We start from the raw sequence: 100,391 nt of genomic DNA on the forward strand, positions 1-100,391 counted from the left end.
CGCGCGGGTGAGCTATGCGCATATCTTCGACCTGGGCGGCGCAGGCAGCCTGACGCCGAGCGTGGATTTCTACGTCCAGTCGCGGACGTTCAGCGACATCCAAAATTATGCGCAGAGCCGCCGGCCATCCTATACCAAGACCGACCTCAACCTGCGGTATGAAACCGAAGATGGGCAGTTGTCGATCACCGGCTTCGTCAACAATCTGGAGGATGAGCGCGTGGCGAATAATCTGGTGACGGTGTGGAGTTCCACCACCGCCAATTATGATCCGCCGCGCACCTATGGCGTGCGCCTCGGCATGCAATTCTAAGCTAAGGTGGGGCGTCCCAGAGGGACGTCCCATTTTTTCGGAAAGGGTAGCATCATGGCCGATAGGCAATTCCCGAACGACCCGCAGACGCGCCGTAGCCTGCTGCTCGCCGCTGGCGGACTGGCGGCCGTTCCCGTCATGGCGAAAGCGGCCGCGCCTGCGCCCGTGGCAGAGGATATCCCCAAAGCGGAATTCGTCTATGAGGCGATCGTGACATTGGGCCCGCCCGAAGAGATTGGCGAGACGCCGCATGGCAAGCGTGTCCGCATTCCGATCACTGGCGGCACGTTCAAGGGGCCACGGATCAGCGGCACCATCTTTCCCGAAGGCATGGACTGGCAATTGATCCGCCCGGACGGCATGACCGAATTGGAGGCCGCCTATCTGATGCGGGAGGCCGACGGCACCGTCATCCACATCCGCAACAAGGGGGTTGCGGGCAAGGGCTATGCGCGGACGAGTGCCGTGTTCGAAGTGCCCAATGGACCGCATGCCTGGCTGAACGAAGCCGTGTTTGCAGGCACGGTCGGCCCCGTGCCGGAGATGGACACCCCCGCCGTGCGCATTCGCATGTACAAGCTGGTTTAGGACCGCAGGCAAATGGCACGCATTCGTTGGCTCACCTATTTGATGTTCCTGATGTTCGCGATGACATCGGAGTCGGTTGGGGTGATCATTCCGTCGGTGATCCGGCAATTTGGCCTGGGCATGACGGCGGGCGGTGCCTTTCACTATGCGACGATGAGCGGCATTGCGCTGGGCGGCGTGTTGCTGGGATCGCTGGCAGATCGGTTCGGGCGCAAGCCGACGATTTTGGTGGGCCTGGCGCTGTTCGGCTTGAGCGCCTCCCTGTTTGCCTGGGTCAGCAGTTTCGGCCTGTTCCTGGTCCTGCTGTTCGTCGGCGGGCTCGCGGTCGGCATTTTCAAGACGGCAGCGCTGGCGTTGATCGGCGACATATCGACTTCGACGCGCGCGCATACGGCGACCATGAATGTGGTCGAGGGGTTTTTCGGCATCGGCGCGATCATCGGGCCAGCGATCGTCGCCTATCTGCTGTCGCATGATGCGTCGTGGAAATGGCTCTATCTGATCGCCGCCGCTCTGTGCGGGTTGCTCATGATCCTCGCCTGGCGCGTCCCCTACCCACCCGTGCAAGCGAAGACAGAGGGCGCGCCTATGGCCGATATGCTGGCGATGATGCGCAATCGCTATGCGCTGGCCTTCAGCAGCGGAATCATGCTCTATGTGGGCGTGGAGACCGCCATCTATGTATGGATGCCGACATTGTTGGCGGGCTATGCGGGTCCGGCCTGGCAATGGGCGGCCTATGCGCTGTCGATCTTCTTCATCTTGCGCGTGGTCGGCCGTTTTGCCGGTTTCTGGCTGCTGGAGCGGTTCAACTGGACCGCGGTGCTGGCCTTTTGCGGCGTCGCGATCCTGCTCTGCTTTGCGCTGGCCATTTTTGGCGGGCGGCCGATGGCGGTGATGACGCTGCCCTTGTCGGGCCTGTTCATGTCGGTGCTGTATCCGACGCTCAATTCCAAAGGCATTAGCTGCTTTCCCAAGCCGCAGCATGGTGCGATTTCGGGTGTCATCCTCTTCTTTACCTGCGTCAGTGCGGTGATCGCGCCGCTGGCCATGGGGTTGATCGGCGATTATTTCGGCGATGCCATTTATGGCTTCTACCTCGCGACACTGTTTGCGGCGGTGCTGGCGGTGGGGCTGGTGCTCAACATGCTCTTTGATCCGGCGAGCGGGGAGTTGGCGCGGCGCGGCGCGCTCGACTATCAGGCTTGATCGCGCACCGCATAAAGCTGCTGACAGGCGGGCTGATTTGAAGGATAGACGTTCCTTTATTTGGGACGCATGGCGAACATGATATGAGCGATAGCGAAGACAGCAAGGAACCGGGCGTCAAGGGCACGCAGACACTGATGCGCGCGCTCGACATCATGGACGAGGTGATCGACGGCCCCATTCGCGCCGCCGACCTGGCCCGAAAGCTCGGCATGAGCAAGACCACGGCCCACCGGCTGGTGCAGGCGCTCAAGTCACGCAATTATCTGGCCGTGACGCGAGATGGCTTTGCTCTGGGGCCGAAGCTGCTGCAGCTCGGCGTGCTGGCGACCGAGCAGATCGACTTTGTGCGGATTGCCCGGCCTTTCATGGAATTATTGTCCGAACGCAGCGGTTTTTGCGTGTTCGTGGGCAAGCGCGAGGGGGATTTTTCCCGCCATCTCGACCGGGTGACAGGAACGCAGCGGTTGCGCGTAGCCACGGCACCGGGCGATCGTCGGCCGATCGCGGAAACGGGCCTGGGCAAGGCGCTGTTGCTGGACGAGGATGCGGCGACCTGGGAGCGGCTGTATGTTGCGGCCAAGGGCGGCAAGCCGTCGCGCGCGGCGATCAACGCTTTCATCGCCGAAATGCAGGGCCACAAGGCGCGGGGCGAAGTGCTGCATGACAGCGAATTGGGCGACGGTGTCCGTTCGATCGCGACACCGATCCGCGACGCGAAGGGCAATATCTGCATCGCCATCTCGATTGCCAGCGCGGCCCATTATCTGACCGATGAATTGCGCACGACACTGGCGCTGCAGGTGATGCGGTCGGCCGAGCAGATCAGCGCCGCAGTGGGGTATAGCGGGCCACGCTGAACGGGCGGCAGTCCCCAAAAACAATAAGGGCGCGATCATCGCAATGATCGCGCCCTTTAGGTTGTGGGAGGAGGGTGTCTTTACATCCGGTAGGTCACGCCGAAGGTGAAGGTGCGGCCGATGCGCGTTTCGAACAAGGTGTCCTGCCGCACGCTGTCGGTATAGAGGCGGTTCTGTTCATCGGTCAGGTTCTGGGCCTCGACGATGAGCTTGAGGCGATCGGTCACGGCGAAGGAGGCCGATGCGTCCATGTAGAAGGTCTTGGCATTGCCGACCAGATCACTGCCCGGCGAAGCGGGGATGCCGCGGATGAACTTATCGCGGAAATTGCCCGTGGTGCGGATGCTGAACTTCTCATCCTCATAATAGAGCGTGCCCGACGCCGTGTTCTTCGACAGGCCGACAAGGTCCGCCGTGGTGGTCACCGTCGGCACGCCGTTCACGCTGGCGAGGATATAGTCAATCTTCGACGTGACATGGGTGAAGTTGGCCAGCATGCCGAAATTGCCCAGGAACCCATCGAAGAAGGTGAAGGGGATCTGCGCATTGAGTTCGATGCCCTTCAGCGGGCCGCCCGGCGTATTGAACGGCTGCGACACGTTGAAGGGTTCGCTGGGGTCGGTGTTGCTGTTTTCGAGCAGACCATTGGGCAGGCCCAACTGGTTGAACGGAATGAGGCTGTTCACATTCTGGACGAAGCTCTTGATGTCCTTGTAGAAGAAGGCGGCGGACAGCAGCGAGCCGGGACGGAAATACCATTCCACCGCGACGTCGAACGTGTTGGCACGGATCGGGTCGAGGAAGGGATTGTTGATATTGCCGACGCGGGTGACCGGGTTGACGCCGCTGGTGGGGGTCAGCAGGCCCAGTTCCGGGCGCGCCAGCACCTTGGCACCGGAGAAGCGCACCAACAGATTTTGCATCGGCTCGATCACGACGTTGGCCGATGGCAACCAGTCGTCATAGACATTCCGGGCGGCGGCGAACCGTCCCGCAAGGCCGGTCGGCGTCGTGGTGCTGGCGACCTGGATATAGCCCGACGAGAGCATGTCGGTCTTGACGTAGCGCACGCCCGCGTCGCCGCGCACGCTGAAGCCGATGGCATCCTCAAGGTCGAAATTGGCCATCACATAGCCGCTCGTGACCTCTTCGCGGACCCGGCTGCGGCCACCGCCACATTCGACGCCGCAATAGCGTACCGCGTCAAAGCCGAACGTATCCGCCCATTTTTCGGCATCTATCGCTGCCCAGCCACTGGGCGCACCATTGCCCCACAGCTTGTCGACGCCGCCGATGGTGGTCGTGATGTCCGCCAGCGTCGTGCCGGCGGGCAGGTCGCGGACCACCGTGTCGGCATTGAAGGGCCGCAGGAAGGTGGAGAGGAAGTCGCTGCGCCGATACTGGCCACCCGCCCGGATCGAGAAGGCCTCGCTCGCTTTCCATGTGAGGTTCGCGCCAGCGGTGAGATTATCGGTCTTGTTGCGCGACGGCTTGCCCTGGAAGCTGAAGCCGCCGCGCACGGTGCCATCGGCGAGCGGCGGCGCATAGGCGAAGCTGCCGGGGTTGCCGACATCCGTGCCAAAGCCCAGAACCGGCGTACTGCCGCCATCCCGGAAGTCGATCGAGAAACCATCGACATCGACGGCATCCATGAAGGTTTGCAGGCGCTTCTTGCCATTCCAGATCGAGCGGTTGAAGCCGACGATCGCATCGACGGTCAGGCTGTCGTTCAGCTCGCGCTTGAAGTTGACATTGGCCTGTTTGAAGGTTGAGACGAAATTATCGACCAGTCCTTCAGAGCGGACATCGACGCCATCGAACACGCCATGGACCAATGATCCATTCTCGTCGAATTCAATTTCGCGCACCGAGGTCATCGGCTGACCCAGGTTCGACGCATTACGTGCAAAGGAGACGGCGGCGATATAATTGTCGCGCCGCGTCACTTCGAACCGCGAATAGAGGAAATCGACGGAGATATCGGTCTGGTCGTCCGGCTGATATTGCAGAGTCAACGATCCGCCGATCCGCTCCTGCTTCTGTTCGCTATTGAGATAGCGCGGCAGGCGGGGGAAGAAGGCACCGCTACCCGGCGTCCCTTCCGCGCCTTCGCGACGCAGATTCTGGATCGTGTCATAGGCTGCCTGCGAGCCAGTGCGGGGATTGCCGGTGCTGCAATTTTCGGCGGTCACGCCGCGCGTCGCCAGCTGCGCGGGCGTCTGGCCCGCCGTATTGATTGGTGCGCCGAGCGGCGAACAGAAGCCACCATTGATGTTCGCTGGCAACAGATCGACCGCAGAATAGCCGACTTCACGCAGGTTGCGCTGCTGATAGGCGACCGACCCCAATATGCCGAAACCGCTATCGCCGAACTGTTTGGAAACCAGCAGCGAGGCGCGCGGATCGACCTTTTTCGATAGTTCGTTGTAGACGCCGCGCGCCGTCATGGAGAGGACGAAGTCCTCCTTCTGATCGAAGGGCTTGGGTGCCGACAGATCGACGGTCGCACCGAGCGAGCCTTCCTCGATATCGGCCGAGGGTGTCTTGCGCACCGAGAGGGCCGAGAAGATTTCGGTGGGGAAGACGTTGAAGTCGAAGCTGCGGCCATTATTGCCCGCGCCATAAATGTCCGAGCCGCCGGTTTGCGCCGTGCCTTCCATGCCGTTGATGCGGACGCGGGTGAAACCGGCGCCGAGGCCACGGACCGAGATATTACGGCCTTCGCCACCATCGCCACGCGCAAGCGCCACGCCCGGCACGCGCTGCATCGATTCAGCGAGGTTCGAGTCAGGGAATTTGCCGATATCTTCCGCCACGATCGAATCGATCGCGGCAGCTTCACGGCGTTTCATGCCCAATGCGCTGTCGAGCGAGGCGCGGAAGCCGGTGACGACGATATCGGCGGTTTCGGATTGATCCGCGACGGGCTGGTCCTGGGCAATGGCGGGAACCGCCACAAGCAGCGTGGTGGCGATCGCGATGGCCGAGCTGCGGCGCGCAAATGCGGAACGGGTGTGCAACATGACTTCCTCCCCTATTGACCGGTTGCCATCACCCCGACGACATCCGAATGTCCCACTATGTGGATTACGATATCATCTTATATTGGGAGTCGCGGAATGGAAAGAAAAATCATCATGTGATTTTAATACCCACATTGTGGGATGTTTCTGTCAACCCCGGGAGATGATGCGAGAGGAAAGGCCATTGACCCTGCTATTATCCCTATATATGGGTTAACAACCTATTTAGCGGGATTTGTATTGGCCTCTGCACGGGCCGATATTCTGGGGGGAGCGTGGCGGCCTTCGTGGCGCTCCCCCGCTCTTGCACCTCTGCAAAGGCTCATATCATGCCATCCAGCGCTGCGCTCTTCCTGCTGCTGGCGGCGGCTGCCGGGGGGCAGACCATCGTCCTTAACCGCGACTCGTTGCAACCCTATCAGGCGGCAAGCCACGGCGTCGAACCGGGCGGCAATGCGCAGGGTTTTGCCTATTCCATCGCGCTGCCCGAAGGCCGCTATCGCGTGATCGTGCGATTGGGGGACCGGACGCGCGCGGGCGATACGACGGTAAAAGCCGAGGCGCGCCGCCTGATGCTGCGCTCTGTACGCACCCGCAAAGGCGAGGAAGTCGAACGGCATTTCCTGGTGGATGTCCGCACGCCCGCTCTGCCGCCGCCACCGCCCACGGCGCCGGGTGGCGACAGGGTGCGCATCGACGCGCGCGATGCGCAGGAATTTACCTGGGACGATAAGCTGACGCTGGAGTTCCTCGGCCAACCGTCGGTCCGGTCGATCCGCGTCGAGCCGGTCACGGCCCCCGCCATCTTTCTGGCGGGTGATTCCACCGTCACCGATCAATATGCGGAACCCGCGGCAAGTTGGGGCCAGATGCTGCCCGCGATGCTGGATGACCGGATCGTCGTCGCCAATCACGCCAAGTCGGGCGAGACGCTCAAATCCTTTCTGACCAGCTTGCGCTTCGACAAGCTGCTGTCGGCGATGCGGCCGGGCGACTGGCTGTTCATCCAGTTCGGCCATAATGACCAGAAGCAGCAATGGCCGCAGACCTGGGTTGCGGCGGATTCGACCTACCCCGCCTATCTGCGCGCCTATATCGCCGAAGCGCGACGGCGCGGCGCGCATCCCGTGCTGGTGACATCGCCCGAACGGCGCAATTTCGATGCGCAGGGCAAGATCGTCGATACGCTGGGTGACTATGCGGCGGCGGTGCGGAAGGTCGCGGCGGAGGATGGCGTGCCGCTGATCGACCTGAACGCGGATAGCCGCGCCATCTATGAGGCGCTTGGCCCCGATGTCGCGCCCACCGCCTTCAACGACGGCGGCAAGGACAAGACCCATCATAATAGCTATGGCGCATGGTTGCTGGCGAGTGCCGTCGCGCAGCGTATCCGCGATACGATCCCAGCGCTTGCCCCGCATGTGACCACCGCGACCTTCGCCCCGGCAAAGCCACCAACGGCAACGCAGGTCGCCATTGCCCCCAGCCTGATCCATAGCGATCAGCGCCCGGCCGGGAACTGAGATGGACATGACTCGCCGCGATCTGGCGCTGGGGCTGGCCAGTCTCCCTCTGGCGGCCCTGCCCTTCCCCGCCCATGCCGCGCGGCGCTTCGACGTGCGGGACCATGGTGCGCGCGGCGACGGCATCGCGATCGACAGCGATGCGATCAACGCGGCGATCGAGGCGGCATCGTGCAACGGCGGCGGCACCGTCCTCCTGACGCGCGGGCGCTATCTCTGCTTCTCGATCCGGCTGCGGAGTCGCGTCACGTTGCTGTTGGCCGAAGGCGCGGTGATCGAAGCGGCCGATCCGGCGCGCCATGGCGGGCGCTATGACCTGCCCGAAGAGGGAATCGACCAGCTGTATCAGGATTTTGGCCATAGCCATTGGCACAACAGCCTGATTTGGGGCGATGATGTGTGGGAGGTCGCTATCCTTGGCCCCGGCATGATCGATGGCGCTGGCCTGACCCGCGATGGTCCCGGCGCGCGCTGGAAGCGACAGGCGGGCGAGCGACCGCTGTCGATGCGGGCGATGACGCAGGCGCAGATTGCCGACCTGGAACCGGCCGCCGCCGCCATGGCTGGCAACGGGAACAAGGCGATCGCGTTCAAAAATGGCCGCGACATTCGCCTGTCGGGTTTCACCATTCACAAGGGCGGCCATTTCGCCATATTGGCCACGGGGACGCAAAAGCTGCGCATCGACGGGCTGGCGATAGATACCGACCGCGACGGCATCGACCTGGATTGCGTGCGCGACGTGGTGGTGGAACGCTGCCGCGTCAATTCGCCCAATGACGATGCGATCGTGATCAAGAGCAGCCATGCGCTGGGCCGGGCGATCGCGGCGCAGGACATAGTGATCCGCGATTGCGACGTGTCGGGCTATGATATGGGATCGCTGATCAATGGCACCCGGACGACCCGCCAGCAGATCGCGCCCGATCAGGATCGCGTCACCGGCCGGATCAAACTGGGGACCGAGAGCAATGGCGGTTATCGCAATATCCGTATCGAGGATTGCCGCTTCACCCGTTGTCGGGGGCTGGCGCTGGAGACGGTCGATGGCGGGGTGATGGAGCATATCGTTGCGCGTCGGCTGACCATGCGGGACGTGACCACCGCGCCCATCTTCCTGCGCCTTGGCGATCGACGGCGCGGGCCGGAGGGGACGGGGATCGGCGTGATCCGCCATGTCGAGATAAGCGAGGTCGATGCGCGCGGGATCGATCATCGCTTCCCGGCCGCGATCGCAGGTCTGCCCGGCCATCCGATCCGCGACGTGATGTTGCGCGACGTCCATCTGGAATATGATGGTGGCGGGACGGCGGAGGATGCTGCTCGCCAGCCCGCCGAACTGGCCGATGCCTATCCCGAACCCAGCATGTTTGGCGTTCTGCCCGCTTGGGCACTGTGGGCGCGCCATGCGGAGCGGCTGACGATCGAGCGGTTCACGGCGGAAACGCGCACGCCCGATCAACGTCCGCCCTTGCTGTTCGACGATGTGCGGCATCTGACGGTGCGAAACACGCCACTGTGGCGTTGACGAACAATTGGGACAATGTTACCAAATATAGGTCACATGTTCCATAATGTGGTTTATAGGGGAAGAGCCGAGATGTCGATCCACGCCTTCAAGATGCAGTTGAAGCCCGGCGTCGTGGACGAATATCGTCGCCGCCATGACGAAATATGGCCCGAACTCGCCGACGTGCTGCGCCAGTCGGGTATTTCCGATTATTCCATCTTTCTGGATGAAGATACACTCAGCCTGTTCGCGGTGCTGACGCTGGCGGCGGAGAATCAGCGCGAGACGCTGCCCGATCATCCGGTGATGCAGAAATGGTGGGCCTATATGGCGCCGCTGATGGAGGTCGAGCCGGACAACCGACCCAAGGAATGGCCGCTCCCCCTGCTGTTCCACATGGATTGATCCGACCGATGCGCTCCTTCATTGCCGTCCTGCTGCTGGGCTCGGCCCTGGCGATCCCTGCGATGGCGCAGGTTGCCAAGCCGACCGCCAACCTGTCCGCCCCGGTCAAGAGCTTCGGCCGCGTCTCCTATGATGCGCGCTCGCTGATGATCGATGGCGAGCGCAAGATCATCTGGGGCGGGGAATTTCACCCCTTCCGCCTGCCCTCGCCCGACCTGTGGCGCGACATATTGCAGAAGATGAAGGCGAGTGGGTTCAACACCGTCGCCCTCTATTTCGACTGGGGCTATCACAGCCCCAAACAGGGCGTGTACGACTTTACCGGCATCCGCGACCTCGACCGGCTGCTCACGATGGCGGAAGAGGAAGGTCTCTACGTTATCACGCGCGCCGGTCCTTATGTGAATGCGGAACTGTCGCGCGGCGGTTTTCCTGGCTGGCTGGTCAACCAGCGCGCGCGTGCGCGCACCGACGATCCGGATTATCTCAAAGCGGTCGATGAATGGCTGGACCAGATCAACCCGATCATCGCGCGGCACCAGATCAATGCGGACAAGCGGCGCAAGGGCGGCGTCATCCTGCACCAGATCGAAAACGAACTGGCGCTGACGACGCCTGCGCAGCGGCGCTATATGGATCACCTCTATACCAAGGCGCGCGCCGACGGCATCACCGTGCCGATTTTCCACAATGACCAGGGCCGCAATGGCTATTGGACGCCGGAATCCTCGACAGTCGACAAGGTCGTCACTGGTCCCAACGACATGTATGCGTTCGATGGCTATCCCGGCGGCACCTGCACCGTTGCGGGCCAGCCGACCCGCGATGTCGCTGCACCTGATTGGGGCTATTATGGCACCGGCGGGGCAAAGGGCGGCGCGTCGGCATCGCCCGATACGCCGGGATTTGCGGCTGAGTTCGGTGGCGGATGGTTCGATTATTGGGGGTCGAACGGCGGATACGACTGCAACGCGATCCAGCGCGGCAAGCGGTTCCAGCGAGTCTTCTATGGCACGAACCTGGCCAACGGCATTGGTATCCAGAGCTTTTACATGACCTATGGCGGCACCAGCTGGGGCTGGCTGCCTGGTCCGGTGGTGTTCACCAGCTATGATTATGGTGCGGCGATTTCCGAACCCCGTGCGCTGCGCGAAAAGGCGCAGGAGATGAAGCAACTGGGCGGCCTGATCGCGTCCGTCCCCGATCTGGCGGGCATGACCCCGGCCGGGCCGGTCGAGATCACATCACCCAATATCCAGATTTATCATAATAAAAGCCCGGAAACCGACGCCCGTTTCCTGATGGTGACGCACAAGCCGTCCAACGGGCAGACGAACGACAGCTTCACCTTCACCGCCGACCTGCCCGATGGGCGTTACACCGTGCCGATGCGCCTCAACGGCTTTGATGCCAAATGGCTGGTGGCGGGCGTGACGCTGGGCGGGCAACGACTGGTTTACTCCACCTCGGAACTGCAATCAGCGCAGCGGCAGGATAAGGGCGACCTGATGCTGCTCTATGGCCGGGCCGGAGAGCCGGGCGAAACCGTGCTGCGCTATAGCGCCGCGCCGACAGTGACGGTGATCGAGGGGGAGGCCACCAGCCGCTTCGACACGGCGAAGGGCGATTTGAACCTCAGCTACAGTCATCGGGGGCGCGCGATCGTGCGGGTCGAGGGGGGCGGGCGGCCGCCGCTGACGGTGATCCTGGGCGACGAGGCAGAGGCCGTCCGCTATTGGCGGCAGGGCGACATGCTGATCCGTGGCCCGGAACTGGTGCGCCATGCGACGGTGAAGGACGGCACGCTGGCCCTGACCGGTGATACCGCGACGCAAAGCCCGCTCGAAATCTGGGCACCGGGCGCGATCCGTAGCGTGACGTGGAACGGCGGAAAGATCGCCACCCGCGCTACGCCTGCTGGTAGCCTTGCGGCCACGCAGCCGCTTGCCGGTCCTGCCGCCGTTGCACTGCCCGCGCTGACCGACTGGCGCATGGCCAAGGGTTCGCCGGAAGCGGACCCGGCCTTCGACGATAGCAATTGGCAGGCGATCGACAATCGCTCATCGGCCAGCATTACCGCGCGACCCGATGGGCAGCCGAATATGGGCATGGACGCCTATGGCTTCCATGATGGCGATGTCTGGTATCGCGGTCGCTTCACCGGCACGCCCGATGCCAAGGCGCTGTCGCTCTATTATGGCGCGGGCGGTTCTGGCCTCGTCCAGGCGTGGATCGACGGGCAATTTATCGGCGAGGCGGAAACGCCGGGCGGTCTGCCGCGACCGATCACCACCGGCACGGCGCGCTTTGCCTTGCCCGCCAGTGCGCAGAGCGGCGAGCATATCCTGTCCATCATGGTCCGCAACAATGGCCATAATTGGGATCTGGACAGCGACGATTTCCACAAGGAAGCGCGCGGGCTGATCTCGGCATCGCTGGAAGGTGGCCCCAGCGGGCGCAGCTTTACCGTGCCGATCGCCTGGAAGATTCAGGGCAAGCGGGGCGGCGAGATGCTGGCCGATCCTGTACGCGGTCCGGCCAATAATGGCGGCCTCTATGGTGAGCGCATGGGATGGCATCTGCCAGGCTTCGATGACAAACGCTGGGCGAAGGCAACCGTCCCTGCCACGCAGGCAGAAGCGGGAACCAGCTGGTATCGCACCAGCTTCGACCTCGCCGTGCCCAAGGGGCAAGACGCGACCATCGCGCTGAGCTTCGGTGACGCGGCCAAGCCGCGTTCGCCGGTCCGCTATCGCGTGCTGATGTTCGTCAATGGCTGGAACATGGGGCAGTTCATCGCCCATGTCGGGCCGCAACGCACTTTCCCCATTCCCGAAGGCATATTGAACCACCGGGGCAAGAACCGTGTCGCGCTGGCCGTCACATCCGACGGACAGCCCGGCGATGCGCTCGAAGCCGTGCGCCTCGTCACCCTTCATTCCGTGAAAGGCGGTCTGCCAGTGCAGATGGTTACCGCGCCAAACGCACCTTCAGACCTTAAGGAGTAAGAATAAGTGGCCGCACTCAATCATGATGTCCCGCGCGCCCAAGTGGTCGACGCCATCGACCGGCTGATGGACAATCTCGTCAATATCAAGGACGAGACGGGCGAGTTCCTTCTGCATCTGGACGATGGCCGCATCATCGACACCAAGGGTTGGGCCGGGTGGGAATGGACCCATGGCATCGGCCTGTTCGGCATGTGGCGTTATTATGAGCAGACCGGCGACCAAAAGGCGTTGGGCATCATCAAACAATGGTTCGAGGATCGCTTTGCCGAAGGCACGCCGACCAAGAATATCAATACGATGGCACCCTTCATCACGCTCGCGTACCTGTATGAGCATGAGCCGGACCCGCGCTACATCCCCTATCTCGACACTTGGGCAGAATGGTTGATGGCGCCCGATGGCCTGCCCAAGACCGAAGAGGGCGGGTTTCAGCATATCGTCTATAATGACGAAAATCCGGGCGAAATGTGGGACGACACGCTGATGATGTCGGTGCTGCCGCTGGCCAAGATCGGCCTGCTGCTGAACCGCGCCCATTACGTCGAGGAAGCCAAGCGCCAGTTCCTCATCCACATCAAATATCTGTTCGATACCAAGACGGGCCTGTGGTTCCATGGGTGGGATTTCAACGGTCGTCATAATTTTGCCGAAGCATTGTGGGCGCGCGGCAATTGCTGGGTGACGATCGCCATCCCTGAAATCATCGAGATTCTGGATCTGCCGCAGGGCGATGCGTTCCGGACCTTCCTGATCGACACGCTGGCCGCGCAGGTTAAGACATTGGCGCAGACGCAGGACGCCGATACGGGCCTGTGGCACACGCTGATCGTCGATCCGACAAGCTATCTGGAAGCGTCGGCCACGGCAGGGTTCGCCTATGGCATCCTTAAGGCGGTGCGGAAGGGTTACTTGCCGCGCCACTATGAGGCTGTCGGCATCAAGGCGGTGCGCGGCGTGCTGGCCAATATCGACGCGGCGGGCGAGTTGCAGCAGGTGAGCTTTGGCACCGCGATGGGCGACACCCAGCAATTCTACAAGGATATTGCGCTGACCTCCATGCCCTATGGCCAGAGCCTCGCGATCTGCGCACTGGGCGAGTTTCTGCGCAGCTATATCTGACAAAGCGGGCAGCGGCGGGAGAGCGGGAAATGGAAGGACCGATCAACCGCCAATGTCCGCCAAGGGATACCGCCAGCGTTGCGACGCTGGCGGTATTTCATATGCTGCGATGATCGCGCGTATTTTGCTCCTGATTGCGCTGATCGGTGTCGCGCCGATGGCGACGGCGCAACATTGGATACGCGAAAACGCCCGCCCCGGCGATCTCACGCTGGCGGCACAGGGGCGCGTCGCGCCGGTCGTCATCGATCCTGCCGATCATGCTGTCGTCGCCATCGCCGCGGCCGACCTGCGCCGCGACCTTGCCACCGTCACACGGGCAACACCGGGCGGCGACACGCAAATCTGGATCGGCACGTTGGGCAAGAATGCCGCGATCGACCGGTTGATCGCTGACCGCCGCATCGCCATCGGCACGTTGAAGGGTGCCTGGGAAAGTTTCCTGATCGCCAGCGTCGACAAGCCGCGCGCCGGCGTTGCGCGCGCGCTGGTGATTATCGGGTCGGATCGGCGCGGGACAGCTTATGGTGCCTATGAACTGTCGCGTGCGATCGGCGTTTCGCCTTGGCACTGGTGGGCTGATGTCACCCCCCGGCAGCAGGCCAGCCTCCATGTCGCCAAGGGGTTGCGGCGCTTTGGCCCGCCTTCGGTCAAATATCGCGGTATCTTCTTCAATGACGAGGATTGGGGGCTAGTCCCCTGGGCTGCCGCGACCCATGCGCTACAGGAAAAACCGCTCGGCCCCAAGACCTACGCCAAGGTCTTCGAGCTAATGCTGCGGCTGAAAGCCAATCTGCTCTGGCCCGCCATGCACAAGGTGACGCAGCCGTTTAACGCCGATCCCGCGAATGCAGCACTGGCCGACCGCTACGCTATCGTGATGGGATCGAGCCATGCCGAACCGATGTTGCGCAACAATGTCGGCGAATGGACCGCGCCGCCGGACGATTTCGACTATGTGAAGAACGCGCCCGGCGTGCAACGTTACTGGGCCGATCGTGTTGCGACTAATGCGCGTTATGAAAGCATATGGACGCTCGGTATGCGCGGCATTCATGACAGCGGCATGGTTGGCCCGTCCACCATCGCGGATCGCCGCGCCACGCTGGAGCGCATCATCACCGACCAGCGCGGCATGTTGGATCGTGCAGGCATAGCCGATGCGCCGCAGGTATTTACCCCCTATAAGGAGGTGCTCGACATTTACCGCGCGGGGCTCAAGGTGCCCGATGATGTCACGCTGATGTGGCCCGACGATAATTTTGGCTATATCCGTCATTTTCCGGACCAGGCGGAGCGCGCGCGGTCGGGTGGTTCGGGTATTTATTATCATCTTTCCTATCTTGGCGCGCCGCTCTCCTATCTCTGGCTGTCCACCACGCCGCCCGCTTTGATCCGCGAGGAAATGGGCAGGGCTTTCGACCGGGGTGCGCGGCAGATGTGGGTTGCTAATGTGGGTGACCTCAAGCCCGCCGAACTGGCGACGGACTATTTCCTGAGCCTGGCCTGGGACATGGAGGCCACGCGCGCCCAGCCGATCGACAGCTTCGTCGAGGGCTGGGCGGCGGAGAATATCGACGCGGCGCAGGCCCGGCCGATCGCTGATATCCTGCGCGTTTATCACCGTCTGAATTTCGACCGTCGGCCTGAACATCTCCAATGGCATTTGCCCGGTGAAAAGGCGCGGCAAAGTCCGCTGTCGATTGCGCAGGCCGATGCCCGGCTCGCCGACTTCGCCGCCATGGAACAGGCGGTCACCGCGCTGGAACCGCATGTCCCCGGCGATCGGCAGGACGCCCTGTTCGAACTGCTGGCCTATCCGGTCGCGGCATCCGCCGCGGCCAACCGCCGCTTCTTCGCGGCCGAAGCGCATGACCGGCTGCGGGACAGCGACCTGGCTGAAGCGGTCCGACGCGGCACGATCGCCCATGCCGCCGATGCGACTCTGCGCGCACTTACGCACCATTATAATCGGGAGATTGCCGACGGCAAATGGCGTGGCATGATGGCGGTGGAACCTGCTGATGGCCAATGGCGCAGCTATCGCCTGACTCCGCCGATCTTGCCAGCGCCCGACGCTTTATCGGCCCCTGCATCGGTGCCGACGATCGCGCCTCTGCACATAGATCCCGTGCTGGCGCCACGGCAATTCGCTGTCACCAAAGGATGGCGGCTGGGCGACGGTCTGGGACGGCACGGCGCCATCTTGGCCGCTACCGGCGCTGGAAGCAGCGTCACCGCGACCATCACACTCCCCGCCGGGCAATGGCGCGCCGTCGTCGATATCCTGCCGACCTATGCCGACCGGGATAGCGATCCGCTGCGCCTGACCATCGCGATAGATGGTGTCGCGCACCGCCTAGCAGTTCCACGCCAGACCGGGGATAGGGATTGGGCGCAAGCTGTTCTCGATAACCGGATTGCGCTTGCCGTGCCGGTAGATTTGCCAGCGGGCACGCATCGCGTCACCTTGCAGTCCGCCGATCCGGGCGTGTTGATCGAGGCGATCCGCTTCGAGCCGGTTAACACAACGGGCCGCTTGCATTGATTTCAAATAGCGTGATAGACATTCACTATATGGTATTAAACCATGTGCCCGCATGACTATCGTGGCACGATCCAAGGCTGAGGATAGACAAGCAGTGCTCCCAGAAACCCGCCCCGTCCGCCTGCGCAATTATCTCGCTTATGGTTCCAACGACGTACTTGGTGCCGGGTCGATGGCGGTCATTTCTGGCTGGGTATTGATCTTCTACACCCAATTTTGCGGGCTGTCGGCGGGACAGGCGGCGACGATTTTCGCGGTCGCGCGCATCCTCGACGCCGTTGCCTCGCCGATGATCGGCTATATTTCCGACCATTTCGGCAGCACCCGGCTTGGCCAGCGTTTCGGGCGTCGGCGCTTCTTCATCCTCGCCGCGATCCCGCTATTGCCCAGCTTCGCGCTGATGTGGCTGCCGGGCCAGACCTTCTGGTATTATCTCGTCAGCTATGTGCTGTTCGAACTTGTCTATGCGATGGAGATCATTCCGTTCGAGACGTTGGCCGCCGAAATGTCGAGCGACTATAAGACCAAGGCGAAGTTCGCGGGCGCGCGCATCCTGTTCGGGCAGGCGTCGGCCATTTTGGCGGGCTTCCTGCCGCTGTGGCTGATCACGACGCTGGGCCGCGACAGTGCCGACACGTTTTTTTACATGGGCATCATTTTCGCCGCGCTCTTCATGCTGACGGCTGGGCTGCTTTATCTGTTCAGCTGGGAACGGCATATGCCGGGCGGGGTGCCGCTGGCGCCGGCCGCGCCGACGGCTGGCATGGGGCAGGCGTTCAAGGCGCTGTATCGCAATCTTTTTTCCACCATGCGTATTCGGGCTTTCCGGCTGCATCTGGGCATGTATCTGGGTGGCTATATCAGTCAGGATATTTTCAACGCGGCCTTCACTTTCTTCGTCATCTTTGCGCTGACGGGGTCGATGGCGATCGCATCGGGGCTGCTCGGCACCATGTATATCGTCCAGTTCGTGGCGGTCATTATTGCGATCAACCTGGCGCTGCGGGCGTCGCCGTCGCGCGCCTATCAGATTGCGGCCGCCAGTTTCGCGGCGGGTGCGCTGACGCTCATCGGTCTGTGGGTGCTGGACATTCCGGCGAGCAGCCCGATGATCTGGCTGCCGATCATCCTGGCGGGCCTTGGCCGCGGCGCGCTCAACTATATCCCCTGGGCAACCTATAATTATATGGCGGACGTGGACGAGATCGTCACCGGACAACGCCGTGAAGGCAGTTTTGCTGGCGTCATGACCTTCGTGCGCAAGGCGACGCAGGCCGCGGCTGTCGCTGGTGTAGGGTTCATCATGCAGGCAGGCGGCTTCGTTTCCGGCGCGCCGGTGCAAAGCTATGACGCCATCCTGACGATCGCCCTGCTGCTGGGCATCGGCACGGTGGGGATGCTGGGCTTTGGCATATTGGTGTCGACCCGCTTCCGCCTCAGCCCCGCCACGCATGATGTGCTGATGGCCGAGATCGAGCATCTACGCGGCGGCGCACAGGCCCCGACCAGCCCGGAGGCGGGCCGGATCGTCGAGGATCTGTCGGGCTGGCGCTATGACCAGCTATGGGGCAGAAACCCGGTCGCCCGCTGACAAAGGATCGATCATGCGCCCCGTCCTGTTTCTTGCCGCCCTTGCCCTTTCAGCCTCGCCCGCTGCGGCCCAGCACTGGTCGCGTAGCTGGATGGCCGCGCCACTCGTCTGGACCGCTCCGGCCGACAAGCGCCCGGACCTGACCGACCGCACGGTGCGGCAGGTCGTTCGCCTGTCCAGTGGCGGCGCGCGCATCCGCCTGCGCCTGTCCAACGAAATGGCGGTTGCGCCGCTGACGATCGGCGCGGTCCATGTCGCACTCGCCGGTGAGGATGGCGCAATCCTGCCCGGCACAGACCGCGTCGTCGCGTTCAACCGCGTGCAGGGGGCCACGCTTTCCCCGCGCGCGCCGTTGCTGAGCGATCCGATCGACCTGCCGGTCAAGCCGCTTACCCGGCTGACGATCAGCATCCATCTGCCCCAGGGCGCAGCCGCGCCCACCGTCCATGCCTATGCTGCCGCCACCAACTGGATCGCGCCGGGCGACCAGACCGCCGCGATCAACCTGACCGGGGCGACGACCATCGGGCCGCGGCTCGTCCTGTCCGCCGTGGAAGTAGAAACCGACCGGCCTGCGCCTACTATCGTCACGCTCGGCGACTCGATCACTGACGGCGTGCGTGCGACGAATGACAGCAACCGGCGCTGGCCTGACCTGCTGGCCGAACGGTTCCAGCAGGCGGGGCGGAGGAATGTCGCGATCGCCAATGCCGGGATCAGCGCAAACCGCCTCTTGTCCGAAGGCGAGGGCTATAATGCGCTCGCGCGCTTCGATGGCGATGTGCTGGCGGTGCCGGGCGTCAGCCATGTGGTGATATTGGAAGGGGTCAACGATATCGGCGCGGCGACGGCGCAGAAACGCCCTTTGCCGAGCGCCGATGACCTGATCGGTGCCTATCGCCAGATGATCGCACGGGCGCGGGGTAATGGGGTCAAGGTCATCCTCGCCACCATCCTGCCCTATAAGGGTGCTGGCTATTGGAGCGAAGAGGGCGAGGCCGTCCGCGTCGCCGTCAATGAGTGGATCCGCACGACCGACGAAGCCGATGGCATGGTCGATCTCGCCAAGGCGATCGCCGACCCCGCCGATCCGGCGCGGATGGCAAAGCCCTATGATGTGGGCGACGCGCTGCACCCCAATGATGCTGGATTTGCGGCGATGGCGGCTGCGTTCGATCTGCGCCTGTTTCGATGATCACTGCGCTGCTTCTGCTCGCGGCCGCCAGCGCACCGATCGCGCCCAAGCCGCTCTATCGCGACCCCATCCATGATGGCGCTGCGGATGCCTCCACCGTCTATGACCGGGCCAGCGGCGAATGGGTGATGTTCTACACCAATCGCCGCGCGAACCTGCCAACGGAGGATGCCAAGGATGTCCGCTGGATTCATGGCACCGCTATCGGCACTGCCCGATCGAAGGATGGCGCGCACTGGCGTTACAGCGGGACGGCCGCCATCCCCCAAAACTGCACTGGCGAGACGCTCTGGGCACCCGAAGTCCAGTTTCTCGACGGACAATGGCATATGTGGCTGACCGTTGTGCCGGGGGTCTTTCGCGACTGGAACGCGCCACGCTTCATCGTCCATTTGACCAGTCCCGACCTTGCGACATGGACCTGTGGCGAGCGGCTCGATCTTGGCTCCGACCGGGTGATTGATGCCAGCGTCATAACGCTGCCGGACGGGGGCTATCGCCTCTTCTTCAACGACGAGCGCGAGAATAAGGCGATCCGCACGGCGGACAGCAAAGACTTGGTCCACTGGACGGTGGGCAAACGCCTGACCGACACGCCGGGGGAAGGCCCCAAGGCATTCCGCTGGAAGGGGCGCTGGTGGCTGATCTCCGACGCCTGGAAGGGGCTGCTGATCATGCGGTCCGACGATGCGGAAACATGGACGCGGCAGGAGGACTATATTCTTGGCGTCCCCGGCATCCATCCCACCGATCGCGCCAAGGGCCAGCATCCCGACATCATCGTCGCGGGCGAGAGGGCCTATATCCTCTATTTCGTCCATCAGGATGGCGAGGATGAAGCGCGCACCAATCCCGACTGGAAACGCCGCAGCGTCCTCCAGATCGCGGAACTGATCGAACGCGATGGGACCATTTCGGTTGATCGCAATGCGCCGGTTTCGGTCGCGCTGAAACCCTGATCGGCCGTTACAGGAACCCGACCTGCCGCAGCCAGGCTTCGCATAGCGTTGGCCAGATCGACGCCGGCATGTCCGCCGTGTCGAGCGCAAAGCCGTGCGGCGCATCGGCAAAGATATGGAGTTCGGCTGATCCTCCAGCGGCGCGCAATGCCGCATGCAGGCGGTGGGCATTCTCCACCGGGACAACGGGATCATTGCCGGCATAGACGATGAAGGTCGGCGGCGGTTCAGACAGCAGTTGCGCGTCGGGCTGCAGCGCATCGTAGAGCGCCTGCTTTTCGACTGGCGGCAAGGGCGGTTTGTCGGCGACGACCGTCCGGCCCTTTGCATTGGTTGAGATGGGGGCATAGCCGATGACCAGGATATCGGGCCGTTGTGGATCGGCCTTGCCCCAGGCCGCCGGATAGTCCGCGACGAGGCAGGCGGCGAGATGACCGCCCGACGAGAGGCCCAGGACACCTAGCCCTTCCCTTGCAAATCCACTGGAGCGGGCAAGCGCCATCGCCGCATGCGCGTCGTCGAGCGGGGCGGATGGACCGTTGTTTGCATCGGGAAAACGATGGATTAGCAGGAAGACATGATAGCCCAGCCGAGTGAGCCAGCGTGCGACCTGGACGCCCTCCCGCCCTGCCATCAGCGCGACATAGCCGCCCCCGCCCAGCACCAGCATCGCCCGGCCATTGGGGCGATCGGGCGCATAGCCTAGCAGGACGGAGCGTTCGACTGCCGTAACCACGGCTTGCTCTGGCGGAGCAGTTTTGTCCTCTAGCGTGAAGGTGCCTGTTGCTGCGCCATGCAGCGGCCAGACCTGATCAGCACCCAGCATCTTGCACTCCCATCGGGCAGCCATGGGTGGGATAGGCTTCCCCATCCAGTTCCACCGCTTCGCGCACCACTTCAACCCGATCGCCAGTGTCGCGCATTTCGTAGAATTTGGCCAAGGCGCGCTTGAAGGGCCGATGCACCACCATCATGAGCCGCCCGTCGAACGTGCGGAAGAGCATGCCGTGGCCGCTGTCACGCTCGACCAATGGCCCCAATTGTTCCCAGGGGCCAGTTACCGTGCCGGATGTCGAGCGGGCCAGCGCCTGGACATAGCCATCCTTGCCATAGCTCGACCAGAGCATGAGCAGCGTGCCGGTGGCCGTGCGGAACAGTTCGGGGCCATCGGTGACATGAACGATGTCGCCTTCGGGCTGTTTTTGCCCGACCACCCAGTCGGCCTCGTCGGCGCGGAACAGCAGGCGCGGCGGTCCGGCTGCCGACAGGTCCTCCTTGAGCGGCATCGCCTCGATCGTGCCGGTGCCCACCTGCATCCATTCATGGGCATAGACGAGCCAGGGCTTGCCCGCCGCATCGACATGCAGTGTCCCATCGAGCGTCATGGCATCGGCCGGAGCAATCGGATTGCCGCCGCGCACCAGGGCAAAGGGACCATCGAGCCGATCGGATACCGCCAGCAAGGTGGTGCGTCGATAGGTCGGGCGGTTAGCCTTTGCCTGGATGGCGGCAGCTTCGTTATGAAAGGTCGCCAGCAGATACCAGCGCCCCTTCCAGCGGTGGACTTCGGGTGCCCAGGCACCTTCATTCGCCCACGTCCCTTCCGGCAGGGTAAACACGACGCGCGGCTTTTCCCAATGCGCAAGGTCGCGGCTGGCATAGGCCATGATGCCCAGCCGTTTGTCGCCGGTGACGGCAGGATCGTTGCGGCTGAACAGCCAATAAGTCTGGCTGTCGGTATCCGCGGCCACCCATGGATCATGGATACGCAGGTGCGATGTCAGCAGCGGCGCTTGTGCCGCCAGCGGGGTAGCGAACGCCACCAGCAGCAGGGCGAGCAAGCCTCGCATCAGCCCGCCATCCGGTTGCCATAGCCGATGATCAGCGTGGCGAAGACCAGCAGACCCACGCCGCTCCATACCATGCACCGAACGGCGGGGGCTGCATCCTTCCATTCGCGGAAGGCGAAGCCCCAGCAGGTGCCGAAGATGATGATCGACGCCATGTGCAGGGTCCAGCTGGAAAAGCCGAAGCGGCCCATCTGGCTTTCGCCCATGGTGTAGAAGAAGAATTGGAAATACCAGGCCGTGCCCGCCAGCGCGCAGAGCAGGATATTGGGCAGCAGCGCGGGGCGCTTGCCATCTGCGTCGGGCGCGCCGAGCCACTGGCCCGCCGACTTGTTTTTCGCGATCAGCCATCCGCACCAGACGGCATTGGTGATAAGACCGCCGAACATGACGATGCACAGTGTCGGCAGGCCGGTCCAGAGCGGCCCCGTCCCGGCGGCGGCCGACAGCGCCTTGACGGGTTCGCCCGCCGCAAGGCCAAAGGCGAAGCAGGAGGACATGATGCCGGAGAAGATGGCGACGGCAATGCCCTTCTTGAAATCGAACTCGGCAACGGCGGCGGCCTTTTGTTCAGGCGAAAGCGCCGCGTCCTTGCGCGCGCCTGCCATGGCGACGACGATGATGCCCAGCACGGTCACGGCCAGCCCCAGCAGCACGATCTGCCCATGCAGCGTGCCTGCAATCTCCGTCATGAAGCTGCCATCGACGATCGGCGGGATCAGGGTACCGAACACGGTGCAAAGGCCCAGCACGACCGCCATGCCGAGCGAAAGGCCGAGATAACGCATGGTGAGGCCGTAGGTTAGCCCGCCAAAGCCCCATAGGAAACCGAAGAACATGCACCAGCCGACCACAGAGCCAGGCACCTGGGCCATCACGCCCATCAGGTCGTTGGTCTGGATGGAGGCGAAGAACCAGGGCGCGATGACCCAAGAGAAGATGCCGCCGGTCAGCCAGAAAATCTCCCAGTTCCAGCGCTTCACCCCGCGATAGGGGACATAGAAGCTGGCCGATGCAAGACCGCCCAGCCAGTGAAACAGGACGCCGAGCAGTGGATTGCCGATCATATATCAAGTCCCAGGCGATAGAGGCGATTGGCGTTGCCGCCGAACATCGCGCGGCGGTCTGCTTCGGGCAGATCCGCGACGATGGCGTGATAGGCTTCCATATATCGGTCGATTGGCCCAAACAGCTTGTCGGTCGGTGTGTCGCTGGCGAACATGCAGCGATCGACCCCGAACATGTCGATCGTTTCGCGGATGAAGGACGCGATGGTCTCGCGGATCCAGTCGCGGCGGATGAAGCCCATGCCCGATAGCTTGACGGAGACATGCGGCAGCGCTGCGAGCGCCTGCATCCCCCGCCGCCAATCGCCGACACCGTCCGCGTCGGTCAGCACCGGCATGCCGATATGGTTGATGATGACGGGGATGTCGGGGTGGCGCTCGATCAGCGGGACAAGTCCCGGCATCTGAGCCGGATAGCATTGCAGGTCGAAGGACAGTTTGTGCTTTGCCAGCAAGCCATAGCCCGCCTGCCATTGCGGATCGACGGTCAGGTCGGTGGACGTATAGCTGCGCCGGGGATCGGGGTGCCAGTTGACGATATGGCGGATGCCCTTGACGCGGCTGTGTGCAGCTTGCACGGACAATAGTGCATCGACGTGCGGGCCGTTGAGCGCGGCGAAGGCGACGATGCCCGTGGGCAGCCCCTCGATCGCAGCAAGGCCATCTAGCCATTGGGTTTCCCGCAGCGCGCTGTCCGCCGCCGCGCCCGCATCGACATGCACGGCGCCAATGACATTCCAGCGTGCGAGGTCTGCGCGATAATTCGCGACGCCATAATCATGCGCGATCGGTTCGACGCTGCCGTTCGGCCCATCCTCGGCGAAGGGCGGGCTGAGCCAATCGTAGCGGATATGCGCCAGATCCCATAAATGGATATGCGCATCGACAAAGGGGATCATGGCCGTCCTCTCCTTATCCCATCTCTCCGTTCGCGCTGAGCTTGTCGAAGGGTCTTGCTTCTTCAGAAGAAGGCTTCGACAGGCTCAGCCCGAACGGAACTGGAGGCTTGTTCCAACGCGGCGCCCTGGCTCTTGTCGGCCAGTCGCGCCGCGCGACTTGTGTCAGAAAGTGGTGCGACCGCCCGACGTGTCGAAGGTCGACGCGGTGGTGAAGCTGCATTCCTCGCTCGCCATGAAGCAGACCATCGCGGCGGATTCGCTGACTTCACCCAGGCGCCCCATGGGGATTTTGGAACGCATATAATCGACCTGGCTTTGGGGCAGCTGTGCGAGAATGGGGCTTTCGAAGGTCGCGGGAGTCAAGGCGTTGGCGATGACGCCCTTGCCGGCCAGTTCCTTGCCCAGGCTCTTGGTCAGCCCGATCACGCCCGCCTTGCTTGCGGAATAGGCGCTGGCATTGGGATTGCCTTCCTTACCCGCAACCGAGGCCAAGTTGACGATGCGGCCATAGCCATTGTCGAGCATGAACGGCACCACTGCGCGGTTGCAGTAGAAAAGGCCGTTCAAGTTAATGTCGATCACGCTGCGCCAGCTGTCGAGCGGATAGTCCCATAGGGTCGCGGTCGCGCCGGTAATGCCCGCAGAGCAAACCAGCACGTCGACTTTGCCCAGTGCTTCCGCGCTGGACTTGGCTGCCGCCTCCACTGCCGCCTGATCAGAGACGTCGAGCGCGACCACATGGGTCGCGCCGATTTCTGCTTTGGTTTCCGCCAGCGCATCGGCGTTCACGTCCCACAAGGCAACCTTACCGCCTTCGGCCACGATCCGCGCGGCGACCTGTTTGCCCAGACCCGACGCGCCGCCGGTGACGATGGCGCAGCGTCCTTCATATCGACCAGCAAAGACGCTCATCCGAGCACCTCATCGCCCAGATGCCGCCATTCGACGACATTTTGCGTCTGTGTCCCCAACTTGGCTATGCCCAGTTCCATCACGTCACCGGCCTTGAGGTAGATGGCGGTCGGCTTCTTACCCTCACCCACGCCGGGCGGTGTGCCGGTGATCATCAGGTCGCCGGGATAGAGGGTGATATATTCGCTGACATAGGAGATGAGCTGCGCGACGTTGAAGATCATCGTGCGGGTATTGCCGGTCTGCATCCGGTCGCCGTTCAGGTCCAGATACATGTCGAGATCCTGCGGATCACCCACTTCATCAGGCGTCACCAGCCAGGGGCCGGTCGGGCAGAAAGTGTCATGCCCCTTGCCCTTGCTCCACTGAGTGCCGCGCTGCTTCTGGTTGAAGCGTTCCGACACGTCGTTGACCAGCGTGTAGCCCGCGACCTTCGACAGCGCCTCTTCCTCGCTCACGAAGCGGCAGGTTTCGCCGATGATGACGCCCAGCTCGACTTCCCAGTCGCCATGGGTCGCGCCCTTGGGCAGCATCACTTCATCGTTTGGCCCATTGAGCGACGACAGCGCCTTCATGAACATCATCGGTTCGGTCGGGATCGGCAGGTTGGATTCGATCGCATGATCCTCATAATTGAGGCCGATCGCGACGATCTTGCCCACGCCCTTCAAGGGCACGCCATAGCGCGGCGTCCCCTCCACGATCGGCAGCGACGCGATGTCGGCGGCCTTGGCGGCGGCCAGCGTCTCGATCGTCAGCTCGGAGACCACGCCTGACAAGTCGCGGATATTGCCATCGGCATCGACGATACCGGGCTTTTCCTGGCCACGCGGGCCAAAACGGCAGAATTTCATGGCAATCTCGCTTCTTGCTTAGTGAGTATAGGGGCGGTGCATCGCGATATCGCGGTTCAGTTCGACGCCGAAGCCGGGCGCGTCGAGCGCGCTGGCCTTGAGCCGACCATTTTCGGGCACTGGCTCGCCGATCAACTGTGGGTGGAACATCGGCACCACTTCGGTTGGTCCTGGATGCATCATCAGGAATTCGGCGAAGGGCGAATTGTGGCGGGTAATGACGAAATGGTAGCTGTAGACCGAGGAGCCGTGCGGCACGACCATCTTACCATGGGCGTCGGCCAGCGCGCTGATCTTGAGCAATTCGGTCACGCCGCCGCACCAGCCGACATCGGGCTGGATGATGTCGCAGCAATCCATTTCCAACAACATGCGGAAGCCCCAGCGGGTCGCCTCATGCTCGCCGGTCGTCACCAGCATCCCCTTGGGGACGTTGCGCTTCAACTGCTGATAACCCCAATAATCGTCGGGGCTGATCGCTTCCTCAATCCATTTGAGGCCATGTTCATGCGCGGCGATGGCTAGGCGCGTGGCATAATCGACGTCGAGCGCCATCCAGCAATCCCACATAAGCCAGAAGTCGGGACCGCATTTTGCGCGCATATCGGCCAGCTCGGCGATGTTCTTCTTAAGACCCTCGATCCCCTCAGCCGGGCCATGGTGCAGCGGCATCTTGCCGCCGATGAAGCCCAGTTCCTTGGCGACATCGGGCCGCGCGCCGGTAGCGTAAAATTGCAGCTCGTCGCGCACCGCGCCGCCCAGCAGATGATAGACCGGCTCCTGGCGCAACTTGCCCAGCAAGTCCCACAGCGCAAGGTCGACACCGGAAATGGCGTTCACGACCAGACCCTTGCGCCCATAATATTGGGTCGAGAAATACATCTGGTCCCAGATTTTCTCATAATCGGTGGGCGAGCGGCCTTCCAGAAAACGGGCCAGATGCTTTTCGACAATGAACGCTGCCGGCTCGCCGCCGGTCGTCACGGCAAAGCCGATCGTGCCATCTTCCGCCTCGATCTCAACGACCAAAGTACCCAGCACGTTGATGCCGAAGCTCTGGCGCGACTGGCGATATTCGGGATAGCGCGACATCGGCGTCGCAATATGGTCGTCGATCCAGTGGCCTTCGCCCTGGTCATGATAGTCGGCACCGCCACCGCGCACGGTGAAGGCCCGGACATGCTTGATTTTCGGCAAGGTCACGATCGGCACGCACACACTCCCTGAACCATGCCGACGTCCAATATATGGGACAAGACGGCAGAAACTTCCAAAATCTGAGCAAAATGGCGATAAAGGTCGGGCGTCAGACGGGGAGCATGATCGAAAGAATCAGGCTTAGTCCTCGCCTTCACCCTTGTTTTTCTCATTTTGTGGGATAGAGTGTTATTAGATGAGACAGAAAACGTCAAATCCAGAATCGGGCGAGCAAGAGGAAAAGTCGAAGGTGTCGGGTTCACAGACCCTGCAGCGCGGACTGGACCTGCTCGACCAGGTGATCGACGGGCCGATAAAGCTCGCCGACCTGTCCGAACGCATGGGTCTCACCCGGTCGACCACCCACCGCCTGGCCAATGCGATGGTGGATCGGGGATTCCTCACCTTCCTGCCGCGCGAAGGCTATCAGTTGGGGCCAAAACTGCTGCAACTGGGTTTCCTGGCGCAAGCGCAGGCCGATGTGGTGCAGATCGCCCGGCCCCATCTGGAAGCCCTGGCCTCCGCCAGCGAAGATACGGTGCATCTGGGTCGGCTCGATGGCGATCAGGCGCTTTATCTCGACAAGATAGCCGGGCGTCGCCGCGTCGAAATATCCAGTCGCATCGGCGATCGGCATCCCTTGACCTCGACCGGGCTTGGCAAGGCGCTGCTGTTGGACGACAGTGAAGCGGTCTGGACCCGGCTGTTCGACGCTGAGCGCGAAGATGGCACCCATGATGCCGATGCGGCCCTCTGGTTCGACCGGATGCGCACCTATGTCGCGCAGGGGCGCACCTTCGATCTCGAAGAAAATGAGGACCAGATACGCTGCGTCGCAGCCCCGGTGCGCGATGCAGCGGGCGCGATCGTCGCCGCCATCAGCCTGTCGAGCGCGGCCCAATATATGGACGACGAGCGGATGCAGGCGCTGAGCGCCGAAGTGCGCGCCGCGGCCCACGCCATCAGCGCCGATCTGGGCTGGACCCCCGGCGTCAAACCACCCAACCGCCCTGCACGGCGGTAATTAGCCAAAGGAAGGCCCGATCCCATGAAACTGCTTGAAGGCAAGACCGTCCTCGTCACCGGCGCATCGACCGGCATCGGCCGCGCCGCCGCCATTGGCGCCGCGCAACATGGTGCCGATGTCGCGATCAACTATGCCAATAGCGATGGGCCTGCCGCAAGCTGCGTGGCGGAGATCGAGGCACTGGGCCAGCGTGCCATCGCGGTGAAGGGCGACGTTGCCGATCCGCAGACCGCACAGGATTTCGTGACCCGCGCCGTGGACGCCTTCGGGAAGGTCGATGTGATGGTTAGCAATGCGGGCATATGCCCCTTTCACGCCTTTCTCGACATGCCGGTCGATGTGGTCGAGCGCACCTTCAAGGTGAACCTGCACGGCGCCTATTTCATGGTGCAGGCTGCCGCGCAGCAGATGGTAAAACAGGGCCATGGCGGTTCTATCGTTGCCGTTTCCTCCATCTCCGCTCTGGTGGGTGGCGAGTTTCAGACCCATTATACGCCGACCAAGGCGGGCGTTCATTCGCTGATGCAGTCCACCGCCATTGCGCTCGGCAAACATGGCATCCGCTGCAACAGCGTCTTGCCTGGCACCATCCTGACCGAGATCAACAAGGATGACCTCGCCGACGTCGAAAAGCGGACCTATATGGAGCGGCGCACGCCGCTGGGTCGGCTGGGCGCGCCGGAAGATCTGGCGGGGCCGATCGTGTTCCTAGCGTCGGACATGGCCGCCTATGTCACCGGCGCGGCGCTGCTGGTGGATGGCGGCATGTATGTGAACTTGCAGTAAAGCGTGATGCGCGCCCTCGCCTCCGTTCGCCCTGAGCCTGTCGAAGGGTTTTCTTTCTCACTTGGCGAAATCTGGGCTTCGACAAGCTCAGCCCGAACGGGGGGAGAGCAGAATGCGTAAGTTCGCTGGTCATGCTGTAAGGATGGTACAAATTGTCCTGTTCGGCGTCATCCTCACCGCCCCCGCAAACGCCACCGCGCCCGGCAACACCATATTGATCGCGGGCGATTCCACCGCGGCCGACTATGCGTCGGCGCGCTATCCGCAGACGGGATGGGGGACGATGCTACGCTGCGCCGTGGCCCCAAATGTCCGCATTCTCAACCATGCCATGGGCGGCCGTTCGACCCGCAGCTTCCTGGCGGAGGGGCGCTGGGACCGGCTGCGTGCCGATATCCTGCCCGGCGACACGGTGCTGATCCAGTTCGGCCATAATGATGCGACGCGGGCCAAGCCGGAACGCTGGGCACCTGCGCAGACCGACTATCGTGACAATCTGCTGCGCTTCATCCGCGACGTGGGGATGGCGGGCGGCGTGCCCGTCCTCGTTACCCCTGTTGCGCGGCTCAATTTCGGGCCGGACGGCCGCGCTGTCGCGGATTTTGCCCTATGGTCAGACGTGATGCGCGACCTGGCGATCAAGACGGGCACGCCGTTGATCGACTTGGAAGCCCGCTCGCGGGCATGGCTTGATCGCGCCGGGCCGAATGGTTCGAAAGCGCTCTATCTCCACTATAGCGCGCAGGACAATGTGGCGGCCTTCCCCAAGGGCATCAGCGATAATACGCACTTCAGCGAATTGGGCGCGCGGCAGGTGGCCGATCTGGTCGCAGGCGGCCTGAAATTGCTCGCACTGCCCATTTCCGAGACAATAGCGGCCCCGCGCCCGGCCCTCACTCGCACTACCCCGCTTGGAAGGACGGATTGCCAATGACACCGCCGATCGACCGCCGCACCCTCCTTGCCGGAACCTTGGCCTCCGCCACGCTCACAACGCCTGCTATAGCGCAGAGCTTCCCTCTGCCCCAAGGGTTCGAGCGATTTCCGATCTGGCCCGGCAAAGCACCGGGCGGCGAACGGGTCACGGTGCAGGAAGTCGAAAGCCTCCGCCGCCCCGATAGTGGGCCGGATGACGGCGTGTTTGCGCATGTGGTGACACCGACACTCACCTTGCTGCGCCCAGCCAAGCCCAATGGCGCGGCAATCCTGCTCATACCCGGCGGCGGCTATACCCGCGTGGCGATCGGCCATGAAGGCTATAATATCGCCCGCCATTTCGCGCAGGCGGGCTATGCCTGCTTCTCGCTGCTCTATCGCCTGCCCGCCGATGGCTGGGCGGCAGGCGCAGAGGCACCGTTGCAGGATGCCCAGCGCGCCCTGCGCCTGATCCGCGCACTGGCCCCGCGGGAGAAGTTCGACGCGAACCGGATCGGTGTGATGGGCTTTTCGGCGGGGGGGCATCTTGCGGCCTGGCTGACCAGTCGCACGCCCCAGGAAAGCTATACGCCGGTCGATGCCGCCGACCGCGAACCGATAAGGGCCGCCATTGCGGCCTATATGTATCCGGTGATCCAGATGGAGGGCGCGTTCGTCCATAGCGGATCGCGCACGCAATTGCTTGGCCCTGATCCCACCGCCGAACGGATGCGCGCCTATTCGCTCGATCATGACGTGAGCGCCGAGACCCCGCCCGTCTTCCTCGCCCATGCGCTGGACGACAAGGCGGTGCCGCCCGAAAACAGCCTGGCCATGCTCGCTGCTCTGCGCGCCAAAGGCATAGCGGCGGAGTGTCATCTGTTCGAGAATGGCGGCCATGGCTTTGGCCTTGTCGCCGCACCGGCAGCACCAGCGCCCTGGCCCGACCTGTTCCTGAATTTCGCGAGACGCCACGGCCTATGACTGCAAATGTCGCCCTGTTCGTCACCTGCCTGGTCGATGTCATGCGGCCGCGCATCGGCTTTGCCGCGATCCGTGCGCTTGAAGCGGCGGGCTGTACCGTCGTGGTGCCGCCGGGACAGACCTGTTGCGGTCAGCCTGCGCTCAACAGCGGCGACCGGCCCCATGCCGTGGCGCTGGCCAAGCAGACAATCGAGACGCTCGAACCCTATGAGGCGATTGTCGTGCCCTCCGGCTCCTGCGCCGGGACGATCCGTTGCCACTATCCCGAACTGTTCGACGATGATGCAGCATGGCAATCGCGCGCACGGGCCGTTGCCGCCAAGACGTTCGAGGTGATGGCCTATCTGGATGAGGTCTGTGGCTGGAAACCGGAGGGCGTCACCCTGCCTGCCACCGCCACCTATCATGATAGTTGTTCGGGACTTCGCGAGTTGGGGATCAAGGCGCAGCCCCGTCGCCTGCTCAAAGCGATCGACGGGCTGTCGATGACACCGTTGCCGGGCGCGGAAACCTGCTGCGGCTTTGGTGGCACGTTCTGCGTCAAATATCCCGCCATCTCCAACGCCATCGTTGGGGAGAAGGCGGACTCTATCGATGCTACCGGCGCGGACCTGCTGCTGGCGGGCGACCTTGGCTGCTTGATGAACATGGCAGGCAAGCTGCACCGTAATGGCAGCAAGGTCCGTGCTTTTCACGCGATCGAACTGATCGCGGGCATGGGCGACGGCCCGGCGATCGGCGAGGAAGCATGAGCGGCTTTACCGATCGCGCCGATGCCGCGCTGGCCGATCCGATCCTCAAGATCGCGGTCGAGCGCACGGCCGGCACGGCGGAGGCCAAGCGTGCCATCGCGGTCGACGCCTTCCCCGATTTTGAGGCTGCCCGTACCCGTGCCGCCGCGATCAAGGATCATGTGATCGCGCATCTTGGCCCCTATCTCAAACAATTCGAAGCCAGCGCCATAGCGGCCCGGGCCCAGGTCCATTGGGCACAGACGGCGGACGAGGCCTGCCGGATCGTCATCGACATTTGCAAGGTGGCAGGGGCACGGACGGTCGCCCGTTCCAAATCCATGCTGGGCGAGGAAATCGGCTTGCCCCATGCGCTGGAGGAGGCTGGGATCGTCCGGGTCGAAACGGATTTGGCCGAACATATCATCCAACTGGCCGACGAACGGCCGTCCCACATCATCTGGCCCGCCATGCACAAGACCCGCGAACAGGTGTCCGCCCTGTTCCGCGCGAAACATGCCAATCCACATGAAGAGGAAACGATCGCCGCCATGGCCCAGAGCGCACGGCGCGAACTGCGCGGGGCGATGCTGGGCGCGGATGTCGGCATATCGGGCGCTAACTTCCTGATCGCGGACACGGGCGCAGTCTGCACCGTCACTAATGAAGGCAATGCCGAACTTTCGCTCGTCCCCCCGCGCGTCCATATCGTGACGGCGGGCATCGAGAAGATCGTGCCAAGCATGCCGCACGCCATCCATATGCTGCGAATGCTGGCCCGCTCTGCCACCGGCGCGGCGCTGACCCAATATACGACTTTCTACACTGGCCCCAAACGTCCCGGCGACCGCGATGGGCCGGAGGAGATGCACATCGTCCTGGTCGATAATGGTCGCACCAAGATGCGCGAGGAAGGTCTGGCGGAGATGCTGCGCTGTATCCGCTGCGGCGCGTGCATGAATCATTGCGTGGTGTTTCGCCAGATTGGCGGCCATGCCTATGGCGGCACTTATCCGGGGCCGATGGGGGCGGTGCTAACGCCTGCGCTCGACGGCTTGGCGCCCAATCGCGACCTTGCCCATGCCTGCACTTTGAATGGCAAATGTCAGGAGGTCTGCCCGGTCAAGATCCCGCTACCCACGCTGCTCAAGGGCTGGCGCGAGAAAAGCTGGCGCGAAGGGCTGGAGCCGACCTCGATGCGCTGGGGGTTGGGTGTCTGGGCTTGGTTTGCGCGCCGTCCCGCGCTCTATCGCCTGGGCACCGCCTTAGCGATCCGGGCGATGCGGCTGATCGGCCGCAATGGCTGGATCGCCAACCTGCCGCTGGCGGGCGGCTGGACCAAGCATCGCGATCTGCCCAAACCGGCGGCGCGCAGCTTCATGGCGCAATATCAGCAGGAGCAGCGTAAATGAGCGCCCGCAACGCCATCCTCGCCCGCCTAGAAGGCCCCACGCCATTCGCGGCCGAAGCCGCTGCCTTGCTCGGCACGCCTGAACGCCCGGCCGTCGAAGCTAGCAACCTCGAAGCCGAATTTCTCGCCCGTCTCGCTTTGCCCAGCGTTAATGCCAGCCATGACCGTATCGCCAGCCTGGCCGACCTGCCCGCCGCCATTGCGCGCTACCTGATCGCACAGAAGGAACCCTTGACCCTCTGTTGCCCGCCCGACCCGCGCCTGACGGCGTGCGATTGGTCCGCCTTCACCCTGCACGCCGATGCCGCGCCGGATGAAGGCGCCACCCTTGCCATTGCACGCAAGGGCATAGCGGAAACCGGATCGCTCATCTTCGAAACCAGCCCGGTCGCGCCGATGCTGCCCAATTTCCTGACGTTGCATCATATCGTGTTGCTGGCGACCCGCGACATCGACGCCCACCTCGAGGACGCGCCTTTGCCGGGACCGCAACCGCGCGCCCATTACTGGATCACCGGCGTATCCGGCACCACGGATATCGAGGGCACTTATGTTCGCGGCGCGCACGGCCCGCGCTTCCTGCACGTCATCCTGCTGCAAGAATAATGACCGCATATCGGATCATCATTCCACATTAAGGGATAAATACTTTCTTTCGTGTCGCTGGACGCTATAAGGCTTGGCAAAGTCATTCAGGAGACAGCCGATGTTCGACAAGACCTATTACGCGACGCACCCCGACATGATGGAATGCGTGTCGAACGAGGAATTGCGTGATCGCTATCTGATCGGCGGGCTGTTCCGCGATGGCGAGTGCGTGTTGAACTATACCCATGCCGACCGCTTCGTGATCGGCGGGGTCGCGGTGGTGGATGCGCCGGTCGCGCTGCCTGCGCAGAGCGAGCCGGCTTCGGCGGCGGGCCATCCGTTCCTCGAACGGCGCGAAATGGCGGTGGTGAATGTTTCCAACGTCGAGGGCACCGTAACCGTCGATGGCGAGAGCTTCACGCTCGGCAACAAGGATTGCCTCTATGTCACCATGGGCGCGAAGGACGTGCAGTTTGCTGGTGCAGGCGCGCGCTTCTATCTCGCGTCTTGCCCGGCGCATAAGGGGTTCACCACCCGCAAGCTCGGCATCGCCGATGCCAATGCGCTCGAACGCGGTAGCCTCGAAGAATCCAACGAGCGCACCATCTTCCAGCTCGTCATTCCCGGCATCTGCGACAGCGCGCAGTTGGTCATGGGGTTGACCGTGCTGAAGCCTGGCTCGGTGTGGAACACCATGCCCCCGCATATCCACGAGCGGCGCAGCGAAATTTATTTCTATTTCGAACTGGATGGGCCATCGGATCGCGTCTTCCACTATATGGGTGAAGGCGATGCGATGCGGCATATCGTCATGGCCAATGAGGAAGCGGTGATCTCGCCGCCCTGGTCGGTGCATATGGGGTCGGGCACCAAAGCTTATGCCTTCATCTGGGCAATGGCGGGCGAGAACCAGGATTATACCGACATGAATGTGTTGGATATCTGCCAGCTCGCCTGAACCAAAGTGAGAGAGCCGTTCGTGTCGAGCGAAGTCGAGACACGCTCGCACGGCGCCTCGACAGGTTTCTCGACCCCGGCTTGTCCTGAGCGCCTGCCTTGGCAGGCAGTCGAAGGGCTCGAAACGAACGGATTTAGCATGACCAACCCCTTCGATCTTAGCGGCCAAGTCGCCATCGTCACCGGCGCGAATACCGGCATTGGGCAAGCGATCGCCTTGTCTTTAGCCGCGGCCGGTGCGGATATCGCCGCGGTGGGCCGTACCCCGGCACAGGAGACCGTCGAAAAGGTCCGCGCGCTGGGTCGTAAGGCGGAGATCATCTCCGCCGACCTGTCGACCATCGAGCCAGTCCAGCGCGTGGTGGACGAGACGCTGGAAAAGCTCGGTGGCCTTGACATCCTGGTCAACAATGCCGGGATCATCCGCCGCGCCGACAGCGTGGACTTTACCGAGGCGGATTGGGACGCCGTGATCGACACCAATCTCAAAGTGTTGTTCTTCCTGTGTCAGGCGGCGGGTCGCCACATGATCGGCCGGGGCGCGGGCAAGATCATCAACATCGCCTCATTGCTGTCCTTTCAAGGCGGCATCCGCGTGCCAAGCTACACCGCGTCCAAGAGCGGCGTCTCTGGTCTGACCAAGCTGCTGGCGAACGAATGGGCGGCCAAGGGTGTCAACGTCAACGCCATAGCGCCGGGCTATATCGCCACCAACAACACCGCCGCGCTGCAGGCCGACGAGACCCGCAACCGCCAGATCCAAGAACGCATCCCGGCAGGCCGCTGGGGTGAAGCCAGCGACATTGGCGGGGCTGCCGTATTCCTCGCGTCCAACGCGGCGGGTTATATCCACGGGCACACCCTGGCGGTCGATGGCGGGTGGCTCGCGCGCTGATCGCCTGACCTGCGCGAAGACACGCCCTTCGACAGGCTCAGGGCGAACGGACGATCAAACAGAGGAGGGATAACCCTCCCAACCCACAGACAGGAGGATGGATGCCCGATATCGACAGGCGTGCCGCGCTTACCGCCACTGGTCTGGTTGCGCTGGGGACCGCCCTCCCCGCGCCCGCCTTCGCGCAAGCGCCGCTGGCGCTCGGTCCCAGAAAGGTCGGTCCGCCGCTCAAAACGGGCCATCTGCGCATGGGCACGGGCACCAGCCCCAATGGCACGATCGGCCTAAACAACCTGACCCTGCTTCGGGATGGGCAGCCCTGGCTGCCGGTGATGGGCGAATTTCATTTCACCCGCTTCCCGGCGCGCTATTGGGCGGAAGAATTGCGCAAGATGAAGGCGGCGGGCATCACCATCGTCGCCAGCTATATATTGTGGAACCATGTCGAGCTTGCACCGGGCCAGATCGACTGGACGGGGAACCGCAACATTCGACGCTTCATTCAGCTCTGCGACGCCGAAGGCCTGCTCTTTTTCCTGCGGCCCGGACCCTGGGGCCATGCCGAGGCGCGCTTTGGCGGCATCCCCGACTGGATCGTGGCAGGCAGCCATCCGCGCAGCAACGATCCCGCCTATCTGACGCAGGTGGAACGCTTCTGGCGTAGCCTCCACGACCAGGTGAAGGGCCTCTTCTGGAAGGATGGAGGCCCGATTATCGGGATGCAGATCGAGAATGAATATAATCTCGATGGTCCGGGCCAGGGCCGCGCCCATATCGCGACGCTCAAAACCATGGCGCAGAAGATCGGCTATGACGTGCCGCTGTACACGGTCACCGGCTGGGACCAGACACTTTATCCCAAGGGCGAGGTCGTTCCCGTCCATGGCGGCTATCCCGACGAACCCTGGTCGGCCAAGACCACGAAATTGTCGCCCAAGGAAAATTACCTGTTCCGCTTCGATAGCCGGGTGAGCGGTGACCTAGGTGCGCAGACCCGGAGCAATCGCCGGGGCGACGCCGATAGCGATATGGCGGACACGCCCTTCCTGGGCGCGGAATATGGCGGTGGCGTGCCCGTCATGTATCGCCGCCGACCGCTGCTCGACCCCAAGGATGTGGCCGCCGCCGTCACCACGCAGGTCGGGTCGGGCGTCAATCTGCTGGGCTATTATATGTTCCACGGCGGCGCGAACCCGCTCGCGCATGGCCGCACCCTCGAAGAAACCCAGCGGTCGGGCGGCTATAATGACTGTCCGATCATCGGCTATGATTTTCAGGCGCCGATCGGCCAATATGGCGAGGTGAACCCGGTCAACGCTGCGCTGCGACCGCTGCATTATTTCCTTGGGCAATATGGCGACTGGCTTGCGCCCATGGCCGTTCAGGCCCCTGCCAGGCTACCCAGCGACAAAGACGACCTGCAAACGCTGCGTTGGTCGGTCCGGTCGCAGGGCGACAGCGGCTTCCTGTTCGTCAACAACCATGTCCGCCAATATGCGACCCCGGCCCATCGCGGCGTGCAGTTCACCGTCCAACTGACCAGTGGCCCAGTCACCATGCCGTCGCGGCCGGTCACGATTGCGACGGGTGACTATTTTTTCTGGCCGATCGGTCTGGACTTGGACGGCGTGTTGCTTAGTTGGGCCACGGCCCAACCCGTCACTCGACTGACCGATGCGGATGGCCCGATCCATGTGTTGATCGCCACTGCGCCGGGGCCGGTCGAACTCGTCTTCCCTGCGGGCACGCGCTTGTCCGCGCCTGCGCGGGTGGACGGAAGGCATGTCATCGCCGATGTTCCGCCTGCCCCGGACCGGCTGCTGACCGTGACCGGAGCCGATGGCCGCAAGGTTCGGTTGCTTCTGCTCGATCAGATGTCGGCGCGCAGCCTGTGGGTTGGCGATCTGTCCGGCCAGCGCCGCCTCGTCCTGACACCCGCCGACACGATGTTCGGGACGGACCGCCTGACTCTGCGCCAGCGGGGCGATCCCGCCTTCCGCTATCGCATGATGCCCGGTCGCGAGGGCACGGCAATAGCGAAAGGCCCGGCCTCCAGGGCCATTCCGTTTACCCGCAGCCGCGCCGCGGGCACGGCACCGCCCATCGTCATCGGCGGCCCCGCCAACGCAGCGATGCAGCCCCTGCCAGAAGCGCATCGGACGGCCGCCGCCTTCACCTTCACGCCGCCCAAGGATGCGCTGGAGACCGGCGACGCCTTTCTGGAGCTTGACTGGCGCGGCGACATAGGTCGCCTGTTCGACGGCATGGACATGCTGGACGACGCCTTCTGGGACGGCCGCATCTGGCGCATCGGCCTCAAGCGCTTCGCCGATCGGCTGGGGCGACCATGGACGCTGACCATCCTGCCGCTGCGCGCCGACACCCCCATCTATCTAGACGACAGCGCCCGCGCGAAACTGCCCAAAGCGGACCAGGTCGCGGACCTGCTCACCCTTCGCATCGTCCCCGAATATCAGCTGGAGATCCGCGCATGACCGCCCTCACCCGCCGCTCCACACTCGGCCTCGCCGCACTGCCGTTACTGACCACGCCTGCACTGGCCGCGCCCAAGAAGACCGGCGCACGCCCCCGCCCCTTCCTGATCGGCGCGGACATCAGTTGGATTCCCGAAGATGAGGCCGCAGGGGCTCGCTATTTCGTCAAGGATCAGCAGAAGGAGCCCATCCTCCTGCTGCGCGACGCAGGGTTCAACGCCGTTCGCCTGCGCATCTTCGTCGATCCGGCGAATGGCTATTCGAAGCGGGAGCCAGACAAGGCGTGGGCCGGGCTGGAGCAGACCGTTAAACTCGGCCGCCGCGTCCGCGATGCAGGCATGTATCTGGTTCTGAGCTTTCATTATAGCGACACTTGGGCAGACCCGGAGCATCAGGGCGTGCCCGCTGCCTGGTCAGGCTATGACCTGCCGAAGCTCGCCAAGGCGGTCGATACCCATACGCATGACACGCTCGTCGCGATGCGCGCGGGCGGCGCGCCCGTCGACATGGCGGTGATCGGCAACGAAACAACCTTCGGCATCTTATGGCCCCATGGTCGGGTGAAGCTGTCCACGCCTACCGGCAACCCGATCACCGACGCCAACCATGCCAAGGTCGGCCAGGTCGGGGGCTTCGATGCTTTCGCCGCCTTGTTGCGCGCTGGCATAGCCGGCGCGCGCCGCGCCGAACCGGACATCGCCATCCAGTTGCATAATCATCTGGGGCGTCATTGGGGCATCGTGCGTGAATGGACCGACGCGCTGGTGGCACGCAATGTCGATTTCGACGTCATCGGCTTTTCCGCCTATCAGCAGCAGCGACAGGGCGACTGGGCCAACAGCTTCGACCAGTTCCTCAAACGCTATCCGGGCAAGGGGCTGCTGGTCGCCGAATATTCCAGCCGCAAACGCTATATCAACGATCTGGTCCACGCCCTGCCGGACAAGCGTGGCTGGGGCACGTTCATCTGGGAACCGACCCGCCATCAGGAAGCGATTTTCGATCGCAATGGCGAGAATGCGGGCGAAGGCCCCAAACCCGACCTGCTGAGCCAAGGCATCAACAGCGCCGAAGCCCCCGGCGGCCTTGCCACCGCTGCGCCAGCACCCAAGCCGGAACCGTCAGGGCCGATGGGCGTCGGCGGCGACTATATCGCCAACCCCCTGCTCGATCTCTATGGCAGGATGGCGAAGGATTATCGACCGTGAACCGCCGCGACTTCACGCTGGGCGCTGGGGCGCTGGCGCTCACCGCCTGCGCCACGCACCCGGTGGTCGGCGCCGATCCACTGGTCTTCGCCTATTTTACGACCGGCAAGGGCGAGGCGGATGGCCTGAAACTGGCTACCAGCGACGATGGCTTCACCTTTCGTCCGTTGGCGGGCGAGCGCAGCCTTCTGGTGCCGCAAGTCGGCGAGAAGAAGCTGTTGCGCGATCCCTTCCTGTTTCGGGACGGTGCCCTCTATCATCTGCTGTGGACCACCGCCTGGGAGGGCGTGACGATCGGCCATGCCACCAGCCGCGACCTCGTCCACTGGTCGCCGCAACAGGCTATTCCGGTCATGGCGAACATAAGCGGCACGCGCAATTGCTGGGCACCCGAAGCCATCTATGATCCGCGCGCGCGGCACTGGCTGCTCTTCTGGTCCAGCACGGTAACCGGCCGCTACCGCGAAACCGAAGGCACGTCGGAATCAGGGTACAACCATCGCCTCTGGTCCACCACTACGCGCGATTTCACGACCTTTTCCCCGCCGCAACCGCTTTATGATCCCGGTTTCAGCGTCATCGACGGCAGTTTTGCGCACGCGCCGGACGGTAGCCTGCACCTGATCGTCAAGGATGAGACGGTGTCGCCACCGCGCAAATGGCTGCGCAGCGCGTCCGCCCACAGTCCGTCCGGCCCCTTTGGCGCGCTGTCCGCCCCATTCTCGCCTGCCTGGGTCGAAGGGCCAATGACCGCGCGCATCGGCGATGCCCTTATCTGCTATTACGACATTTACAAGGAGGGTCGCTGGGGCGCAGCGATGACGCGCGACATGGTGACGTGGCAGGATGTCAGCGATCGCCTGATCCTGCCGGCCGGCGCCCGTCATGGCTCCCTCCTCGCTGTGCCGCGCAGGGTGATCGAGGCTATTTGAACGTAGCGAACGATGCGCATTTGCCCGTGATAGTATCGCCTTTTTAGCACACTTGGCGCTTCCACCGTTCAACGCAGTCGTAGGATTGTGTTAAGATTTATACTGCCATGATGGCGTATGGAGAGACGCGCCAAGACAGGAACGGATCACCGATCTTTACCATCCAGAATGGTCAGCGATGCCATGCTGCCCGACGCTGTCTATCGCGATTTGGTAACCACATTGTTTGCGATGACCATGCCGATTATCGGTTTTGGGATATTATATGTCCTGGTTGGCGCATTGATTTACTTCAAATGGCACGATCCGCTGATCGCAGCGCTAACGGGCAGTGCAGCGATAGTTACCGTTGGCCGTGTTTGGCTTATAAAAGCTTATGATAGTGCGGGCAGGACCAATCAGGACATAGCAAGTCTAAGAATTTGGGAAAGGCGCTATGCATGTCTGACCTATATGGTCGCGCTGCTCTTGGCCGCGCTCCACATACGCGCTTTATCGGCCCATGAACCGCTGGCACATATCGGCACGATAAGTCTTATTTTCACCTTTGGTGCCGGGATTGTATCCCGTAACGCTTCGCGTCCACGGCTATGCGTCATAAGTTTGTCGCTCGTGGTTGGGCCAACGGCCATTGCCATGTTGCTACATGCTGCAAGTGGTAGCGACAAAGTGTCGCACCCGGAGTTTTTTGTCTTGCAGGCGCTTCTGCTCGTGGCGGTCACCTTGATGAGTTTGCAGTCGGTACGGCATCTCTACATTTCTTCGGTCGAACATCTGACCACCAAACATGATCTGGCCACGCTCGCACGATACGATCCGCTGACAGGCCTGCCCAATCGCCTGCTTCTGCGCGAAACATTTCAGGCCAACATCCAGCCATCGGCGGCGGACGAGCAGATGGCCATTCATTATCTTGATCTTGACGGCTTCAAGGCGGTGAACGATCGACATGGCCATCCCGCCGGAGACGCGATGTTGCGCGAAGTGGCGCGCCGCCTGCAAGTCACGATCCGTGCGGAGGATGTCGCGTGCCGCTTGGGGGGCGACGAGTTTCTTTTGCTGCAATGCCAGGTGCGGCATCAGGATCAGGCCGACCTGCTCGCCCGGCGCATCATCAAGCAGTTGAGCGAGCCCTATCTGATCAATGGTGTCGAGATGCGTATTACCGCGAGCGTCGGGATTGCCATGGCCCCCGAATTCGGCCTGGAACTGGAGCGGCTAATGGCATTTGCCGATACGGCACTGTATCGATCAAAGGCCAAAGGCAAGGCGCAGGTGCATTTTTGCACGACAGAGGATTTGCACCAGTCCGGGCTGGCCGTCGCCTGAGCGAGGCGTTCACCGCGAGCGGCGGACCGGTTTGATCGCGAAAGCGCCAAGCAAGGCGAACAGACAGCCGACGATATAGATGGCGGCGTAGTTCTTGCCGCTTGCGCTACCCACCGCCAGAATGATGGGCGCGATTGCCGGGGCCAAGGATTGCGGCAGGGAGTTGGCGATCTGAAACACGCCCATATCCTTGGCCCTGTCTTCGTCACTGGGCAGGATAGCCGCGAGCAGCGCCAGATCGACCGCGAAATACAGACCCTTGCCGATCCCCGCCAAGGCGACGCCGACCAGGAATTGCGACACGGACGGCGCAAGTGCAATGACCAAAAAGCCGGAGGCTTCCAGCGCGGCGGCGACGAAGATCAGCGGCTTGCGACGGCCCGTCCAGTCGGTGATGAAGCCGCCGACCAGCGAAATGGCGATGGTGGCCGACGCGATGATCGCCATCGATTTGACCATGACCTGCGTCGCATCCGACCGGCTGAGCGCCAACTGGTCGGTCAGGAAGAAGAGCTGATAGGTCAGGAGGAACGACCAGGCCATCATGATGAGAAAGCGACTGCCGAAAGCCCAACTGAAATCCCAATCGCGAAAAGGCGCAAAGATGGAGCGCAGCATGATGAGCGGATTCATTTTGCTGTCGCTGCTGACCGCAGGCCGATCAGGCAGGATGACGCATAATGTCAGGATGCTGGCGACCGTAATGGCAAAGGGCGCCATGAACATCATCAGGTCCGACGATTGGGTATATTGCGTTATCCAACTGCCAGCAAAGGTTCCTGCGGTCGATGTCATACCCAACATGCCAGCAACGCGACCCTGCATATGATAGGGAATGACATCGGGCAGGATGGGCAGGCAGGCCGCCTGCATGGCATTGAAGCCCGCCTGACAGATGACCCAGCCAATGCCCAGCAGCAGCAGATTGGGCGCGGTGCCAAGGATGGCCAGACCCACTCCGCTGACCAACAGGCCGCCCAGCAGCCAGGGACGGCGACGGCCGAAGCGGCTGCGCGTGCGGTCCGACAGCGCGCCGCAGATCGGCGTGATCACGAGCGCGACGAAGCCGCCGATGGCGAGGATGATGCCGAGCCAGCGGCCCTTTTCGGCTTCCCCTGCAATTTCGCTGACGCGCAGCGCGATGGTGATGACGACCGGGGTCAGCAGGGCGATCCAGATGCCGAACTGCGCCAGCACATAGACGGCGATGAAGCCGAGCGATACTGGCGGCCGCCCCTGATCCGCGGTCGGCTGGCCGATCATGGCCGGTAAGCCTTGCCTTCTGAATCCGCCTTCAACTTGGCAGGCGTATCCGCGAACAGGTCGTTCATCTTCGATGGCAGGTTGGGCTGAACATACCAGTCGGCCGGGAAGTCGGCCGCGCGCGCGCCGTCGATCTTGCGATGGACCAGCCCCGAACTCGTCTTGCGGGTGTAGGGCACGACATGCTCGCCCTGCTTGTTGCCAAGTTGGTCGAACAAGGACTTGCGCAAGCTGATCTTGGTTTCGAGCCAGGCCGGGTCCGCGATCAGATTGTGCATTTCATCGGGGTCGGTCTTGAGGTCATACAGCTCCTCTAGATCCCACACCCCATGATATTGGATATATTTGACCCGGTCGCGCTGGATGGCAAAGGTCGTGGGGGTCTGCGGGAAGCTCCATTCCCAATAATATTCATAGACGAAATCACCCGGATTCCAGGCTTTCTCGTCGATCTTGCCTTCGACCACCGGCAGGAAGCTCTTGCCCTCCATCTGCTGCGGCTTGGCGATATGGGCGATATCGAGGAAGGTGGGAGCAAGGTCGAGGTTGCGCACGACCGCCGGGTTGGTCACCCCCTTGGGCACCATGCCCGGTGCCCAGACGATCATCGGCACGCGGACCGAGGGTTCATAGGCATTGCGCTTGTCGATCAGGCCATGTTCGCCGATCATGAAACCATTGTCGGAATAGAAGACGACCATGGTATTCTTGTCGAGCTTGTTCTTCTTCAGATAGGCCATGATCCGGCCCAGACTGTCATCGACGGGGCTGAGCGTGCGATAATAGTCGCGGACCTGCTCGGTCATCGGATTGTCGGTATGATAGGGGAAATCCGCGCCATGCCAGCTATTGCGCTGGTTCTGGACCCATAAAGGCTTGCCGGCATTATTTTCCGGCGTGTTCGCCATGCTGGCGGGCAGCTTGATATCGAGATTGCTATACTGGGTCTTGTAGCGTTCGGGCGGCAGCGGATCGCTATGGACGGCTTTATGGCTTAGATAGAGAAAGAAAGGCTTGGACGTATCGCGTCCCTTTTCCAGCCAGTTCATGGCATAATCGGTCAGTTCGTCGGTGATGTAGCCGGTGCGCTTGACCACGTCACCATCGACATTGAGCGTTTGCCGCTTGCCCGCAGCCAACCGTTCGGGCGAGAGCAATTCGGTCGGGAAATAGGTGCCCTGCCCCTTGAAGCTGACCCATTTGTCGAAGCCTTCGCGCGGCGCGTCGGTGTCGAAACCCATATGCCATTTGCCGAAGAAGCCGGTCTGATAGCCTGCCTGCTGAAGATATTTGGGGAAGAAGGTCAGCCCTTCCTCCGAACTGTTATTATTGTCGATCACGCCATGGTTGCGCGCGGTCTGGCCGGTCAGGATCGTTGCGCGGCTGGGCGAGCAAAGCGACGAGGTCACCACGGCATTGGGGAAATAGACGCCATTCTTGGCCAGGGCATCAATGTTCGGGGTTTGAAGGCCCGGCGTCAGAAAGCCCATCGCGTCATAGCGCAGGTCATCGACCAGCACGAAGATCATATTGGTCGGCTTTTGCGGCGCATTGACGGGCTTGGCCAGCACGCCCGGTCCCAGCAGGGTGCAAGCGGCAAGCGCAGCGGCGCGCATCGCGCGGCGGGCGTTCTTCATGAGCGATGGTCCTTCTTGTCACGAATGATGCAGCGAAAGCCGATATGGCTGGTCGAACTGTCCACCGCCTGTGGGTGGCGGGCCGCGGGGCGATAGCGCTGGCAATAATTGGGGGCGCACAGATGCGATCCCCCCTTGAGCACCTTGCGCGGGATCGGCGTATCGGGATTGGCGGGGTCAAGACTTTCGCGCTTCGTGCCACCGCGCGGATTGGCGGGGACGCAGCAGCTACCCTTCGCCTTGCGCTCGATCCGGGGCTGGGCGAACCAGTCGACGGTCCATTCCCAGACATTGCCGATCATGTCGAACAGGCCATGGCCGTTGGCGGAATAGGTACGGACCGGCGATGTCCGTTCATAGCCATCGTCCAGCGTGTTGGCGAAGGGGAAGGCACCTTGCCAATAATTCGCCAACATCGCGCCGCCGGGTGCCAGTTCGTCACCCCAGGAGAAGTCTGCGCCGTCCAGACCGCCGCGCGCGGCATATTCCCATTCCGCTTCGGTCGGCAGCGATTTTCCTGCCCATTTTGCATAGGCTTCGGCATCCTCGAACGCGACATGGACGACCGGATGATCCTCTAGCCCGTCGAGGCTGCTGTCGGGGCCATGGGGGTGCCGCCAGTCGGTGCCGAAGCTGAACTGCCACCATTGGCCGTAATCGGCCAGATCAACGGGGCCGCGCGTGCGTTGGAACAACAAAGATCCAGGCAGCGCCAGCGACGGGTCCATGCCCGGATAATCCTTCGGATCGGGCGCGATCTCGGCGAGCGTGACATGGCCTGTCGCCGCCACGAAGCGCGCGAAATCGCGGTTTGTCACCGGCACCTCGTCGATCCAGAAGCCATCGACCTGAACGCGACGGACAGGCGCTTCTTCGGAATAGAAATTGTCCGATCCCATCTGGAACGCTCCGCCGGGCAGGTGGTGCATGCCCTCCGTCATTAGCCGCCGCCGAGCATGATGCCTGCACCGCGCGGATAGGCGGGCGTTGGGCCATCATCAGACAGGTCGGGGCGCTGTGCCTCGACATCGGCCATCGACCGGGGCAGCGAGAAGGGCAAGCGACCCTGTGCCTTGGCATGGCCTGCAACCACGTCGAGCACGGCGGCGTCGCTCGCGCCGAAAGTGACGATCAGGGCGCTGGCCATGGATTCGATTGCGGTCAGGATAGCCGGGCGGTCCATCTCCACGGCAATGATGGTGGGGACATGGGCGGACGCGCGCGCGATCGCCTGCACATCCTTGTCATCGGCACGGAAATCCAGCCGCCCTTCATGCTGGCGGGAGCCGAAGAAATGATGGGGGTGCAAGGTTTCGAACGGCGTCGCTGTGCGCACCAGCGCGACCTGCGCCTTGGCAGGATCGTCCACCACGACGAAGCCAGCGGCGCTGGCCGCAGCCGGATCGACGCCGTGCAGCCAGATGCGCTGGCCCGGTGCCACTGGCAGGGTTGCGCGATCATTGCGCAGCAGCACCTGGCTGGCGCGCTGGACAACATCGGCTTGGCGCTGGGCCTGCACGTTGCCGACGATCTGCGCCGCGGCCTGCTCGTCGACATAAGGGTTGTCGAACAATCCCTGTTCGAACTTTAAGCGCAGGATGCGGCGGGCGGACTCGTCGATCCGCTGGACGCTGACCAGTCCCTTGGCAACGGCATCAAGGATCGGCGCGGCATCGTCGGTGCCGCCGAACTGGTCAATGCCAGCTTCTATACCCTTGGCGAAGCGCGTTGTCGTGTCCGCCTGCTCCATTCCCCAGGGCATGCCGATCGACGCGGGTGATTGCGGATTGGCGGCATCGGGCGCGACGCAATCCTTGGGGCAATCACGAGTTATCGACCAATCCGATACGATCAGGCCGGTAAAACCCTTGTCGCCGCGCAGCAGGCCGGACAGCAATTGCTTGTTGAAGCCGCCGCCGACTGGCTCTATCGGCTGCCCCGCGACCTTTGGCCCCTGCACGATGACATAGGTGGGCATGACGCCAGCGCTGCGAGCCGCCAAAGCCCCGTCAAAGGCGCGGACATGGTGGGCGAAGGAAGCGTCGGTCAGGGCAGCATGGCGACCATAGAAATTATGCCCGTCAAACCCGCCCGGCTGCGCGCCATAGCCGACCCAATGTTTGACGACGGTGGCGACCCCTTGCGCGGTAACGCCCTTAGTCCCCTGCTGAAACCCTTCGACATAGGCACCAGCCAGGCGGGACACGGTGTCCGGGTCAGACCCGAAGGTCGCCGAAAAGCGCGCCCAGCGTGGTTCGGTGGCCAGATCAGCCTGGGGCGACAAGGCCATATGGATGCCGACGGCGCGATATTCGGCGCGGGCGATGTCGCCGAAACGACGCATCACGACGGGATCGTTCAGCGCTGCGAAGCCGAGCATGTCGGGCCATAACGAAAAGTCGCCGCCCGTCGTGCTGGCCCCCAAGGTTGCCTGGAAATGGTGGCGCGGGTCAGTGCTGATCGTCGCTGGAATGCCGAGGCGTCCGGCCTCCGCCAGTTTTTGGATCGCATTATTCTGTGCCGCCAGTTGCGCAGGTGGCACGACGAGGCGGGTGATGAAGCTGGATATGCGGCGATCCCGCATCAAGCGGGTCGTCGCCGCCTGATCATAGACTACCCCACCAAAGCCGATCGGCGATCCGGGCGTCGGCAACGTGCCGTGGAGCATCAGTCCGGCCTTTTCCGCCAAAGTCATGCGAGCCAGCAAGTCCTCGACCCGCCGATCGACGGAGACTCTTTTATCCTCATATGGGTCAAGACGGCCATTATGATTGAGATCGCGCCAACCCGATGGCGGCGCAGCGGCCGCACCCAAAGTGAAAAAGGCGACGGTCGCCACCAGCAATTTGCCAAACCCTACCATCGTAACTGCCCTTTCCCGCAAAATGCATCGACCGGGCTTACCCCGGTGAAAGGCGCATCGCCGACTAGCCGATCAACCAGTGCCGTCTGAATATCAGACAGCGAGGCGTAGGCATTGATATAGGTGGAGAAGTTCGGCGCGTCATAAAGATAATAAGGCTGGCCGAAGGAGATGAGCAGCGTCGGGATTTCCCGGTTAAACTGGATCATCGCATTGCGCGGGCCAGCGTGCAGCTTGGCGAAGTCAAGGAAGATGTGGCTGAGTCCCGGCGTGGCTTCCTGACCAATCAGATAGAGGACGAGGTCGGTGTCTTCCCGCGTGGGCATGGCATCGGGATCGAACGGGCGGACTTCGAACCCCCGTTCCTGCAAATCTTGCATCATCGGGGTGAAGTCGCGGTCCGGTGCGCCCGCAAAGAAGCTCGTTCCCTCGTCCGATATCACCACGATGCGCTGATGGCGCGCAGGGCTGATCGGCAGAAGCGCATCGCGATCTTTGACGAGGGTGAGGCTGCCCGCGACAGCCCGTTTTGCGATCGTCAGATGATCGGGGCGACGCAAGGCGTCGCGCACCTGCGGCAAGGGTGCGATCCGTTCGTCCAGCGTCATGCGGTGCAGACCGAGATTCGCCTTGAGCGATAGGCAGCGGGTGACCGCTTCATGCAGGCGGCGCTCCGACAGGCGACCTTCGCGCAGGCCCTTGAGCATCAGTGCCATATCCTGCGCCGGGTCGCGGCTGAACAGGAACATGTCGCAGCCATTTTCGATGATGGCGGGCACGGCTTCGGCGCGGCCCATCCAACTGGTGAGCCCGCCCATGACAGTGGCATCGGACAGGATCAGCCCGTCAAAGCCAAGCTGGCCGCGCAACAATTCCTCGTTCAGCAGGCGGGATACTGATGCGGGCTCAAAGGCCTGTGCGCCCGCGCGCGGCAATTTGTCGCGTATATAGGCGGGCAGCGCGATATGCGCGGACATGATCGTCATCACGCCATCGTCGATCAGCGCGCGGAAGATGCGGCCGAAAGTCGCCTCCCATTCACCCATTTCCATGTCGTTGACGCTGGTGACCAGATGCTGGTCGCGATCGTCCAGCCCGTCGCCCGGCCAATGTTTGGCGCAGGCGGCAACGCCCTGCGCCTGCAGCGCGCGGATATAGGCCTTGGCCTGATCGAGAATGCGGTCCGGGTCGGACCCATAGGAGCGGGTGCCGACGATCGGGTTGCGGAAGGCACGGTTGATATCGACGACCGGGGTGAAGGACCAGTTATAGCCAAGCGCGCGGCTTTCTTGGCCCACGATCGTCGCGAGTTGGGTGCTCAGCGCAATATCGTCGCAGGCGGCAATGCCCATCTGGTTGGGAATGGCGGTGGTGAAGGGATAGCTGACAGTGCCGCCTTCAATATCGCCCGACAGAATGATCGGCACCTCGGATCGCTCAACCGCATCGCGCGCCGCAGTCCAGGCCGCATCTAGGTCGCGCGTCGGGAAGCGGTGAATGCCGCCAGGCGCACGGGCGATCAGTTCGTCGGTTTCCGCCGCGCTGTCATGGCGCGAGGACAGGATGAACAGTTGCGCGATCTGCGCCTCGACGCTCAGGGCGTCGCGCGTGCGTTCGACCCAGCGCATATCCTCTGGCGACAGGGCCAGGGGACTGATGCGTTGGAAGGAACCGGGCGGCAAAACTTCGACGCTCGGATTCATTTGGGCGCTTCGGGAAAAGCGTCGACATAGCGCCCACGCTTTGCGAATATTTCAGGCGGTTCGGCGAGCGGCGGCGTGCTATATTTCCGCGCCTCACGCCACCATAGCGCCTTCATCTCTTCAAGCTTGGCAGGATAGCGCGCGGCAAGGTCCGTGCTTTCGGAATAATCCTTCGAAATATCGAACAATTCCCACTTATCCTTGGCGAAATCAGTGCCGTGTTGGTGCATCGCGACCGCGCGCCAGTTGCCCGACGTAATTGCACGTTGGCCACGCAGTTCGAAATATTGGACCGAGCGCGTTTTTGCGGTTGCGTCCCTAAAGGTCTTGCGGATCGACTGACCCGCGACAGGAATTTGCGCGTCGCCATCGACCGTCCGCGCGAAACTGGCTCCGGCCGCATCCAGCAAGGTGGGGGCAAGGTCGATCGTGTCGACAAATTGCGTTCGTATGGCACCGCTATCGCGAATGACGGAAGGCCAGGAAACGATCATGGGCGTGCGGACGCCCCCGGCATAGGGCCAGGACTTGTAGCGCCGAAAGGGCGTGCCGCCCGCCCAGGCCCATGGCTGAGGATATTCCGGGTGCAGCTTGACAGTCCCGATATCGTCGATCCGTTCCCGCTGCTGCGCGAAGCTGAATTTGCTCGGCCGATACATGGTTTCGAAGCCGCCATTTTGTCCGGCTTCAGCCGCGGCACCATTGTCGGAGATCAGCATGATGATCGTATTGTCGTACTGGCCCTTGTCCTTGAGCCGCTGGATCACCCGGCCAATCTGTTCGTCGGCATGGTCGATAAATCCGGCATAGGTTGCCATATGGCGCGCAAAGACCGCTTTTTCGTCGTCGCTAAGCGCATCCCAGGCCCGATCACCGGCCGCGCGCGGGGTCATGATGGTGTCGTCAGGAATGATGCCGATCTTCTTCATGCGCGCGAAGCGTTCGGCGCGGATCGCATCCCATCCCTTTTCATAAACGTCGCGATAGCGGTCGATATAGGCGCGTGGCACCTGCAGCGGCGCGTGGGCCGCGCCCATGGCGAAATAGAGGAAAAAGGGTTTGTCCGCCGCATCGTCGATATTGGCGATGGCCTGATCCGCCATATCGGTAGAGAAATGATAGCCGGGCTTTTCAGGCTTAGGCAGCTTTTCATTCCCTTCGATCAGGTCAGGACGATATTGATCCGTCCAGCCCAGATAAAAGCCATGGAAACGGTCAAACCCGCGCTGGAGCGGCCAAGACGCATTGTTGCCAGGCTTGCCATCCTCATATTCAGGGCCAAGATGCCATTTTCCTACGCCATAGGTGCGATAGCCCGCCGCTTTCAGCGCCTGGGGCAGCATCTGTGCATTGTGGGCGACTTCCCCGCGATCACGGGTCATGTCGTCAGTGCGCTGATTGGTCGGTAGGTCCGCCATTCGCACCGTCTGGTTGTTGCGGCCGGTCAGCAAGGCCGCGCGGGTCGGCGTGCAGACCGCCTTGCTGTCAAATCGATTATAGCGCAGCCCGGTAGCGGCCAGCGCATCAATATTGGGGGTGCGGATTTCCGAACCGAAGGCACCCAGATCGGAAAAGCCGACATCATCCAGGACGATGAGGACGATATTGGGCTTGGCGACCGGCGTCGCCTTGGGCGCGGCGCTAGCACCCGACCAGCCCAATCCCACAACGAGCATGGATGCCGCCAGCAACAAGGGTTTCTTCATCGGACCCGCTCCCACTCAAATTAGTGGCGCGGCAACATTGTGCCGCCGCGCCCTTCGATCAGAACTTCACGCCGAGGGTGGCGCCGAAGTAGCGGTCCGCATCCTTATTGAAGGTGCCGACCAGATCGGTATTGCCACCCAGGAACGACGTATGGCCGATGCTGGTGAGATAGTTTTCGTCAAACAGATTCTTGACGAACAGGGTCAGGCTGTAGCGGCCGTCAATCTGCTTCACGCCGATGCTGGCATCAACCAGCGTGTAGGCGGGCTGTTCCAGCAGCGGGTCCTGCTCGACCGAGAAGTTCATCGTGCTCTGGAAGTTGACGCCAACCTGCGCAAAACCCGCCAGGTTGGTACCGGCAATATCCGCTTCATACCGAGGGGCGAAGCTGATCTTCCAACGCGGGCTGACCGGCAACGTCGCGCCGCGCAAATTCTGGATGGGCGTGACACCTGCTGCCGGGCGGTAGCAGATGTTGGTGGGCATACCCGACAGAACCGGCGCGCTGGCGTTAAATTGCTGCGGGCAGTTGAGGCCATCGATGTTCATTGTGGCATCCGAATAGGTGACAGCGCCGGTCAGGCTGAAATTATCATCGGGGCGCACGGTCGCCTCGACCTCAAAGCCCTTGGTCCGCGACTTGCCCGCATTGGTTGGCGCGAACTGGACCACGCCTGCGGCGATATCCGACCGGTTGGCCTGCACCTGAAGATTGGAATAGTCCGCCAGGAACAGCGCGGTGCTGAAGCTCAATACGCCGTCTAACGTGCGCCCCTTGAAGCCGATTTCATAGGCATTGACATGCTCCGGCTCCAACACGCTCTGATCGGCCAGGTTGGCGCCGATCTCCATTTCGTAACCCAGCCCCTTATAACCGCGCGTGTAGCTGGCATAAACCTGGGCATCGCGGCTGAACTCATATTGCAGGCCCGCCTTGCCAGTGACCGCCGTATCGTCCGCTGTGATCGATCCGCTCACTGGCGCATTACCCGGCAGCACCGCATCACCGGAAACCAGCGGCGAAATGCGGCTGCCGCTATTGGTGCCCTTTTCATATTGCAGGCGCAGGCCGCCAATGGCTTTCAGGCCGCCGACGATGCGATATTCAACCTGACCGAAGGCTGCGAGACTGTCCTGCTTCAGACGGATATTGCTCGCCGAAGACTGGTAGATCGTATTGGCAGGCGCGCAGGGCTGCCCAAAGGTGCCAGCCGTACAGCGCGCCCGACGCCGGTCGAACGGCCGCTTGATGTCGGAATGCATATAGAAAACACCAGCGACATAGTTGAAGTCGCCGCTGTCATTGTTGGCGATCCGCAATTCCTGGCTGAACGCGCTCAGGTCGACGATGCCGCTGTTACGGCTCCAGTCGGCATAGGCGGCCGATGCACCGACGAAGAGCGGAACGCTGCTGTTGATGCGCTCGATCGGCTGGTTCACTTCCAGATAATAGTCCTGGTAGGCCGTGATGGACGTGATCGTCGCAGCGCCCAGATCCCAATCCGCCTGCAACGAATAGGTCTGCTGGTTGCTGTTGGAATAGGTCACCGTCTCATCATTGAGTGTCCGGTTTTCGCGCGTGGCATTGATCGGGCCGACCAACGCCTGAAGATTGGGATTGTTGATCGCGATCCAGGTCGAAGCACAGCAATCGGCATCGGTCTTGCGATATTCGCCGGTGAACAGAAGGTTCAGATTCTCCGTCGCGTCCCATTCCAGCTTGCCGCGCACACCCCAGGATTTGGAGCCATTGTCCCAGCTATCGGTAGCGATATTGCGCGCAATGCCGCGTACATCGTTATAAAAGCCAGTGACGCGGGCGCGCAGCGTGTCGCTGATCGGGCCGGACACAGTGCCACGGGCGCGATATTCGCCATGCTCGGCAATGGTGACTTCGCCCCGGCCTTCAAAATCGCGCGACGGGCGCGCGGTCGTGACGCTGATGACGCCCGCGGTGGCATTCTTGCCGAACAGCGTTCCTTGAGGGCCGCGCAGCACTTCGACACGCTCGATATCGGCGAGATCGGTGAAGCCCTGCGTCTGGCGCACGGCAACGACGCCATCGACAACGGTGGAGACGGAGGCCTCGACGCCCTGCCCGAACAGGGCAGTACCGATGCCGCGGATGCGGAAGCTGCTGTTGGTAGGTGTTGCCCCCTGCTGGAAGGTCAGCGACGGCACGGCCTGAACCAGCGAGGCGCTGTCATTGATCTGGCGGTTGGCCAGCGTATCGGCCGAAACAGCAGTGACGGCCAGCGGCACGTCCTGCAGCCGCTCTGCGCGCTTTTGGGCAGTTACGACGATGTCGGTGCTGGCGTTATTGGGTTCTGCGGCGAGGGCCGCTGCGTCCTGCGCAAAGGCGGGGGTCATGTTGGCGGCGGCGAGCGTCGCGATCAGCCCAATCATGGATGAGCCGGACAGACGCTGCGTGAGTTTAGAAGCTTTCATACTACCTCCCCTTTATGCCAGCCGGATTGATTTCCGACGTTTGCAAACAAACAAAATGGGCTATGCGACCCGAAGCGCCCATTGATCTTGTAGCGCTACATGTTGCCTTCCAGCCCTTGAGTCAAACAAATATGTAGCGCTACATGTTTTTCCGGGCGGGGTTGTCGCTTTTCCGACACAGGGTGCGCCCGTGCAGGCAATTCATGGATTGAAGCGCGGGCGCGTTAAGCTATGGAAGAGTATGGGTTTGGGAAAAAGATGACAAGACGGCCGAGCAAGACGATCACCATCAAGACCGTCGCCGAACTCGCAGGCGTGTCGCCCATGAGCGTGTCGAATGTGCTCAACAACCGGCACAAAGTGCGCGAAAGCACGCGGCAGGCAGTGATGGACGCCGTCAAGACGCTTAACTATTCTCTCAACCCCGCGGCCAAGTCGCTGGCGGGGTCCGGCATGACCCGAATCGGTCTGATGTATCGCAACATCGAAAATGCGTTTCTCAGTTCGATTTTGATCGGCAGTCTGGAAACGACCAACCGCATGGGTGCGCAACTCTTGTTGCAGCCGCTTGAAGTGGGCGACGCCGGGGAAGTGGCGGCGGGTATTCAGACCCTTATCAGCAATGGTGCGAATGCCATCCTGATCGCCCCGCCCTATTGCGAGATCGCCAATAGCCGTGGCCTGACCAAGGATGCGCCGGTGCCGATCGTGGCGCTTTCCCCCGGCGACGATCTGACTGACGAATATTGCATCCGCATCGACGACTTCGCGGCGGCGCGCGACATGACGCGCTATCTTATCAGCCTGGGCCATAAGGATATCGGCTTCATTCGCGGCGCCGAGCATCATCTGATCAGCAGGACGCGCCGGGATGGCTATATCGCCGCGTTGCAAGAGGCCGGTATCGCCATACGCCCCGAACTGATCGCTGATGGCGATATGAGTTTCGAATCCGGGCTGGATGCCGCGCACACGCTGTTGAGCCTTGCCCCCCGGCCCACCGCCATTTTCGCCAGCAACGACGATGTGGCAGCGGCCGTTACGTCACTGGCGCATCGGCAGGGGCTGGATGTCCCGCACGACCTATCGGTCGCGGGTTTCGATGATACCCCCATTGCGGTGAAGATCTGGCCTGCCCTCACGACCGTTCGCCATCCGGGGGCAAGGATAGCGTCGGAGGCGGCGACGCTGGGTATCATGCTGGCGCGTGGAGGAGATGCCCCAGCAAAAAGCGCGACCCACCTCGACTATATGCTCGCCATCCGCGAATCGACCGCACCACCTTCGGGATGAACGGGCGCGACGATCACGCCTAACCGCCGCGCCACGTCGCTCATTATCGGCACTCAGCCCGCAGCGGCGATGCCGATGCTTTGTAGGTCAGCACGAATTCACAATGTCCCAGCGCTTCGGATTTGGTTTGCGCTCCATTAGCGACGGCGATGATCAGATCGACGATTTCTGCGCCGACGTCGTCCAACGTGCCGCGGCCCTCCAATATACGACCGGCATCGACGTCCATGTCGCCTTCCATCCGACGATAAGTGTCAGGATTCGCGCTAATCTTGATAACCGGCGAAATCGCGGACCCCACGACCGACCCCCGCCCTGTCACGAACAGGTTGATGTGCGCGCCGCTGGCGATCAGCTCACCGATTTCGGCATTGTCAACGATGTTGGGGAAGCCGAATTTGGGGTCTCCCGGTGGAACGACGTCGAGCAGATATAGGCCAGGTCCAGGAACCGGCTCCGCCGGGTTAATCACGCCGTCGATCGGGCGGCTGCCCGACTTGGCATAGGCGCCTGCCGATTTTTCTTCCTGGCTCGACAACCCACCCTCGGCATTGCCCGGCGCAAAGCTGCCATAGCCCATAGCGCGATAATAGACCTCAGCCTTGTGAACGGAAGCGATCAAAGCGTCTGCCACTTCGGGCGACGCGGCACGACTGGCCATATGGCCTTCACACCCGATCATTTCGCCGGTTTCTTCAAACACGCAGGACGCCCCCGCGTCGATCAGCGTGTCGAATGCGCGTCCTACCGCTGGATTGCCGGTAATACCGCTCGTCCCATCGGACCCGCCGCAGATAGTACCGATCACCAGTTCGGACATCGCCATCGGCACGCGCTGCGCTTGGGCGTCCGCCGCCGCGCGCACACGCTCGACAGCAGCAATTCCCGTGGCGATTGCCGGGCCAGTTCCGCCCGCTTGTTGGATGACGACTGTCTCGACCGGGCGACCATGTTCGCGCGCATTGGCGGCCAGTGCCTCACGATTGAAGCTTTCGCAGCCAAGCGACATCAGCACCACGCCTCCGACATTGGGATGCGTCGTCAGCGATTTCATCATCGCCAGCGCATAATCATTAGGGTAGCAACCGGGGAAGCCGATCAACTGGATACGCGGATCATCCATCTTATCAACGATGCGCCGAGCCACATGATGGGCACATTCAACCAGGTAAACTACCACGATCGCATCCCGAATGCCCTTGCGTCCATCGGGTCGCAGCCAGCCGGTCATCGCTACGTCGTTCATGAATGATCTCCTGCCGCGTCACGCTGGTGCGCCGGGATATAGTCGCTCTGCATATTATGGATGTGTACCCAACCCCCGGCAGGGACATCCGCCGTCGCGGATCCGATCGGCATACCATATTTGATGATCCTGTTGGCGACTTTCAAGGGTAGGACAGCGATCTTATGGCCGAGACTGATATGCTCAGTGATCGGGAGCACCGCCCCCTCCAGATCGATGGTTTCGCCTGCCGCCAGGTCGCGACATGCGACGGCGACATTGTCGCTAGGCGACAATCGGATCGCAGCGGCGATCATGCGGCTGTCTCGGGTGCGGGTACGGGCGCGTCCAGACGCAACAGACCTTCGCTGCGCAATTCACTCCAGAATGCGGCCGGAATCGCCTCGCCGTAAAGATCGACGGTTTGCGCGACCCGATCTGCACTGCCGATACCGGGAATGACGCTGGCTACCAGCGGATGCGCCAACACGAAAGCCAGCGCAGCGGCGGGAAGCCTGACGCCATGCCGGTCTGCGACAGATTCGATCCCTCGAACGTGAATCAGCACATCCTCAGGCGCGGGGCCGTAATCATAATGGATCGTCCCTCCGCGCCGAGTCCCGGTGGCAAGGATGCCGCTATTATACGGGCCGCCGATGACAATCGACGTGCCCGCCGCCATGCACACGGGGAACAGCGCGTCGAGCGCGTCCTGTTCGAGCAACGTGTAGCGGCCGGCGAGCAGGATCGCATCGAGCCGTGCCTCCTGCATTACGTCGAGGCAAACCTGGATCTCGTTGACGCCAACGCCAAAACCGGCGATCGCCCCTTCATCACGTAGCTTTTCCAGCGCCTTCAGGCCGCCGCCTGAGGTTAGCTGCTGCCAATAGCCATCGGCTGCGTCGCCATGGGTGTAGCGACCGATGTCATGGATGTAGAGCAGGTCGACCTTGCCCAGTCCCAGCCGTTGCAAACTATGTTCGTGGCTACGCAAAATGCCATCATAGCTATAATCGTAGCGCATCCGGAACGGCATCGGCGAGCGAAAGCCGTCTCGCTCTCGATCGTCGATGATCGACGGATCGGGGTCCATCAACCGCCCGACCTTGGTGGAAATGACGGTGTCGCCCCGTCCCCGTAGTGCATCGCCCACGCGCCGCTCGGACAGTCCACGACCATAATGCGGCGCGGTATCGACATAGCCCAGGCCTGCATCCAGCGCCGCGTCAATCGCGGCGCGCGCGTCTGCGTCGGGCACAGGGTGGTAGAGATTGCCGAGTGAGGCAGCGCCAAAGCCGAGTTCGGGAACGCTGAGGCCAGTGCGGCCGATCGGGCGGTGGGGAATGAGGGTCACAGCTTCAGATCCAGTCGATAGATGCGGTTGGCGTTGCGACCCCACAGGTCCGCGCTGTCGTCGTCAGAAAGATCGACCAACAGTGCCTCATAGGCAGACAACGTCTCGTCCAATGTGGCGAACAGCCGGTCGGTGGGGAAATTGGTGGCGACCATCACGCGCTGCGTGCCGAACAGGGCGATCACTTCGTGGACGATATCGGCAAAGGCCGCCGGATCGAAGGGCGATTGAACGAAACCGGCGCCCGACAGCTTGATCGCTACCTGCGGCATCGCCGCCAGGGCCGTGAGGCCTGCGCGCCACTGGGCAAGGCCGTCGGCCAGGATCGGCAGCCCCAGATGGTTGATGATCACCGGCACGCGCGGATGCAACGCAGCGGTTTCCGCGAGGCCGGCAAGCTGTGGCGGAAAGCCGTGAAAATCATAACTTAACCCATGACCGGCCAGCATCCCGAACCCGCGCCGCCAGGCGCTATCCATCGTCAGGTCGCGTGGATAGGCCTGCCGGTCGGCGTCGGGATGCCAGTTTATGAGGTGGCGGACGCCGCGGACGCGCGGCCGCGCGGCCTGCCGTTCGAGTATCGCCGCAGCATCGGGCGCATCGAGTGCGACACGCGCGATAATCGCGTTGGGCAGCGCATGCTCGTCAGCCACCGCGTTCAGCCAGTCGGTTTCCCGCTCGCCGTCATCGGGATGCGCGCCCGCTTCGACATGCACCGCGCTGACCAGATTCCACGCCGCCGTCAGCGCGCGATGATCCGCAACGCTGTAGCTGGCGGCGATCGGCGCGTTATCCGGCGCGTCGAGCCAAGGATAACGCAAAAGATCCCGATCCCACAGGTGCAGATGCGCGTCAATGAACGGCGGACGGGTCATGTCAGCCGCGCGGTGCCCAGGCAACGAAGTCCTGCCGCTGTTCGCCCAGCTTCTCGATGCCCAAAGTCACGACATCACCGGCCTTGAGATACCAGGGTTCAGGCTTCTGGCCAAAGCCAACGCCCGGCGGCGTTCCGGTGGTGATAATGTCGCCCGGCTCCAGCGTCATGAATTGCGAACAATAAGCGATGATCTGCGCGACGGTGAAAATCATCGTTTTCGTGCTGCCGTCCTGGACGCGCTTGCCATTGACGTCGAGCCATAGGGTCAGCGCCTGCGGGTCGCCCACCTCGTCGGCGGTCACCAGCCACGGGCCGACGGGGCCAAAGGTCGGGAACCCCTTGCCCTTGTCCCATGTCGCGCCACGCTCCATCTGCCACGCGCGCTCGGACACGTCGTTGATCACGCAATATCCCGCCACATGGGCCAGCGCATCGGCTTCCGCGACATATTCTGCGCGCGTTCCGATCACGACGCCCAGTTCGACTTCCCAGTCGGTCTTGATCGAATCGCGCGGGATGACCACCGGATCGTTCGGCCCTTGCAGGCAACTGACCCATTTGTTGAACACCACGGGCTCTTGCGGGATCGGCAGGTTCGATTCCGCAGCATGATCGGCATAGTTGAGGCCGATCGCGATGAATTGGCGCGTGCCCGACACCGGCACGCCATAGCGCACATCGCCTTCGACCAGCGGCAACGTGGCGGGGTCGATTGCGGCGAGCCTGGCCAGCGCATCGGGGGCCAGCATGTCGGGCGTGATGTCGGCATGGCCCGCGAGCGCGCGCAGGCGGCCCTGTGCGTCGATCAGGCCGGGCTGTTCCTGCCCGGACGGGCCAAAGCGGCAAAGTTTCATAGGATATCCTTTGTGGAAGCGAGGATGGAACGGTCGATCTTCGACACGGCATTGACGCCGGTCAGCGTCATGGCGACGCGCATTTCCTTTTCGATCAGGTCGAGCAGCAAGGCGACGCCCGCCTCCCCGCGCGCCGCCATGGCATAGAGCCAGGCGCGCCCCAGCAGCACGCCCTGCGCGCCCAGCGCCAGCATCCGCACAACGTCCAGGCCCGAACGCACGCCGGAATCGGCCAGCACGGTCAGCCGGTCACCCACCGCATCGGCGATCGCGGGCAAGGCGCGGGCGCTCGACAGCACACCGTCAAGCTGCCGACCACCATGGTTGGACACGACGATCCCCTGCGCCCCGACATCAGCCGCCGCGCGCGCATCTTCGGGATCCAATATGCCCTTGATGATCAGCGGGCGGTCCCAGGCGGAGCGGATCCAGTCCAGGTCACGCCACTGAATCGACGCATCAAAATTGGCGCCAAGCCAGCCCATATAGTCGTTCATGCCGCTGGCATTGCCGAGCACCGGCTCTAGATTGCCGAGTTTGTGCGGTCGGCCGCGCAGCCCCACATCCCATGCCCATCCCGGCTTACCCATCGCCTGCAACACGCGGCGCAGCGGTGCGCGTGGACCCGACATGCCCGAATGCGCATCGCGATAGCGCGCGCCCGGCACCGGCATGTCCACCGTGAACACCAGTGCCTCGGCACCCACCGCCTTCGCCTTGGCGATCAATTCCCGCATAAAGCCGCGGTCGCGCAGGACATAAAGCTGGAACCAAAGTGGTCCCGGCGTCGCCTGGCGCACTTCGTCCATCCCGCACAGCGCGACGGTGGACAGTGTAAAAGGCAGGCCGCGTGCATGGGCCGCACGCGCGGCCTGCGTTTCGCCACGTCGCCGATACATGCCGCCAATCCCGATCGGTGCGAGCGCCACCGGCAGCGGCATTTTGCGCCCGAACAGGGTTGTCGACAGGTCGACCTCCGCCACGTCCTGCAACACTCGCTGGCGCAGTGCGATATCGCCCAGATCGGCGACATTGCGATGCAAAGTCCGTTCAGCATAGGCACCCCCGTCCGCATAATCGAACAGGAAACGCGGCAGCCGCGCCCGCGCCGCGTCGCGAAAATCGAGGGTGGAGGCGATCGTCACCATGGATCAGGCCATGCACCAGCCGCCGTCGATGACGTGCAACTGCCCGGTGGTGTAGGCGCTTTCGTCCGACGCCAGATACAACGCCAGCGCAGCGACTTCCTCGGCGCTGCCCAAGCGACCCATCGGTTGACGCGCGATGAACGCCGCGCGCGCCGCTGCCTCATCGCCCGTCGCGGCCAAACGCTCGTCGAGCGAGGGCGATTGCACCGTGCCGGGGCAAATCGCGTTGCAGCGAATACCCTGGCCGACATAATCGAGCGCGACCGAGCGTGTGATCCCCGCCACTGCCGCCTTTGACGCGCAATAGGCGTAGCGGTTGCCGACACCGATAACTGCGCCCGCGACCGACGACATGTTGATGATCGACCCGCCACCGCCCGCGATCATCGCGGGCAGCAGCGCGGTCAGCATATGGGTAATGGAATGAACGTTGAGGTCGAACGACAGAGCATAACCGCTGTCCTTCGTATCGAGCAGCGTCCCGGCATCGACATAGCCTGCGCAGTTGAACAATATGTCCACGCCGCCTGCTTCCACACCGAACGCCGCAATCGCCTGCGGGTCGGTCAGGTCGATGATATGGGGCGTGCAGCCTGCCAGCCCGGCCAACGCATCCCCGTTGCGATCCAGCGCCAGAACCTCCGCGCCCTCCGCCGCGAACAATTCCGCCGCAGCCCGGCCAATGCCCTGGCCCGCGCCCGTCACGATGGCGCGCTTGCCGTCCAATCTGTTCACTTCAACATAGTCCTTTCAACAGTTCAGTGCGCCCGAACGCTTGACCCGCGAGCATAAAGAGCAAAGAAGAATACCGCAGCAAAACAGGCCGCAGGCACAAGCATGGCATGGGTGATGCTGGCGCGGTCCGAGACCCAGCCCATCAGCGCAGTCAGCGCGGCGCCACCGATGATCGCCATGACGATCAGGGACGATCCGGCTTTGCGTAAGGGACCCAGCCCCTCCACGCCCAGCGCGAAAATGGTCGGAAACTGGATCGACATGAACAGGCTGGACACAACCAGCGCATAGAGGCCAATTGTACCGCCGACCGTTCCTGCAATAGCGGCGAGCGCTACCGAAAAGGCAGAGAAGATAGCGAGCAACATGACCGGTGCCAGCCGCGACATCAATGCGGTGCCCAGGAAACGCCCGGCCGCGAACAATATCAAAGAGACGAACAGCGCATCGGCGCCGCCCCGCTCGCCCATGCCTGCATTCTCTTGCGCATACCGAATGGTATAGCTCCACAGGCCGACTTGCGCGCCGACGTAGAAGAATTGTGCCACAACCGCGAACATCAATCGCGGACGACGGAAAACATCTGTGAAGCGCCCGCTCGGCACATCCGGTCCATCATTTTCAGCATTGCCGCGCGGGAACTGCACAAGCGCCGCCGCGACAGCAAACAGCAGCACAACGACCGCGATCGCCACATAGGGCAAGACGACCGCCTGCACTTCAGCGCGATAGAAAGCGTCGCGCGCTGCGGGCGCCATTGTCGCCAGGCTGCGCTCGTCATGTTCGATGCCGGACAGGATAAAGTTGCGTCCGACCAGAATGCCCGTGATCGCGCCCAGCGGGTTGGCGGCCTGCGCCCAGTTAAGCCGACGGGCGGCGCTGCGTGGGTCGCCTAATTCGGTCATCAAGGGATTAGCCGAGGTTTCCAGAAAGGCCAGTCCACACGCGATGACGAACAATGCGAGCAGGAATAACTGATATACCCCGACCATCGCCGCCGGATAGAAAAGGAGGGCCCCACAACCATATAAGGTCAGGCCCAGGACAATGGCCGCCTTATAGCCATACCGGCGCATCACCGCCGCCGCGGGGATGGCGACCAGAAAATAACCGAAATAGAAAACCTGTTGCACAAAGCTGGTGCCGAAATCCGACAGCGCAAACGCCTTCCGGAACTGCGCGATTAGGATGTCGTTCAGATTATTGGCCATGCCCCAGAGAAAGAACAGGCACACGGTGATGATCAGCGCGGCGACGTAGCGATTTCCGTCCGTGTCCTTGACGGGGCGAGCTATGCTGTCGCTATTAATCATGGGCGATAAAGCCATCACATTCTCTCCGCTTTAGGCACTTAAGATATTCGCCGCGACTGTTGTTAGATCCATCACCTATCGAGGCGCGTCACCGGGCAGCAATGCCATCTTAAATCAGTAATCAGGCAAATTCGAACATCGCTCTAGAGTATTGTTGTGAACAGGCGGGGAAACCGGCAGCATACCGTCGGCGTCCCCGCCTGCCGGGGAGATTTAGCGCTCCCTATAGTTGGAAGCGAACACCTGCCGTAAAGCGACGTCCATAGTCTTCAAAACCTCGGTTGATACCAAAACGGTTCACGTTGACCTGCGATTCACCGAGCAGATTGAGCGCCTCCGCGTGAACCTGAATGTTTTCGGTCACTTTAAGGCTGGTCGTCAGGTCCAATTGGCGGAAGGCATTGGTGAATTGGCCATCGCCAAAGAAGCTTGCGGGATCGACGACAAACTTGTCGCGATAATTATACGCCCCACGAATGCTGAACGGACCCTTTTCGTAATAAAGCACGATATTATAATTATTCTTCGAGACGCCTGGCAGGGGCAGTAGTGGACCACCCTCCGCATAGGGCAGATCATCAGCCGACACATAGGTGTAGTTCAGTATCGTGCCAAAACCGTCAAACGGCGATGGCAAGAAGGTGAACGGCTGCTGGTACGACACCTCAAAGCCTTTGACCTTCGATTTGCCGCCATTGGCCGGTTGGAATGTCGTGAACGCCGTCGGTGTCGTGACATTGCCCTGTACAGTCGTCAGATTAATCGTTCGCGTACCTGTCGAGCTGACGACAAAGTTTTTGAGGTCCTTGTAAAAACCAGCGACAGATATCAGGCCGCCACCCGACAAATAATATTCGAGCGACAGGTCAAGCTGGTCCGAGGTATAAGGCTTCAACAGCGGGTTGCCGCCACTGATCGTCCTGACGTTGGCGTTGATCGAAATCGCCGGTGCCAGATTGGACAGCGACGGACGCGACAGAACCCGCGCTGCCGCAAAACGGACGAGGAAATTGTCGCTGACACTAAAAGACGCGTTCAGGCTCGGCAGGACATATTGATAGTCGTTCTTGACCGTCACAGGCGCGGTGCGACCCACGATCGTGCGCGAACCGGCCAGATCAATGGACACCGTATCAAGATCAGCCGAGAAACCGCTCGATGCCGATACCGTATTAATATAACGGACGCCGACATTGCCCCTGAACCTTTCATTCGCATCGGCAAAGTCCGCACGAACATAGGCTGCCATCGACTTCTCTTTGACGCTATATGTCGATGCCAGATCGGTCTGCGTGCCGAAACGGCTCAGGAGCGTGTCGAGGGGAACCTTGTCATATAGTTTGCTGAGATCAGAGTTGAGAAACTGTGTCGGAAAGGTCGATGCGCCGTCATAGTTACGCAGCATGTCGGGGTAGTTGAACGCGGTCATAAACTGGGCCGCATTGAAAGAGCCACCCTCCACGCCTGCCGAATAGGGCACACCGGCCAAAGGCGCCAGTTGCTCGGCGTTTACCGACAGCACAACTTGGGTAAATGCACGGGTGCGGTTTTGATAATAGAGACCGCTACTCAGTGACCTCAAAAAGCCGCGCTCCACGTTCCACGTTCCATCGACCTTTGCTTCCCAAACCGTATCGCGGGTCGGCGAATTATACAGGCCGTTTACGCCCAACGCATTGAAGTTGCTGGCGTTCAACGGATCATAGCCTCGCATGATCGTCAGATTGGCGGGACCGTCGGGGTCCGTGGCCAGATTTTGCGCCGCACTCGCCCGGCCAATCACTTCCAACGACAAGGCGGTGATCTTGCTGACCGACTTGCCATAGGAACCCTCGAAATGGATTTTGGCGGTGTCCGTCTTGATGTCGCCACCGGCGGCAAAGGATTGCAATTGATCACGCTGGTTCGTGCCGCGCGAGTTGTTGCGATTATCTACGCCGTCCATGTCGAGCAGCGTGACGATGCCATTGTCGTCGATCGTCGAATTTCGGACGGAATTGTTGATCGAGTTATTGGTGAACCGGAAGGAATTGAGCGCCAGCGCGGTGTCGTTACGGAACTCCGAATACAGCCCCTCGCCCCAAATTGTGAAAGTAGGCGTTACGTCGAATGACAAAGAAACCAAGCCCGTCTTGCGGGTGCGGTCACCATAATCGACGCCGTAATTGGCAGCGTGGTTTATCAGAAAAGAGTCGTTATTGTCGCCGTCGCGGTTGTAATCTTGGAATTGGGCCGGCGCACGGGCATTTTCCGTTGCTGGCTCCAAACCGAAGGCTTCATACCGGTAAACCTGCAACTTACGCTTCGAATAGTCGCCACCAATGACCAGGCCGACGCGATCATCGAACAGCCGCGTGGCAAACAAACCGGAAACGTGCGGCCCAAACTTGTCGGCATTCTGTTCGTAGATACCCTCGGCATCAATAACGAAGCGCGTTTCACGCACGTCCTGTCCGCGCAGCGATCGCACGTTGATCGAACCGGCCAAGCCGCCTTCGGTCAGGTCGGCAGTTGGCGACTTGTAGACATCGATACCGTTGACCAGGTCGCTGGACAGGATCGTAAAGTCGAACGACCGATTACCCGATGAGGCTGACGGGACGGTGCGCCCGTTCATGTTGACCTGATTGAACGCAGGATCGAGACCACGGATGCTGGCCTGCGAGCCTTCGCCACGGCTACGCGTGATCTGCACGCCAGTGATGCGCTGCAGGGATTCGGCGAGATTAGCATCGGGGAAATCGCCGATATCTTCTGCGGAAATCGAGTCGACAATGGCACTGGCGTTGCGCTTGATGCTGACCGCAGATGCCAGGCTCGCGCGAATGCCCGTGACGACGATATCACCCTCACTCGTCGCACCTACTTCACCGCCCTGCTGCGCGGCACCAGCGGTCGGCATCGCCGCCTGATCTGACGCCTGCGCAAGCGCGTTAACCGGACCCATTCCGACCAACGAGCAAGCGGAAATCAGTAACCAACCCTTCTTCACAACATTCTCCCCTTAGATGCATCAATCACGCATTTTGGCACGCGATCTTCATGTGTCGCATACGATATCTAGATATCATATGCGACACTGTCAATAGATGTTTATATGCGCAACTCAACTCTCATTTGGCTGATCGCTTTGTTCTGAAAGCGAAAATATCCGCTTCATTGGGGCCCATTTTTGCCCTCTGTCACTGGATTGCAGCGGAACTTGGAACCGGTCCATTTCCGATTCCCAACGCGCATCAATCTCCCGCTCGGCTGCACTTATCATGCGTGGGAAGTCATCAGCTACGGTAGCAACCATGAATAAACGATCGGCCACGCGCCAGATTTCCATATCGAGGAAGCCCTTTGCCCTGATCCCCTGCATGACCTCCGGCCACGCAGCGCCTGGCGCGTGCGCGCGCTCATAGGCTGCGATCAATTCGGCATCATCGACCAGATCAAGCGCGAAGCAAACGCGTTGCGGCATTGTTTCTTCCCCTCCCATTTGCACGCGATTTGATGACCGACATCGCCCGCCATTGCACGCATGATATTGCATTATCATTAAGTGCAAAGCGCGCCAACTCTTTTGCGACGGGCGAGGACGTGAGATTGATGCACCCCGCCCAAGCCATCGTCGGCGCCGTAAAGGGTAAGGCCGAACAGATTGCCGAATTAATGAAGTAATCGTGATGTTGGGACGTATTTCAGGGCTCTGCTATGCACGGCCCTCGCTGAAACAACCTTCAATCGCGCTCAGACAGTGCCAGCCCTATCCCACTTTTGGCGCAAGCCCATTGGGCGACGGAGGTGCCCAGACCCTTGACATATGCATATATGCGATCAACTCTCACCAGCGCGATAGATAACAGTCAATGGAGGCGGATATGACATCGACGACGGAGTGTAATAATGGCCTGCAATCATGCGCACGCTACGGGATGGCGCTAGCATTGATGGCTGGACTTGGCACGGCGTTACACGCCAAAGAGCGGGCGGGGCCAATTGCAACGGCCGACGCTGGAAAGACAACCGCGCCGGATAAACAGCAGCCGCGCACGATGAACGACTTGTGGGGCAGTCGCGCCGCCGCCGCCCAAAAGGCCAGCGATCCACGTACCGCCTGGTTCACCCAAGACCGCTATGCCATGTTCATCCATTGGGGCCTGTTCTCGCAGGCGGCGAGCACATGGAACGGCAAGAAATATTACGGCATCGCCGAATGGCTGATGCACCCGGCCATGGCTGGTGTCAGCAAGAACGATTACGCCACCCTTGCGAACCAGTTCGATCCCCAATCCTTCGATGCAGACGCGTGGGTCGCGTTCTTCAAGCGCGCTGGTGTGAAGAATATCGTCATCACGGCCAAGCATCATGACGGCTTTGCCATGTTCAAGTCGAAGGTCGATACATTTAACATCGTCGATGGCACGCCCTACAAGCGCGACCCGCTCAAGGAACTGGCCCAAGCGTGTTACAAAGCAGGCATCCGCTTCGGCTTCTATTATTCGCAATATCAAGATTGGCGCGAACAGGGCTCGGCCGCGGTCGCGTGGGACGATCCCGCACAAAAAAACTCGTTCGACGCCTATTTTCAGCACAAGGCATTGCCACAGGTTCGCGAACTTCTGCGCAATTACGGTCCGATTTCGGTCGTTTGGTTCGACACGCCCGGCACGATGGGCGAAAAATATTCCCGTCAACTGGTCGATCTTGTCAAAAAATACCAGCCACAGGCATTGATTAACAGCCGAATCGGCAACGGCGTTGGCGACTATTCCACCTATGGCGATAACGAAGTGCCGCGCGTCAGTCCCCCCGGCGTCTGGGAAGCGGTCGATACGACCAACGATTCCTGGGGCTATTCGGTTACCGATTATAATTGGAAGTCGCCCCAGGAACTGCTGCATCGCCTGATATTGACCACGGCGCGCGGCGGCACTTACATGATTAACATGGGGCCGCGGGCAGACGGCAGCTTCCCGGATATTCCTCAGGCTGCCCTGACCGAAGTCGGCGACTGGCTCAAACGGAATGGCGAAACAATCTATGGCGCGCAACGGTCGCCCTGGAGCATCGCTCAGCCATGGGGCGACGTGACAACCGGCCAGAATGGCCTGTACCTGCACGTTTTCGATTGGCCGGTTGGCGGTACGCATTCGGTGGCCCTCTATGGCCTCCAGGGCAAAGTGCGCAGCGCACGCCTGCTCGACGGTGGAGCGAGTCTTGCCGTCACGCAGGACGGCGACTGGACGCGCATCACCCTGCCTGACCGTCGGCCGGATGCGCTTGTGCCGGTTGTCGCGCTCGACATGGATGGCGACTATAGGGTGAAGGACGCCGATATCATCGCCGCCGAAACGCCATCGACGCTGATCGCTGAGCGCGCCAAGTGCAACGGGTGCACGTTCACGCCGGTCGGCTGGATGGAACGCTTCGGCGAGTGGAAGGCCGCAAACAGTCTGACAGGGTGGACGCCTGGATCCTTGGCGACATGGACCGCGCAGGTGCAACAGCCCGGCATCTACAAGCTACGTGTCGAATATTCCGTCAACTCGACCGCAGATTTTAGCGAATGGGAAATTGGTGTCGGCGACGCGCGCTATTCGTTCGAGGCGCACTATACCGGCGAACGCGAAGTGAAGGGCCGTACCGATCGCCGCCAGTTCTGGGGCGCACTCGACCCCCGTTATCGCCGGCAGGACATTGGCACGATCATATTGGGCGGCGGCGCGCAGGCGATCACTGTCCGACCGCTCACTGGCAACGGCACCGCCGCTAGCGTCAAGATCACCGCGCTGCGATTGGAACCGATGCCGATTGCCGGTCTGGAAAACACTGCAAGGCAGTGAATGCCTGAACGCCAATAAGGGTCTTATCTGTGGCGAAGCGGCGCGCGGCAACCGCGCGCGCCGCCACCCGACCGATCCGCCTTTGGTTGGCGATCAGCACAGTGCCAAGCGGCCCTAATTCCACCACCTCCTGATCAGCCGGCAGCGCCAGACTCGCTGCCAGAGACCTGCTTTGGGCGCCCAAAGTGACGGGAACCTAGGGTCAGGACTCATTGATTGATACCAACCGCATCTTCACGTCCCACGACAACATCGTCGATCTTTGCTGCGAAGCCTGGAACAGGCTGATCGATCAGCCCTGGCGCATCATGACAATCGGACGCCGCAAATGGGCGCGTGGGTCGCGATCAATGCAGGTTGGTATTAATCAGTAGGCATTGGGCAGGGTTCGACGATGGCTCAAGCCCTTGCGCAACGCGGCAAAATATTCGGGCAACCGCTGCCTGAGCCGAACGCGCTGTATCTGGTCATCGGTGATCGCCTGGATCTTCCCGACAAGGGCGCGCAGAACGAGCGCAGCACTCAGTGCATGTCGTGCAAAGCGCGATTACCTGAAACGATAAATCGTGTATGCGCTCGTGCTAGCTCGCGTTACATATTGTCCATTTCTGGAGGCCAACAGTTTGATTGAACAAAATGAGGCGATCGAAGAGATCGAGATCGTCAAGGTGCGGCGACGGCAGGGGCGCGCCAAGGATACCCGACATAAAATTCTGCAGGCTGCCACGACTGAGTTTGCGTCCGCCGGCTTTGACGGCGTGACCACACGGTCGATCGCGCAACGTGCAGAGGTGCAGCATGGCCTGGTAATCTACCACTTCCAGACAAAGCTCGGTGTCTGGGAAGCCGTTATTGAGAACGCCGCCGATATTTTCCACGAAGGGTTCCAAAAGAAGCTCGACGAATTAAAAGGCTGTGATGCTGTCACCACATTACGCGGACTGCATCGCAATTTCATAGAAATGTGTGCAACGCGCCCCGAACTCCACTGGTTGACATCGCATGAAGTCGGCCATCCATCGACACGGCTGGTCTGGCTCATTGATCGCGTGTTTGGTGCCGACATGAAAATCACGACTGACCTGATCCGAATAGCGCAGAGTGAAAAGAGATATGTCGAAGGCGATCCATATCACCTTCATTTTCTTTTCATGGGAGCCGCTGCTCGAGCCTTCATGCACGGTGCTGATGTCGAGCATACAATGGGTGAATCCCCGTTCGATCCGGCGTTTGTAGAAAGGCACGTTATATATTGCGAACGGCTTTTTTTCCGAGAGCCCTGAATATCGTTGCCCACGGATGGATAATTACGGGCGGGTGCAGCAATCCCCCGGTTTCCAGCTTCTTAATAGATAGTGTTGTTCAAATGATCAATATAGATGTTGACGTGCTCCCCTGATTGTTACCACTCAGAGGTAGAGTCCGGCTCCTTCATGATGGCTGTTTGATGGGATGGCAACGTGTCTGGGGGCATGCCCCCAGACACGTTGGCCGGCGATCTCGGCGGGGGTCTTCCCGCCCAGTTTCGAGTGTGGCCTGACGTTATTGTAATTGTGCCGCCAGGCATCGAGCACGAACCGGGCATGCGCCAGCGATGTGAATGAGGCATTCGTCGCGCAAGCGACCGTTGAAGCTCTCGACGAAGCCGTTCTGCATCGGCTTGCCCGGCGCGATGTAGTGCCACTCGACCCGCCGCTCCTGCGACCAGCGCAGGATTGCTGACGAGGTCAACTCGGTCCCGTTGTCGCTGACCACCGTATGCGGCTTGCCGCGCATCCCGATCAGCAGCGTCAGTTCGCGCGCGACCCGCACGCCCGACAGCGACGTGTCGGCCACCAACGCCAGGCATTCCCGCGTGTAGTCATCGACCACGCACAGGATGCGGAAGCGACGGTTGCACGTCAGCGTGTCAGAGACGAAGTCCAGCGACCCGCGCTGGTTTGGTCCATCCGGCAGCACCATCGGCGACCTGGTGCCTAGCGCCCGCTTGCGGCCGCCGCGGCGCCGGACCCGCAGGTTCTCCTCGCGATAGATCCGCAGCAGCTTCTTGTGGTTGGGCGTCATGCCCTCGCGCGCCAGCAGATAACCGAGGCGCCGATAGCCGAACCGGCGGCGCTCCGCCGCCAGCTCACGCAGACGCGCCCGCAAGGGCGCATCATCAACCCTGCCGGCTGATAGCGGATCACCCGCCGGCTCACGCCAACCAGACTGCACGCCCGACGCTCGCTCAGCCCGTGATGCTCACGGGCATGGGCGACGGCTTCCCGCTTCGCGCCGGGCGTTACCATTTTTTTGATGCCAGATCCTTCAGCACCACATTGTCGAGCATCGCTTCGGCCAGAAGCTTCTTCAGCTTCGCATTCTCGTCCTCGAGCGCGCGTAACCGCCGCGCTTCCGACACCTCAAGGCCGCCGAACTTGGCTTTGTACTTGTAGAATGTCGCTGAGCTGATCCCATGGCGGCGGCACACGTCCGCCGTCACCATCCCGGCTTCCTGCTCCTTCAAAATCGCGATGATCTGCTCTTCGCTGAACCTGCTGCGCTTCATTATCGTCCGACTCCTTCGAGGCGGACTCTACTCAAAATCGGTCACATTTCAGGGGAGCACGTCAGTCGCTGTTCCTGAAGAGTGAGGATTTCCGCGCGGCGATAAAGGCGTAACAATGAGCGATATGAGCGCGATTGAAAGACAGACCCTCCGGGGCGAGGACGTTGACCTGGCCGCCGACGTGACCGGGCCGGCGGATGGCCAGCCCCTCCTGTTCCTGCATGGCAGCGGGCAGACGCGGCAAAGCTGGGGCAAGGCGCTGGTCGAGGCGGCGCGCCATGGGTTTCGCGCGTTATCCATGGATTTGCGCGGGCATGGCGACAGCTGATGGTCGCCCGATGGACGCTATGACCTGACCGTCTTTGCCGATGATCTGCGATCGGTGCTGGCGCAACTGGAGCGGCCGCCGGTCGTGGTGGGTGCGTCGCTGGGCGGGATCGTGGGCATGATCGTCGCCGCCGCCGATCCTGCCGCGATCCGCGCGCTGGTGCTGGTGCTGGTGCTGGTGCTGGTGCTGGTGGATATCACCGCGACGGTGAACATGGAAGGCGCGAACGAGGTGATCGCTTTCATGAACGCCGGGTCGGATGGCTTTGCCTCGATCGAGGAGACGGCAGCGGCGATTTCGCCCTATTTGCCGCATCGTGACAAGCCGCGGAGCAGCCGGGGACTGGCGAAGAATTTGCGGCAACGCCGCGCGCGCTGGTATTGGTATTGGTATTGGTATTGGGACCCGGCCTTCATGACAATGGGCGTGGATGCCAAGCAGGAGGCGGAAGGACCGACCGTGCTGGAGACGGCCGCGCGCGGGCTAACCATTCCCACCTTGCTGATCCGGGGCGGGCGCAGCCAGATCATGACCGAGGAAGGGGCGCGCACTTTCTTGGAGATGGTGCCGCATGCCGGCTATGTCCATATCGACGGTGCGCATCATATGATGGCAGGCGACGCCAGAGCGTCGCCTTTATCTGGTGCAGACTAGCTGCTCGTTAGCCGCCAGAACGCGATCTCTGCGAATTCAAGCTCACACAAGGACTGACCGTCGTCAATAGTGGCAATGATCGACAGGCCCATTTCGGCGCAGAATTCGCCTTGACCTTAGCCAAGTAACTTGGCCAATTGGGTTTTCTCTTCTGGGGGTTGATGGTCATGACAGGCAACAGGCATAGTTATTGGCGCTTGGGCGCTGACCTTGTGGTCAATTCGCTGGGTTGGGCGGCGATCGAACTCGATGCACCAACCGATTGCAAGCCGATCGGCATCCCGGCGTGGGCCAGCTCCAACCCACACTGATATTCACAGGGTTAGGCAAGATCGACTTCAACGGGAAGCGAGCGCAAGGCGAATAGAGTGTTGTTTAATCGACGCTCGGATACGCCCGCCGCGCGGAATGACGCAAAACGACTGCTGAGCGCTTCAAGCAGGATTTCGCTTTCCTGACGCGCGATCATCTGACCCAGGCATTGATGGATCCCATATCCGAAACCAACATGGCCGCTTGTCTGCCGAGTAATATCGAACCGCTCTGCATCCGGCCAATGGCGGGGATCGCGATTAGCGGCTGCCAGGAATGCAATGATCTTGGCACCTTCGGGCAAGCGGACACCTGAAAGCTCCGTTTCGCGCGTGGTGGTGCGGAAGAAAGACTGTGCAGTACCTTGCCAGCGCAGCCCCTCTTCAAAAGCTCTCTTGATCAACGATCGATCGGATCGGAGCTTCTGCCATTCGGTCGGATGCAGCGTAAATGCGTGGAGCAGGTTGCCAATTCCATTGATTGTCGTATCGATACCGGCCGACAGGAATGAGCGTACGAGAAGCTCGCGCTCGCCTTCGGAAATGCCAGCTTCGGCAGCAGCGTCGTGGACATCCCGACCCCATCCGCCCGGCGCAAGATTTTCATAGCGGCACGCTTCGGCGATCCACGCTTGCGCTGCGTCCAACCCGACTTGGCTTTCAAGAAACACATCATTGCGCGGACCGAATGCATTGAAGGTCGAGGTTGCATAAGCGAGGAGGTTTTCGCGCCCTTCCTTCAACAGACCGAGCGTGTCAGGAAAGATGCGCAGTGGAAACTGCTCGGCCAGATCCTGCACCGCGTCAAATCGACGTCGGCCTGCAAGACTCTCGACCAGTTCGGCGGCGACTTGTTTCCAATGCGGTGCCAGCGATTTGAGCCGAGGAAGGGCGACGACCTTGTTCATCACACCACGGGTCGCGGCATGCAACGGAGGGTCGCGCTCAAGCTGCAAGGATGGGGTCCGCCACGGTATTTCACGAGCGAAGTCAGCAAGACCGACACCACGGCTCGAACAATATGTCTGCCAGTCGCTGAGCACGGTCTTGACCTCGCCATAGCGGGCAACACCGAAAACACCATATTTGGGAAACCACACCACTGGTCCAGCGTCGCGCAGTTGCGGGTGAAAGGCGTAAGGGTCGGCCAGAACATCCCGGCTGAAGGGATCGATTTCAACTATCGCCGCCCCTCCATCGTCGGTTCTGCTTTCGATGCCCTGTATCTTCACGCTTCCGGCCCTCCGCCTACATCAACTGATGCAACGATAACCAATCGGGCTTTATAAGTTTACTAGAGACCTTGGATAACCCATATCAAGAAAATGGATATCTCTTCCCTTGACCTGAACTTGCTTCATGTACTCGACGCCATGTTTGTCGAGCAGCGCACAACTCGGGTGGCCAAGCGGCTTGGGATGAGTCAGCCTATGGTGAGTTACGCCTTGGCGAAACTACGCCATGCCTTCAGCGATGAGCTATTCGTCCGTGTAGGCAATTTGATGCTGCCTACCCCGCTAGCGGTGAACCTGCGTGATCCGGTGAGCAGAGTTCTGGATACGATCGCGGGAGAGATTCTTCGGACCGCCGTCTTCAATCCGGCATCTTGTTCGGACAGCTTCACCTTTTGCCTTTCGGACATCGGCGAACTGGTTTTTCTGCCTGCACTGCTCGAAACCTTTAGGGAAGAGGCGCCACAAGCAACAATTCGCTGCGTCTCGCTGTCGCCGCATGAATTGGAAGCACGATTGGCAGACGGCACGGTGGACCTCGCACTTGGCTATTTTCCCGATCTCGATGGGCACGCGATCTACCAGCAACGGCTTTTCGACCACTCTTTCGCAGTGCTTTTGCGTAAGGATCACCCGACCATCGGCGCCTCGATCAATCTCGATTGCTTCCTCGCGGCCGAACACGCAGTCGTGCTGCAGGAAGGTCGCAGCCAAGAGCTTTTCGAACGACGAATGCAAGAGCTTAGCCTTCGCCGGAAGGTCATTATCCAGTCCCCCCACTTCATGACGATTCCGCAGATTGTTGCATATACAGACATCATCACGACAGTACCGCTCGCGGTAGCAAAGGCTTACGCGAAATTGGCTCCGCTTCGCTGGGTTACGCCTCCATTGATGCTGCCACCAATCGAGATCAAGCAGTTCTGGCACTTGCGCACCCGGTCAGACAAGAAGGCAATCTGGCTGCGCAGTCTGATAGCGAGGCGCTTTCTTGGATCCGATCCCACTGAAGGCTCTGACAATCCGATTTTCACGGTGCGGCAAGACGAATCCGCAGATTGAGGATGCGGATGGAAGCGGTTAGCGTCCATGCTGTCGATGAGGCGATGGATGTTTCCCAGCCATTGCCGGACGCATCACCACTTTCGGCAGTTTTGACCGACTGGCTGTCGATCACACCGCGCTGGGTGAAGCTCGACGTCACCCGATTTCGCGCAGATTCATGACCAGCGCCATGTTGATCGCGTCGCAAAGTCCTACATGCGCCAAGCGTAAAAATAGCGCCGCGCCGTTGATACCGGTGGACGGCTTTGCGGAGAAGATCGGCTGGGCGCCGCAGACGCTGCATGAGTGGGTGAAGGCGCTAGACCGCGAGGTCCGAGAGCTGCCGCAGGCCAACGAGATTTTGCGCAAGGCGTCTGCATATTTTGCGCAGGCGGAGCGAGCAGAGATCGCGCGCGTATTCGTCGCGCCCCAAGATATGGTGTAGCTGGGGCTGGCCCCCGCAACCACGCTGCATCGCCGCTTTTGGAAGTGTGAGCACTATTCAGTGCAAACGTCCTGGGTGGCAACCCAAAGCATCAAATGAGAATGTATAGGCCTATTATTTGGCATTATCATGCGTGATAATGATTTATGGACGCATTTCATGCTAATAACGCAACCCATATTGACGAACTTTGCAAGGACATGTCTCCGCATTGGACCTATGCTGCTTTCCGAATTCGGAGCAAACTCATGGCCACAATCTCAACCCAGACTGAAACCCGCGCGGAAAGGATCTCGGCGCTCGAAGCGATAGATGCCCGGCTGCGCTGGCTATCAGCTTGGACTGTACACAACGCGAACCATATCCGCCCCAAGCGCGACGGCCTAAAGGTCGGGGGACATCAGGCAAGCTGCGCCTCAATGACGACAATCATGTCGGCGTTGTATTTCGATGCTCTGCGGCCGCAAGACAAGGTTGCAGTCAAGCCCCATGCAGGACCGCTGCTACAGGCTATTCATTACATGCTTGGAAATCAGTCGCTCGAACAATTGCAGCAGTTTCGAGCGCTGGGCGGCGCGCAGAGCTATCCTTCCCGCACTAAGGACAAGATTCCAGTCGACTTTTCGACCGGTTCGGTCGGCCTAGGCGTCGCGATCACGGCGTTCTCCAGCCTTGTGCAGGATTACCTGATTGCGCATGGCAAGATGGCTGAGGCCGATGCCGGCCGCATGATCGCGCTGATGGGAGATGCGGAACTCGACGAAGGAAATATCTACGAATGCCTGATCGAAGGCTATAAACATGACATTCGAAACTGCTGGTGGGTGGTCGACTATAATCGTCAATCGCTCGACAGCACGACAGCCGACCGCATGTTTCGACGGTTCGACGATATTTTCGAAACATGCGGGTGGCGTGTCATCACCCTCAAACATGGCAAACTGCAGAAGGCGGCTTTCAAGCGCGCTGGCGGCAAAGCGTTGGAGGAGTGGATCGACCAATGCCCGAACGCCGAATTCGCCGCTTTGACTTACCAGGGTGGAAGCGCGTGGCGTGACCGTCTGCTAAACGACATCGGCAACGACGTAAAAGTCAAGGCGCTGATCGAAAGCTACGATGATGAGGGCCTTGCCGCCCTGATGACCAATCTCGGCGGTCACTGTATCGAAAGCCTCATGGATGCGTTCGACAGCGCGCAGGATGAACGTCCTACGCTGTTTATCGCCTATACCATCAAGGGGTATGGTCTACCGTTGGCCGGCCACAAGGATAACCATTCCGGCATGATGAACCCGGCGCAGATCGAACAGCTGCGCACCAGCATGGGCATCGCACCCGGTCAGGAATGGGAGCCGTTCGGAGGGCTTGGAGACAATCACGCAACGCGCCTCAAGGCGTTCGTCGACAGGAGTGTGATGGCAGCAAAGCCGCCTGAGCCCGTCGCGCCGTCGATCCCTGTTCCCGCGCGGCTCCCCGTTCCGCGCGGAGACGCACAGTCGACGCAAGCGGCATTTGGCAATGTCTTACTGGATCTTGCCAAATCGCGAGAGGCGCTGGCCGACCACATTGTTTCCACCGCCCCCGACGTGACGCAGACCACCAATCTCGGCGCGTTCGTCAACCAGCGGGGACTATTCCGCCGCTCCGAGATGGCCGACGTATTCCGCGCGGCCAACATCCCTTCAGCGCAGCGCTGGGCCGCCCATGCCGCCGGTCAGCACGTGGAACTGGGTATTGCCGAAAATAATTTCTTTCTCGCGCTGACTTCGCTCGGCCTTGCCGCGCCGCACTTCGGGACGCGGCTAATACCGGTCGGGACGGTCTACGACCCGTTCATCGCACGGGGCCTCGATGCTTTGAACTACGGATGTTACTCGGACTCTCGGTTCTTGCTCGTAGGCACGCCATCCGGCCTCACACTGGGGCCAGAAGGTGGCGCTCACCAATCGATCAACACGCCATTGATCGGGATGGGCCAGCCCAACCTTGCCTATTTCGAGCCTGTATGGGCGGATGAAGTCGCATTGATGATGCGGTGGGCGTTCGATTATATGCAGCAACCAGATGGCAGCTCGGTCTACCTCCGCCTTAGTACGCGAGTCATCCCGCAGATCGAGCGCGGCGACGATAGCTGGGAAGCTGACGCTCTCAAGGGTGCATATTGGCTGCGCAAACCCGCGCGCAATGCCGAGGCAGCGATCGCTTTTACTGGCGCCATAGCGCCGGAGGTGCTGGACGCCTGGGAGAATCTGGTAGAAGATATTCCGGGCCTCGGACTGCTCAATGTAACCTCCCCCGACCTGTTGCACCGTGACTGGTCGGCACGCCGCGCCGCGAGATGGACCGGCAGCAATGCTGCGCTCAGCCATATCGAAGATCTGCTGTCGGAACTTGCACCGAACGCCGGACTGGTGACTGCCATTGATGGATCGCCGGGTGTTCTTTCGTGGCTGGGCGGTGTCAAAGGGATGCGTGTGAGCCCGCTGGGCATCGACCGTTTTGGCCAGACCGGCGACCTTCCCGATCTCTACCGCACATATCGGCTCGACGCAGAGGCGATCATCGACGCTGCCGCCGAACTTTTCATGGGGAATTAATCCATGGCCTTGGAACTGAAAATGCCCGCCCTGTCGCCGACTATGGAAAAGGGGAATCTGGCAAAATGGCTCGTCAACGTCGGCGATCTGGTCAAGCCCGGCGATCTCCTGGCGGAGATCGAAACGGACAAGGCGACCATGGAGTTTGAAGCCATTGAAGAAGGGCGCATTGCCGAATTGCGTGTACCAGAGGGAAGCGAAAATGTCGCTGTCGGTACAGTTATAGCGGTGCTTGGCGAAGCCACTGAAATGGGGCTGGCCGAGCAGACACCGTCGAAACAGCCGTTGCCGTCACCTCCAGATGCCAAGCAAGCATCACCGGCCGTGGACGCCTCCCCGCATTCGGGGCCGCTATTTTCTACAGTTGGCGAGGTCACGGTCGCCGTGACACCCGCAAAAATCCAAAGCAAGGCAGAACCGGTTGCGACACCTCTGGCACGCCGGATTGCAAGCGCCATGGGACTTGATCTTGCAAAGATCATGGGCACTGGCGCGCGCGGCAGGATCGTCAAAGCCGATCTTGGATTGCAGGCGAAAGCGCCCCCTCTCGCAGCAGTAGCTGCTGGTGCGGAGACGGCAGTCCTCTCTGTCGCGCCTCCAGCAGGGATACCCGTTGAAAGCATCAAACTCTCCGCTATGCGCAAGACCATCGCTCGGCGGCTTACGCAATCGAAACAGACAGTTCCGCACTTCTATCTAACGGTTCGGTGCCAGCTGGACGCTTTGCTAAAGCTTAGAGGCGAACTCAATGCTGGCCTTGCGTCGCAAGGCATCAAGCTTTCGGTCAACGACCTGCTCATCAAGGCAATGGCCAAGGCAATGGAGAGGGTGCCAGATGCCAATGTTCAGTTTGGAGGCGACGAGCTGCATCGCTTCAAGCGCGTGGACATCGCGATGGCGGTGGCAATCGATGGCGGCCTTGTCACGCCAGTCATCCAGGACGCAGGCGCGCTGTCGCTTTCGGCAATAGCCAACCTGAGCAAAAATCTTGCTGCAAAGGCTCGCGACGGCAAGTTGACTCCAGAGGAGTATCAAGGCGGAACCGCATCGATCTCAAACCTCGGAATGTTTGGTATCGACGAAATGTTTCCTGTCATAAACCCTCCGCAGGCACTTATATTGGGCGTGGCCGCGGGAATTGAGCAGCCCTGGAAGGTCGATGGGGATATTGGTCTTGCCACAATCATGGCCGCAACCGCGAGTTTCGATCATCGCGCGATCGACGGAGCCATAGCGGCACAGTTTATGGGAGCTCTGCGTGACTTGATCGAAAGTCCGATACTTCTCGTCTGTTAAACCTCATAAAGCGATGCAATGACGCTCCGATGGTTATCCATCGGAGCGCAGTACCCGTTTGATTTTGCGGGGCGATGCTCTGGCCTATCGCCCCGAACTCCGATCGCCCCTTACGCTTGGCAGCCTATGCCAAACTCAGCTATGTCATTCGCAGAAATTGCCGAGGCGAGAAATAAGCGTGCCCGATCTGCCAAGCCATAACATCGACGATATCGACCGCAGAATTCTTGCTGAATTGCAGAACGACGGACGGATGACAAACCAGGATCTATCGGAAAGAGTAGGACTATCACCGTCTCCGTGCCTGCGTCGTCTACGCACCCTTGAAACAACTGGCCGGATTTTTCGGTATGTCGCCTTGGTTGATCCAAACGCGGTGGGACTTACCGTCACGGCGTTTGTTCGCATCCGGCTGGATCAACAGGATGATCGGCATCTTGCGCTGTTCGAAGAGGCAGTAGCGGGATTTCCTGAAGTGATGGAATGCTATTTGATGACCGGTGATGCCGACTATCAATTACGGATCCTCGTGCGTTCGCTCGGTGCCTTCGAAGATTTTCTGCGCCAGAAACTTACGCGCATTGAGGGTGTATCTCAAGTCACTACCAGTTTTGCGCTCAGACCGGTCGTCTACAAAACGTCCATTCCCATATAGGAATTGTCTCAAAAATTAAGAAACTGATTTATTTCCAGTAAATTTTAAAAGTCCTTGAACGAACCAATTTAGCGCCAAATCATTGCGGCGCGCCGTATGAAACTGAATGACTTCTTGCAGGTCTGGAATTTGGTAAGGCAATTCATAGATGGTGAGTGGCAATATCTTAGCATAGTAATTTGCCTGCCGACGCAACATAGTGGCGATCCTCTCTGTACCCAGCAGTAACGCAGGCACCGCCGCAAAGAACGGCACCGTGATTGCAATATTGCGCGACACCCGTAGCTGATCAAAGTGTCGTTCCACATGCGCAGTCGTCCGCGAGTTTCCGAAGTGAACTGTGACATGTGGCAATTCCAGGAAAAGCTCCTGCGTCAGCCCGCTGCGCAAGCGGGTGTTTTCTTCCCACGCGACGACCACGTGATCATCGCTGAGAAACGGTAGAGTAGGATGGCGATTGTCCAACATGTCCCCTACCGAGATAATCAGGTCGATTTCACCCCGATGCAATTTGTCGCTCATGTCGAATGTTGGCAAAGTGACGGACGTCGAGATACCAGGCGCCTCGTTCTGTATCATGGCCATATACGGACCAAGCGCGACATCCAGTACATAATCGGATGTGGCCGTATGAAAGGTTCTGATGGTCGTCATGGGATCGAACGCTGGTGGCCGCGCGATGCGATGACGGATAAACATCAGCGCTTCGCGAACTGGTTCGCGCAACTCTTCAGCACGAGCAGTCCGAATCATGCGCGATCCACTGCTCGCGAGCAACTCATCTTGGAAATATTCGCGCAAGCGCAAAAGGGCGCCGCTGGTGGCTGATTGGCTAAGGTTCAATCGCCGGGCGGCTGCAGAAACGCTACATTCGTCAAAGAGAGCGTCGAGCGCCACAAGCAAATTGAGGTCGAGCCTTTCAAAGCGCATCACCCACTCCCTGTTTATGTTTTGATGCCAATCGCATATGCCATTTATGCGGTGCCGGGACGGCCTCCCGACTGACCGTCCGTCCATAGATGCAAGCTGCACGATCTTGGTGCGCTTGCCGCTTAAACGCTCCTATTCGCTGCCCTCTAAACTGCAAATCATGTCTCCTGGCCAGCGTTCTGCCCAATCGGTTTTACGGATAGGCTGTAGCACTTCAAGCGATTTCACAGATTACGCGAAGTTTGGTAATTCAAACGGGCAAAGAGCAGGGATTTGCCAGGGGTCTGTAAAGGAGTGGGTACAACTAGCTGTCACGTGCCATTCCCGAAATGCAGCAGCGGCAATAAGTTCATGATGCCAGCTTGGGGGATATCAGCAAGCTCTAAGTCCAGAAAAATAAAATTATGGGGAGAGGTAATATGAGAAAAGATCTAAAACTATTCCTAAAAACGAACACTGTGCTCCTGTCGGCGATGGTGACTTCGCCGCTATATGCCCAGACTACTGAAAGCGACCAAGCCGGGCTGGAAGAGATTATCGTCACAGCACAGAGGCGCGTGGAATCCTCCCAAAGAGCGGCCGTGGCGATTGACGTTGCCACACCCAGCGACCTCGAACGTGTGGGTGCGGGCACGGCGAACGGGCTCAACGCGGTTGCACCCTCGCTCTACGTGACCCGCGCAGGCGGTGCTTCGACCAGCTACTTCATCCGTGGCGTTGGAAACTTTACCAACAATTCCTTCAGTGATCCGGCGGTAGCATTCAGCCTCAATGGCGTCTATCTTGGCAGGCCAACATCGACCACCGGCACGTTCTTTGATCTTGAGCGGGTCGAAGTCCTCAAAGGGCCACAAGGTACGCTTTACGGCCGCAACGCCACCGGCGGCGCGATCAATGTCTTGTATCAAAAACCGAAAATCGGTGAGGTCAGTGGATATGCGAGCGCTGGTTACGGCAATTATGACAGCGTCGATCTGGAGGGCGCAATCAATCTCCCGATCGGCACTGAAGGCGCTGTCCGCCTTTCGGGCAAGCTCGTCGATCAGGACGGGTTCAATCAGGACGGTACCTACGACGAAAAGGGTGAGGCCCTTCGTGGGCAGATGTTTGCCCAACTGACCGACGGTCTGTCGATGAATATCGTCGCGGACTGGGCCCACACAGGTGGCGTCGGTCCTGGTGCCTCCTATAATGGGACATTGCGCTTTGCGCCCGGCACTCCTGCATCGGCCAACGCTCCGGCGAACTATGTATTTTCAGCCGCGCCCTCAAATCTCGGTCCGCGCACGGGACTCTACTCGCCTGAAGCCGGCGCATATCGCTCGACCATCGTGATTGGAGGCGGATTCATCAACCCCGGCACGCCAGACAGGTCCTACCAAGACACTACCAACTGGGGCGTGAGTTCGGAGATCAAGGCCGATCTAGGCGCTGCGGAGCTGACCCTGATTCCGGCTTATCGCGAGACGAAACTCGATTTCGCGTCGCCGGGGCCGGGGTTCAAGTCGTTTGTGGTCAAGGAGCAGAACCGCCAATTCAGCATCGAAGCGCGGCTGGCAGGCTCAGTCGGGCCGGTCGACTGGCTGCTTGGTGGTTATCATTTCGACGAAGATATTTCGGCCGGACAGACGATAAACCAGTATTTCGTACAGTCGATCCAGGCTTTCGATACGGGCACCACTTCCAACGCCGCCTTCGGCCGCCTGACCTTCAATGTCAGTGACGCTTTCCGCCTTGTTGGCGGACTGCGCTACACGCAAGACAAGAAGTATTTTGACGCTGTGGTGCAGACTATTGTTGTCCCGTGCACCAATGCCGCGCCTCCTGGTGGCGCGGGCTGCTTCGGCGGGCCATCGATGCCGACAGGCATGACTTTGGCCGAAGTCGCCGCGCAGATTCCTGCCGCGCAATTGCCCTTCGGCTTCCCAACCGCACCAGGACCGGCCAATGCGCGGCCTTACGGCAGCAATGGCAACATCCTGTTCTACCTCCCGACGGTGATCGACTCGCGTGTCACCAACAGCCGCGCCACATATCGGCTCTCAGCCGAATATGATATCACGCCCAGCTCGCTTCTCTATGCCAGCTATGAGACCGGCTATCGTTCAGGTGGCTTCAACGTAGCGCTTGGACGCGAAAGCTACGCCCCCGAATATATCGAAGCGTTCACGATCGGGAGCAAGAACCGGTTCTTTGGCAATCGTCTGCAGTTAAATCTCGAAGCGTTTCACTGGACCTCTCTGACTTGGGAGAAATCCGCACGAGTTTCATGTCTTTCGGTGACAGCGTGGAAATGGAAGCGCGGACTGCCGATGGGCAGATGCTGTTCGGCAGGATTTCGCAGAAAGTCTCGAAAGGCTGAACATGCAGCTTAAAAGCAGGAAGGGGCCGATTTTCACCGGCCCCTTCCTGTTACACACGCCGAATTCAGGCCGGAACGGGCTCCCTTATGCACGTCAGGCGCTGAGTGCCCAAACCGGTAATCGTCCCTTCGACAACGTCTCCCGGCTGCAAAAAACGCTGATAATGCGTACCATTGCCAGCTGGCGATCCGGTGCAGATGATATCACCGGGCAGCAATCTTACGAGTGACGAGAGATATTCAATCTGGCGGGCAACATCGAAGATCATGTCTGCCGTCGATTCGTCCTGCATGATCTTTCCGTTGAGCTTCAGCGTAATTTGCAGATTCTGCGGATCGGGCACAAAGCGCGCCGGTTTGATCCAAGGGCCAGTTGGCAAGAAAGATTCCTGGCATTTGGACGAAAGCCAGTCCGTACCGATGGCCTTCATGTCGGATCGGTAGATCCGATCGCGGCTAGAAATATCGTTGGTGACCAAAAAGCCTGCGACCACTGACAGGGCATCTTCGCGCGAAATGTGCCGTGCGCTGCGGCCGATCACCACGCCAAGCTCAAGTTCCCAGTCCGGTTCTTCCACGCCATTTGGCAAGATAATATGATCGTAAGGCCCTGTCACTGCCGAAGGAAGTTTGACGAAGGCATAGGGCGTACCATTCCGGGCACGTCCTTCCATCATCTTGTAGGCCATCTCGACGCGCTCTTCAGGGGTCATCCCGGCGGTGCTTGGGTCGGACTGTTTTGCTGTTAGTTCGGCAACATGCTTGCGATAATTGGCTCCGGTGCAAAATATCTGGCGCGGGCGCAAAGGGGCCTCAAGCCGAACATCCGCGAGCGCGATTGCGCATTCGACGGGCGGTGCCTGCATCACTACAGCAAGCTGTTGATCAACATAGTGCCAGACTTCAAAGACCGCGAGAGTATCACGAAACCCTGCCATGCCCGGAAGTCGCGCGAGTTCCCATACTCTCTCGCCCTGAATGACACAGGCGAATGTGCGCTGCCCGTGCGAGGCCGTACCGATGGCATATTCCTGCGTCACAATATTTCTCCCATATCGATACTGGTTTAGCTGGTTTGCCTGACCGCATGAAAACTAGAGGTTTTCCAAGCACCGTCACGCTTGACCCACACTTGAGTCACGAATGCGTGCACCTCAATCTTCTCGTTTTCGGCGCGACGCCCTACAATATTGGTCATCGGTCCGGTCACCACGGCAACATCGTCAGCCAACATGCGAATGTTAAGATCGCCCCGTCGTACTTCAAAAAAGCGCAGGAATTGGCCTGCATGTTCAAGCAACTGCAGCTTGTTATGAACTATGCCTGTGGTGTGAACATGGACGAGATCATCGTTCATGAGTTCTGCCAGTGTAACCAGGTCATCGGCAGCAAGCGCTGCGCAACGACGGGTCTCCTGGACCCGGATTTCATCTTCCGCCGTACGAAGACTATCATGCTCGGACATTGGAGTTCCTCAACTACCGTCAGTGATGATCGTGCCGCCATCAATGACGAGATTATGACCGGTAATGAACCCGCCCGCCGGACTTGCGAGAAACACCGCCGCGCCTCCGACTTCAGCAGGAGTGCCGGCGCGACGAAGAGGAGTCATCGCCATGCGGCGCGCCTTCACCGTTTCATTTTCGAGCAAGGGTCGGGAAAGTTCGGTATCTATTACGCCCGGCGAAATCGCATTTGCCCTGACCCCTTGCGGACCCAATTGCACGGCAAGATTGCGCGCCAGTTGCGCTAGTCCCGCTTTGGCAAGTGCATAGGCATTTATCCCAGCATTGCCGCGCAGCCCGGATAGGCTTGATATCAAGATCACGTTGCCTTTGCTCTCGACAAGGTGAGGTAGCACGAGCTTCACCAAGCGCACTTGCGCCGTCAAGTTGATGGCGGTGACGCGATCAAATTCGTCCATATCCATATCGAGAAACGTGCCAAAGCGTTCGGGCACGCCTGCATTGCAGACAAGCACGTCAATCCGTCCAAGCGCATTCGTCGTGCCTTCGACGAGTGCTGCGAGTTGGGCCGGATCAGAGATATCGCAAGCAATGCCGGTCTGATTGAGTTCGGCTGCGACTTCGGCCGTTTCCAGCGCGTTCTCGCTCGAAATGACCACCTTGGCGCCTGCGGCGATCATCGCCTCAGCAATCCCTCGCCCGATCCCACGGGTCGATCCCGTTACAATCGCTACCTTGTCGGTAAGCTCAAACATCATCTCTTCCTTAATGGGGCTTATCTTCAGGGAGCGGTTGGCCGTCGTGAACATAAGCCGGTGCCTCGATGAGCACGAAGACGATGCGGCAAACCTTGTCGGTTCTGTTGCGCCACAGGTGATTGGTACCGCGCTGAATGATGATACCGCCTTCGTGAACGGTCTTCTTCGCGCCATCGTCAAGCTCTAGCTCAATTTCACCGCTGAGGACGATGCCATAGTCAATGCTGTTGGTGCGATGCATCGGGCTCTGAGCGCCCGGATGCATATCGACCACACGTATGACGGAACCGGAATTGAGTGTAAGACCCGCGTCACGCTCGCGCCCGTCGATTTCATCATTATTGTCTGCAGGGACTGTGGCGGTCGTCCAAATCAGCAGAAAATCGGCATCGCCCGACGCGATCAGCTGAGGCTGTGTGAAATCCTCGGAACGGAACACCGCCCGACCGTTCGCGTCATGCCCAGTCACCACGCGTTGAACAGGCGGCATGAGAGTTTTGACGTCAGACACCGCGGCTTACTCCTCATGCCCAGAGGTTGCCGGATCACCTCCATGGTGCGTACTCGGCGCATAGGTCGGCGTCGTGCCCTCCACGTACCGGACCTCCCATGGCGCTTCGTCGAGCAGCCAGGGTTGGAGATTGTGCATGAAGCTCATCGTTCCAAAGCGCGCATTCCAATGACGCGGCACCCAGCTATCGTCGTGCATATCGCTGTCACAGCCGTATTCGGCCTCACCCCCCGCCGGGCATGGCAAGTAAAAGAAAACGGCGCTTGCAATGCGGTGGCGTCCAATACCCCAAATCGACTTGTCCCAGCCGCGTCGCTCCATGAAATTGGCACCGACCATGACCTCGTCGATGTCCTCGACCCCGAAGTTCGCGTGGTTGAACCGCACTTGGCCGTCGCAGCCGGCAAACGGCAGATCCGCTTTGAGCCAGTAGAGCGTGTGATGGTCATGCGTGCCCGGAGCCCTTGCAAAAATGCCAAAGCCTTCCTGCACGTCAGACAAGCGGAAGTTGAGGTTATCACGATACCATTCCCAGCTCGCCTGTGGGTCTGGTGTCATGTAGACCACATGTTGGATGGTCTTGGGATTGGCTTTAAGCCGCCATTTCCTGTGTTGGTTCAACCGATTGATATTGCCGTAGCTGTTTACAGGGTCTGGCGCACCGAATACGCGTTGCTTGGCAAAAATGCGCAAGCCCGCCGCTATGCCGTCACAATCGAAGAAATGGGCTGTATTCTCGTCGTCGATCGTTACCTCGGTGACCTTGCGCAGTTGCGCGACCGTGCGGTCGAACGTCTTCTGGTCGCGAACACCCCAGATGACTTTCTGCACGCCATAGCCGACAAGTTTCTGCCCTTCTGTCCGCGCCGCATCGAGTGCACGAATGATCACCGTCGAGCCTTCTTCCAGTTCGAACAATGCTTCGCTTTCACTCGCTTCGAGCAGCGGAAGACCGAAATCGACGAAGTATCGCGTGCAGAGGGCGACGTCTTCGACACCATAGATGATCGTTTCAAAACCGTTGATACCAGACACCATGTGCCTCCAAGTCATAGTAGATGCAGTCTCAATATTCAGCGGAAAGTGCCGAAAGCGGTGCCTTCATTAGTGGGCCGAGCCTATCCATCGGGCCACGTTGCAACTGGTGCTGGCCAATCGCCACGCTCCCTTCGACGACAATGCGGCAGCGCTCATAACGCCGCTCGGTATAGGCATGGAGCGCGCCGAGTACGTCTTGGCCCGCGCGCTGAAGCTCTTCACCCAGGACGAGAGCATCCTCCACCGCAGCGCCTGCGCCTGATGCTAGATGGGGGGTCGTCGCATGGACGGCATCGCCAATCAGCACGACCCGTCCGACGCTCCAAGGTGCAGGCTGGAGCGCAGCCTCCAAGGGCCTATAGACGATTGAGCTTGCCTCCGAAACGCTGTCCCGGATCACTGCCACGTCTCCGCCGAAATCTGCCAGCAAGGAACGAACCATTGCAGGCTGGTCTTCCGGCGCAATCCATTTTCTGTCTGGATCGGGATTGAGGATGAACAGATAGATCGTGTCGCTCGACACCGCCGACATGCCGACCAGATTTTCATGGCCAACATAAAACTGAGCATGCGTCATTCCTTCCGGTCGTGGCGCGACAATGCGCCAACTGCCTTGCCCGGTCGGTTTGGGCTCGATCGCGTCGGGGAGAATGGCCGTACGAGTTTTGGAATAGATGCCGTCCGCACCAACCACGAGATCGAACGACTGCTGGGTTCCGTCTGAAAACGTCACTTCCACGCAATTTTCATGATTGATGATCTGCTGTGCGGTAACGCCGAGTACCACTTCGACGCCAAGGCGCCTGACTTCGGTGGACATGATGGTGTGCAGTACTGGTCGCATGATGCCTCCCGAAGCCGGGAGGCCCGGCTCAACAGGCTCAGCGTCCGACTCGTGAAGAAAGGCTCCGCTGTAATGGAAGGTCTTGATCCCCTTCACGCAACCGCCATTTGCGACAATCTGATCGAGCAGACCAAGGCGCTTAAATGCGCGGAATGTTGGCCCCGTGACAGTGATGCCCGCGCCATAGACTCGCCAATTCGGATCGCTGTCGATCAGCTTCACTTTCTGGCCAAGCTGGCTCAGGCGAATAGCCGCAGCCATTCCCCCGATACCGCCGCCAATGATGAGTACCGATTGCACTTCAGGCTCTCCCATTCTCTTATGATTAGTCGGCCAAGCCGAGCAAAGCTGCGGCATTCAAGCCAAGAATCTTTGCGCGCGTCGGCCCGTCCAGATCGTCGTGGAATCCAACCGGATCGGGTTCGGACATGTCGAATGGATAGTCCGTGCCGAGACACAGCCGATCGGCACCATGGGTGCGGACCAAAGCGTTCAACTGCTCCCGATCGAACACCAGGGTATCGACCCATATCTGCCGCAGATAGTGTGAAGGCTGGTGCGCACAGGTAACGCGGCATTCTGGACGAACACGCCATGCATGGTCCATCCGCCCCCAGTACGACGGCAGGTAACCCCCTCCGTGGGCGACGCACAGCTTCAGACCGGGAAGGGCATCAAGCACACCACCGAAGATCAGATGCGAAAGTGCCAGGGTTGATTCCAGCGGATTGCCGATGATATTATTTAGGTAATGTTCGGTCAGCCGCTCACCATGAGTGAAGCCAAGCGGGTGAACGAAGATCAGCGCTCCCAATTCTTGGGCTGCAGCAAAGAATGGACGGAAAGCTGGATCAGCCAACTCGCGCCCGTTGACGTTGGTATTGATCTCAACCCCGCGAAATCCGAGTTCCTTTATGCAACGCCGTAACTCTGCAACCGCCATCTCTGTGTTCTGCAGCGGCACGTTGCCCAATCCAACCAGCCGATCAGGGTGCGATGCAACCGCCTCGGCAATGCCGTCGTTGACCATATGGCTCAACTCGCGACCAAGCTCCGGTTCGGTAAAGTAGAAATATTGCCCAGGCGACGGACTGATGGCCTGCACATCGATACCGAGTCGGTCCATGTCCTCCAAACGTTCCTGCACGCCATTAAGGCGTGATCCGATCGCAGCGAACTGTGCGATATTGACCTGTTGCGACGCTGCAGACGTATACGGCATGGACAATGGCATATCGCTAACCGCTTCGCGGACGCGCGCCTCCGCTGTCCCGACCGCGAAGTGGCAATGAATGTCGACAACAAGGCTCTTGCCGCGGCTATGAACTATCGTTCCGCTTTCCGCGTGTCCGCAATTCTGAATGCTCCCTGTCAACGTCTGCTCCATCAATCCAAAGGCTGGACCTTTTTCAACAGGACGAGGTTTAGCTGGCAGGAAGCAATCGCAAAAACCGTTCCTTCGGATATTGCCTATCTGTAAAAACGATGGGCCAATTCTGGCGGCAGACGTTGGAGTTTGGAAAGCGAGATTACCGGCGCTAGGGCAATTCAGATTGGATGGGACAATTTCACTGCGGTTTCTCGCATGATGGCTGGTACATCCAGGTCAGTGCGATGCTCAACTTCGGCCCGAGCAAGTCGCAAGCTCGCTTCGACCACATGTTTGGCACGATCGAAACGACGCTCCATGAAGCGCAAAAGCACGGCAGGAATATCTGTTGGAGTCGCTGACGCTTCCTGGGCCAAAACCACCGCGTCTTCGATCCCCATTGCCGCACCCTGTGCGAGAACGGGTGGATTGGCATGGGCAGCATCACCAATCAGGATGATTCTGCCACGCCCCCATGGCTTTGGAGCGATGAGTGCTGGCAATGGGCTAAAGCTCACGCGGGCTGGATCGGTCACCTGTGGTAGAAGTTGTGCGATGAAGCCACCATAGCCCTCCGCCTCTTCTGCGAAAATGAGATGTAGGCGTTCTGGGTTTTGCCTCTCCCCGTCATGAGCTTGTACGATGTACATATAAGCAAGGTCTTCAGAAACCGGGCAAACCCCGGCAACACCGTGCTTTCCTCCAAGATAGAGGTGGGTGCAGTCTAACCCTTCGGGCCGCGGTACGGCCACGCGCCAGCACGCCTGACCTGAGGAAGCAGCCTTCACGTCTGGAAGCAACACGGCGCGGGTCGATGAATTCAGTCCATCAGCTCCGATTACCAGATCATAAAGGGCATGCGACCCATCGCTGAACGTCACACGGATGCCGTCCTCTTCTTCGAACCACTCGCTTGCGGTCAGACCGCATCGCAACGAATTCGTGACGGGAATCGCGGCGTCCAGCAAGATGGAATGAAACGTCGCGCGCCGAATGCCGGTGCCGCCCGGCCATTGGGGGCCGCCAAGGCGCGGTAGCGGATTTTCCACCAACAGCGCGCCGTCGGCCCGCATCATATTGATGCAATCAGCTGGAACCCCTGCTTCAACGCACCGCTCTGCCACCCCGATATCATCAAGTGCGCGCATCGCATTGCCAACAAGTGTCAGCCCCACACCGCCACCATCATCGATTACAGGCTTTCGCTCGATCACATCGACCCGCCAGCCGCGCTGACCGAAGGCTGCTGCTGCGGTCAGCCCTGATATGCCAGCACCGATGACAAGAACCCTGCCAAGGTCTGCAGAAATCTCTGTCATCATGCTGGCGCCTTGGCCGACCGTTCCGCGGCAATTTGGGCAGCGATCAGGCGGCGTGTGCGGATTGCCCCCTCGTCAGACCGAACCGAAACCTCTGGAGCGCGGTCTTGCCCAAGCTGATCGAACAATATTTGGACGTCGTCCAACGCAACCACGTCTTCCATCAGAAGATGCCGAAGATCGTCAAAAAGTCCGGGATATGTGTTTTCATAATCATTGACGGCTGCAACGAACTGGATGCAGCTACGCGGTCCCGTAGGAGTGATGCCGACCACCAACCGGCTGTCTCGCCGCATTTTGCTGTCACTGCCGGCTTCCACAAAATGCTGACGCACTACACATAAACTTGGCGCATAGCTCGTTAGCTCAAGAGTGCGATCGGCTCGCTCACCTTGCAAAGCCATTGTTCGCTTGACCATAGGCGCGATGACCTCGTCTTTGAACTCGCGCACCATGGAAACTCGCACACCATCCTGCACACATTGGTAGGGATGAGCCGCGACATTTCCATCGTCGATCAACCCGTGATGGAGAAACGAGATATGAGTAGCATCCACCAGGTTTTCTAAAGAAAACAGATAGTTGGAATTTGCCTCAAGTGCTAGGCCAAAGCGTGGATAAAAACCTTCCGCCGTCAGGCCTAGGTCGTCGTGATCGGGTATAAGGCTTTCGTCGGCAGAATCTGCATCGCCTGCCCAAATCCATATCCACCCGGAGATCTCCTTCAATTGGTAACGCTTTACCGAAAGCGACGAGGTGGGCACCCCCCCGGAAGGTATCAGACAGGCCCGGCCCTTCTCGTTAAAACGAATCCCATGATAGTGGCACTGGATGGTGTCTTGAAACAGTAAGCCTCCGTTAGATAAGCGCATGCCACGGTGCGGGCAGCGGTCGAACAGCGCGACAGGTTCCCCAGCTTCGGTGCGGTAGAAAACGATCGGATCGCCAAACAAAATACGGTGCATCGGCTCTCGCGTCACCTCTGTACCGAAGGCGGCTACGTACCATTGATTGCGCGGAAATTCCGCAGCGCCGGGTTGTATGTTGACACCGTCGATGAGCATTTTCCAGTTTCTCTCCTGTTCGTAAGACCGCCAACTTGCTTTGGGCAGTCATCGTTATGGGTAGAGATTACCGGATAAATACAGCAATTCGAGTAAGGTTCGGTCCAATTTCGTGCTAGATTCGTCCCACATTTACGACGAGGGCACAAGAATGGACAGTTTAAGCAGGGCACTCGCTGACAAGCGCCTAAAAGGTTCGCTGTTGGCGATGCTTGATTTCGTGTCCCCCTGGAAGGTCGATTTCGAGAACGCTCCATCTGGCGCGCCGATGCACTTCATACTCGAAGGCACGGCATGGCTTGATCGGCCGGGCATGCCGAGTTTGCGCCTCAATGCGGGTGAACTGGTGATGTTCCCGCGATGGGACCGCCACTGGTTGCGCAGCGACGATGGGCATCTGAGAGACATAACAATACGCGAAGCCGTTCGCATGAACGAAGGGGATGTCTGGCAACCGGGACAATGGCTAGACCGGCCTCTACGCGTTTCACTAGCTGGAATTGGAGGCAGCGCGGGACAAAGAACGCGCATCCTGTCACTCGTTTTTGAGTTGGACGAAACGACACCCCACCCACTATTATTGGGCCTGCCCCGCTTCATTCACTTAAATGCGCACGCAACAGGTATGGAATCCTGGCTTCGGATAACCCTCGATTTCCTGTCGGCGGAGTCCGAACAACAGCATGGCGGCTATGCCGTCGTGTCGAGCCGTCTTGCCGATCTCGTATTCATGCAGATCGTGCGTTTCGAGCTATTGCGGCACCCAGAAAACGTGGCCGGGTGGTTGCGAGCACTTGTTGATCCTGGAATCGGCGCTTCCCTGGCTGCCATTCACGACCGGCCCGAGGAGGACTGGTCGGTCGACCGCCTCGCCCGAAACTGCGGAATGTCACGCAGTACTTTCTGTCTCAGGTTCAAAAAACTGGTGGGACAGACGCCATATCAATATTTGCGAACCGTTCGGCTGGAGCGTGCGCGAGAACGACTTTTGGCGGGCGCGCGCATCAAGGCCGTCGTAGGCGAAGCTGGATATGCCACTTATTATGCCTTTGGCCAGGCTTTCCGAGATCATTTCGACATGTCACCCCAAGACATGCGGCGAACGCAGAAGCGAGGCTGACCGCCGTGCTATCGCCCAGCCCTAGCATGCTGTTTCCCTCTGCAAAAGGATTAGACAAGTGCAACCTCGACGCGAGGCGAGCGCAAGGCAAACCATGCGTTTTTTAATCGACGCTCGGATGCGCCAGCTACGTGCTTGGCGGTGCCGCATCGTTGCGGATCATCTGGATAATCCGCAATCGAGCGCGTATGGCCCCAAGATCCGAGGACATGGAAATTTCCTGCGGCAACTTCGTACCAGAGGCGAAAGCCGCCTCGATCGCCTCAAGGGCATCCTTATCCTGAGCAACAACCGCCTCGTTCTGGGCAGCCAATGCCTGACTTAACCTTTGTCATCCAGTCGGACGAGGTGGGGGCTTCCACGCACTTTCCGCTCATGTCGAACGCAAGCCTGTGATAACCGCAAACGATACGGTCCTCTTTTAGGGTGCCCAGTCACATGGGCATTATGCGATGTAGGCAAACGCCGGCGCAGCTTCGCCGTTGGGCGCGGTCGCACGCACCCGAACGGTTATGACACCCCGAATGGCGAAATCCGCCTGCAAGATCGACATTATAATGCCCCTGGTCTTAATGGGGCACCTATTGGCGATACCGATAGGTACAACCAGCACCATGGCTTTGACAGTTCCACTACCATCCCCGAAGTAGCCTGCAAGGTCGCAACATCGCGCCAACAGGGGTGAGGACATGCCCAACGGCACTCGACGCAACGTTATCGTAACCGGTGCCAGCGGCTTTATAGGCAGAAAATTGACTTGCGCCCTGCTCGCGTCTCCCGACTATGCCGATTGCAACCTGACGCTGATTGACATTCTGCCGCCTCCTTTCGAAGCCGACGACCGAACCAGAATTATCGTCGGCGATCTGGCTGATGCGGCGGTACTGGACCGTGTGTTCGATACTCCCGCAGACCTTGTGTTTCACCTCGGCGGCATTCTTGGTGGCGCGGCCGAAGCGAATCCCGCGCTGGCACGCAGAGTGAACGTCGATGCCACGCTTGATATGCTCGATCGACTGCGTCTCGCGGGCAACCGGCCGCGTGTAGTATTTGCCAGTTCGATAGCCGTGTTCGGCCTCGGCCAGACCGATCCCGTCGATGATCACACGATCCCCTATCCAGCGATGGTCTATGGCGCCCACAAGCGCATGGTAGAAATCGCCATCGAACAGATGAGCGCGCGGGGCTGGATCGACGGAATGGCACTCCGTCTTCCCGGCATCGTCGCCCGCCGGGACGCCGACCAGAAGCTGAAATCGGCATTCATCAACAGCCTGTTCCATGACTATGCCGCCAGCCGGGCAATCGAATTGCCGGTGTCACCCCAAGGGACCACTTGGTTGATCTCTACCGAGGCCTGCGTCGACGCTTTCCTCCACGCCGGACGGGTGCCTGCGGACCTGCTAGGCAAGCAGCGGGCCTTCACGCTGCCGGCGCAGTGGGTCTGTTTCAGCGATCTCATCACCGGTCTAGCGCGGCACTTTCCCGAAAGTAGGGCCACAGTGACATTCAGCCCGAACGAGGATCTGGATCGTCAATTTGCCCGCCAACCCATGCTGGCAACCCCGCTCGCAGACGGCCTGGGGTTCCGCCACGACGGGGACATAGCGACGTTGATCAGCCAAGCTCTCAAGAGCTGAACCTTCTTCTTGAAGAAGATGCTAAACGCCGAAGCCAACACTTAGAGCACATGGAAGAGAGCGCTTAAGATGAAGACAAACTCACTTTTCGCAGCGTGCGCCGCAGGTCTGTTTTTGAGCCCTGTGTCGGCGATAGCCCAGCAGAATATTTGTCCTGACTTTCGCTGGACGACCTTGGGAACCGCTGGCGGACCTGTACCGACCCCCGAACGGTCCGAACCGGCAAACCTGCTTGAAGCGGGAAAGCAAATCATCATGGTCGATGCTGGCGACGGGGCCGCAGATCAATTTGCCCGGCTTGGCGGGAATGTTGCCGCAATTGATGCTGTGTTCCTGAGCCATCATCACCAAGATCATACGGCCGGCCTAGCTGGCGTTATCGGCTTGCGCTGGGCAACCAACTCACCTGGCGTGCTTCGTATCTACGGACCGCCTGGAACCAAGACCATGGTAGACGGCATCCTTTCCTCCATGACTGCATCGGCCGTGGTTGGCTACGGCCTTGGCCAGAAGAGTATTCCGCCCGCCGACGGTGTGGAGGTGTTCGAACTCGTTGGAGGCAGCACCATGACAATGGGTGAACTGACCGTTCGCGCTGCCGAAAACAGCCACTTTAGCGAAACGCCCGCGCTGGCAGATGGTCGTCCATCCGCCTCGCTCAGCTATCGCTTCACTCTGGACAAGCGCAGCATCACCTACACCGGTGACACGGGCCCGAGTGCGGCAGTGGTACAACTGGCAAAGGGCAGCGACATTCTTGTCAGCGAGGTGATCCTCGTTCAGCAGATCCTGGATTCCATGCGTGCCAATTCTTTCATCCAGCCGTCGATGATTGCGGGCATGAAGGCGCATTTCGAGAAGCACCATCTCACCCCGGAAGCGGCAGGACAGCTTGCCGCTGACGCCAAGGTCGGCGAACTTGTGCTTACGCATTACGCGATCTCGCCAGGGCCGTTGCGCAATGCCGAGCCTGCTTTGCGTGGTGGTGTGAGAATGAACTTCACAGGCGCAACCGCACTCGCCAGGGATTTGTCGAGCTTTGACGTGGGATGCTCTTCTGCCAACTAATCCGGAGCCGCTGCACGGGCCGGGGAGTGGCCGCCCCGGACCGACTTCTAGCTATGGGACTTGCCATCCAACCACCCAACGGCGCAGCTGCGTCGCTCACTCATGCAAGACGATAGGAGTATCAATTCGGACGGCAACATCCTTTTCCCATGTCCGGTGATTTGCCATTCTGCAGCGCAATGATGGTGCCCGCCCCCGACCAATGGCTGCAGCATGGGTTACACAGGCAAGGAGAGAGACATGTATCCTTTTTCGGGAGAAAAGAGCTTTTTACGCAACTGCTGGTATGTTGCCGCCTTTGCCGATGAGCTTGATGCCGGCCCTATCGAGCGCGTCATTATGGATGAGCCTGTTGCGTTATTCCGGATGGAGGATGGGCTGCCTGCAGCCATGTGGGGCATTTGCCCGCACCGATACTATCCTCTGGCCCAGGGTAAGGTGATTGGCCATGCGATCCAATGCGCCTATCACGGTTTTGAATTCGATGGCCGCACCGGTGCCTGCTCGCGCATTCCTTCGCAAGGCACCCCACCTGCACGCTTTCGTCAGAAGACCTACCCGCTGGTGGAGCATGGCCCGTGGCTTTGGATATGGCCGGGCGATGCTCAAAAGGCTGATCCTGCCTTGCTGCCTCCCATCGAAGAATTAGGCGTGAGCGCGCCGGAATGGCGGGTCGATCATGTCGATTTGCTGCCAACTGCAGGCCGGGCGCAACTTATGGTAGAAAATCTGATGGACCTCACCCACGTCGCCTTTTTGCATGGCGTACTGATAAGACGGCACCGGGTTTCTCTCGGTGCCGCTGGCGGTCGAGGATGAGGGACATTGCCTAAGGGCAAGCCGCGTTATGGAAACCCCCTGGGTTTCGGGCTTTTACGATCTGCTGTTTGGATCACAGAACCGCTTTGATGGCCTTCATGCCACCGAAATCCAGACCTATTATTATTCCCCTGCCTATATCCGCACCAATTCCGGCAATATTCTGAAGATCGACGGCAAGGATAGCGTTGACCCGGCCATCTTTGGTGAGGTCCGTTTCTATCATGCGCTGACGCCGGAGACTGCGAGCAGTACGCATTACTTCTCATCATTCTCGCGCAATTATCGACTGAGAGATGATGATTTCAGCGCCGCGCTCAAACAAATGGACCGCAATGTGCGCATGCAGGATGTGGTGGCCGCAGGCGAAATTGAAGAGAGGCTACACCGTTTCCCCGCTCAGGGGCCGGAATTGCTCGCCAAAAGCGATGTGGCCGCAATGCGCGTCCGCCGCATCATCCAGGCCAAGCTCGATGCCGAAGCGGCGGTGGCGGAATGACGGGCGACTGGCTGGAACTGCGCGTTGCCGCAAGGCGCGAGGAAGCCTTGGATATTATCAGCCTGAGGCTAGTGGATGCGCAAGGGCGGGAACTGCCGTCCTTTGCGGCCGGTGCGCATATCGATCTTGAACTACCGGGTGGCTTGGTACGGCAATATTCGCTGTGCAGCGCCGCCGGGCGGGATGGCTATGAGATCGCAATCCTGCGCGATCCGGCTTCGCGCGGCGGCTCCGTGGCGGCTCATGCGCTGACGGTGGGGCAGATGGTACGCGCGTCCTCCCCGCGCAACCACTTTCCAGTAGCGCCAGGGGCCACACACTCGATCCTGCTGGCCGGCGGCATCGGAATTACGCCTTTGCTGTGCATGGCCGAAACACTGGCGCTGGCAGGCGATTCCTTCGTGATGCATTATTGTACGCGCAGCGCGGACCGTACCGCCTTCCGAACACGCATCGCCCAAGCCCACTTTGCCGACAGCGTTCACTTCCATTATGACGATGGGCCGGAAGACCAGCGATTTTCCACAGCGCAAATTCTGGTAGAGCCGCAGCCTGGCGCACATCTCTATATTTGCGGACCGGCTGGCTTCATCGATCATGTTCTCAACACGGCGCACCTTGCCGGCTGGCCGCCGACACAAGTCCACCGCGAATATTTTGCAACCGGGGCTAGTACTGACACCGCCAATGGCGCCTTTATGCTGAAACTGGCGAGCAACGGCCAGACCATCCATGTGCCCGCACACATGAGCGCCGCGCAAGCTCTGGAGGCGTCGGGCATTGTAATTCCACTTTCCTGCGAACAAGGTATCTGCGGGGCTTGCCTCACGCGCGTCATTGAAGGTGAACCAGACCACCGCGATCTGTTTTTGACCGATGCTGAACATGCCGCCAACAATCAATTCACTCCCTGCTGCTCACGCGCGAAAAGCGCGGCACTGGTGATCGACCTGTAAGAATACGAAACCAATGAAAATCCTCGTCAGCGCCGCCAATGGGAAGACGGGCCGCTCTCCGTTCAGGATATCTGCGTGGTGATCAGCAAGGCTTCAGGAAAGCCAGTCGATACCTTCGCCATGGATCCGGCCGCCTTGATCGACATCATCCGGGACCATTGGCCAGTGAGGAAAGCAAAGTTGGCAATGCGGTTTGACTTGAGAGTTGTGCGGCGGCTATTTAGCGCCGCTGGCGTCCAAAGTGGCCGGGGCTTTGGCCGTGCTGTCGCTTGAAGGCCTTTGCGAAAGCATAGCTCGTGGCATAGCCTAACTCTCCGGCGAGCGTCTTGACCATTGCACCTTGTGACAGCCGTTCCGCGGCAATCTGCATGCGGTGGCGCGTAAGGTGCTCCAGAGGGGATACGCCCATCTTGGCGGAAAAGAGCTTGGCAAAGTTGGACCGCGAAACGCCGGCCACTTTTGCAAGATCGTCCACCCGCCAGCGCCGTCCAGGGTCTTCTCCAATTGCAGCCAGCGTACGCCCGATAGCAGGATCGGAAAGACCCTTCAGCCAACCTGTGACTTCATCTGGGCGCGAGAGCAGCTGGGCGCGGATGATCTGCATGAACAAGAGATCGGCCAACCGACTGGATACCATGGCATAGCCGGCCTGTTGAGCCTGCGTTTCCTCACGGATGAATTCGAGCACCGGTTGGAGCCAGCGCTGCATCCGAGCATCGTCGGCGCGGATATGAATCATGGCTGGAAGCCCAAGCAGAAGCGGGCTGCGCTCTGGCTGCTCCAACCGAAAACACATGCTAAGGATGCGTGTCGGCCGGCCGGCCCCGCCCCAACTCAGTTCGGTTGGCCGCTCCAGCAGATCCCGCGGCATCCATGGCGTGACGCCGGTGTGCGCAACCACCTTCATGATTGTTTTGCATGGTTCCTTGGGCGAGGAGGAAAGAATATGTGCGTCCCAGCGCCGAAACATGACAAGATCGCCCGCCGTCAGGCGAACCTGGCTCCCCACTGCCTCGATCCAAGCGTCACCTTCGACGATGTAATAGGCGGGGGAGCCTGAGCCATGCATGAAATCAATTGACCACGGCTAGGTCAGATCGAGCTTGGCCAGCAGGGAGCTTCCAGTCTGGTCGATGCAAATGTCGTACTCAGCAGGTCCAATGCGGGCTTTCTCTCGTGGTTTTTGCTGGGTGCGCGGCATGGCCGTGCGACAAGAGCGCCAGAGGATAATAGCTGTTTTTGGGCTTATCATATCTTCATTTTCAAAGAAACCATGTTCACATGCGCTGGAAGCAAGTTTCCGGGCTGCAGGTGAGATTTGTTTGGAGATCAATAAAAACAAGCGTAATTTATCGGGCGGGATCGTGTGCCCAAGCTTAACTCGGTAGAAAACATCTGACAGTTCGTAAGCGATGACCGGCTATCCAACCGGATGTTGGCTACGCCGCCCGTTGGTTCACATCCACGCCAAAATCTTCGACCTCTGCTGCAAAGCTTGGAACAGGCTGATCGGTCAATCGTGGCGCATCTTGACAATCGCACGACGCAAATCGGCATGTGGGTCGTGATCAATGCAATTGATATCAGTCCGCTTCCAGAAGCGTTCGGCAAGCGACGGTAGATCGTGGCGCGCCATTGTGCCTGTCCAGTTCGTCCAGGGTTGTCAGCGCCATTGCCTTATAGGGCGGCAGGAGTGTCGGGCATTGTTGGCTAAGCGCTGCGAGATGTTTGGCGATCGTTTCGTCGTCGCCGCGCAGCAGCGGGCCGGAGAGGCCTGCCATGCCGTGATCGAGACTGACGTCCAGCGCGGCGCGCACTAGGGGGGCGAGAAGCGCTAAGGGTTCGGCGACGCCGGCGGTGGCGAGTGCCTGGCAGGCGCCTGCGATCAGCGTGACCAGATGGTTGGCGCCGTGGCATAAAGCGGCATGATATAGCGCGCGCTGTGCTTCTTCGATCGGCACCATGATGCCGCCCAGCAAAGTCACGAGCTTTTGGGCTGCCGCGTTGGCTTGCTCAGTCGATCCGGTGACGGCGAAGCGGGCTTTGATCATATGTTGGACTTCACTCGTCGGCTTGCCGGTGAAGGTCATGGCGGGATGGATCGCCGCCGTCATCGACGTGGCGCTGCGCAGTGGGTCCAATATGGCCGCGCCGCTTCGCCCGCTGACGTGGAAGATGAAGCGTGGCTGGTCGGTGGCTTCGGCCTGTGCCAGAGAGGCGACGATGTGCGGCAGTGCGTCGTCCGCGACGGTGAGCATGATGAGATCGCAGTCGCGCGCGATCTGGGCCATATCTCCGGCCGTCTGTGCCCGTCCGATGACGGCGACAGCCTCGGCGCATTTCTTAGGGTTGCGGCCCCAGATGACGAGCGAGTCGTTGGAATGGGCGGCGAGCGCATGGCCGATCGCGGACGCGACGCGGCCGGTGCCGATGATGCCGATCCGGCGGTAGGGCGATGTGCTGACCATGATCGCCACCCTAACCCACGGAGGATGGCCCGTCATCGCATGGATGACGGGCCAATGCCGTTTTTCAGCCGACCGCCCGGCTCATCAATCGGTCAAGCCGATCCGAAAAGGCGCGCGCGTCGGTGGGCTGTTCACCATCGGCGATGCGGGCCTGGTCGAGCAGCAAATGGGCGAGGTCGGACTTGAGACCATCCGCATCGTCGCTCGACGCCAGTTTCTGGATCAGGGCATGACGCGGATTAATCTCCAGCACGGGGAGCGCCGCCGTCGGGAGCTGGCCTGCGCTGGCGAGCAGCTTTTCCAATTGCCGGTCCATACCGCTTTCGGGCGCGACCAGGCATACAGCGCTGATCGTCAGCCGGTCCGACGCGCGCACATCGGATACGGCATCAGCGAGGGTCGTCTTGGCGAAGGCGAGGAAGTCGGCGACGGCTGCATTTTCCGGCTCGGTCGGCTTGTCCGCGCCTTCGACCAGCGGAATGAGGCCCAGGTCCGCGCCGCCCTGCGTCACCGACTTGAAGGGCTTGCCTTCATAATCGACGCCCATGGTGGTCCAGAAATTATCGACCTGGTCGGGCAGCAGCAGCACTTATACCAACCTCCATTGATGCTGACTCACGAGTGGGATTCCCAAGGCGCTGAATTTCTGAATCTATGGCTTCCTGTTGGAGGGCATGACGATGGGTGCAGCGATTGGATTGCGGGACGACTTTGATGCAGTGGGCTCGACACGCATGGCTCGTGCGACAAGGAGCGCGAACCAGGGACGACGGTTGCTGGCATTGGCGGAAATTTATGATGGCGCAAGCCGCAGCGATGCCGCGCGCATCGGCGGAGTGACGTTGCAGATCGTGCGCGACTGGGTGGTGCGGTTCAATGCCCAAGGTCCAGACGGTCTCCTCGACGGGAAGGCGCCGGGCAAGCCCCCGTTGTTGAACGATGCCCAGCGCCAGGCTCTTGCAGAGGTCGTTGAAAGCGGCCCGATCCCAGCGATTCACGGGGTTGTCCGCTGGCGGCTGATGGACCTGGCGCGGTGGCTTCATGACGAGTTTGGCGTGTCCCTGACGGAAACGACCGTAGGGCGAGAGTTGAAAAGCTGGGCTATGTCAAACTGACGGCACGCCCATAGAGGTATGGTTCCAGGACGAGGCCCGTATCGGCCAGAAAAACAAGATCACCCGCCGCTGGGCTAAGCGCGGCACCCGGCCGTCGGCGCCCAAGGATCAGAGGACGAAATCGGCCTACATCTTCGGCACCATCTGCCCCGAACGTGGTAAGGGGGCTGGCCTGGTCCTCCCGTTCTGCAACACCCAGACCATGTCGCTGCACCTGGCGGAGATATCGCTCGCCATCGAACTCGGCGCCCACTGCGTACTGCTGATGGATCAAGCCGGGTGGCACGTGACCGGAAAGCTGGAAGTGCCCAAGAACATCAGCATCGTTCCCCTGCCGCCGAAATGCCCGGAGCTCAACCCGGTCGAGAACATCTGGCAGTTCATGCGCGATAACTGGCTGTCCAACCGGATCTTCACGTCCCACGACAACATCATCTACCTTTGCTGCGAAACCTGAAACAGGCTCGTCGATCAGCCGTGGCGTATCGGGGAAGTGATGGCATCCATGGTGAGTTCCTTTCCGTTGAAGGAACTCCACGGTCGCAAGGCGACATCGCCGCTCACAAAGCCTGAACAATACTACGCTACGTCACCCCAAGCGACCCTCCCGCGGAGCGGGTTCGTGCTCTGGTCGCGACCTGCTGGAACCGGACGGTCCGCATCTAGGCCGCATTGACAAAAGACTTCAGCCACAGCCGTGTAGCGGCGAGGTTGAGGAAGCTTTCGAACGACAGGACGGTTTTGTCATAGCGGGTGGCGATGCGGCGTTGTTGCTTCAACTTGCCGAACATTCGCT

General features: G+C 60.6%; 85 protein-coding genes and 5 pseudogenes (1 of these 90 running past the window's edge). 46 read left to right on the plus strand and 44 right to left on the minus strand.

The window, feature by feature from the left end:
* From J2W40_RS05390 to J2W40_RS05405, 4 genes are all read left to right on the plus strand, one after another.
* Positions 1-313: the 3' portion of a TonB-dependent receptor gene (locus tag J2W40_RS05390; RefSeq protein ID WP_310222442.1), read on the plus strand. 2,057 nt of this gene lie to the left of the window's left edge; the window shows 313 of its 2,370 coding nt (coding positions 2,058-2,370); its start codon lies off the left edge, out of view; the stop codon is at positions 311-313.
* A 54-nt stretch (positions 314-367) separates the two neighbouring features.
* Positions 368-901 (plus strand): DUF3237 domain-containing protein, encoded by a 534-nt coding sequence (locus J2W40_RS05395; RefSeq protein WP_310222443.1) that lies wholly within the window; start codon positions 368-370, stop codon positions 899-901.
* Between the two features lie 12 nt (positions 902-913).
* Positions 914-2,110, plus strand: coding sequence for an MFS transporter (locus J2W40_RS05400; RefSeq protein WP_310222445.1), 1,197 nt, complete (start codon positions 914-916; stop codon positions 2,108-2,110).
* An 83-nt stretch (positions 2,111-2,193) separates the two neighbouring features.
* On the plus strand, positions 2,194-2,970 hold the full coding sequence (locus J2W40_RS05405) for an IclR family transcriptional regulator (RefSeq protein WP_310222447.1): 777 nt from the start codon (positions 2,194-2,196) through the stop codon (positions 2,968-2,970).
* Between the two features lie 80 nt (positions 2,971-3,050).
* Here J2W40_RS05405 and J2W40_RS05410 read toward each other — a convergent pair whose 3' ends face one another.
* The gene (locus tag J2W40_RS05410; protein WP_310222449.1) at positions 3,051-5,993 is read right to left on the minus strand and encodes a TonB-dependent receptor; all 2,943 of its coding nucleotides are present in this window, start codon (positions 5,991-5,993) and stop codon (positions 3,051-3,053) included.
* A gap of 329 nt (positions 5,994-6,322) precedes the next feature.
* Here J2W40_RS05410 and J2W40_RS05415 point away from each other — a divergent pair, with 329 nt between their 5' ends.
* The 9 genes from J2W40_RS05415 (at position 6,323) to J2W40_RS05455 (ending at position 19,854) form a co-directional block, all read left to right on the plus strand.
* A complete protein-coding gene (locus J2W40_RS05415; RefSeq protein ID WP_310222451.1) occupies positions 6,323-7,516 on the plus strand; it encodes a rhamnogalacturonan acetylesterase in 1,194 nt (397 codons plus the stop codon).
* A 7-nt stretch (positions 7,517-7,523) separates the two neighbouring features.
* Positions 7,524-9,044, plus strand: coding sequence for a rhamnogalacturonidase (locus J2W40_RS05420; protein ID WP_310222453.1), 1,521 nt, complete (start codon positions 7,524-7,526; stop codon positions 9,042-9,044).
* Positions 9,045-9,116: 72 nt separating this feature from the next.
* The gene (locus tag J2W40_RS05425) at positions 9,117-9,431 is read left to right on the plus strand and encodes an L-rhamnose mutarotase (RefSeq protein ID WP_310222456.1); all 315 of its coding nucleotides are present in this window, start codon (positions 9,117-9,119) and stop codon (positions 9,429-9,431) included.
* Between the two features lie 8 nt (positions 9,432-9,439).
* Positions 9,440-12,439, plus strand: a complete 3,000-nt coding sequence (locus J2W40_RS05430; protein WP_310222458.1) for a glycoside hydrolase family 35 protein — start codon at positions 9,440-9,442, stop codon at positions 12,437-12,439.
* Positions 12,440-12,445: 6 nt separating this feature from the next.
* A complete protein-coding gene (bglB, locus tag J2W40_RS05435; protein WP_310222460.1) occupies positions 12,446-13,561 on the plus strand; it encodes a beta-galactosidase BglB in 1,116 nt (371 codons plus the stop codon).
* Between the two features lie 52 nt (positions 13,562-13,613).
* Positions 13,614-16,109: a glycosyl hydrolase 115 family protein gene (locus J2W40_RS05440; RefSeq protein ID WP_310222462.1), complete on the plus strand. Its 2,496-nt coding sequence runs from the start codon at positions 13,614-13,616 to the stop codon at positions 16,107-16,109.
* Between the two features lie 52 nt (positions 16,110-16,161).
* The gene (locus tag J2W40_RS05445; RefSeq protein ID WP_409050338.1) at positions 16,162-17,700 is read left to right on the plus strand and encodes an MFS transporter; all 1,539 of its coding nucleotides are present in this window, start codon (positions 16,162-16,164) and stop codon (positions 17,698-17,700) included.
* 13 nt (positions 17,701-17,713) lie between these two features.
* Positions 17,714-18,895, plus strand: a complete 1,182-nt coding sequence (locus J2W40_RS05450; RefSeq protein ID WP_310222466.1) for an SGNH/GDSL hydrolase family protein — start codon at positions 17,714-17,716, stop codon at positions 18,893-18,895.
* A complete protein-coding gene (locus J2W40_RS05455) occupies positions 18,892-19,854 on the plus strand; it encodes a glycoside hydrolase family protein (RefSeq protein WP_310222468.1) in 963 nt (320 codons plus the stop codon). The genes J2W40_RS05450 and J2W40_RS05455 overlap by 4 nt, the downstream gene beginning before the upstream one ends.
* Before the next feature lie 7 nt (positions 19,855-19,861).
* On the opposite strand, the gene J2W40_RS05460 is transcribed toward J2W40_RS05455, so the two are convergent.
* The 7 genes from J2W40_RS05460 to rhmD form a co-directional block, all read right to left on the minus strand.
* Positions 19,862-20,680 carry an alpha/beta hydrolase gene (locus J2W40_RS05460; protein WP_310222470.1) on the minus strand — a complete coding sequence of 273 codons (819 nt, stop codon included), beginning with the start codon at positions 20,678-20,680 and terminating at the stop codon, positions 19,862-19,864.
* Complete coding sequence (locus tag J2W40_RS05465; RefSeq protein WP_310222472.1) at positions 20,667-21,704, minus strand: glycoside hydrolase family 43 protein; 1,038 nt, start codon at positions 21,702-21,704, stop codon at positions 20,667-20,669. The genes J2W40_RS05460 and J2W40_RS05465 overlap by 14 nt, the downstream gene beginning before the upstream one ends.
* Positions 21,704-22,768: an L-rhamnose/proton symporter RhaT gene (gene rhaT, locus J2W40_RS05470; protein WP_310222474.1), complete on the minus strand. Its 1,065-nt coding sequence runs from the start codon at positions 22,766-22,768 to the stop codon at positions 21,704-21,706. Before rhaT ends, J2W40_RS05465 begins: the two co-directional genes overlap by 1 nt.
* Positions 22,765-23,667, minus strand: coding sequence for an amidohydrolase family protein (locus tag J2W40_RS05475; protein ID WP_310222476.1), 903 nt, complete (start codon positions 23,665-23,667; stop codon positions 22,765-22,767). The genes rhaT and J2W40_RS05475 overlap by 4 nt, the downstream gene beginning before the upstream one ends.
* 162 nt (positions 23,668-23,829) lie before the next feature.
* A complete protein-coding gene (locus J2W40_RS05480; protein ID WP_069063863.1) occupies positions 23,830-24,579 on the minus strand; it encodes an SDR family NAD(P)-dependent oxidoreductase in 750 nt (249 codons plus the stop codon).
* Complete coding sequence (locus J2W40_RS05485; RefSeq protein ID WP_310222479.1) at positions 24,576-25,433, minus strand: 2,4-didehydro-3-deoxy-L-rhamnonate hydrolase; 858 nt, start codon at positions 25,431-25,433, stop codon at positions 24,576-24,578. The genes J2W40_RS05480 and J2W40_RS05485 overlap by 4 nt, the downstream gene beginning before the upstream one ends.
* Before the next feature lie 18 nt (positions 25,434-25,451).
* Positions 25,452-26,636 carry an L-rhamnonate dehydratase gene (gene rhmD / locus J2W40_RS05490; protein WP_096061821.1) on the minus strand — a complete coding sequence of 395 codons (1,185 nt, stop codon included), beginning with the start codon at positions 26,634-26,636 and terminating at the stop codon, positions 25,452-25,454.
* A 190-nt stretch (positions 26,637-26,826) separates the two neighbouring features.
* Between rhmD and J2W40_RS05495 the strand changes: the two genes are divergently transcribed.
* From J2W40_RS05495 to J2W40_RS05555, 13 genes are all read left to right on the plus strand, one after another.
* Positions 26,827-27,654, plus strand: a complete 828-nt coding sequence (locus tag J2W40_RS05495; RefSeq protein WP_310222481.1) for an IclR family transcriptional regulator — start codon at positions 26,827-26,829, stop codon at positions 27,652-27,654.
* Positions 27,655-27,678: 24 nt separating this feature from the next.
* Positions 27,679-28,443, plus strand: coding sequence for an L-rhamnose 1-dehydrogenase Lra1 (locus J2W40_RS05500; RefSeq protein ID WP_310222483.1), 765 nt, complete (start codon positions 27,679-27,681; stop codon positions 28,441-28,443).
* 142 nt (positions 28,444-28,585) lie between these two features.
* The gene (locus J2W40_RS05505) at positions 28,586-29,377 is read left to right on the plus strand and encodes a rhamnogalacturonan acetylesterase (RefSeq protein ID WP_409050343.1); all 792 of its coding nucleotides are present in this window, start codon (positions 28,586-28,588) and stop codon (positions 29,375-29,377) included.
* Positions 29,374-30,342: an alpha/beta hydrolase gene (locus J2W40_RS05510; RefSeq protein ID WP_310222487.1), complete on the plus strand. Its 969-nt coding sequence runs from the start codon at positions 29,374-29,376 to the stop codon at positions 30,340-30,342. Before J2W40_RS05505 ends, J2W40_RS05510 begins: the two co-directional genes overlap by 4 nt.
* Positions 30,339-31,094: a (Fe-S)-binding protein gene (locus J2W40_RS05515; protein WP_310222488.1), complete on the plus strand. Its 756-nt coding sequence runs from the start codon at positions 30,339-30,341 to the stop codon at positions 31,092-31,094. The genes J2W40_RS05510 and J2W40_RS05515 overlap by 4 nt, the downstream gene beginning before the upstream one ends.
* Positions 31,091-32,485 carry a lactate utilization protein B gene (locus tag J2W40_RS05520; protein WP_310222490.1) on the plus strand — a complete coding sequence of 465 codons (1,395 nt, stop codon included), beginning with the start codon at positions 31,091-31,093 and terminating at the stop codon, positions 32,483-32,485. Before J2W40_RS05515 ends, J2W40_RS05520 begins: the two co-directional genes overlap by 4 nt.
* On the plus strand, positions 32,482-33,090 hold the full coding sequence (locus tag J2W40_RS05525) for a LutC/YkgG family protein (RefSeq protein WP_310222492.1): 609 nt from the start codon (positions 32,482-32,484) through the stop codon (positions 33,088-33,090). The genes J2W40_RS05520 and J2W40_RS05525 overlap by 4 nt, the downstream gene beginning before the upstream one ends.
* A 100-nt stretch (positions 33,091-33,190) precedes the next feature.
* Positions 33,191-34,030 carry a 5-dehydro-4-deoxy-D-glucuronate isomerase gene (kduI, locus tag J2W40_RS05530; protein WP_310222494.1) on the plus strand — a complete coding sequence of 280 codons (840 nt, stop codon included), beginning with the start codon at positions 33,191-33,193 and terminating at the stop codon, positions 34,028-34,030.
* Between the two features lie 138 nt (positions 34,031-34,168).
* Positions 34,169-34,924: a 2-dehydro-3-deoxy-D-gluconate 5-dehydrogenase KduD gene (kduD, locus tag J2W40_RS05535; RefSeq protein ID WP_310222496.1), complete on the plus strand. Its 756-nt coding sequence runs from the start codon at positions 34,169-34,171 to the stop codon at positions 34,922-34,924.
* A gap of 101 nt (positions 34,925-35,025) precedes the next feature.
* Positions 35,026-37,419 (plus strand): beta-galactosidase, encoded by a 2,394-nt coding sequence (locus J2W40_RS05540; protein ID WP_310222498.1) that lies wholly within the window; start codon positions 35,026-35,028, stop codon positions 37,417-37,419.
* Positions 37,416-38,627 carry a glycosyl hydrolase 53 family protein gene (locus J2W40_RS05545; protein WP_310222500.1) on the plus strand — a complete coding sequence of 404 codons (1,212 nt, stop codon included), beginning with the start codon at positions 37,416-37,418 and terminating at the stop codon, positions 38,625-38,627. The genes J2W40_RS05540 and J2W40_RS05545 overlap by 4 nt, the downstream gene beginning before the upstream one ends.
* Positions 38,624-39,559 carry a glycoside hydrolase family 43 protein gene (locus J2W40_RS05550; protein ID WP_310222502.1) on the plus strand — a complete coding sequence of 312 codons (936 nt, stop codon included), beginning with the start codon at positions 38,624-38,626 and terminating at the stop codon, positions 39,557-39,559. Before J2W40_RS05545 ends, J2W40_RS05550 begins: the two co-directional genes overlap by 4 nt.
* A 168-nt stretch (positions 39,560-39,727) precedes the next feature.
* A complete protein-coding gene (locus J2W40_RS05555; RefSeq protein WP_310222504.1) occupies positions 39,728-40,888 on the plus strand; it encodes a diguanylate cyclase domain-containing protein in 1,161 nt (386 codons plus the stop codon).
* A gap of 9 nt (positions 40,889-40,897) precedes the next feature.
* Here J2W40_RS05555 and J2W40_RS05560 read toward each other — a convergent pair whose 3' ends face one another.
* The 7 genes from J2W40_RS05560 to J2W40_RS05590 are packed head-to-tail and all read right to left on the minus strand — an operon-like array spanning position 40,898 to position 52,509.
* Positions 40,898-42,151, minus strand: coding sequence for an MFS transporter (locus J2W40_RS05560; RefSeq protein ID WP_310222506.1), 1,254 nt, complete (start codon positions 42,149-42,151; stop codon positions 40,898-40,900).
* Positions 42,148-43,788 carry a sulfatase family protein gene (locus J2W40_RS05565; protein ID WP_310222508.1) on the minus strand — a complete coding sequence of 547 codons (1,641 nt, stop codon included), beginning with the start codon at positions 43,786-43,788 and terminating at the stop codon, positions 42,148-42,150. The genes J2W40_RS05560 and J2W40_RS05565 overlap by 4 nt, the downstream gene beginning before the upstream one ends.
* On the minus strand, positions 43,785-44,717 hold the full coding sequence (locus tag J2W40_RS05570) for a formylglycine-generating enzyme family protein (protein ID WP_310222510.1): 933 nt from the start codon (positions 44,715-44,717) through the stop codon (positions 43,785-43,787). Before J2W40_RS05570 ends, J2W40_RS05565 begins: the two co-directional genes overlap by 4 nt.
* An 11-nt stretch (positions 44,718-44,728) precedes the next feature.
* Positions 44,729-46,651, minus strand: coding sequence for a glycoside hydrolase family 3 protein (locus tag J2W40_RS05575; RefSeq protein WP_310222512.1), 1,923 nt, complete (start codon positions 46,649-46,651; stop codon positions 44,729-44,731).
* On the minus strand, positions 46,645-48,354 hold the full coding sequence (locus J2W40_RS05580; protein ID WP_310222514.1) for a glycoside hydrolase family 3 protein: 1,710 nt from the start codon (positions 48,352-48,354) through the stop codon (positions 46,645-46,647). The genes J2W40_RS05575 and J2W40_RS05580 overlap by 7 nt, the downstream gene beginning before the upstream one ends.
* Positions 48,351-50,060, minus strand: coding sequence for an arylsulfatase (locus J2W40_RS05585; RefSeq protein WP_310222516.1), 1,710 nt, complete (start codon positions 50,058-50,060; stop codon positions 48,351-48,353). The genes J2W40_RS05580 and J2W40_RS05585 overlap by 4 nt, the downstream gene beginning before the upstream one ends.
* A gap of 58 nt (positions 50,061-50,118) precedes the next feature.
* Positions 50,119-52,509, minus strand: a complete 2,391-nt coding sequence (locus tag J2W40_RS05590; protein WP_310222518.1) for a TonB-dependent receptor — start codon at positions 52,507-52,509, stop codon at positions 50,119-50,121.
* 258 nt (positions 52,510-52,767) lie between these two features.
* Between J2W40_RS05590 and J2W40_RS05595 the strand changes: the two genes are divergently transcribed.
* Positions 52,768-53,802 carry a LacI family DNA-binding transcriptional regulator gene (locus J2W40_RS05595; protein WP_310222520.1) on the plus strand — a complete coding sequence of 345 codons (1,035 nt, stop codon included), beginning with the start codon at positions 52,768-52,770 and terminating at the stop codon, positions 53,800-53,802.
* A 43-nt stretch (positions 53,803-53,845) separates the two neighbouring features.
* Here the strand turns inward: J2W40_RS05595 and J2W40_RS05600 are convergent, their stop codons facing one another.
* The 10 genes from J2W40_RS05600 to J2W40_RS05645 all read right to left on the minus strand — a co-directional run bounded on the left by J2W40_RS05600 (position 53,846) and on the right by J2W40_RS05645 (position 64,792).
* Entirely contained in the window at positions 53,846-55,048 is a 1,203-nt protein-coding gene (locus tag J2W40_RS05600; protein WP_310222522.1) for a UxaA family hydrolase, read from the minus strand.
* Positions 55,045-55,344 carry a UxaA family hydrolase gene (locus J2W40_RS05605; RefSeq protein WP_310222524.1) on the minus strand — a complete coding sequence of 100 codons (300 nt, stop codon included), beginning with the start codon at positions 55,342-55,344 and terminating at the stop codon, positions 55,045-55,047. The genes J2W40_RS05600 and J2W40_RS05605 overlap by 4 nt, the downstream gene beginning before the upstream one ends.
* Positions 55,341-56,381 (minus strand): aldo/keto reductase, encoded by a 1,041-nt coding sequence (locus J2W40_RS05610; RefSeq protein WP_310222526.1) that lies wholly within the window; start codon positions 56,379-56,381, stop codon positions 55,341-55,343. The genes J2W40_RS05605 and J2W40_RS05610 overlap by 4 nt, the downstream gene beginning before the upstream one ends.
* On the minus strand, positions 56,378-57,256 hold the full coding sequence (locus J2W40_RS05615) for an amidohydrolase family protein (RefSeq protein WP_310222528.1): 879 nt from the start codon (positions 57,254-57,256) through the stop codon (positions 56,378-56,380). Before J2W40_RS05615 ends, J2W40_RS05610 begins: the two co-directional genes overlap by 4 nt.
* Before the next feature lies 1 nt (position 57,257).
* Positions 57,258-58,112 carry a fumarylacetoacetate hydrolase family protein gene (locus J2W40_RS05620; RefSeq protein WP_310222530.1) on the minus strand — a complete coding sequence of 285 codons (855 nt, stop codon included), beginning with the start codon at positions 58,110-58,112 and terminating at the stop codon, positions 57,258-57,260.
* Positions 58,109-59,257, minus strand: a complete 1,149-nt coding sequence (lldD, locus tag J2W40_RS05625; RefSeq protein WP_310222609.1) for an FMN-dependent L-lactate dehydrogenase LldD — start codon at positions 59,255-59,257, stop codon at positions 58,109-58,111. Before lldD ends, J2W40_RS05620 begins: the two co-directional genes overlap by 4 nt.
* A gap of 6 nt (positions 59,258-59,263) precedes the next feature.
* Positions 59,264-59,995, minus strand: coding sequence for an SDR family oxidoreductase (locus tag J2W40_RS05630; protein ID WP_310222532.1), 732 nt, complete (start codon positions 59,993-59,995; stop codon positions 59,264-59,266).
* A 23-nt stretch (positions 59,996-60,018) separates the two neighbouring features.
* The gene (fucP, locus tag J2W40_RS05635; RefSeq protein ID WP_310222534.1) at positions 60,019-61,323 is read right to left on the minus strand and encodes an L-fucose:H+ symporter permease; all 1,305 of its coding nucleotides are present in this window, start codon (positions 61,321-61,323) and stop codon (positions 60,019-60,021) included.
* Positions 61,324-61,531: 208 nt separating this feature from the next.
* Positions 61,532-64,300, minus strand: a complete 2,769-nt coding sequence (locus tag J2W40_RS05640) for a TonB-dependent receptor (RefSeq protein ID WP_310222536.1) — start codon at positions 64,298-64,300, stop codon at positions 61,532-61,534.
* Positions 64,301-64,414: 114 nt separating this feature from the next.
* Positions 64,415-64,792, minus strand: a complete 378-nt coding sequence (locus J2W40_RS05645) for an L-rhamnose mutarotase (protein ID WP_310222538.1) — start codon at positions 64,790-64,792, stop codon at positions 64,415-64,417.
* 14 nt (positions 64,793-64,806) lie between these two features.
* On the opposite strand from J2W40_RS05645, the gene J2W40_RS05650 reads away from it, so the two are divergent.
* From J2W40_RS05650 to J2W40_RS05665, 4 genes are all read left to right on the plus strand, one after another.
* Complete coding sequence (locus J2W40_RS05650) at positions 64,807-64,974, plus strand: hypothetical protein (RefSeq protein WP_310222540.1); 168 nt, start codon at positions 64,807-64,809, stop codon at positions 64,972-64,974.
* A gap of 200 nt (positions 64,975-65,174) precedes the next feature.
* Positions 65,175-67,139 (plus strand): alpha-L-fucosidase, encoded by a 1,965-nt coding sequence (locus J2W40_RS05655; protein WP_310222542.1) that lies wholly within the window; start codon positions 65,175-65,177, stop codon positions 67,137-67,139.
* 394 nt (positions 67,140-67,533) lie between these two features.
* Positions 67,534-67,770 (plus strand): hypothetical protein, encoded by a 237-nt coding sequence (locus tag J2W40_RS05660; RefSeq protein ID WP_310222544.1) that lies wholly within the window; start codon positions 67,534-67,536, stop codon positions 67,768-67,770.
* Entirely contained in the window at positions 67,763-68,422 is a 660-nt protein-coding gene (locus J2W40_RS05665) for a TetR/AcrR family transcriptional regulator (protein ID WP_310222546.1), read from the plus strand. Before J2W40_RS05660 ends, J2W40_RS05665 begins: the two co-directional genes overlap by 8 nt.
* Before the next feature lie 259 nt (positions 68,423-68,681).
* On the opposite strand, the pseudogene J2W40_RS05675 reads toward J2W40_RS05665, so the two are convergent.
* Positions 68,682-69,687, minus strand: a pseudogene (locus J2W40_RS05675) (IS3 family transposase).
* 124 nt (positions 69,688-69,811) lie between these two features.
* Here J2W40_RS05675 and J2W40_RS05680 point away from each other — a divergent pair.
* Both J2W40_RS05680 and J2W40_RS05685 read left to right on the plus strand, forming a co-directional pair.
* A pseudogene (locus J2W40_RS05680) lies at positions 69,812-70,669 on the plus strand (alpha/beta fold hydrolase).
* A gap of 167 nt (positions 70,670-70,836) precedes the next feature.
* A complete protein-coding gene (locus tag J2W40_RS05685; protein WP_310222548.1) occupies positions 70,837-70,980 on the plus strand; it encodes a hypothetical protein in 144 nt (47 codons plus the stop codon).
* Positions 70,981-70,991: 11 nt separating this feature from the next.
* Here J2W40_RS05685 and J2W40_RS05690 read toward each other — a convergent pair whose 3' ends face one another.
* The gene (locus tag J2W40_RS05690) at positions 70,992-72,212 is read right to left on the minus strand and encodes a cytochrome P450 (RefSeq protein ID WP_310222550.1); all 1,221 of its coding nucleotides are present in this window, start codon (positions 72,210-72,212) and stop codon (positions 70,992-70,994) included.
* 93 nt (positions 72,213-72,305) lie between these two features.
* On the opposite strand from J2W40_RS05690, the gene J2W40_RS05695 reads away from it, so the two are divergent.
* The gene (locus J2W40_RS05695; protein WP_310222551.1) at positions 72,306-73,274 is read left to right on the plus strand and encodes a LysR family transcriptional regulator; all 969 of its coding nucleotides are present in this window, start codon (positions 72,306-72,308) and stop codon (positions 73,272-73,274) included.
* On the opposite strand, the gene J2W40_RS05700 is transcribed toward J2W40_RS05695, so the two are convergent.
* On the minus strand, positions 73,243-73,416 hold the full coding sequence (locus J2W40_RS05700; RefSeq protein ID WP_310222553.1) for a hypothetical protein: 174 nt from the start codon (positions 73,414-73,416) through the stop codon (positions 73,243-73,245). The two genes, J2W40_RS05695 and J2W40_RS05700, sit on opposite strands and share 32 nt — an antisense overlap.
* Positions 73,417-73,512: 96 nt before the next feature.
* On the opposite strand from J2W40_RS05700, the pseudogene J2W40_RS20560 reads away from it, so the two are divergent.
* The 4 genes and pseudogenes from J2W40_RS20560 to J2W40_RS05720 form a co-directional block, all read left to right on the plus strand.
* Positions 73,513-73,641: pseudogene (locus J2W40_RS20560) on the plus strand (IS3 family transposase); the annotation flags it as partial.
* A 308-nt stretch (positions 73,642-73,949) separates the two neighbouring features.
* On the plus strand, positions 73,950-76,298 hold the full coding sequence (locus tag J2W40_RS05710; protein ID WP_310222613.1) for a transketolase family protein: 2,349 nt from the start codon (positions 73,950-73,952) through the stop codon (positions 76,296-76,298).
* Positions 76,299-76,301: 3 nt separating this feature from the next.
* The gene (locus tag J2W40_RS05715; RefSeq protein ID WP_310222556.1) at positions 76,302-77,594 is read left to right on the plus strand and encodes a dihydrolipoamide acetyltransferase family protein; all 1,293 of its coding nucleotides are present in this window, start codon (positions 76,302-76,304) and stop codon (positions 77,592-77,594) included.
* A gap of 178 nt (positions 77,595-77,772) precedes the next feature.
* Entirely contained in the window at positions 77,773-78,249 is a 477-nt protein-coding gene (locus J2W40_RS05720; protein ID WP_310222557.1) for an Lrp/AsnC family transcriptional regulator, read from the plus strand.
* A 15-nt stretch (positions 78,250-78,264) separates the two neighbouring features.
* Here J2W40_RS05720 and J2W40_RS05725 read toward each other — a convergent pair whose 3' ends face one another.
* A complete protein-coding gene (locus tag J2W40_RS05725) occupies positions 78,265-79,179 on the minus strand; it encodes a LysR family transcriptional regulator (protein ID WP_310222616.1) in 915 nt (304 codons plus the stop codon).
* Positions 79,180-79,598: 419 nt separating this feature from the next.
* On the opposite strand from J2W40_RS05725, the gene J2W40_RS05730 reads away from it, so the two are divergent.
* Positions 79,599-81,554: a TonB-dependent receptor gene (locus J2W40_RS05730; RefSeq protein WP_310222559.1), complete on the plus strand. Its 1,956-nt coding sequence runs from the start codon at positions 79,599-79,601 to the stop codon at positions 81,552-81,554.
* Positions 81,555-81,606: 52 nt separating this feature from the next.
* Here the strand turns inward: J2W40_RS05730 and J2W40_RS05735 are convergent, their stop codons facing one another.
* The 9 genes from J2W40_RS05735 to J2W40_RS05775 form a co-directional block, all read right to left on the minus strand.
* Complete coding sequence (locus tag J2W40_RS05735) at positions 81,607-82,581, minus strand: fumarylacetoacetate hydrolase family protein (RefSeq protein ID WP_310222561.1); 975 nt, start codon at positions 82,579-82,581, stop codon at positions 81,607-81,609.
* Between the two features lie 26 nt (positions 82,582-82,607).
* Complete coding sequence (locus tag J2W40_RS05740) at positions 82,608-83,006, minus strand: nuclear transport factor 2 family protein (protein ID WP_310222563.1); 399 nt, start codon at positions 83,004-83,006, stop codon at positions 82,608-82,610.
* A gap of 9 nt (positions 83,007-83,015) precedes the next feature.
* Positions 83,016-83,816, minus strand: a complete 801-nt coding sequence (locus J2W40_RS05745) for an SDR family NAD(P)-dependent oxidoreductase (RefSeq protein WP_310222565.1) — start codon at positions 83,814-83,816, stop codon at positions 83,016-83,018.
* A complete protein-coding gene (locus J2W40_RS05750; RefSeq protein WP_310222567.1) occupies positions 83,773-84,276 on the minus strand; it encodes a cupin domain-containing protein in 504 nt (167 codons plus the stop codon). Before J2W40_RS05750 ends, J2W40_RS05745 begins: the two co-directional genes overlap by 44 nt.
* 6 nt (positions 84,277-84,282) lie before the next feature.
* Positions 84,283-85,314: a VOC family protein gene (locus tag J2W40_RS05755; protein WP_310222569.1), complete on the minus strand. Its 1,032-nt coding sequence runs from the start codon at positions 85,312-85,314 to the stop codon at positions 84,283-84,285.
* Between the two features lie 28 nt (positions 85,315-85,342).
* On the minus strand, positions 85,343-86,473 hold the full coding sequence (locus tag J2W40_RS05760; protein ID WP_310222571.1) for an FAD-dependent monooxygenase: 1,131 nt from the start codon (positions 86,471-86,473) through the stop codon (positions 85,343-85,345).
* Positions 86,474-86,483: 10 nt separating this feature from the next.
* Entirely contained in the window at positions 86,484-87,545 is a 1,062-nt protein-coding gene (locus tag J2W40_RS05765; RefSeq protein WP_310222573.1) for an amidohydrolase family protein, read from the minus strand.
* 161 nt (positions 87,546-87,706) lie between these two features.
* Complete coding sequence (locus J2W40_RS05770; RefSeq protein ID WP_310222575.1) at positions 87,707-88,849, minus strand: FAD-dependent monooxygenase; 1,143 nt, start codon at positions 88,847-88,849, stop codon at positions 87,707-87,709.
* Positions 88,846-89,910: an aromatic ring-hydroxylating dioxygenase subunit alpha gene (locus J2W40_RS05775; RefSeq protein ID WP_310222577.1), complete on the minus strand. Its 1,065-nt coding sequence runs from the start codon at positions 89,908-89,910 to the stop codon at positions 88,846-88,848. The genes J2W40_RS05770 and J2W40_RS05775 overlap by 4 nt, the downstream gene beginning before the upstream one ends.
* Positions 89,911-90,061: 151 nt before the next feature.
* Between J2W40_RS05775 and J2W40_RS05780 the strand changes: the two genes are divergently transcribed.
* On the plus strand, positions 90,062-91,030 hold the full coding sequence (locus tag J2W40_RS05780; RefSeq protein ID WP_310222580.1) for an AraC family transcriptional regulator: 969 nt from the start codon (positions 90,062-90,064) through the stop codon (positions 91,028-91,030).
* 127 nt (positions 91,031-91,157) lie between these two features.
* On the opposite strand, the gene J2W40_RS20565 is transcribed toward J2W40_RS05780, so the two are convergent.
* Both J2W40_RS20565 and J2W40_RS20570 read right to left on the minus strand, forming a co-directional pair.
* Positions 91,158-91,343 (minus strand): hypothetical protein, encoded by a 186-nt coding sequence (locus tag J2W40_RS20565; RefSeq protein WP_409050339.1) that lies wholly within the window; start codon positions 91,341-91,343, stop codon positions 91,158-91,160.
* Complete coding sequence (locus J2W40_RS20570; RefSeq protein ID WP_409050344.1) at positions 91,306-91,464, minus strand: Rieske 2Fe-2S domain-containing protein; 159 nt, start codon at positions 91,462-91,464, stop codon at positions 91,306-91,308. Before J2W40_RS20570 ends, J2W40_RS20565 begins: the two co-directional genes overlap by 38 nt.
* Positions 91,465-91,719: 255 nt before the next feature.
* Here J2W40_RS20570 and J2W40_RS05790 point away from each other — a divergent pair, with 255 nt between their 5' ends.
* The 5 genes from J2W40_RS05790 to J2W40_RS05810 all read left to right on the plus strand — a co-directional run bounded on the left by J2W40_RS05790 (position 91,720) and on the right by J2W40_RS05810 (position 96,012).
* Complete coding sequence (locus J2W40_RS05790; RefSeq protein WP_310222584.1) at positions 91,720-92,670, plus strand: NAD-dependent epimerase/dehydratase family protein; 951 nt, start codon at positions 91,720-91,722, stop codon at positions 92,668-92,670.
* 69 nt (positions 92,671-92,739) lie between these two features.
* The gene (locus J2W40_RS05795) at positions 92,740-93,738 is read left to right on the plus strand and encodes an MBL fold metallo-hydrolase (protein WP_310222585.1); all 999 of its coding nucleotides are present in this window, start codon (positions 92,740-92,742) and stop codon (positions 93,736-93,738) included.
* Between the two features lie 213 nt (positions 93,739-93,951).
* Positions 93,952-94,557, plus strand: a complete 606-nt coding sequence (locus J2W40_RS05800; RefSeq protein ID WP_310222588.1) for a Rieske 2Fe-2S domain-containing protein — start codon at positions 93,952-93,954, stop codon at positions 94,555-94,557.
* A gap of 28 nt (positions 94,558-94,585) precedes the next feature.
* Entirely contained in the window at positions 94,586-95,056 is a 471-nt protein-coding gene (locus tag J2W40_RS05805; RefSeq protein ID WP_310222590.1) for a hypothetical protein, read from the plus strand.
* Positions 95,053-96,012 carry a PDR/VanB family oxidoreductase gene (locus J2W40_RS05810; RefSeq protein ID WP_310222591.1) on the plus strand — a complete coding sequence of 320 codons (960 nt, stop codon included), beginning with the start codon at positions 95,053-95,055 and terminating at the stop codon, positions 96,010-96,012. Before J2W40_RS05805 ends, J2W40_RS05810 begins: the two co-directional genes overlap by 4 nt.
* Before the next feature lie 220 nt (positions 96,013-96,232).
* On the opposite strand, the gene J2W40_RS05815 is transcribed toward J2W40_RS05810, so the two are convergent.
* The 4 genes and pseudogenes from J2W40_RS05815 to J2W40_RS05830 all read right to left on the minus strand — a co-directional run.
* On the minus strand, positions 96,233-97,090 hold the full coding sequence (locus tag J2W40_RS05815; protein ID WP_310222617.1) for an AraC family transcriptional regulator: 858 nt from the start codon (positions 97,088-97,090) through the stop codon (positions 96,233-96,235).
* Between the two features lie 9 nt (positions 97,091-97,099).
* The gene (locus tag J2W40_RS05820; RefSeq protein ID WP_310222593.1) at positions 97,100-97,354 is read right to left on the minus strand and encodes a hypothetical protein; all 255 of its coding nucleotides are present in this window, start codon (positions 97,352-97,354) and stop codon (positions 97,100-97,102) included.
* Between the two features lie 241 nt (positions 97,355-97,595).
* Positions 97,596-98,480 (minus strand): Rossmann-like and DUF2520 domain-containing protein, encoded by an 885-nt coding sequence (locus J2W40_RS05825; protein ID WP_409050345.1) that lies wholly within the window; start codon positions 98,478-98,480, stop codon positions 97,596-97,598.
* Between the two features lie 64 nt (positions 98,481-98,544).
* A pseudogene (locus J2W40_RS05830) lies at positions 98,545-99,069 on the minus strand (molecular chaperone HtpG); the annotation flags it as partial.
* A gap of 91 nt (positions 99,070-99,160) precedes the next feature.
* Here J2W40_RS05830 and J2W40_RS05835 point away from each other — a divergent pair.
* Positions 99,161-100,049 (plus strand): annotated as a pseudogene (locus J2W40_RS05835) (IS630 family transposase); the annotation flags it as partial.
* Between the last annotated feature and the right edge of the window lie 342 nt (positions 100,050-100,391).

Source organism: Sphingobium xenophagum (genome assembly GCF_031457465.1).
Taxonomy (GTDB): domain Bacteria; phylum Pseudomonadota; class Alphaproteobacteria; order Sphingomonadales; family Sphingomonadaceae; genus Sphingobium; species Sphingobium xenophagum_A.

Excerpts from the sequence above, each read along its gene's own strand:
- J2W40_RS05560 (WP_310222506.1), bottom strand. The coding sequence starts at position 42,151 with ATGATCGGCCAGCCGACCGCGGATCAGGGGCGGCCGCCAGTATCGCTC.
- J2W40_RS05755 (WP_310222569.1), bottom strand. The coding sequence starts at position 85,314 with ATGGTGTCTGGTATCAACGGTTTTGAAACGATCATCTATGGTGTCGAA.
- J2W40_RS05775 (WP_310222577.1), bottom strand. The coding sequence starts at position 89,910 with ATGCTCATCGACGGTGTCAACATACAACCCGGCGCTGCGGAATTTCCG.
- J2W40_RS05520 (WP_310222490.1), top strand. The coding sequence starts at position 31,091 with ATGAGCGGCTTTACCGATCGCGCCGATGCCGCGCTGGCCGATCCGATC.
- J2W40_RS05400 (WP_310222445.1), top strand. The coding sequence starts at position 914 with ATGGCACGCATTCGTTGGCTCACCTATTTGATGTTCCTGATGTTCGCG.
- J2W40_RS05460 (WP_310222470.1), bottom strand. The coding sequence starts at position 20,680 with ATGCTGGGTGCTGATCAGGTCTGGCCGCTGCATGGCGCAGCAACAGGC.
- J2W40_RS05600 (WP_310222522.1), bottom strand. The coding sequence starts at position 55,048 with ATGAACGACGTAGCGATGACCGGCTGGCTGCGACCCGATGGACGCAAG.
- kduD (WP_310222496.1), top strand. The coding sequence starts at position 34,169 with ATGACCAACCCCTTCGATCTTAGCGGCCAAGTCGCCATCGTCACCGGC.
- J2W40_RS05740 (WP_310222563.1), bottom strand. The coding sequence starts at position 83,006 with ATGTCCGAGCATGATAGTCTTCGTACGGCGGAAGATGAAATCCGGGTC.
- J2W40_RS05500 (WP_310222483.1), top strand. The coding sequence starts at position 27,679 with ATGAAACTGCTTGAAGGCAAGACCGTCCTCGTCACCGGCGCATCGACC.
- J2W40_RS05580 (WP_310222514.1), bottom strand. The coding sequence starts at position 48,354 with ATGAATCCGAGCGTCGAAGTTTTGCCGCCCGGTTCCTTCCAACGCATC.
- J2W40_RS05590 (WP_310222518.1), bottom strand. The coding sequence starts at position 52,509 with ATGAAAGCTTCTAAACTCACGCAGCGTCTGTCCGGCTCATCCATGATT.
- J2W40_RS05430 (WP_310222458.1), top strand. The coding sequence starts at position 9,440 with ATGCGCTCCTTCATTGCCGTCCTGCTGCTGGGCTCGGCCCTGGCGATC.
- J2W40_RS05620 (WP_310222530.1), bottom strand. The coding sequence starts at position 58,112 with ATGAAACTTTGCCGCTTTGGCCCGTCCGGGCAGGAACAGCCCGGCCTG.
- J2W40_RS05810 (WP_310222591.1), top strand. The coding sequence starts at position 95,053 with ATGACGGGCGACTGGCTGGAACTGCGCGTTGCCGCAAGGCGCGAGGAA.
- fucP (WP_310222534.1), bottom strand. The coding sequence starts at position 61,323 with ATGGCTTTATCGCCCATGATTAATAGCGACAGCATAGCTCGCCCCGTC.
- J2W40_RS05455 (WP_310222468.1), top strand. The coding sequence starts at position 18,892 with ATGATCACTGCGCTGCTTCTGCTCGCGGCCGCCAGCGCACCGATCGCG.
- J2W40_RS05825 (WP_409050345.1), bottom strand. The coding sequence starts at position 98,480 with ATGGTCAGCACATCGCCCTACCGCCGGATCGGCATCATCGGCACCGGC.
- J2W40_RS05685 (WP_310222548.1), top strand. The coding sequence starts at position 70,837 with ATGACAGGCAACAGGCATAGTTATTGGCGCTTGGGCGCTGACCTTGTG.
- J2W40_RS05795 (WP_310222585.1), top strand. The coding sequence starts at position 92,740 with ATGAAGACAAACTCACTTTTCGCAGCGTGCGCCGCAGGTCTGTTTTTG.
- J2W40_RS05485 (WP_310222479.1), bottom strand. The coding sequence starts at position 25,433 with ATGAAATTCTGCCGTTTTGGCCCGCGTGGCCAGGAAAAGCCCGGTATC.
- J2W40_RS05405 (WP_310222447.1), top strand. The coding sequence starts at position 2,194 with ATGAGCGATAGCGAAGACAGCAAGGAACCGGGCGTCAAGGGCACGCAG.
- J2W40_RS05790 (WP_310222584.1), top strand. The coding sequence starts at position 91,720 with ATGCCCAACGGCACTCGACGCAACGTTATCGTAACCGGTGCCAGCGGC.
- J2W40_RS05660 (WP_310222544.1), top strand. The coding sequence starts at position 67,534 with ATGGCTCAAGCCCTTGCGCAACGCGGCAAAATATTCGGGCAACCGCTG.
- J2W40_RS05515 (WP_310222488.1), top strand. The coding sequence starts at position 30,339 with ATGACTGCAAATGTCGCCCTGTTCGTCACCTGCCTGGTCGATGTCATG.
- J2W40_RS05570 (WP_310222510.1), bottom strand. The coding sequence starts at position 44,717 with ATGCACCACCTGCCCGGCGGAGCGTTCCAGATGGGATCGGACAATTTC.
- J2W40_RS05710 (WP_310222613.1), top strand. The coding sequence starts at position 73,950 with ATGGCCACAATCTCAACCCAGACTGAAACCCGCGCGGAAAGGATCTCG.
- J2W40_RS05545 (WP_310222500.1), top strand. The coding sequence starts at position 37,416 with ATGACCGCCCTCACCCGCCGCTCCACACTCGGCCTCGCCGCACTGCCG.
- J2W40_RS05575 (WP_310222512.1), bottom strand. The coding sequence starts at position 46,651 with ATGGTAGGGTTTGGCAAATTGCTGGTGGCGACCGTCGCCTTTTTCACT.
- J2W40_RS05805 (WP_310222590.1), top strand. The coding sequence starts at position 94,586 with ATGGAAACCCCCTGGGTTTCGGGCTTTTACGATCTGCTGTTTGGATCA.
- J2W40_RS05465 (WP_310222472.1), bottom strand. The coding sequence starts at position 21,704 with ATGCGAGGCTTGCTCGCCCTGCTGCTGGTGGCGTTCGCTACCCCGCTG.
- J2W40_RS05565 (WP_310222508.1), bottom strand. The coding sequence starts at position 43,788 with ATGAAGAACGCCCGCCGCGCGATGCGCGCCGCTGCGCTTGCCGCTTGC.
- J2W40_RS05760 (WP_310222571.1), bottom strand. The coding sequence starts at position 86,473 with ATGGGAGAGCCTGAAGTGCAATCGGTACTCATCATTGGCGGCGGTATC.
- J2W40_RS05425 (WP_310222456.1), top strand. The coding sequence starts at position 9,117 with ATGTCGATCCACGCCTTCAAGATGCAGTTGAAGCCCGGCGTCGTGGAC.
- J2W40_RS05695 (WP_310222551.1), top strand. The coding sequence starts at position 72,306 with ATGGATATCTCTTCCCTTGACCTGAACTTGCTTCATGTACTCGACGCC.
- J2W40_RS05725 (WP_310222616.1), bottom strand. The coding sequence starts at position 79,179 with ATGCGCTTTGAAAGGCTCGACCTCAATTTGCTTGTGGCGCTCGACGCT.
- J2W40_RS05445 (WP_409050338.1), top strand. The coding sequence starts at position 16,162 with ATGACTATCGTGGCACGATCCAAGGCTGAGGATAGACAAGCAGTGCTC.
- J2W40_RS05655 (WP_310222542.1), top strand. The coding sequence starts at position 65,175 with ATGACATCGACGACGGAGTGTAATAATGGCCTGCAATCATGCGCACGC.
- J2W40_RS05495 (WP_310222481.1), top strand. The coding sequence starts at position 26,827 with ATGAGACAGAAAACGTCAAATCCAGAATCGGGCGAGCAAGAGGAAAAG.
- J2W40_RS05450 (WP_310222466.1), top strand. The coding sequence starts at position 17,714 with ATGCGCCCCGTCCTGTTTCTTGCCGCCCTTGCCCTTTCAGCCTCGCCC.
- J2W40_RS05730 (WP_310222559.1), top strand. The coding sequence starts at position 79,599 with ATGAGAAAAGATCTAAAACTATTCCTAAAAACGAACACTGTGCTCCTG.
- J2W40_RS05645 (WP_310222538.1), bottom strand. The coding sequence starts at position 64,792 with ATGGGAGGGGAAGAAACAATGCCGCAACGCGTTTGCTTCGCGCTTGAT.
- J2W40_RS05510 (WP_310222487.1), top strand. The coding sequence starts at position 29,374 with ATGACACCGCCGATCGACCGCCGCACCCTCCTTGCCGGAACCTTGGCC.
- J2W40_RS05440 (WP_310222462.1), top strand. The coding sequence starts at position 13,614 with ATGTCCGCCAAGGGATACCGCCAGCGTTGCGACGCTGGCGGTATTTCA.
- J2W40_RS05540 (WP_310222498.1), top strand. The coding sequence starts at position 35,026 with ATGCCCGATATCGACAGGCGTGCCGCGCTTACCGCCACTGGTCTGGTT.
- J2W40_RS05650 (WP_310222540.1), top strand. The coding sequence starts at position 64,807 with ATGACCGACATCGCCCGCCATTGCACGCATGATATTGCATTATCATTA.
- J2W40_RS05395 (WP_310222443.1), top strand. The coding sequence starts at position 368 with ATGGCCGATAGGCAATTCCCGAACGACCCGCAGACGCGCCGTAGCCTG.
- J2W40_RS05480 (WP_069063863.1), bottom strand. The coding sequence starts at position 24,579 with ATGAGCGTCTTTGCTGGTCGATATGAAGGACGCTGCGCCATCGTCACC.
- J2W40_RS05765 (WP_310222573.1), bottom strand. The coding sequence starts at position 87,545 with ATGGAGCAGACGTTGACAGGGAGCATTCAGAATTGCGGACACGCGGAA.
- J2W40_RS05595 (WP_310222520.1), top strand. The coding sequence starts at position 52,768 with ATGACAAGACGGCCGAGCAAGACGATCACCATCAAGACCGTCGCCGAA.
- J2W40_RS05745 (WP_310222565.1), bottom strand. The coding sequence starts at position 83,816 with ATGTTCACGACGGCCAACCGCTCCCTGAAGATAAGCCCCATTAAGGAA.
- J2W40_RS05525 (WP_310222492.1), top strand. The coding sequence starts at position 32,482 with ATGAGCGCCCGCAACGCCATCCTCGCCCGCCTAGAAGGCCCCACGCCA.
- J2W40_RS05505 (WP_409050343.1), top strand. The coding sequence starts at position 28,586 with ATGGTACAAATTGTCCTGTTCGGCGTCATCCTCACCGCCCCCGCAAAC.
- J2W40_RS05800 (WP_310222588.1), top strand. The coding sequence starts at position 93,952 with ATGGGTTACACAGGCAAGGAGAGAGACATGTATCCTTTTTCGGGAGAA.
- J2W40_RS05770 (WP_310222575.1), bottom strand. The coding sequence starts at position 88,849 with ATGATGACAGAGATTTCTGCAGACCTTGGCAGGGTTCTTGTCATCGGT.
- J2W40_RS05605 (WP_310222524.1), bottom strand. The coding sequence starts at position 55,344 with ATGATCGCCGCTGCGATCCGATTGTCGCCTAGCGACAATGTCGCCGTC.
- J2W40_RS05410 (WP_310222449.1), bottom strand. The coding sequence starts at position 5,993 with ATGTTGCACACCCGTTCCGCATTTGCGCGCCGCAGCTCGGCCATCGCG.
- J2W40_RS05780 (WP_310222580.1), top strand. The coding sequence starts at position 90,062 with ATGGACAGTTTAAGCAGGGCACTCGCTGACAAGCGCCTAAAAGGTTCG.
- kduI (WP_310222494.1), top strand. The coding sequence starts at position 33,191 with ATGTTCGACAAGACCTATTACGCGACGCACCCCGACATGATGGAATGC.
- J2W40_RS05415 (WP_310222451.1), top strand. The coding sequence starts at position 6,323 with ATGCCATCCAGCGCTGCGCTCTTCCTGCTGCTGGCGGCGGCTGCCGGG.
- J2W40_RS05475 (WP_310222476.1), bottom strand. The coding sequence starts at position 23,667 with ATGATCCCCTTTGTCGATGCGCATATCCATTTATGGGATCTGGCGCAT.
- J2W40_RS05420 (WP_310222453.1), top strand. The coding sequence starts at position 7,524 with ATGACTCGCCGCGATCTGGCGCTGGGGCTGGCCAGTCTCCCTCTGGCG.
- J2W40_RS05555 (WP_310222504.1), top strand. The coding sequence starts at position 39,728 with ATGGTCAGCGATGCCATGCTGCCCGACGCTGTCTATCGCGATTTGGTA.
- J2W40_RS05715 (WP_310222556.1), top strand. The coding sequence starts at position 76,302 with ATGGCCTTGGAACTGAAAATGCCCGCCCTGTCGCCGACTATGGAAAAG.
- J2W40_RS05615 (WP_310222528.1), bottom strand. The coding sequence starts at position 57,256 with ATGACCCGTCCGCCGTTCATTGACGCGCATCTGCACCTGTGGGATCGG.
- rhaT (WP_310222474.1), bottom strand. The coding sequence starts at position 22,768 with ATGATCGGCAATCCACTGCTCGGCGTCCTGTTTCACTGGCTGGGCGGT.
- J2W40_RS05585 (WP_310222516.1), bottom strand. The coding sequence starts at position 50,060 with ATGAAGAAACCCTTGTTGCTGGCGGCATCCATGCTCGTTGTGGGATTG.